This is a genomic window from Enterococcus raffinosus (assembly GCF_018917525.1).
In the GTDB taxonomy this organism is placed as follows: domain Bacteria; phylum Bacillota; class Bacilli; order Lactobacillales; family Enterococcaceae; genus Enterococcus_A; species Enterococcus_A raffinosus_A.
Genome location: NZ_JAHLOS010000018.1, coordinates 1 through 82,234, shown reverse-complemented (window position 1 = coordinate 82,234; position 82,234 = coordinate 1). Strand labels below are relative to the sequence as shown.

Annotated in this window: 80 protein-coding genes and 1 riboswitch; of the genes, 16 read left to right on the top strand and 64 right to left on the bottom strand. The window is 40.7% G+C overall.

Annotation, left to right across the window (positions count from 1 at the left end; all coding sequences use genetic code 11):
* Positions 1 to 309: 309 nt before the first annotated feature.
* From KQI58_RS23025 to KQI58_RS12565, 7 genes are all read right to left on the bottom strand, one after another.
* Positions 310 to 444: a hypothetical protein gene (locus KQI58_RS23025; RefSeq protein ID WP_301282202.1), complete on the bottom strand. Its 135-nt coding sequence runs from the start codon at positions 442 to 444 to the stop codon at positions 310 to 312.
* 126 nt (positions 445 to 570) lie between these two features.
* Complete coding sequence (locus KQI58_RS12590) at positions 571 to 1,170, bottom strand: YitT family protein (protein ID WP_216409439.1); 600 nt, start codon at positions 1,168 to 1,170, stop codon at positions 571 to 573.
* Positions 1,170 to 2,600: a glycoside hydrolase family 1 protein gene (locus KQI58_RS12585; protein WP_216409438.1), complete on the bottom strand. Its 1,431-nt coding sequence runs from the start codon at positions 2,598 to 2,600 to the stop codon at positions 1,170 to 1,172. The genes KQI58_RS12590 and KQI58_RS12585 overlap by 1 nt, the downstream gene beginning before the upstream one ends.
* Before the next feature lie 177 nt (positions 2,601 to 2,777).
* The gene (locus KQI58_RS12580; RefSeq protein WP_216409437.1) at positions 2,778 to 3,575 is read right to left on the bottom strand and encodes a histidine phosphatase family protein; all 798 of its coding nucleotides are present in this window, start codon (positions 3,573 to 3,575) and stop codon (positions 2,778 to 2,780) included.
* 11 nt (positions 3,576 to 3,586) lie between these two features.
* Positions 3,587 to 3,931: a PTS lactose/cellobiose transporter subunit IIA gene (locus KQI58_RS12575; protein WP_216409441.1), complete on the bottom strand. Its 345-nt coding sequence runs from the start codon at positions 3,929 to 3,931 to the stop codon at positions 3,587 to 3,589.
* An 18-nt stretch (positions 3,932 to 3,949) separates the two neighbouring features.
* A complete protein-coding gene (locus KQI58_RS12570) occupies positions 3,950 to 5,218 on the bottom strand; it encodes a PTS sugar transporter subunit IIC (protein WP_216409436.1) in 1,269 nt (422 codons plus the stop codon).
* A 23-nt stretch (positions 5,219 to 5,241) separates the two neighbouring features.
* The gene (locus KQI58_RS12565) at positions 5,242 to 5,556 is read right to left on the bottom strand and encodes a PTS sugar transporter subunit IIB (protein ID WP_216409435.1); all 315 of its coding nucleotides are present in this window, start codon (positions 5,554 to 5,556) and stop codon (positions 5,242 to 5,244) included.
* A gap of 178 nt (positions 5,557 to 5,734) precedes the next feature.
* On the opposite strand from KQI58_RS12565, the gene KQI58_RS12560 reads away from it, so the two are divergent.
* Complete coding sequence (locus KQI58_RS12560; RefSeq protein WP_216409434.1) at positions 5,735 to 7,654, top strand: BglG family transcription antiterminator; 1,920 nt, start codon at positions 5,735 to 5,737, stop codon at positions 7,652 to 7,654.
* Positions 7,655 to 7,707: 53 nt separating this feature from the next.
* Here the strand turns inward: KQI58_RS12560 and KQI58_RS12555 are convergent, their stop codons facing one another.
* The 6 genes from KQI58_RS12555 to KQI58_RS12530 all read right to left on the bottom strand — a co-directional run bounded on the left by KQI58_RS12555 (position 7,708) and on the right by KQI58_RS12530 (position 13,436).
* A complete protein-coding gene (locus KQI58_RS12555) occupies positions 7,708 to 9,087 on the bottom strand; it encodes an MATE family efflux transporter (RefSeq protein WP_216409433.1) in 1,380 nt (459 codons plus the stop codon).
* On the bottom strand, positions 9,088 to 9,525 hold the full coding sequence (locus KQI58_RS12550) for a MarR family winged helix-turn-helix transcriptional regulator (RefSeq protein WP_216409432.1): 438 nt from the start codon (positions 9,523 to 9,525) through the stop codon (positions 9,088 to 9,090).
* A gap of 657 nt (positions 9,526 to 10,182) precedes the next feature.
* On the bottom strand, positions 10,183 to 11,460 hold the full coding sequence (locus KQI58_RS12545; protein WP_216409431.1) for an L-lactate MFS transporter: 1,278 nt from the start codon (positions 11,458 to 11,460) through the stop codon (positions 10,183 to 10,185).
* A 323-nt stretch (positions 11,461 to 11,783) separates the two neighbouring features.
* The gene (locus KQI58_RS12540) at positions 11,784 to 12,230 is read right to left on the bottom strand and encodes a VOC family protein (RefSeq protein ID WP_216409430.1); all 447 of its coding nucleotides are present in this window, start codon (positions 12,228 to 12,230) and stop codon (positions 11,784 to 11,786) included.
* A gap of 110 nt (positions 12,231 to 12,340) precedes the next feature.
* Positions 12,341 to 12,679 (bottom strand): effector binding domain-containing protein, encoded by a 339-nt coding sequence (locus KQI58_RS12535; RefSeq protein ID WP_253295934.1) that lies wholly within the window; start codon positions 12,677 to 12,679, stop codon positions 12,341 to 12,343.
* 226 nt (positions 12,680 to 12,905) lie between these two features.
* Positions 12,906 to 13,436 carry a helix-turn-helix domain-containing protein gene (locus KQI58_RS12530; RefSeq protein ID WP_216409429.1) on the bottom strand — a complete coding sequence of 177 codons (531 nt, stop codon included), beginning with the start codon at positions 13,434 to 13,436 and terminating at the stop codon, positions 12,906 to 12,908.
* A gap of 204 nt (positions 13,437 to 13,640) precedes the next feature.
* Here KQI58_RS12530 and KQI58_RS12525 point away from each other — a divergent pair, with 204 nt between their 5' ends.
* Both KQI58_RS12525 and KQI58_RS12520 read left to right on the top strand, forming a co-directional pair.
* Complete coding sequence (locus KQI58_RS12525; protein ID WP_216409428.1) at positions 13,641 to 14,093, top strand: LytTR family DNA-binding domain-containing protein; 453 nt, start codon at positions 13,641 to 13,643, stop codon at positions 14,091 to 14,093.
* Positions 14,078 to 14,488 (top strand): hypothetical protein, encoded by a 411-nt coding sequence (locus KQI58_RS12520; protein WP_216409427.1) that lies wholly within the window; start codon positions 14,078 to 14,080, stop codon positions 14,486 to 14,488. The genes KQI58_RS12525 and KQI58_RS12520 overlap by 16 nt, the downstream gene beginning before the upstream one ends.
* 46 nt (positions 14,489 to 14,534) lie before the next feature.
* On the opposite strand, the gene KQI58_RS12515 is transcribed toward KQI58_RS12520, so the two are convergent.
* From KQI58_RS12515 to KQI58_RS12470, 10 genes are all read right to left on the bottom strand, one after another.
* Entirely contained in the window at positions 14,535 to 14,855 is a 321-nt protein-coding gene (locus KQI58_RS12515) for a DsrE/DsrF/TusD sulfur relay family protein (RefSeq protein ID WP_216409426.1), read from the bottom strand.
* Between the two features lie 161 nt (positions 14,856 to 15,016).
* Complete coding sequence (locus tag KQI58_RS12510) at positions 15,017 to 16,114, bottom strand: hypothetical protein (RefSeq protein WP_216409425.1); 1,098 nt, start codon at positions 16,112 to 16,114, stop codon at positions 15,017 to 15,019.
* Positions 16,115 to 16,131: 17 nt separating this feature from the next.
* Positions 16,132 to 16,875, bottom strand: coding sequence for a hypothetical protein (locus KQI58_RS12505; RefSeq protein WP_216409424.1), 744 nt, complete (start codon positions 16,873 to 16,875; stop codon positions 16,132 to 16,134).
* Positions 16,876 to 16,893: 18 nt separating this feature from the next.
* Positions 16,894 to 17,460, bottom strand: coding sequence for a signal peptidase I (gene lepB, locus KQI58_RS12500; protein ID WP_216409423.1), 567 nt, complete (start codon positions 17,458 to 17,460; stop codon positions 16,894 to 16,896).
* A 16-nt stretch (positions 17,461 to 17,476) separates the two neighbouring features.
* Positions 17,477 to 19,696: a glucosaminidase domain-containing protein gene (locus KQI58_RS12495; RefSeq protein ID WP_216409422.1), complete on the bottom strand. Its 2,220-nt coding sequence runs from the start codon at positions 19,694 to 19,696 to the stop codon at positions 17,477 to 17,479.
* Between the two features lie 742 nt (positions 19,697 to 20,438).
* A complete protein-coding gene (phnX, locus tag KQI58_RS12490) occupies positions 20,439 to 21,260 on the bottom strand; it encodes a phosphonoacetaldehyde hydrolase (RefSeq protein WP_216409421.1) in 822 nt (273 codons plus the stop codon).
* Positions 21,250 to 22,344 carry a 2-aminoethylphosphonate--pyruvate transaminase gene (gene phnW / locus KQI58_RS12485; protein WP_216409420.1) on the bottom strand — a complete coding sequence of 365 codons (1,095 nt, stop codon included), beginning with the start codon at positions 22,342 to 22,344 and terminating at the stop codon, positions 21,250 to 21,252. Before phnW ends, phnX begins: the two co-directional genes overlap by 11 nt.
* A gap of 10 nt (positions 22,345 to 22,354) precedes the next feature.
* Positions 22,355 to 23,329 (bottom strand): extracellular solute-binding protein, encoded by a 975-nt coding sequence (locus tag KQI58_RS12480; RefSeq protein ID WP_216409419.1) that lies wholly within the window; start codon positions 23,327 to 23,329, stop codon positions 22,355 to 22,357.
* Positions 23,253 to 24,929 carry an ABC transporter permease subunit gene (locus tag KQI58_RS12475; RefSeq protein WP_216409418.1) on the bottom strand — a complete coding sequence of 559 codons (1,677 nt, stop codon included), beginning with the start codon at positions 24,927 to 24,929 and terminating at the stop codon, positions 23,253 to 23,255. Before KQI58_RS12475 ends, KQI58_RS12480 begins: the two co-directional genes overlap by 77 nt.
* On the bottom strand, positions 24,926 to 25,690 hold the full coding sequence (locus tag KQI58_RS12470; protein ID WP_216409417.1) for an ABC transporter ATP-binding protein: 765 nt from the start codon (positions 25,688 to 25,690) through the stop codon (positions 24,926 to 24,928). Before KQI58_RS12470 ends, KQI58_RS12475 begins: the two co-directional genes overlap by 4 nt.
* A gap of 346 nt (positions 25,691 to 26,036) precedes the next feature.
* On the opposite strand from KQI58_RS12470, the gene KQI58_RS12465 reads away from it, so the two are divergent.
* Genes KQI58_RS12465 through KQI58_RS12455 form a run of 3 tightly spaced genes read left to right on the top strand, consistent with a single transcriptional unit; the run spans position 26,037 to position 29,933 of the window.
* Positions 26,037 to 26,468, top strand: a complete 432-nt coding sequence (locus KQI58_RS12465; protein WP_216409416.1) for a MarR family winged helix-turn-helix transcriptional regulator — start codon at positions 26,037 to 26,039, stop codon at positions 26,466 to 26,468.
* A gap of 2 nt (positions 26,469 to 26,470) precedes the next feature.
* Positions 26,471 to 28,192: an ABC transporter ATP-binding protein gene (locus tag KQI58_RS12460; RefSeq protein WP_216409415.1), complete on the top strand. Its 1,722-nt coding sequence runs from the start codon at positions 26,471 to 26,473 to the stop codon at positions 28,190 to 28,192.
* The gene (locus tag KQI58_RS12455) at positions 28,182 to 29,933 is read left to right on the top strand and encodes an ABC transporter ATP-binding protein (RefSeq protein ID WP_216409414.1); all 1,752 of its coding nucleotides are present in this window, start codon (positions 28,182 to 28,184) and stop codon (positions 29,931 to 29,933) included. The genes KQI58_RS12460 and KQI58_RS12455 overlap by 11 nt, the downstream gene beginning before the upstream one ends.
* Positions 29,934 to 29,975: 42 nt before the next feature.
* Here KQI58_RS12455 and KQI58_RS22750 read toward each other — a convergent pair whose 3' ends face one another.
* Both KQI58_RS22750 and KQI58_RS12450 read right to left on the bottom strand, forming a co-directional pair.
* Positions 29,976 to 30,125: a hypothetical protein gene (locus tag KQI58_RS22750; RefSeq protein ID WP_253295932.1), complete on the bottom strand. Its 150-nt coding sequence runs from the start codon at positions 30,123 to 30,125 to the stop codon at positions 29,976 to 29,978.
* Positions 30,109 to 31,143 (bottom strand): alpha/beta hydrolase, encoded by a 1,035-nt coding sequence (locus KQI58_RS12450; protein ID WP_367397938.1) that lies wholly within the window; start codon positions 31,141 to 31,143, stop codon positions 30,109 to 30,111. Before KQI58_RS12450 ends, KQI58_RS22750 begins: the two co-directional genes overlap by 17 nt.
* A 112-nt stretch (positions 31,144 to 31,255) precedes the next feature.
* Here KQI58_RS12450 and KQI58_RS12445 point away from each other — a divergent pair, with 112 nt between their 5' ends.
* A complete protein-coding gene (locus KQI58_RS12445; protein WP_216409413.1) occupies positions 31,256 to 31,879 on the top strand; it encodes a TetR/AcrR family transcriptional regulator in 624 nt (207 codons plus the stop codon).
* 31 nt (positions 31,880 to 31,910) lie between these two features.
* On the opposite strand, the gene KQI58_RS12440 is transcribed toward KQI58_RS12445, so the two are convergent.
* From KQI58_RS12440 to KQI58_RS12395, 10 genes are all read right to left on the bottom strand, one after another.
* Positions 31,911 to 32,378, bottom strand: a complete 468-nt coding sequence (locus KQI58_RS12440; protein ID WP_216409412.1) for a VOC family protein — start codon at positions 32,376 to 32,378, stop codon at positions 31,911 to 31,913.
* A 120-nt stretch (positions 32,379 to 32,498) separates the two neighbouring features.
* Positions 32,499 to 33,203, bottom strand: a complete 705-nt coding sequence (gene alsE, locus KQI58_RS12435) for a D-allulose 6-phosphate 3-epimerase (protein ID WP_016181764.1) — start codon at positions 33,201 to 33,203, stop codon at positions 32,499 to 32,501.
* A gap of 20 nt (positions 33,204 to 33,223) precedes the next feature.
* On the bottom strand, positions 33,224 to 34,324 hold the full coding sequence (locus KQI58_RS12430; RefSeq protein WP_216409411.1) for a PTS fructose transporter subunit IIC: 1,101 nt from the start codon (positions 34,322 to 34,324) through the stop codon (positions 33,224 to 33,226).
* 18 nt (positions 34,325 to 34,342) lie between these two features.
* The gene (locus KQI58_RS12425; protein ID WP_216409410.1) at positions 34,343 to 34,792 is read right to left on the bottom strand and encodes a PTS sugar transporter subunit IIA; all 450 of its coding nucleotides are present in this window, start codon (positions 34,790 to 34,792) and stop codon (positions 34,343 to 34,345) included.
* Between the two features lie 11 nt (positions 34,793 to 34,803).
* The gene (locus KQI58_RS12420; RefSeq protein ID WP_090404353.1) at positions 34,804 to 35,121 is read right to left on the bottom strand and encodes a PTS fructose transporter subunit IIB; all 318 of its coding nucleotides are present in this window, start codon (positions 35,119 to 35,121) and stop codon (positions 34,804 to 34,806) included.
* Positions 35,122 to 35,133: 12 nt separating this feature from the next.
* A complete protein-coding gene (locus tag KQI58_RS12415; protein ID WP_253295930.1) occupies positions 35,134 to 35,547 on the bottom strand; it encodes a PTS sugar transporter subunit IIA in 414 nt (137 codons plus the stop codon).
* Complete coding sequence (locus KQI58_RS12410) at positions 35,537 to 37,024, bottom strand: BglG family transcription antiterminator (protein ID WP_216409408.1); 1,488 nt, start codon at positions 37,022 to 37,024, stop codon at positions 35,537 to 35,539. Before KQI58_RS12410 ends, KQI58_RS12415 begins: the two co-directional genes overlap by 11 nt.
* Positions 37,025 to 37,310: 286 nt before the next feature.
* On the bottom strand, positions 37,311 to 38,621 hold the full coding sequence (locus tag KQI58_RS12405) for a TPM domain-containing protein (RefSeq protein WP_216409407.1): 1,311 nt from the start codon (positions 38,619 to 38,621) through the stop codon (positions 37,311 to 37,313).
* A 15-nt stretch (positions 38,622 to 38,636) separates the two neighbouring features.
* A complete protein-coding gene (locus tag KQI58_RS12400) occupies positions 38,637 to 39,209 on the bottom strand; it encodes a LemA family protein (protein ID WP_216409406.1) in 573 nt (190 codons plus the stop codon).
* A 200-nt stretch (positions 39,210 to 39,409) separates the two neighbouring features.
* Positions 39,410 to 40,303 carry an AraC family transcriptional regulator gene (locus KQI58_RS12395; protein WP_216409405.1) on the bottom strand — a complete coding sequence of 298 codons (894 nt, stop codon included), beginning with the start codon at positions 40,301 to 40,303 and terminating at the stop codon, positions 39,410 to 39,412.
* Between the two features lie 264 nt (positions 40,304 to 40,567).
* Here KQI58_RS12395 and KQI58_RS12390 point away from each other — a divergent pair, with 264 nt between their 5' ends.
* A complete protein-coding gene (locus tag KQI58_RS12390) occupies positions 40,568 to 41,746 on the top strand; it encodes a M28 family peptidase (protein WP_216409404.1) in 1,179 nt (392 codons plus the stop codon).
* A 96-nt stretch (positions 41,747 to 41,842) separates the two neighbouring features.
* On the opposite strand, the gene KQI58_RS12385 is transcribed toward KQI58_RS12390, so the two are convergent.
* On the bottom strand, positions 41,843 to 42,655 hold the full coding sequence (locus tag KQI58_RS12385; protein ID WP_253295929.1) for a LysR substrate-binding domain-containing protein: 813 nt from the start codon (positions 42,653 to 42,655) through the stop codon (positions 41,843 to 41,845).
* A gap of 224 nt (positions 42,656 to 42,879) precedes the next feature.
* On the opposite strand from KQI58_RS12385, the gene KQI58_RS12380 reads away from it, so the two are divergent.
* Positions 42,880 to 43,887: a YeiH family protein gene (locus KQI58_RS12380; RefSeq protein WP_216409402.1), complete on the top strand. Its 1,008-nt coding sequence runs from the start codon at positions 42,880 to 42,882 to the stop codon at positions 43,885 to 43,887.
* Positions 43,888 to 43,973: 86 nt separating this feature from the next.
* On the opposite strand, the gene KQI58_RS12375 is transcribed toward KQI58_RS12380, so the two are convergent.
* The gene (locus KQI58_RS12375) at positions 43,974 to 44,393 is read right to left on the bottom strand and encodes a RidA family protein (protein WP_216409401.1); all 420 of its coding nucleotides are present in this window, start codon (positions 44,391 to 44,393) and stop codon (positions 43,974 to 43,976) included.
* Between the two features lie 450 nt (positions 44,394 to 44,843).
* Here KQI58_RS12375 and KQI58_RS12370 point away from each other — a divergent pair, with 450 nt between their 5' ends.
* The 3 genes from KQI58_RS12370 to KQI58_RS12360 all read left to right on the top strand — a co-directional run bounded on the left by KQI58_RS12370 (position 44,844) and on the right by KQI58_RS12360 (position 47,860).
* Positions 44,844 to 45,632: a TraX family protein gene (locus KQI58_RS12370; protein ID WP_216409400.1), complete on the top strand. Its 789-nt coding sequence runs from the start codon at positions 44,844 to 44,846 to the stop codon at positions 45,630 to 45,632.
* A 308-nt stretch (positions 45,633 to 45,940) separates the two neighbouring features.
* Positions 45,941 to 47,311 carry an MFS transporter gene (locus tag KQI58_RS12365; protein ID WP_216409399.1) on the top strand — a complete coding sequence of 457 codons (1,371 nt, stop codon included), beginning with the start codon at positions 45,941 to 45,943 and terminating at the stop codon, positions 47,309 to 47,311.
* Between the two features lie 93 nt (positions 47,312 to 47,404).
* On the top strand, positions 47,405 to 47,860 hold the full coding sequence (locus KQI58_RS12360; RefSeq protein ID WP_216409398.1) for a helix-turn-helix transcriptional regulator: 456 nt from the start codon (positions 47,405 to 47,407) through the stop codon (positions 47,858 to 47,860).
* A gap of 25 nt (positions 47,861 to 47,885) precedes the next feature.
* On the opposite strand, the gene KQI58_RS12355 is transcribed toward KQI58_RS12360, so the two are convergent.
* Positions 47,886 to 49,094 (bottom strand): MFS transporter, encoded by a 1,209-nt coding sequence (locus KQI58_RS12355; RefSeq protein ID WP_216409397.1) that lies wholly within the window; start codon positions 49,092 to 49,094, stop codon positions 47,886 to 47,888.
* Between the two features lie 199 nt (positions 49,095 to 49,293).
* Between KQI58_RS12355 and KQI58_RS12350 the strand changes: the two genes are divergently transcribed.
* Positions 49,294 to 49,647: a winged helix-turn-helix transcriptional regulator gene (locus KQI58_RS12350; protein WP_216409396.1), complete on the top strand. Its 354-nt coding sequence runs from the start codon at positions 49,294 to 49,296 to the stop codon at positions 49,645 to 49,647.
* Positions 49,648 to 49,704: 57 nt separating this feature from the next.
* Here KQI58_RS12350 and KQI58_RS12345 read toward each other — a convergent pair whose 3' ends face one another.
* The 9 genes from KQI58_RS12345 to thiW form a co-directional block, all read right to left on the bottom strand.
* Positions 49,705 to 50,421 (bottom strand): MIP/aquaporin family protein, encoded by a 717-nt coding sequence (locus KQI58_RS12345; RefSeq protein ID WP_216409395.1) that lies wholly within the window; start codon positions 50,419 to 50,421, stop codon positions 49,705 to 49,707.
* Positions 50,421 to 52,259 carry a type 1 glycerol-3-phosphate oxidase gene (gene glpO / locus KQI58_RS12340; protein ID WP_216409394.1) on the bottom strand — a complete coding sequence of 613 codons (1,839 nt, stop codon included), beginning with the start codon at positions 52,257 to 52,259 and terminating at the stop codon, positions 50,421 to 50,423. The genes KQI58_RS12345 and glpO overlap by 1 nt, the downstream gene beginning before the upstream one ends.
* A gap of 15 nt (positions 52,260 to 52,274) precedes the next feature.
* Complete coding sequence (glpK, locus tag KQI58_RS12335; protein ID WP_216409393.1) at positions 52,275 to 53,774, bottom strand: glycerol kinase GlpK; 1,500 nt, start codon at positions 53,772 to 53,774, stop codon at positions 52,275 to 52,277.
* Positions 53,775 to 53,989: 215 nt separating this feature from the next.
* Positions 53,990 to 55,459, bottom strand: coding sequence for a helix-turn-helix domain-containing protein (locus KQI58_RS12330; protein WP_216409392.1), 1,470 nt, complete (start codon positions 55,457 to 55,459; stop codon positions 53,990 to 53,992).
* Position 55,460: 1 nt separating this feature from the next.
* Positions 55,461 to 56,750, bottom strand: a complete 1,290-nt coding sequence (locus tag KQI58_RS12325) for an FAD-dependent oxidoreductase (protein WP_216409391.1) — start codon at positions 56,748 to 56,750, stop codon at positions 55,461 to 55,463.
* A gap of 180 nt (positions 56,751 to 56,930) precedes the next feature.
* Positions 56,931 to 57,758: a bifunctional hydroxymethylpyrimidine kinase/phosphomethylpyrimidine kinase gene (gene thiD, locus KQI58_RS12320; RefSeq protein WP_216409390.1), complete on the bottom strand. Its 828-nt coding sequence runs from the start codon at positions 57,756 to 57,758 to the stop codon at positions 56,931 to 56,933.
* Positions 57,755 to 58,384, bottom strand: a complete 630-nt coding sequence (gene thiE / locus KQI58_RS12315; RefSeq protein WP_216409389.1) for a thiamine phosphate synthase — start codon at positions 58,382 to 58,384, stop codon at positions 57,755 to 57,757. Before thiE ends, thiD begins: the two co-directional genes overlap by 4 nt.
* A complete protein-coding gene (locus tag KQI58_RS12310; protein ID WP_216409388.1) occupies positions 58,375 to 59,193 on the bottom strand; it encodes a hydroxyethylthiazole kinase in 819 nt (272 codons plus the stop codon). The genes thiE and KQI58_RS12310 overlap by 10 nt, the downstream gene beginning before the upstream one ends.
* The gene (gene thiW, locus KQI58_RS12305; protein ID WP_253295938.1) at positions 59,190 to 59,669 is read right to left on the bottom strand and encodes an energy coupling factor transporter S component ThiW; all 480 of its coding nucleotides are present in this window, start codon (positions 59,667 to 59,669) and stop codon (positions 59,190 to 59,192) included. The genes KQI58_RS12310 and thiW overlap by 4 nt, the downstream gene beginning before the upstream one ends.
* Before the next feature lie 123 nt (positions 59,670 to 59,792).
* A riboswitch (TPP riboswitch) is annotated at positions 59,793 to 59,882 on the bottom strand.
* A gap of 73 nt (positions 59,883 to 59,955) precedes the next feature.
* Here thiW and gloA2 point away from each other — a divergent pair.
* On the top strand, positions 59,956 to 60,345 hold the full coding sequence (gene gloA2, locus KQI58_RS12300) for an SMU1112c/YaeR family gloxylase I-like metalloprotein (protein ID WP_216409386.1): 390 nt from the start codon (positions 59,956 to 59,958) through the stop codon (positions 60,343 to 60,345).
* A gap of 74 nt (positions 60,346 to 60,419) precedes the next feature.
* Here the strand turns inward: gloA2 and KQI58_RS12295 are convergent, their stop codons facing one another.
* The 13 genes from KQI58_RS12295 to KQI58_RS12240 all read right to left on the bottom strand — a co-directional run bounded on the left by KQI58_RS12295 (position 60,420) and on the right by KQI58_RS12240 (position 76,411).
* On the bottom strand, positions 60,420 to 65,060 hold the full coding sequence (locus KQI58_RS12295) for an SdrD B-like domain-containing protein (RefSeq protein ID WP_216409385.1): 4,641 nt from the start codon (positions 65,058 to 65,060) through the stop codon (positions 60,420 to 60,422).
* A 132-nt stretch (positions 65,061 to 65,192) separates the two neighbouring features.
* Complete coding sequence (locus KQI58_RS12290; RefSeq protein ID WP_216409384.1) at positions 65,193 to 65,852, bottom strand: Spy0128 family protein; 660 nt, start codon at positions 65,850 to 65,852, stop codon at positions 65,193 to 65,195.
* The gene (srtB, locus tag KQI58_RS12285; protein ID WP_216409383.1) at positions 65,842 to 66,804 is read right to left on the bottom strand and encodes a class B sortase; all 963 of its coding nucleotides are present in this window, start codon (positions 66,802 to 66,804) and stop codon (positions 65,842 to 65,844) included. The genes KQI58_RS12290 and srtB overlap by 11 nt, the downstream gene beginning before the upstream one ends.
* A gap of 2 nt (positions 66,805 to 66,806) precedes the next feature.
* The gene (locus KQI58_RS12280; protein WP_216409382.1) at positions 66,807 to 68,012 is read right to left on the bottom strand and encodes a DUF7601 domain-containing protein; all 1,206 of its coding nucleotides are present in this window, start codon (positions 68,010 to 68,012) and stop codon (positions 66,807 to 66,809) included.
* Between the two features lie 62 nt (positions 68,013 to 68,074).
* The gene (lepB, locus tag KQI58_RS12275) at positions 68,075 to 68,635 is read right to left on the bottom strand and encodes a signal peptidase I (RefSeq protein ID WP_253295928.1); all 561 of its coding nucleotides are present in this window, start codon (positions 68,633 to 68,635) and stop codon (positions 68,075 to 68,077) included.
* Between the two features lie 463 nt (positions 68,636 to 69,098).
* The gene (locus KQI58_RS12270; protein ID WP_216409381.1) at positions 69,099 to 69,398 is read right to left on the bottom strand and encodes a nucleotide pyrophosphohydrolase; all 300 of its coding nucleotides are present in this window, start codon (positions 69,396 to 69,398) and stop codon (positions 69,099 to 69,101) included.
* A gap of 19 nt (positions 69,399 to 69,417) precedes the next feature.
* A complete protein-coding gene (locus tag KQI58_RS12265) occupies positions 69,418 to 70,941 on the bottom strand; it encodes a helix-turn-helix domain-containing protein (protein WP_216409380.1) in 1,524 nt (507 codons plus the stop codon).
* 481 nt (positions 70,942 to 71,422) lie between these two features.
* Positions 71,423 to 72,280, bottom strand: a complete 858-nt coding sequence (locus KQI58_RS22745) for a SpaA isopeptide-forming pilin-related protein (protein ID WP_367397937.1) — start codon at positions 72,278 to 72,280, stop codon at positions 71,423 to 71,425.
* A 126-nt stretch (positions 72,281 to 72,406) separates the two neighbouring features.
* Entirely contained in the window at positions 72,407 to 73,063 is a 657-nt protein-coding gene (locus tag KQI58_RS22740; protein ID WP_253295927.1) for a pilin N-terminal domain-containing protein, read from the bottom strand.
* Positions 73,060 to 73,716, bottom strand: coding sequence for a pilin N-terminal domain-containing protein (locus KQI58_RS12255; protein WP_216409379.1), 657 nt, complete (start codon positions 73,714 to 73,716; stop codon positions 73,060 to 73,062). Before KQI58_RS12255 ends, KQI58_RS22740 begins: the two co-directional genes overlap by 4 nt.
* Before the next feature lie 535 nt (positions 73,717 to 74,251).
* Positions 74,252 to 74,638: an ASCH domain-containing protein gene (locus KQI58_RS12250; protein WP_216409378.1), complete on the bottom strand. Its 387-nt coding sequence runs from the start codon at positions 74,636 to 74,638 to the stop codon at positions 74,252 to 74,254.
* Positions 74,639 to 74,707: 69 nt separating this feature from the next.
* Entirely contained in the window at positions 74,708 to 75,223 is a 516-nt protein-coding gene (locus KQI58_RS12245) for a macro domain-containing protein (RefSeq protein WP_216409377.1), read from the bottom strand.
* Between the two features lie 213 nt (positions 75,224 to 75,436).
* Positions 75,437 to 76,411 carry a tRNA dihydrouridine synthase gene (locus tag KQI58_RS12240; protein WP_216409376.1) on the bottom strand — a complete coding sequence of 325 codons (975 nt, stop codon included), beginning with the start codon at positions 76,409 to 76,411 and terminating at the stop codon, positions 75,437 to 75,439.
* Positions 76,412 to 76,564: 153 nt separating this feature from the next.
* Between KQI58_RS12240 and KQI58_RS12235 the strand changes: the two genes are divergently transcribed.
* On the top strand, positions 76,565 to 76,942 hold the full coding sequence (locus tag KQI58_RS12235; RefSeq protein ID WP_216409375.1) for a hypothetical protein: 378 nt from the start codon (positions 76,565 to 76,567) through the stop codon (positions 76,940 to 76,942).
* Positions 76,943 to 77,123: 181 nt separating this feature from the next.
* Here KQI58_RS12235 and KQI58_RS12230 read toward each other — a convergent pair whose 3' ends face one another.
* The 4 genes from KQI58_RS12230 to KQI58_RS12215 all read right to left on the bottom strand — a co-directional run bounded on the left by KQI58_RS12230 (position 77,124) and on the right by KQI58_RS12215 (position 80,898).
* Complete coding sequence (locus KQI58_RS12230) at positions 77,124 to 77,717, bottom strand: helix-turn-helix domain-containing protein (RefSeq protein WP_216409374.1); 594 nt, start codon at positions 77,715 to 77,717, stop codon at positions 77,124 to 77,126.
* 166 nt (positions 77,718 to 77,883) lie between these two features.
* Entirely contained in the window at positions 77,884 to 79,089 is a 1,206-nt protein-coding gene (locus KQI58_RS12225) for an ABC transporter permease (RefSeq protein WP_216409373.1), read from the bottom strand.
* Entirely contained in the window at positions 79,086 to 79,763 is a 678-nt protein-coding gene (locus KQI58_RS12220) for an ABC transporter ATP-binding protein (RefSeq protein ID WP_216409372.1), read from the bottom strand. Before KQI58_RS12220 ends, KQI58_RS12225 begins: the two co-directional genes overlap by 4 nt.
* The gene (locus KQI58_RS12215) at positions 79,756 to 80,898 is read right to left on the bottom strand and encodes an efflux RND transporter periplasmic adaptor subunit (protein ID WP_216409371.1); all 1,143 of its coding nucleotides are present in this window, start codon (positions 80,896 to 80,898) and stop codon (positions 79,756 to 79,758) included. The genes KQI58_RS12220 and KQI58_RS12215 overlap by 8 nt, the downstream gene beginning before the upstream one ends.
* 378 nt (positions 80,899 to 81,276) lie before the next feature.
* Between KQI58_RS12215 and KQI58_RS12210 the strand changes: the two genes are divergently transcribed.
* Positions 81,277 to 81,981 (top strand): helix-turn-helix domain-containing protein, encoded by a 705-nt coding sequence (locus KQI58_RS12210; RefSeq protein WP_216409370.1) that lies wholly within the window; start codon positions 81,277 to 81,279, stop codon positions 81,979 to 81,981.
* Positions 81,982 to 82,234: the final 253 nt, after the last annotated feature.

The following is an 82,234-nucleotide window of genomic DNA, read 5'->3' as shown; positions in this document are numbered from 1 at the left end:
CACTCCACGCGAGTGTTTATTAGCAGAATTATCAAAGTTATCGTTGGCTGCTAAATAGAGAATAAAATTGAATAACACATGAATTTCAATAAGTGGCTAACTTGCACTTGAAATTTGGGCTTCTTTTAAAAATTATTGTTAAAGCATCACTGATTAAAGCACAAAGAAAGCAAGCGATGGTTGCGATAAGTACTTTTTTATCGGCAGAAAGGTCACTTAATTTAAAGAACAAATACAGAATCAAGGATATCCCCGTCAAAATTCCGCCAAATAAACGATTGGAAAACTGCCAGATTCGTTTGCCATATTTCAAAAAAGCAAGACCGCGAAAACCGATCCCGCCAGTATAGCCTGCGCACTAACAAGCAGGACGACCAAGCCTAAAGCAGCTAATAATAAAAGAACCGTCTCTACCTCTGTTTTTTCAATGATTCCCACGATCATTCGCTTTCCCCCTTGATGTTGTTCTTAAAACAAATTATAAACTGCTTTAGCCACGAAGAACAGGTGATTCCTGTTAGTAAACAGCAAAAAAGCGATTGAAACCCTTCGATCACAATCGCTTTTTGCTTAATTTAATAATGGTTGCATTTTCTTGCCACAATATTGACTCGTTAGTTTCAGCAACGGACCAATTAACAGTACACCAATAATCGGTCCAATCATAAACTTTCCGCCTAAAACCATGCCGGTGATAAAGCAGATCAAATCAAGACCCATGCGTACTTTTGCCAAGTCGATCGTGAGATGTTTGCTTAGTGCAAAGCTCAACGCGATATACCCTTCCTTGCCGGCATTTGTGGCGGCGGCAATTCCTGAACCAATTCCAATAAAGGAAATTCCCAGTACGACTAACAGTAATTTAATCACTACATCGCTTTGAATTGTCAGATACTTGATCAGCAAATCGGTGAAAATACTTGTAGCGATTGGGTTCAAAATTGTCGCTAATCCTAGTTCTTTTTTATCGATCCAAGCGACTAGCAGTAAGCAGGTACAGGTGACTAATAATGAAGCCTGACCCACCGTGATCGGCAAATGTTTAGCCAAGCCTTCCCATAAAACACCCAATGCATCCGCACCTAGCCCCGTGACTACACACAGACCTACGCCAATCCCAACTAAAGAGGAACCTAAAACAGAGATCACATTTCGTAAGAGCATCTTCATCAATCCAATTTCGTGCCGTTTGACGCGATTACCTCTTTATACCAATAGAAAGAGTCTTTTCTGATACGTTTGCATTCCTTCACATCATCATCTGTCCGATCAACGTAGATCAAACCATAACGTTTTTTGTAGCCATTGCTGGTAGACAGCAGATCGATCGCAGACCAAGGCATGTAGCCAACGACTTCCACCCCAAGATCCATCGCGCGTTTCGTTGCTTGGATATGTTCACGTAAATAGTCGATCCGGTAATCGTCATGAACTTTGCCATCTGGTGTCAGTTCATCATACGCGCCTAAGCCATTTTCCGTGATCATAAACGGCACGCGATAACGAGTATATAAGTCACGATAGACGTATTCCAAACCGATCGGATCAATTGCCCAATCCCAATCCGTCGTACGCAACTCAGGGTTCGAGCACATTTGATAGAAGCCTGGATGAGTCTCAAAGCCAGACATATCGCCTTTTTTACCAGATAAGTTATAGCCAGACCAACGACGCTCTTCTCCTTCAGGACAGGCGTGCGCGCATTGGCTATCGTAATAATTGATCGCGAAGAAATCAGACAGGTTTTCTGCAAAGAACTGCTCGTCGCCTTCTTTCATCTCCGGAGCCAGACCAGCTTGCTTCAAATAAGTCAGCGCTGCAACATTGTAGTATCCGCGGAAATAAACATCCAAGTAATACGCATTGCGGAGATCGTTCGCATTTAACGCGGCTAACTGATCCTCTGGTTTACAGGTACGTGCATACACTGGCGCATAGCCTAATGCCGGACCGGCTTTTGCACCTACTTCATGAGCCAGCTTCACGGCCACGGCCTGCGCCAAGTTCATGTGGTGGTTGATTTGATACCGGAGTTGATTGTTGTGTTGATATTCTGGTAATACGTAGCATTTCTGCGTCCAGTATTGCACGATAATACTTTGTTCATTGATCGTGATCCAATACTTGATGTCATCCTTGAATTCATTGATGACATACTTCGCGAAGACTTCAAAATCCTTTACCACTTCGCGAGACAGCCAACCGCCGTATTTTTCAACTAAAGGCCATGGCAGGTCATAATGATACAACGTCGGAATTGGTTCAATGTCATTGTCCTTCAATTCTTTGATTAAATCGCGGTAGAATTGGATACCCGCTTCATTGACCACATCGTCGCCATTCGGGAAAATCCGTGACCAAGCAATCGAGAAGCGATAGCTGGTAAAGCCCATTTCTTTAAATAGAGCAATGTCCTCTTTGTATTTGTGGTAATGATCGCTGGCCACACTGGCATCGGCAAAGCCGAATTTTTCGTGACGTTCGCTGTTAATAATGTCTTGTTGGGATAGTCCTTTCCCATCCTCTTGTGCCGCACCCTCTACTTGGTACGCGCTGGTTGCTGCTCCCCATAGGAAGTCTTTTGGAAATTCGTTATTCATATCTTTGCTCCTCGTTCTTAATAATGGATTAATTTTTCTGATGAAAAATTAGTTCGATGATCACTACGTATACGATTCCACTAACCTGCTAAAGCAGGAAGAGGAACTCGCATCCTCATCTTTTTATTTAAAACTGAAGGATGAGTCAATAACGGACTGCTTCAGGTTTTACATAGTCTATTCTTTCTGGTCGACAAAGCTGGTGTCGCCGATCTTCTTGATCGTGTATTCTCCATCTTTATAGGTCAATGTTGTTACACTGCAATTGGCGATTTTTTCACCTTGATATTTTCCTGGTGCAACGCTTTCTAGTAAAATCGGAATAATCCCGCCAGATGAAACGATTAAGACATTACCGCCTTTTTTCGCAGCTTTTTTCATTACCTGCGGCATCGCTTTTTCTACTCGTTGCTTCATTTGATCGTAGGTTTCAGCCGTCTTTGTCGGATCAACTTCTGCTACCTTATTGGCTAGTTCTTCTTCGGTCAGCTGCTCCTTTAAGAAATCCCATAGTTCATCGCTGCCTTCTGGATAGTCCAAATTCAACGCTTTGGCAACAGCCAGATTCATGTCATCGTTGGATTGACCTTCAAAGCCCCCAAAGTTTTTCTCACGAAAGCCTTTATTTTCGATAATCTGCGGGACCTTCTTTTCATTCTGATCTAAAATTAACTGAGCAGTCTTTCTTTGACGACCTAAGTCACTAGAATAAGCGGCTGTGAACTTGACATCCTTCAGGCCTTCACCGACTAATTTTGCTTGTGCTTCGCCTTCTTCAGTCAGTAAACTATCGCAAAAGCCTTGAACTTGGTTTTGTGTATTGAACCAGGTTTTTCCATGTCTGACTAGATAAATGGTTGTTTCTTTTGACTGCTTACTTTCCTTGGCAGCTGCTTCCTTCACCCCGCCAAACGCTCCGAAAGTTGCCAGTAAAATACTCAACACGGACACTATCCCTACTAGTTTTTTCTTCATTTAATGCACTCCTATTTTTTCATCGCTAATTCAAACAAATCGACTAAATCTCTGGTCATATTGACTTCACTGGTAATCGTCATCAAATGATCCTGTGCGTGGGTAAACAGCAGACATGGCTGGTAGCTCTTTCCTGCAGCTTCGTTTTGGATGACCGCAGTCTGTGAGTGATGCGCCAACACAATATTGTCTTTCGCTTCCTGCAACGCTTCTTTTGCTGCTTCAAAATTTAATTCCTTTGCAAATTTGATCGCTTCCTGTGCCTTGGTGCGCCCATTGCCCGCATGGATAATAATCTGCATCGCCACTGGAATCAATTCATTTTCTTCTTCAACTAATTCTGTTTCTTCCATCATCTTTTTCACCTCATCCATTTATACTGCTTCTACTGGAGCCGTTAGTTCCGCACCGGCTTTTTCTTCTTTGACTTCTTCGGCTAAAACTTCTTTTTCATAGACTTTGAAGAATGGGTACCAAGTCAGCAGATACATCGCGAATAATAGGACGTACCATAAGATTGCGCGGAAATCCTGTAAAATCATCACGCTGGAAATCGGTGCGGGAATCTGTGCTACCTGCATCAGTTCCTGTGGAATGTTCAATAAGCCACCCCGCATCGCAAACCAAACCACGATACTTCCAGTGATGGAATTGATCCACATCGGCATCATCAAAATCGGATTCATGACCACCGGTGTACTGAAAACGATCGGTTCATTGATATTAAAAAGTGATGGTCCGATACAAATACGACCCAAAGTTTTTAGCTTCTTCGCTTTTGAGAAACACATCAATAAGTTCAACGTCAGAGTTGCCCCTGTTCCGCCCATCATAATCAATCCCAAACTATAAACGGTTTCATTTGTGACGATATTCGTCCCAATATCCCCGTTTTTCAGTGCCAAGGCATTCGCTGCAATCCCGGCAATAAAGATCGGATTTTGAATGGCCGACCAGAGCCAAGTCGAGATACCCATTGAATAAAAGAAGGCTGGGATCAACACAAGTAGGATCAAACCAGGCAATGATTGACCAAAGCTTTGGATTGGTTCAAACAGGTTGATAATCACTTCGAAAACATCGATCTTTAAGGCAAAGATCAAGGTAGACCACAAAGCCAAGCTTAAGAAAATCGGAATAATATTATTGATCCATTCAACGACAAAATCCGGTAATTCTGAATTACGCAATAAATGCAGTTTGCTGAAGTAATGGAAGATCACACTTACGATTGCGCCAACGATAACCCCGATCAAAATTCCTGTCGGTCCGACACGTCCCATGTCATAGACGCCTTCTTCTGCACCGACTGGCTGTAAAGTCATCATCAGGATACAAACTGAAACGATCCCTGCTGTGATGGCGTAATTTTGGTGTTTAAACTTTTCCATATATTGGTTGGCAACCATGAAGGCTGCGATCAGCCCGATCATGCCAAAGGAATAATTAGAAATATTGCCCAAATCTGGCAGCTGCGGAATATATGAGCGAAATACATTATAGAAAAAGACGATCGATCCGGTCATGATAAACGGGATCAGTTTCTGCATGGCACTAGACAATCCAGCAACAGATGGTCGCTGCGTTAGATTTTTTGCTTTTGGAGCAAACGAATTCGCCAGCCAATCCATAAATTTTTTCATTTTGCTTGTTCCTCCTCGTTTATTTATTTTTCTAATTTGTTAAGGGCAAAGTCCAATAATCCTTCACCATCCAACATGCCATAAATATCTTGTGGGATGACATCAACAACGACATTATACGGTGCCGCTTGTTCAGCCATCTCCGCTTTGAATGACGCGTAATGCGGACCTAAAAGTAAAATATCGATTGAATCTAAATAAGACGCCACTTCACTTTCACTTCTTGCTTCAATTGATCCAGAAATTTTGCGTTTTTTCGCAGCCTTTCGTGTTTTTTGGGCTAAGAAACCACTGGACATCCCAGCTCCACAACAAAGTAAAATATTTACTGTTTCCATGATCATTTCCTCCTAAAATTTGTTTGTCATCCTTGCGCTGTTCTCTTTACACCTTTATTATCACGATTTTACAATCTGCCCTCAACCAGACTCTTGCACGCTGGTCGTGCAACTCTCTATTTTTTCTCAAACCATTTCACGCTATAATGAAACAAAGCACTGATGAGGAGACGAGGAAATGAAAGAAAAGCAAGAACAATTATTGAGATTATTGCTGCAGCAAGACAGTCCTATCTCTTCCCGAATTTTGTCTGAAAAGATGAATGTTTCGGTGCGAACGGTAAAAAATTACATTTACGAGTTGAATAAGCTGGGATCTGCCCCGGTGATCACTTCATCAAATGCAGGCTATACTATCCTGCCTGATGAGGCGACAAAGTTGTTGGATGAACCGCAAAATGCAAGCGATTTACCCCAAACTTTTAAAGAACGCTCCTTCTTCATTATTAAACGAATTTTGATGGAACATCAGCAGCTGAATATTTTTGATTTATCTGATGAACTATTCGTTAGCTACTCTACCTTAAAATCCGATCTTGCGAGAATGAACAAAGCGTATGAAAAATATCATATAAAATTCGTCCTTAAACAGGATGAGATTCAGATTGTCGGCGAGGAAAAAGAAAAGCGTCGCTTGATCTCTTATATTATTTTTGAAGAGGTGCCTCATAAATTTATTGATAAGCAAATTTTGGAAGCTACTTTTGAGAAGGAGGACATTGAGAAGCTATCCAGCATCATCCATGCCATCATGCACGACTCGAACTATCATCTGAATGACTTTTCGTTCGTTAATTTGATGCTGCATTTATTGATCCTGTTGGATTCTGTCCGTAATGATAAATCGTTGGTCACCCGTAATTGGTTCAGCTCCTGGCTTAGAGAGGACAAAGCGAAATTAGTTACGAAAATGATTGGGTTGATTGAAGAGGAATTTAATCTGACGTTAAATAGTTTGGAAAGAGAAGAAATCCACATGATCTTTCAGGCGAATGCCAATTACATCCCTTCTAATAACTTGAAGGAATTAGAGCAGATCGTGGGCAGTGATATTTCTCAGATAGTAGATGAGGTGTTAGAAGATGTCCGGCAAACCTTCGGGATTAATTTGATGAGTGAAAGCTTTCTTGTCCCTTTTTCGCTGCATGTCAGCGGTCTGTTTTCTCGTGCTAAACAAGAGACCTCGCTGAAAAATCCAATGCTGGAATCATTGAAAAAAAGCTTCCCGATCGTGTATGATATTGCAGTTTATCTCTCCTTACGCCTAAGCGCACTCTTTGATACCTCTGTCAGTGAAGATGAGACTGCCTATATTGCCTTGCATATTGGTTCTGAATTAGAAGGCCAGAAACGGAACCTCTCTAAAATTCGAACAGTTCTCCTTTGTCCTAAATACATGAATCTAGATGAGCAGCTTTATGAAAAACTGAATCAACATTTTGGTAATGAGCTGATTATTCAAACCGTCGTTTCAAAATTTTCCGAAGTAGCTGGGCTGGATTTTGAGTTGTTGATTACCACCCTGCCCGTTCCGGAATCAAATGATCATCTGGTAATTGAGGTTTCACCGATCTTCACAGAAGAGCAGCGAGTAGCCTTGATCGCCGAACTAGGAAATATTCGTTTGGATCGGAAAAAAAGTATCCTGCGCAAAAATTTTGATGATTATTTTAATGAGAATTTTTTTACTAGTCAGCTAAAAGGAGAAACAGAAGACGAAGCAATTAGTGAAATGTGTCTTAGCCTAGAACAAGAAGGGATGGTTCCAACAGAATTCACTGCACACGTATTGGAAAGAGAGCACGCTTCTTCAACTGCGTTTGAATCGATCGCTATTCCTCATTCTGTCTATATGGATGCCCATCAAACTATTATCAGCGTTGCTATATCAGAAAAAGGAATTACGTGGGGAGAGAAGAAGGTTCATGTCATCTTATTAGCAGCGATCAATGACGTCGATCGCCGCAGATTTACTGATATTTATGAAGCACTGATCTCGTTATTCGAAACAACTGAAAGCTATCAGGAAATTAAAAAAATCAAAACCTTTTCAGAATTTCGCACCTTCATCTACGTCAGGATCAAACGAAATTATTAGTGAAAAAGAGCAATCAAATCCATCGATTTGATTGCTCTTCATTCATTATCCAGTTATTCAGTCTCATACTCTAGTTCAGATACTGCTGATTCTTCCTTGCTGAGGCGTCTGATACCAATCGTATAAAGAATTCCCGTCAACAGCGCTGCGCTTGCATCAGCAAAAGGTGCCGCATGCAGTAATCCATCCATTCCCCAGGTGTTTGAAAAAAGTAAAATTGCTGGAATTAATAAAATGATTTGACGAGTCAATGTTAAGAAAATAGCCGATCGGGTTCTTCCTGTGGCCTGAAAGAAATTCGAAGCGACAATTTGGAAGCCGATAACTGGCAAACACAAGAACCATGTTTGCAAAGCCTTCGTCCCAAACGTCAATAGTTCCGGTTCATTATTGAATAGCCGCACCAGCTGTTCTGGCATGATTCTCGTGGCTAACCAGCCAATACACACGATCGTCGTAGCGACTGTAATCGCATATTTTTGAGCCTCTTTTACCCGACCAAATTTTTTGGCCCCATAATTGAAACTAACAATCGGCTGCGCACCTTGAATAAGTCCCGTAATCGGCATCAATAGAATCGTTTGAATACTGTTGACGATTCCCATTCCAGATACCGCAATATCTCCCCCGTAGGTCAATAGCGACATGTTCAAAACAACGTTCAAAATACTATTTCCCAACTGCAACAGAAAACTAGGCATTCCCAAAGTAGTGATGCGAACAGCGACACGCCCTTTGATTCGCATATTCTTAAGCCGAATCTGATGATGGCTGCGTTTACTAAGCAGATAACTTAAAATCCAAACCATCGAAATAAACTGCGATAAGATCGTAGCTAAGGCTGCGCCTGCCATCCCCATATCAAAAACATAGATAAAGACTGGATCAAGGATGATATTGACGCCTGCGCCCATAAACATTGTGATCATGGCTAACTTAGGTTGTCCATCCGCCCGTAAAAAGTTATTCATACCAATACTAACAATCTGAAAAACGGCACCTGAAAAAATGATCCGCATATAGCTGATGGCATAAGGCAGAACGCTATCACTAGCGCCAAAAGTCGCCAACATTGGAGATAAAAACAGATGCCCCATCAGCATAAATAGGAGCCCGCTGATAATCAATAAAGAAAAAGCATTTCCCATCGCACCTTCAGCTTCCTCTGTTTTTCCAGCGCCCAGCTTCATAGAAAAAAGCGTCGCACCCCCGACACCAAATAAAATACCAATTGATAATAAAATAATCATAATCGGAAATCCGATTGTGATCCCCGCCAAACCATTTGCTCCCAAGCCTGGTGCGTGACCGATATAGATCCGGTCCACCACGTTATACAACGCATTGACCACCATTCCAATGATTGCTGGAATGGAAAATTGCATCAATAACTTGGGGATTTTTTCTGTCCCTAACGGATTTGCTGCTTCCATTTAATTCCCTCCCTTTAAATCATGCTGCTCAGTTTTCTCGACCATCTCCTCTAGTAATTCGAAAAGCAGCTTACGTTTGTCTTCGTCCATGCCTTCCAGCATGATCTGATTCCAGCCGGCAAATCTTTCGACCATCGCTTCTCGCATATCCAGACCCTTTTGTGTCAAAGAAATTTTATTGCAGCGTTTGTCCTTTTCATCCTTTTCCTTTGTAACTAGATCCTTTTCAATCAACGATTGCACCGTTCGAGCCGTCAGCGCCTTATCAACTTGCAAATACGTGCTGATTTCCTCCTGTGTCACCGCGTTATGCCGATAGAGATACATCAGAATCGGCTGCTCTGCTGTAGTAATGTTCAACGGCTTCATTGCCGCATTTAAATAAATTTGATTCTTTCGATACAAAATCGAAATCAAACGTCCGACACTTCGTTTCATAATTTCCTCCGTATCTCGTAAAAAAATAATAGTTGACTACTCAACTAATTTACCAAGAATTAGTTGAGTAGTCAACTATTATTCGAAAATTTTAAGTGAATACAAAAAAAGTGGTCTTTCTCGCTTGGTTGTCAGTACCTCGCAGCTAATTCGTATTAATGGACTAACTTTTTCAAAAAGCGAAAAAGTTAATCTTATTCTCACTGCGCATACGATTTGGCTAAACTACTTGTTCAGTTTTTGATAAAAAAACACATCTTCATCTCAAACTTTATAAACTGCGAAAAGCCAAACTCACAGCTAGCTCAGCTGAGGGGAATGCATTTTTCGAAAAGCGCGAAAAATGGATTTTATTTTCGTACGCATACGATTTGGCTAAACCTTTTGTTCAATTTTTGATAAAAAACGACATCTTCATCTCAAACTTTATAAACTGGGAAAAGCCAAACTCGCAGCTAGTTCATATTAAATGGATTAACTTTTTCAAAAAGCGAAAAAGTTAATCTTATTCTCACTGCGCATACGATTTGGCTAAACTACTTGTTCAGTTTTTGATAAAAAAACACATCTTCATCTCAAACTTTATATACTGCGAAAAGCCAAACTCGCAAAAAAGCGATCAAAACCTTCTGGTCTTAATCGCTTTGAATAGATTCTTTATGCGCGCTCAGTGTTTGAGCCTGTTGGTGTCTCATCGCCTGTTGATTTCGCTAAGCCTTTGATTGATCCGCGAATGATCATGGAAGCCGCAAAACCGACCAATGCTAAAACTGCAAATATCCGTAAAACGTTTGTATAGGAATGGAACATTTCAGTAACCTTGCCTAAAAAGATTGGACCGAACATTCCTGCCGCTGCCCACGCAGTTAAGATATACCCGTGAATCGCACCGACTTCCTTTGAGCCGAAGACATCTCCAATGTACGCCGGTACAATCGAGAAGCCTGCGCCGTAGCAAGTCATCAGCAGACAAATCAATGCGGCAAACAACAATGGTGAGCTTACCACTGATAAACTCAACAAGACAACAATGTCGATCACGAAAAGAATCGTGAAGACATTCTTACGTCCCAAGACATCTGAGATCAAGGCCCAAACCAACCGTCCACAGCCATTGAAGACACCCATCACACCGACCATCGTAGCCGCCATGCCAGCAGTCATTCCGGTGATTTCTTGAGCCATTGGTGAAGCTTCTGAAACAAGCGAGATTCCGCAAGTAATATTTAAAAATAGCATAAACCATAATAACCAAAATGTTTTTGTTTTAATCGCTTGATTGGCAGTCAATTGCACGCCACGATATTGAATTTTCACTTCTTCTTTTGGATTCGGAGCTTCAAAGCCTTCTGGCGTCCAGCCAACTGGCGGTTTTTCCAAATACCGTGAAGCAGTGAACATCACTAAGAAATACGCGATCCCTAAAATATAGAAGGTCGTAGAAACACCGACACGCACCATCAGTTGTTGGGCGATCGGTCCAGTGATCATAGAAGCAAAACCAAATCCCATGATGGCAAGTCCAGTAGCCAAGCCCTTTCTATCTGGGAACCACCGGATCATGGTTGATACTGGGGTGACATACCCAGCTCCTAAACCGATCCCGCCGATAATCCCATAAGTCAGATACAACATTGGTAGCGAATGACTAGAAACCGCAAAGCCTGTCGAAATGATTCCTAAACCGAATAAAATCGAGGCCACCGTCCCTGTCTTTCTTGGGCCAAATTTTTCTACAAATTTTCCCATAAATGCCGCTGATGTTCCTAAACAGAAAATCGCTAAACTAAATGCAAAAGAGATCGATGATTTATCCCATCCAGTCATCTCTTTAATTGGTTCCTTGAATACGCTCCACGCGTACGCCGAACCGATAGATAGATGAATCGCAACACCTGATAAAGCGATCAGCCATCTATTTTTTTCCCTGCGCATCTTTTTCCCTCCTATTTTTCACTGATTTGTGTGTTTGAGTGTGACAAAAAATAGATAACAAGTGTTATCTTTTTTTGTTTGAAAAATCTTTATTTTTAGCACCCAATAAACACGAGTATACGCTCTCATTTCGTTAAATTCAACTAAAATTTTGATATAATCAGATAATTGAGGTTCTGTTAAATAAAAGAATTTTATTTGGCTGCTATATCTATTGAACGCCTATTTCCACTCTGATTTGAACAAATCAATCTAAAAGAACACCTATCTGTATTAAGATAAGTGTTACCCTGTCAACAAAGCTATTTTCTTTTAAAACACGATTACTTAATCTCTTCCCCCATGTCCTCTTCAATAATTTTGATTCTTTCCTCAAAACTAAGAATTTGATGGATTTGATGAAGCATCCACATATAACCAAAAGGATCAACGAAGATTGCGTTTTGCACCGCACCTTTCATCATACTGGTGATTCCTTGAACTTCGGTACACCCATTTTCCATAGCCGCAACATACGTCTTTTCAATGTCTTCGACGGAAATATTGAACCAGATAGTGTTTGGTTTGTCAGGAGTCGGAGCAACAAGTCCGTATTCCGGATTTTCGTCTAACATATGGAAACGTGTGTCGTAGAGTGTAAAAACAGCTTCATTGCTGCCTTCTGGATAATTGGTCGCTTCTACAACCTCAATTTCGAATATTTTTTTATATAGCTCTAATGCTTTTAAACTATTTTTTACGACAAAATCAATTTCTGTTCCTTTAATCATTTTGTTACCCTCCTTGATCTCTTTTCTTCCTTACTTAAACCTTAAAAAAGACTATCAAACAAAGTTCGCCTGATAGCCACTCCATTCAGAATGAATCCCTTTATTCAATCTTACTGCTTCTTTTGAACCGGTGCATAAAATGAGACGTTACCTACACCTGTATACTCTTCTAAATTAAAGTTTCCAGCGATTTGAAAATCTTCACTCTGCGCCAGTTCACCATAGCTGCGGCCGATCAGTTGATCCAACTCTACTTGGTCTGTATAGCTTAGATCAAAACGGGCATACGTTCCCGCAGGCAATTCAAACTCTGACGGACGAGTCTCCGTGGTTTCCGTATTTCCAATCAAATAGCATTGTTCGCCATCGATAACGGCGTTCACAGCTAGCAGATCCCCTTCAACCTTTGAAGCATACTCTTCTTTTGAACGCATCTTTTGTTTACTCATTTCTGCCAAGCCATCCGCAGAATTCGGCGCTCAAGGTCGTGATCCAACCGTGAACAGTCACGGCTTCTCTCTCAACAGTCTTAAACATGACTAGATTCCTTCTCTCTTTGAAGTTTTTAGCTATTTTTCGTAAAGGAAAAACAGGGATTCATTCGTTACACGCTAAATATATAGTCCTAACCTAGCCAATGCAATAAAGATGCCTATAGAGACAGCCACGGTTTGTTTAAAAATGAATATAGCCCAGCGCAGCAAGGAGAAAGATCGCCGTGCATACAAATATGAGAAACAACGTAACCAGTAAGAAAATACTAACCGCGTTTTTAACCGAAGGATTCATTTCATCCTTCAGGTTTTTAAAGTGGATCACACATACCCAACCCATAGCGCTCGTTAACAACAGCTGAATCGGAATGATTCCAGCCAGACTCCCGCCTTTGATCGCGGCTACAAATCCAACAAATGAAAAAAGCAGTAGCGCACCTGCACAAATTACAGAAAATAAACCCACTTGAAACGACTGCAGCAACTTTGCCTCTTTCTTTATCTTAGCCATATACTTCACATCCCCTTTCATCAAATAATCAAGAGAAACTTCATAATAATCACTGATGGCGACCAGCGTCGGAATGTCGGGATAATTTTTCTCATTCTCCCAATTCGAAATCGTTTGGCGTGTCACGTGAAAAATTTTTGCCGCCTCTTGCTGTGTAAGTCCCCGCTCTTTTCTTTGTGCTTTTAAAATCTCAGCGATCATGATGATTTCTCCTTCCTAACTTGATGATAGGATCTCTAACTAAATTATACTAGAAAGCCCCGCTTACTTATTCTTTTTCTGACGCAAGCGCTGTTTGACGTTACCAATTTTTGCAACAAACTTCTCTTTTCCTGCAACAAACGAAAAAAAGATTCTTTCTGCTGACAATCCTTGCTATGCTTAAGTCACAGAAGGAGGAAACATATGAACATCAACTTTACCTGGGTGAAAGAAAAAGCATTAAACGAAATTGATATTTTTGCAAATCCTAAAAATAGAACCAAGCTTGAACGTCTTGAAAAACTGCTGCAACAAGAACAGGAAATTGTGGCAATTGATCCCAAAAATAACCGTTCAATCAAATTACCGCTAGACCAAATAGTCTCTTTTGAAACCATGGGGCATTTAGTCAACGTTCATTTAATCAATCAGCAGAACTATCTCATGCAAAAACGACTTAAGGAATTGGTTACTTTAGAGAGTCAAAATTTTTATCGCATCAATAATTCGCAGATTTTAAATCTAAACTGTGTTCAATCCTTCCAATTAGGAGAGCACGCGCGTTTAGAAGTTCACACCAAAGCAGATTCTACTTATATTGTCAGTCGGCATTATGCCAAGAAAATCAAGGAGGAACTATCATGTTCAAACAATTAAAAAATAATTTCTTTCAAGCAGGCTTCGGATCATTTATTTGGATCACTATTCTTTGCTCACTCACGGATTTCTCTTCACAAATTCCTTTTCATTATATCTGGAATCTCGTTGGAATCAGCGTTCTAATCGGTCTTTTATTCGGGATCGTCTATCCTTTTCTATGGAACTATTCGACCTTTAAAGCCTCAATAAATATTGTTAGCTGTACTGTGTTAAATACGCTTTGCGCTTATACGGGCGTATATCTTTATTCGACTCAGATGTTCGACCTGATCCGACCATTCTTTATCGCCGTATTGCTGCTTACATTGATTCTGCATATCATCACCTTTTATTTCTATTCAAAACACGATAATAAAAAAATGGCCGCAGCATTAAACAATCTGAATGATTAAAAAAATCCCTGACTTTGTTTTCAAGTCAGGGATTTTTGCCATACTTTTAAAATGTTACAATCTTATCCGCCCACTCCACCATTTCAACACAATCAAACATTGTTGAAATTGGACAGGAGGTCTGATCTTCTAATTGACGGGATTTGAGGCAGGTGCCGCAAGCCAATAATTCGCCGCCTTGCTCTTCCAGCTTCTGCATTTCCGCTGGAACATTGTATTGTTCGTCCTCAATACTTTCAACTTCCACGGCTTCCCCCATCAGGAAAAATTTTACTTGATGCTCTTTCTTCAAAGCCGCTACACCAAATCGAAAAGCGTTCCAAGCCTTCTCATGCTCTTTGGTTTCCAAAATAATCGCTAATTTCATTTCATCCGCTCCTTTGGTTTTATAGTTTATACAGTGGGTATTTCTACTACAATCACCTTAAAGTATAGCCTTAAAAAAAATTGAAAACAATCCGCTTTTCTATATAAAAACAAAAGGTACCAGCACACGCTGATACCTTCATCCTTTTAACTTATGAATAATTAATCTAAGATTTTCGTTACATCTTCTTGCATCTTTCCTTGCGCAAGGATATTTACTCGAGTTTGTAACTCTTCATACATGGAAACAACTGACTGACGAGATTCGTCGACTTCTTCAGAAATTTCTTTGGCTTGTTCATTGATCATCGCCAATTCCTTCTTCGCTTCTTCCATGATTCGATACGCTTCCATCTTGGATTTTTCTACCATACGTTTAGCTTGCTTTTGGGCTGAGATCAACACTTCACCGATTTCCTGCTGTGCCGAAACTGCTTCTTGCTTTAATTGTTCATTTTCTGCACGAAGCTCGGCTACTTTTTCCCTTAATTCCATAAGTTCTTTTTCTTGAGCCTCTTTCGCTTCTTGCTCCTCCGCCATTTGATCCATCGCTTGATCTTTCTCAACAATTACCTTGTCTAATTGAGAGTATTCTTCATCTTTCTCATTGATCTCTGCAATCAGTTCATCGATTTGACCTTCCAATTGATGAATTTTTTCTAGTCGTTGGATTTCTTCATCTTTTTGCTGAGCAACTAATGCTTGGTGTTCTTCGTGAATTTCCTCCAACTCCTGTTCTACAGTAGCTAAATGGGCTACCGAATCCTTCAATTTTTCATTTTCTGCTAAAGCCTGTTCCAATTGTTGTCTCAATTGATCCAATTCTTGCGTCTCTTTTAGACGTTGAACTTCTTGACGTGCCCGTTGAACCTCTGCTTCTAAATCTTGAATCTGACGACGATTTTGGGCTTTTTCTTCCCCCATTCTCAAAACAGACTGACGATAATTTTCATTTTCTTTCGTTAGCTGCTGAGTTTGTGCCGACATTTCCTTTTTGTATTTCTGTAAAACTTGTTCCTTTTCAAAAATCAAACGTTTTAATTCTTTGATTTCTTCCGCTTGTTTTTCTGGGGTCTCCGGAATGGTGTTATCAGAAACCATTTTCAAAGCAGGAGCAGGCTTCGCCTGTGTTTGTGTTTGTGCTTGCGCTACTGGTTGGACTTGCTCTTCATTTTCAACTCTCTCTTCTGGAACAGAATTGATCTCATCGATAATGTTCTTATTGAAAAACCATCCGCTTTTCTTTTGTTGTGCTACCATTTTTTTCCCTTCTTTCGTTAGTCTTCTTCTTGAATCATTACAAATTTATCTTCTCCATTCTCACGAGAGAAAGTACAGCTATAATCTTGTTTCTGCTTCTCCCCATCCCTTACATTTAGCTGGAAGGTGATCTGTGTCAGATTGGATACCCCCTCTGCTTCAGCAGCAAAGTCTGTGATATTGTCTTTGATTTGTTGGCGATTGTCTCCACTGGTCAAATCCCCAGCCAAGGCAATGTTCAACGTTTGAGTCGGTATATCTAAGACGATCAAGGTCGTCGGTAAACCAAAGTAAGGACTGAGTTTGCTGGAAAGATCACTTTCCATTGCGTATTGATTTTCACGACTATCATCGGAAAATAATTCGTCCCACGCATATTCCTGCAAGCCGATCCCCTCTTGTGGGTACTCTTTGACAGGCAGCTTATTGACTAGTTTCTTTTGTTCCTTTTTCATTACTTGGACATCATCTTTCAGTGTATTGTTCTGCTCATTCATCGCATACAGCTGATCTTGTACCTGAAACAGGCTGTATGTGCTTAAAAGCATTCCCACTGCAAGACAGAAGGTTACGAATAGTAGCGCTGATACATGCTTTGATTGTTGAATTTGTTTGACATAATCCAACTTCCGTTGAAAAGTCGCCGATGCATCTCTTGGTGGCTTAATCATCTGCAATCGAACATTGATAACCATTCGATATAACCACACTAGGAGCACTAAAATGATGAGCCCTACACAAATCCAGTTAATGATTATCACGTGTTTTCCCCTTTTCTTTTAGTTTTCCAATTTAGCGAGATGAATCGCCGGAAAACGAAATTGGACAGTTCCTTCGATTGACTTTCGATGGACAAAACCAAACGATCGGCTGTCTTTAGAAACGTCTACATGATCGCCAATAACGAAGTAAACATCTTCTGGAATTTTGTTTAACGTTTGAAATTCATCCGCTACAGTTGGTGACAACTGATACGTATTCGTCGTTTCAAAATCACCTTGTTCTCCGAGATCTAAAACCATTCGGCCATTTCGGACAAACATACTGTCACCTGGTAAACCAATCACCCGTTTGACAAACATCCCCTCTTCCTTATCAACTGAGAAAGCAATAATATCGTAACGTTGAACTTGCGCAGTTTTTTTAACAAGAACTTGATCCTTTTCCGTCAACGTCGGAATCATCGAAGTACCTGAAATCGTGTGGACACTATAGTGTTTTTGTAATTGTCCTCTCATAACAAGCAGCATCGTTACAGATAGAATGATAAGAAGGCCAGCAGTTAATAGTAAGGCCCTCCTGTCATTCGACGGATCCTCTGCATGCCCGTGTCGCTTATTTGCCATGAGTGATGGCACCCCTTTATTTTGCTTTAATATAAGTAACCAAATCTGATTTCGCTAAGTTTGAATCAATAACTCGATATGAAATCACCGTACCTCCATAAACATTGCCTTCTGAGATCAAAATTCCCTCTGGTCGAACCACTTCAACAAAAGCAACATGTCCATAACGCGGGTCTGAGCCAGCTGTGCCTGGTGTAAAGGAAATCAACCAGCCAGCTTTTGGTTCGCGGCTGACTTCATAGCCTAATGCTTTTCCTTTAGTTCCCCATTCACCGCCATTACCCATAAAGTCATCGACGCTCTTGCCTAATTGTTTCACGCGGTTAAAGGCGTACCAGGTACATTGCCCGACTGGATACGAACCGGAGGTATTGTAATTGACCCCGTTATAATCCGGGTAGCGCATCATCGTTCGGTATTCTTCAGGGATCTCATCTTTTCCTTTAATGAAAATTCCTGAAGACTGATCAACTTTGACACGATCATATTGTGTCAGGTTGTAGACAGCAATAATCGAATTTAGCTTTCTATTATAAGAAGTATCCGTAGCGTACTTTCCAGTTAAGGCTTGTGTCGATCGTAAATAATTCTTTGCGGTAGAGCGCCACGTATCTTTATAATATCCGTCATTACCAGAGATTCCGCCGCGTAATAATTGAACATAATCTCCTAATGAAGCGGCATAATTAGGATATTTTCGAAAGGCCGAATTAATCGAGTACAGTTCACCATTTCCCCGGTCCTCTTGAGTCGCCATCGAAACGGCCTGACCTTGATAGGTTCCCTTTACACCAAATAGATTGTGATTGGGCGGCAATGACAAACTGCTTGTTCCAGAACCACTTTCCAATAAAGCCTGTGCGATCATCACTGATGCAAAGACGTCATATTCTTGTCCCAGCTTACGTGCATCCTCCGCGATGGTTGAAATAAAATTCTTCGCTCCTTCATTTTCAGTAAAATTAATAGAAGCAGGATATTCAGCCAAGATTGTTTGTCCATATTCAGTCAATTCAACAGTTGGCAAAGCTTGAACTAACAAGTCTTCATCAATACTCATTGGCTGAAGAACGACCTGTCGCTGTTTTTCCTTTTTATCTGACTCTTCATTCTCAGCCTTTTCTGTATCAAGCTCTGTAACTCCATCCGTCGCAGTTTCCGTTGATTCATCAGAAGCATCGATTTCAACATCTTCAACTGTCAGATAATAATCTTTTCCAATATAGACACCAACTAATTCAGGCTGGTCTTTTTTCTTTTGATAGAGTAGACTGCCGACACTGACTTCTTCGCTGGCCTGTTCAGGATTTCCAGCAATCTCAATCGCAAACAAATCGCTATAAAGCTTAGCTGCTAATTGTTCCACGTTGAAATCCTGTTCCTGTTCCGTTCCAAGCTTTTTAATGCCATCATAAATCAAAGCGGCATGCGCTTTATTTTCAAAGCTAGACAGCAAGGGTAGTTCATAGCCTTTTAGATCAGATTGAGCAACTTCAGATGTTTTCAAATCACTTGGAAGCTGCAAAGCACTCGTCTCTGAAAAAGCATCTGGTGTCTGTTGAATAGCAGCAGCATTTGTTTGGACCTTAGGCTCACTTGGAGCCGGAGGCGTCGGTGCTGGACTTGGAACTGGTCCCGGCGTAGACGGTGTACTAGGCTGCGGCTGTTCCTGACCAGAACTTGACGTGGTCGTTGAAGAACTGCTGCTTGTTCCTGTCGAATTCCCAGTAGTTGAACTAGTCGATCCACCTGGTATACTACTGCTGGAAGTCGATGACTCGCTTGGCGTAGTCGTCGAACTGGACGTAGTATCTGTTTGGCTCGTCGAACTCTGACTTGTCGAGCTCTCACTTGATGTACTGCTGCTCGTTGAGCTTTCGCTGGTAGAACTATCGCTCTTCGGTGGTTCAACTGCGCTGCTTTGTGTCGGTGTTTCTGGTATGGTATCTGTCGGCGCACTTTCTGTCGGCTGTTGTTCCACAGGCGTCTCTGGTACAACAGAGGATTCCGATGCTGGTTCAGCCGGCGCCGGTGTTTCCGTAATTGGCTCCGGCGCTTCTGTCACAGGCTCTGGTTCTGCAGGTGCCGGCGCAACAGTTGAACTTTCAGGAACTGTCGTCTCTACGACAGAGGATTCTTGAAGTAAATTATCCGCTTTTAGTGCCCCGCTTCGCAGGCTAGCAACTCCCCAACAAACTACTGCTACCCCACAAATTACCATAACAATCTTTTTCATGAACATTTCCCCTTCTTTCTATCTCAAATCAAGCTAAGTATTTAATAAAATACTAGGGGCAACCAATGAATGGAAAAAAATCAAGGATGCTGAAAAAAATCCGCATCCTTGATTCATTCTTCGATAATGATGCATCCACTTCAATTTTCCAATGAATGCTAATCATCTGCCGCCGCTCATCGCTAAGATTTTAGTAGCATCTTGATAAGTCACACTATTCACTGACGCGCGGCATTTTGCTTCTCCTCATAAAAGAAGAGAGGCTAATCAACATGATCCATGATTGAGTACTTATCAACCTTCAGCATGCTGTCAGTAATAAAATTACAATGACCGGATCTCTATATGTATTTTTTATTTTTTGTTATGAACTTTTATGATCGTTATTGTTCGCTAGAAAATTGCTCTAAACCCCTTACACTAACACCATAAAAAAGAGAAGTCACCCTCATTAAACGCACCATTGGTTACACATATTATTCTACCTGCATTTATAAGGAATGTCTCAGCCATTTTTGAAATATAAAATTTAATTTTTGGATAAAAATAAGAGATTTGGGTTTTTGAATTCGCTTACAATTTTGTAATAGCCTAAATCTAGCTAAATATGAAATTATTAAGAATTGCAAAACAGAAAAAATCTTTTTTTGTTTTTTCTTTTTATTTTTTGAATAAATAAAGCGAACCTCTTCAATTCGATTGAAAAATAAAGAAATATCGACTTTAAAAGCCGATATTTCTATTAGTTTGCGCTGTTTTTCTCTTTTCTTCTTTGTAATTTTTGAATCGTTGAGCTCTCCTGTAAAAGCTCAGCTAATTCCAGCAAATTCTTAACACAAAGATCCGCCCCGTGTTGATAGAAAACTTCAGCCGTTTGTAGGTTCAATTGTTCCATTTCTTCTTTTGAGAGCTGTTTGTATTCCTCTAGAGATAGTCCCATCACCGAGCTTCCTTCAGTGATGGCAATACTCAAGACTCCCGCGTTTTTTCCTTCTTGAATATCCGAGATCGTATCGCCTACTTTGATTACTTCTTCCATTGAATGGTTTTGGAAATGGCGCATATTCTCAAAAATCATAAAGGGGTACGGTCGGCCTAAGGAATCGACCTCATCTGGTGTAACGACGAAATCAGGATGATAACCTTCCATCGTAGCTGTATTTAATACAACGGCCATCATTTCTTTAGTATAGCCAGTCGTAGAGCCAATGTTATAGCCGAATTGTTTGATTTTTTTCATTGCTTGCTTGGTTTCTGGTTTTAAATGACTGTTTTCTGCGAGATCCGCAAACAGGTATTTTTCAAAATCCTGATAGATACTGAGCACATCCTTTTCATCAGAAAAGCGTCCGTAAAGCTCAAACCATTGTTTTTTTACTTGTTCAAGCGAAAGCAGCTGCTTGATATGATCTATTTTAAGCATCCCCATTGGTTTTCGGATTTCTTCATTCGTAAGCTCGATCTGCTTATTTTCAAATGCCTTTTTGAAGGCATTGACCGGAGCCATACAGCCAAAATCAACCGTTGTCCCTGCCCAGTCTAAAATAATCGTTTTAACTGACATAAGCTACCTCCGAATAATTTTCAATAACTTTGACCAGCTGATCAATATCTTCTGGATAAATTTCACCGATATTTCCAATGCGGAAACAATCAACAGTGCTAATTTTTCCTGGATAGATCACAAAGCCATTTTGTTTTAAATGCTGATAAAAATGGTCGAAGTTAAAGGCACTCTGCTTGGGATATAAAAATGAAGTGATAAATGGTCCTTGATGCTGTTTGATGAAGGGCTGGTAGCCCAAGTCACTCATTTTTTGCCGCAGCAGTCGATTATTGGTTAAATACCGCATATAGCGTTGATAGATTCCGCCTTCTGCATCTAGCTCTTTTAACGCTTGGTGAAAAGCCAAAACCGTGTGAGTAGGTGATGTAAAACGCCATTTACCGTCCTTTTCCATCGTTTCATATTGATCATAAAGATCTAAAGACACCGTTCGTGAAAACTCTTTGCGCTGCTCCATCTGCTCTCGTTTAGCCAACGTGAAGGAAAAGCCTGGAACCCCTTGAACACATTTATTAGAGCTTGAGACTAGAAAATCGATGGACAAAGCCGAAACATCAATTGGAATTCCACCAAAGCTAGACATTGCATCCACGATAAATAGCAGCTCATTGTCTTTTACAAGTGCAGCGATCTCTTCTAACTCATTCAAAATACCGGAAGTTGTTTCACTATGAACCATCGCGATCGCAGAAATGGTTGGCTCATTTGCGAGAATTTTTTTTATGTCTGCTGCCTGCGGAATTTCATCTTCTGCGACTTCGTACACGCTGTAAGCCAAATGATGCCGTTCGCACATGCTGACCATTCGACGCCCGTAAGCGCCATTTACGCAAACGAGCACATGATCTTTTGGTCCCATCACGGAGCTCAGGACGGATTCCACACCAAATGATCCGCTTCCCTGCATTAAGATCGTCGTATATTCTGCTGGAGAAGCACCTGCTAAAGACAACAGCTTTTGTCGAATTTCCTGAGTAATCGTTTTGTATTCTTCATCCCATGTACAATGATCCACCATCATTGCTTGTTTAACCGTCTGAGTCGTCGTTAACGGTCCGGGTGTTAATAATTTGTAGTCCATGCTAAGCTCCTTAATCGATTAATTTTTGGTGCTGCTCTAATAATTCTGCGGTTAATTCTGTTGGAAAGACTTTTTGGTCCTTCGCTACGTGTGCGCTATCTACCTGCTCACCCTTGTACAGTGCACTTGGATAGATTTCCAATAAGTCTTTACGACCCTTTTCCAAAATTAAATCCAGCATTTTTTCTGCTTTTGGATTGGTTTTGTCGCCTTTATTAATCACTGCCAAGGATTCAGTTAATGTGTACGTTCCTTCTGAGGGTTCAACAAAATCAATCGGTAATCCATCCTGTTTATCTTTGACTGCCTGATGACGTAACCCAAATCCGATCGCAACCTCACCTAACCGAACCTTTTTCAACGGACCCGACCCAGAGCTTTCTAGGTGATCTCCCGCATTTTTGTAGATCCCCTTCAGGATCGTTTTCGCTTCGTCTTCCCCATAATTGTCAACTAACGCTTGGAACAGCAGCCACGCTGTAGACGATTGTTTGATATCTGAGATTGACAAGGCATCCTTGTATTTCGGATCGGCTAAATCTTTCAAACTAGTTGGAATTGGCAAGTTCATTTCCTTCATAACATCGGTATTATAGAAAATTGTTCCTTCTTGAACGGTAAAAGGGGCCGTATAATCCGGAATTTTCGTTAACGATTCGACTGGAAGTGTTAGTTCCTTGAACATCTTGTCTTTTTTCTGAGCACTATTTAAATAGAAGGTACTCATCGTCACTAAATCCGCTTCGATATTTTTTCCCTCCGCTAAGAGCTTTCCGCCTAGCTCAGAAGTGCCGAATGATTGCAGCGTGTATTTGCCCTTGTACCCATTTTTGTCTAAAACATTCTTGATTACCTCCACCGGTTCTTCATCAGCGTTGGTATAAATCGTGACTTTCTCGTCAGCCGCATTACTTTTGCTGCAAGCGCCTAATAATAGAAGGAAAAGCAAGCTTCCAAGCACTGCGAGTAGTTTTTTTCTGTTCATTCATCATTCTCCTTTTTATAACCTGAGTAATTCCTTGCATAACTAAATTGATTACTAGTAAAAACAGCGAAAGCATAAATATATCGTTAAACCGGCCAAAATGCTGAAGCTCTTTTAATTTGGCGGTAATAACCATCGTATTGGCACTTGTTAAGAAAATGACGGCACTGATTGTGACCATCGAGTTAAAAAAGTAATACGCGAAGATATCTACAATCGTCACCTTTGAATTCGGGATCAAAATTCGCCAAACTGTTTTCAACCAGCTATCGCCCATCAGCTTGGCGGTGTTCTCCCAGTTTAAATTCATTTTTTGCAGTGCCTCTTTCGCCATCTGATACGGTGTTGAAAAATAATGGATAACCGTCACGATCACTAAGATTAGTAATGTATTGTGCAGCTGGCTACCACTGAATAGCAACAAGTAAGCCACCCCCAAAACCATCCCGGGGATCGAATTCGTAATCGTAGCGATACTGTCAATTACTTGATTGACCTTATAAAGCTTCCGCTCTCTGGAGGTCAATATCGCCGCCGAATAGGCAATAATCGTCCCAACTCCCGCCGTCAACAAAGCCATCAGCAGTGAATTTTTCAAGGTTAAAATCAAGCTGTCATCTTGGATAAAGCGGGCGAAATTATTGAAGGTTGGGGTCAATTCATAGGGCCAATTGCTCACCATTGGAATAATGATCAAGACCGCGAATACTCCTAAAATGAAAAGAGAGATGCTGATGAAAAGTAGTCGAAAACACCAATCTCTTACCGGATTCTTTTTGATCACTGCCTGCCGTGGACGCTCATAGCGCACGACCTTCTTCTGTAAATAGTTCAATACTAAAATACTGATGATTGATGGCAGTAACATCGTTAAGGCCACTAATGACCCAAACTGGAAATCGGGAATGGTTCCCATGAAGCCTTCATATAATAATGTCGTGATGAACGGGGTTTGTCCTCCTACCGCGCTGGGAATCCCAAAGTCTGTAAAGGACATAAAAAAGCCCTGTAGAAAAGCCACCGCCAACACCCGCGTCAATGGATTCAAGATCGTTTTATAAAGCGAACGATACCAGCTATCCCCCATCAGGCGTGAAACAATGAATAGCTGAGTATCCAAATATTTCATCGAATTGTTGATCAAAATAAAGATCGGCGGTAATGTATAAATGATGAATCCCAATAAAATACCGATGGAGCCATAGATATGAAACAGTTCCTGTTGAAAAACCTTGCTCCACAATCCCTGCTTGCCAAAAGCATAAATAAGGACAAATCCGTAAGTGATCGTCGGCAATAGCATCGGAAAATGCAAAACACTTTCATTTACCTTTAAAAATCGCCGATTGATTCGGGTAAAATTATTTCCATAGGCCAAGAAAAAGCCTAATATTGTTGAACAGCTCGTGGCCGCTAAAGAATATTTCAAGCTGTTAGCAAATGATCGCTGCCATTCTGGTGTGAAAATGTCCAAGCTGCTCCCGCCGGATCGGGGGAAAGCTGTTAACACGATTTGAATGATCGGATAAGCTAAAAATAAAAAGAAGAAGATCAGTACACTCCAACTAATCACTCGTTTCAATGGAAAAGCTGCTCTCATGAAGCCACCATATTAACTGATTGCTGAAAGATTTGCTGAATGTTCTGTTGCTTGATCGCCAACTGATTAACGATAAACTCCTCAACAAAATGACAAGAAGCCTGACTCATGATTTCGATCGGCGAACTGCATTGCGCAACTTTTCCTTCATCTAAAACAACGATTTTATCTGACATCGTCAAGGCCTCTTCTGGATCGTGCGTAACAATGATGATGGTCAAATGAAGCTTGCGAGCAATTTCTTGGATTTTTTCTTTAATTGATTCCTTGATTACCCCATCCAGAGCACTCAATGGCTCATCCAACAAAAGCAGCTGCGGCTTCATCACTAATGTTCGGCCAAGTGCAACCCGCTGCTTTTGTCCGCCTGACAATTGATGAATCGGTTTTTCTAGGTGCTTTTCCAAATTCAACAATTCAATCAGCTCGTCAACCTCCGCTTTGGTGGAGCATTCTTTTTTATTGCGTAGTCCGTAGGTCAGATTTTGATAAGCTGTCAAATTAGGAAACAAGGCGTAATCCTGAAAGACAATATTGAAGGGACGTTTTTCCATCAATGTATGGGTAATCTTCTGATTATTGAAGAAAATTTCTCCCCCGCTTGGTTCATCCAACCCTAAAATCAAATTTAACAGCGTTGTTTTTCCTGAACCTGATTGCCCCAGGATTGAAACGATCTCACCAGACTCAATTTCTAAATTGATCCCATCTAGTACTGTCGTCTCCTGAAATTTTTTCGTGATATTCTCAAGTTTTAGCACCTGATCCACTCCTTTTTTTGTTTACCATTCTTTTATGCTCTTAGGCGATTTTCTAGCGAGTTTAACTTTTGCTTGCTCATTGTGAGCTGACTTCCTCTAATAAAAAGTATAGCGAAGGAGTGTAAAGGCACCGTCAAGTTCCTGCAAAGATAAAATAAAGATTGTTGTTTTTATGTAAAGAACGTAAATTTTTGTGCATAAACAACAAAAAATTACATCTGCCACTACTTGAATAAAGAAGGAAATTATTTACGGCTCAAAAACGTTGCACCCGCAACGTTTTTCTTCTATACTGTACTATGCTTGTTTAAACGCGAATTCGTAACTACCAAGGAGGAATAATCAGGTGGATTCTTTTGTAAAAATGATCAATCGTATTGCGCGGCTTTCCGCTTTGTATCGTGAAAAGGAATTTAAAAAATTGGACTTAGGGGAAATGCATCACGCCTACATCTTAAGTATTTGTGACGAGCCGGGAATTTCACAAGAAGCCTTGGCCTGCAAAATCTTTATCAATAAAAGCAATGTCGCTCGCCAATTGGCACAACTGGAGCAAAAAGGCTTCATTACGAGACAAAACGATGAGAAAGACGCACGTCGTTTACGAATCTTCCCCACAGATAAATCTTTGGCAATCGAAGCGGAAATCCGTTCGATCCTAGCAGACTGGAATCAAAAGCTGTTAGCTGAGATTCCGACTGAACAGCAACAGAACTTATTATCCGAATTGCAAACGATCGTAGAGAAAGCCGAAACAGAAATGTGTAAAAAGGAGTAAACATGAAATTAATTCTTAACTATCTAAAACCTTATCGTTCCCGTGTCACATTAGGTGTTATCATCAAATTTTTAGGGACCATGATGGAATTGGTTCTTCCGTGGAATTTGGCTTATATTCTAGATCAAGTGATTCCGCAAAAAGACCCAAAAAAAATCCTCTTCTGGGGCAGTGTCATGCTGACGGCTTCCGCTTTTGCTTTATGGGCAAACATCGTTGCCAATCGCATGGTCTCGCGAATCGCAAAAGATACGACAGAAAACATTCGCGGCGATCTATTTCAAAAAATCACCTATCTAGACACGACCCAAATTGAAGATGTGGGGGTCTCTTCATTAGTTTCACGTGTAACATCGGACACCTACAATATTCATTTGACCCTTGGTGTGATGATGCGGATGGGTATTCGCGCACCAATCCTTTTGGTCGGTGGAATCTTGATCACTACTACCTTAGACCCGATTTTGACTTTAGTTTTAGTGGCAGTGATGCCGATCATCTTTGTTATGGTGACGCATATCTCGAAAAAGGGCGTTCCCTTATTTGGAAAATTGCAAAAGCAAGTCGATCAGCTTGTGTTGACGGTGCGGGAAAATGTAACAGGCTCTCGCGTGATTAAAGCTTTGTCCAAAGAAGCCTACGAACGTCAGCGCTTTGAAAATGTCAACCAATCGTTAGTCAATGCGGAAACAACCGCCAATGTGACTTTAGCTGCCTCTCCAGCTTTATTGGATTTATTTTTGAATTTAGGTTTGACTCTAGTTATCGTCGTCAGTGCGTATCGTGTAAACGCCGGACTGACACAGCCAGGAGTCATCGTTGCCTTCTTGACCTATTTCACGATTATCCTGAACGCGATGCTTTCCATCACCCGCATCTTTGTCCTGTATTCCCGTGGTCTAGCTTCGGCTAATCGAATCAATGAAGTATTGCGCAAGAAACCAACATTGGTCCCAGGTACATTGGATCAAAGAAAAGCGGCTTCTACTAAATTGGTCTTCGATGATGTGACTTTTTCCTATCCTGATGGCGGACATGCGATCGAACACATCAGCTTCAGTGTCGATTCTGGCGAAACGTTAGGGATTATGGGAGCGACCGGCAGCGGAAAAACCACGATCGCCAGTCTGATTTTACGTCTATACGATCGAACTTCCGGTCAGATTCTATTAGACGGACAGGAAATCAAGCATTATTCCCTCGATGCGCTGCATCAAAAAATCGGTGCTGTCTTGCAAAAGGACGTGCTCTTTGCCGATACGATTCGAGAAAATATTTTGTTCGGTCGAAGCTTTTCGGAAGAGCAACTCCAACAAGCTATCGATGATGCGCAAGCACGAGAGTTTATCGACAAACTCGCTGATGGTCTGGAGCACCACTTGGAAGCAAAGGGACAAAATCTCAGTGGTGGGCAGAAACAACGCGTGCTCTTAGCGCGTGCTTTGATTGGGCAACCTGATCTGCTGATCCTAGACGATTCCTCCAGTGCGCTAGATTACCATACCGATGCGAATCTGCGAAAAGCGTTGCGGACACATTTTGGTGATACGACCAAAATTTTGATTGCTCAGCGAATCAGCTCGATCCAACACGCGGATAAAATCCTACTATTAAATAAGGGAAAAATGATCGGCTATGGCACTCATGAAGAATTATTAGCCGAAAATCCGACTTATCAAGAAATTTATCAAGGACAGACTGGAGGGCAAGTCATTGAAGAATAAAGGCTCACGCAGAGGTACGCTGCTTCGTTTGTGGGGATATTTGTATCAATTCAAATGGCTGCTGTTTTTAGCGGTCGTCTTGACGATTGCCAGTAACCTGTTTGCTTTAGTCGGTCCCCTATTATCTGGGTACGCGATTGATGCGATTCAGATCGGCAAAGGCAATGTCGCCTTTCAAAAAGTTTTCTTCTATTGTAGCTGGATGGTAGTTTTCTATGCAGCTTCCGCCATTTTAAGCTACGGGATCAAACGATTGATGATCTACTTGAGTCAAAAAATCGCGTTTCGTTTGCGGAAGGATCTGTTTGAGAAAATCGTTTCGCTGCCCGTTGGTTATTTTGATCAGCACCAAACTGGTGATATCGTCAGTCGAATGAGCTACGATATCGACACGATTAATACTTCGTTGGCCAGTGACTCAGTTCAAGTCTTGAGCAGTTTGGTCACCGTCATTGGTTCCTTTGTCATGATGCTAGTAATCTCGCCAGTAATGGTGACGATCTTTTTAGTTACTGTTCCCGCGTCGATTTTACTGACTCGTTACTTGACCAATAAGTTCCAGCCCTTATTCCGTAAACGTTCCGCCAAACTTGGTGAATTAAACGGGTTGACCGAGGAATTTTTATCCGGTGAACAAACCACCAAGGTCTATCATCAAGAAGAAACAATGATCACCCGCTTCGAAAAGAAAAATGAAGAAGCGATGACTGCTTATTACAATGCGGAATATTACGGCAGTATGACTGGTCCTTCTGTCAACTTCATCAACAATGTTTCATTATCATTGATCAGTATCTTAGGTGCCTTTCTATTCCTGTTTGGTCACTTAACATTAGGAAAACTTTCCTCGTTTGTTTTGTATTCACGAAAATTCTCCGGTCCGATCAATGAACTAGCAAATATTTTTAGTGACCTGCAATCGTCTATTGCCGCCGCTGAACGTATCTTCAAGTTATTAGACGAAGAACCTGAAGTTCAAGATGTAGAACACGCCTATGTTTTTGAAAAAGCCCGCGGGGATATTCGTTTTGACCATGTCTCCTTTGGCTATCAAGCAGATCAGCCGGTCATCAAAGATTTGTCCTTTGATATTTCTGCCGGCAGCGTCGTCGCTATCGTTGGTCCTACCGGTGCCGGAAAAACCACAATCGTGAATTTGCTGATGCGCTTTTATGATCCGGATAGCGGTGCGATTTACTTAGATGGACAAAATATCAAAGAAGCAACCCGCAGCAGTCTGCGAAAGCAATACGCGATGGTCTTGCAGGATACGTGGCTCTTTACCGGAACGATTTTTGAGAATCTGACCTATGGAAATGAAGATGCCACGTTAGAAGATGTGATCAAAGCGACGAAAGCCGCTCACATCCACGATTTTATCGCACAATTACCGAAGGGCTACGACACGGTGATGACCGAAGACGGTTTAGCAATCTCACAAGGGCAAAAGCAATTACTAACAATTGCTCGAGCGATGCTTTTAAATGCGGAATTATTGATTCTTGATGAAGCAACGTCGAATGTTGATACCCAGACCGAATTGCAGATCCAAGAAGCAATGGGCCGATTAATGGTCAACAAAACCTCCTTCATCATTGCTCACCGCCTCTCGACCATTCGTGAAGCTGATTTGATCTTAGTCGTCAATGACGGCAATATTGTCGAGCAAGGGAATCACGAAGAGTTGCTGGCTAAACAAGGACGCTATTATCAACTGCATCAAGCCCAATTCGAAAATTAAAAAGACTAGAGCCACCACATTTTAATCGTGGAAACTCTAGTCTTATTTTGTATTTAAAGCAATTTGCTGAATCTTTTCTGCGAAAAGTTCTGGTTCATTGATCCAAGAGTTATGTCCGGAGTGTTCAAACCAAATGATTTCCTTGCTGGGAGCGACTAATTTTTGATAGTAATCTTCAGCTAAGTGGCGCATTGATATCGTGCTTGCCTAGTAAAAAATAGACAGGAATATCTAGTCTTGAGTAATCCTTCCTCAAATCTACATCGTATAGTTGCGGATACACATGATTGAAGGTTTGCAGAATGCCCCGCAGATAATTGATCTTATCCAAGATGCCATACTCTTTCGCTGCAAGATCCCGCATCGTTTGGAAGCCGCCATTTTGAATCTCAGGATTTCTTGCCATCCTTTGACTGAGATAGTTGAGATAGGTCGCGCTTTTGGTGGTAACTGAATTGCCATAATAAGGCGGTTCGCCATTTTTTCTTAGTGTATCCACGACCTTTTGATCGCCATTTTCCTTTGCCAGCTTCATGGTCAGCGCGTAATCGATCTTCTCCGTTTCTTCAAAGGCCACCATTTGCCCGGTGCCTATAAAAGCATGGTACAGCTCCGGTTGTTCCTTTGCCATAAAAATTCCTAGTGCACTCCCCCACGATTCTCCTAAAAGATAAAGCTTTTCCTGATTGAACTCTTTTAACAACGAACGAACCAAGGCCGTTCCATCTTCAACGTAAATTTCAGGGGTCAAATTTTTCCGCGGGATCGCTGAGAAAGATTTTCCTGAACCAGGCTGTTCCCAGTTAACTACGACAAAATTCTTTTCTAATTTTGCAAGTTCATAACGTGTCGCTGCCAGCTGTGATCCCCCCGGTCCGCCAGCTAAAAATAGAAGGACTGGCTTGCTGCGATTTTCTCCCCGAATGCTGATCCATTCCTTACGACCATTCAATTCAACCTTCCGCAACTCTGCAATACTGTTCTCCTTAGCGATTTTCGGTGTCGCTACCGTCAGCTGAGTGATCACTATTAAGGTAATTCCTAAAACCAGGACTATCAACATCCCTAACAAACTTCTTCTCACTCCTTTTGTTGCAAATAGGACCTGTCTTCCGCGAAATCGATTAAATAAATAAAGCAACCCTTTGATCAGTAATCCTACACTGAACAAAACAAGTAGCAACACACTGATGATAAATCCACCTAACACTAACAAAATAACCCCTCCCTCATTTTTGACCACCGTTCAACAATTTCATCATAACAACTTTTTGAACGACGGTCAACTCGATATGCTATACTATTTTTTGGAGGTTGATTCGATGAGTAAACGAGAATTGATTTTAGATGCCTTGCAGGAGCTGCTTTACGAAGGAACTGCCGGTACCGCTTCTGTTCAAGATATTGCCACAAAAGCGGGGATCGCAAAAGGCGGACTCTACTATTATTTCAAAAGTAAAGAGGAAGTCTTAGATGCCTTAGTTGAACGCCAATACAATCACGTGATTGAAACCTGTCGGACAAAATTAGCCGCTGTCGAGGCTCCAGCCTTAGAAAAAATAAAGCTATTACTGTATTTTTATCGCAGTACCGCTGTCGATCAGACTATCGACAGCGCGTTGCATGAACCGCAAAATGCCGCGATCCATCAGAAATCGATGGCCTTTATCATGGGACGTCTTGCACCAATCGTCGCTGACATTTTGCAGCAGGGAGTCAAAGAGAACGTTTTTGTCTGTGAGCAACCCGAACAGCTAGCGGAAATTTTACTGTCGCCGATTATTTTTTTACTCGATCCCGGCTTATTCACTTGGACCGATCAAGAAGTACAAATGAAGCTAACGGTTTTAGCACAAATGCTAGAGGCTAGTCTTCAGGCTCCGACCAATTCATTTGCTTTTCTATATGAAAATTGGACAACACAGCGTTTAAATAAAAAAAGTTGAAGGCAGTTCAGAATTATCTGCCTTCAACTTTTTAACTATTCAACATGTTTTCAACCATTTCTTTTCCGAGGAAGGTCTTCTCGCCTAGTTCCTCCACAGTCATTCCATCAGCAGCCAAACGCTTCACCATGACCGTCAGATCTTCTCCGACTTGGATCACATGCTTATCTGGATCATAAAAGCAGGCAACCTTTTGCCCCCATTCCATCGTAGCGACGTCTCGTAAAAAATCTAACTCCTCTTCCTTTGTCCGCTCGATAAAGCCATCAAAGTCCTTCGTTTCAAAATAGAACTCTACCGTATTATTCTGATAGTTGAATGACTCTGGATCACAGCCGGTAAATCGAATCCACGATTCCTCCGTTTGTAATGACAAGCCGCCATTGAAGGTCACATTCTCGCCAAAATCAGAAACAATATCCACCTCTAAAAATTTACGATAGAATGCTTTTGACCGCTCCATATCCTTCACTACTAGCATAGGTCCCCGATATTCCATCACATTCCTCCATTCTTTTAAACCGTTTACATTATTGTATACTATATCACAAAAGACCGGCTTACTGCTTCTGTATAAACAAAAAATCTTGAAGCTTTTCCAGCTCCAAGATTTTTATCGTTAGTTTACTTCTGCATAACTAAGCTTTTTACCAGTCATTTCCTCATAATCCTTAACCATGATCTCCCAAGCTTTAGCGATATCTTCGTCTAAACCAAAGAGTCCGCTGCGACCGACGATGTAAATATCTGGCCCGGCTGCATCAATCCGTTTGAAGGACTTGCGGTTGGAGGAACCATCCATTTCGATCACGTAATCGTACCCTTTTTCTTCACGCAATTCGCGGAGCGCCACGATCTTATCTAAGGTGCTTTCGATAAAACGCTGCCCGGCAAAGCCCGGATCAATCGTCATAATCGTGATCTTATCAACCAGCTCGATATAAGGGAAAATCGTTTCAATCGGTGTTTCAGGATTCAACACGATCCCAGCCTTCAAACCGGCGTCGTGAATTTGATCAATCAAACGAAAGGCTAAACCATCTAACACCTCTGCATGCATACAGATCCATTCACACTGCAAATCTACTAGCTGCTGTACCCAAAAACTTGGGTCTGTCACCATCAGATGCGCCGACATCGGCAACGTGGTGATCTTCCGCAATTCTTCAATGAACCAAGGAGATAAGGTAATGTTCGGCACATAATGCCCGTCCATAATATCAATATGATAAGAATCTACCTTGTCATTCAAAAAAGTGATCTGTTCTTTAAACTTATCTAAATCCATCGTCATCAGTGATGGAGAGAATTCTACTTTTTTCATGTGTCGCCACTCTTTCCGTATTAAAAGATTTGAATATCTTCTAGGTTGATGTCGTCTTCTTCTTTTTCAACCTGCATCGCCGCATCTTCTTCTGTCACATTTTTCTTGATTACAGCTAAGACGACTGCTGTTACGACCACGTTGACTAAAATCGCGATCACACCTGCCCATGGTCTCGACATTGTCGGGATCATTAGTACTCCGCCAAACGGTACTGTCGCATCTGCGCCTAAGATCATTGTTGTTGCGCCACCAGCAAAACCACCGATAGCTGTTGCTACAACACCTCGCACGATATCGTTCATAACTAACGGAATGACCCCTTCAACGATATTGATCACACCCATTGGGACTGCTGACTTCAAGGTTTCAACTTCTAATTTCGTGTAGATGTTTTTACCAAATAATTTTGCGATGAAAAAGGCCAAGCCAAATCCAATTGGTGTTGCTGTATTCACTAACTGTAAAGCAGTAATCGGACCGTTCAATCCTTCTGCTTGCATCGTCAACACAAAAGCAAAAACTGTTTTGTTGATCGGACCGCCATAGTCAACACCACTTAACAGACCGATCACACCACCGAATACTAATAACGAAGAATTGCCTAAACCATCCAAGAAGTTTGTTAATAATGATGTTAATGCCGCAATTGGTGCCCCAATGATATAGACCATGATCAACCCGCCGATGATTGATGTTAAGAATGGAATGATCAGCGTTGGCATTAACCCTTTTGCCCAATTTGGTAATTTCACATATTTTAAAATTGCTACTACTAGATAACCTGCTAAGTAACCACCTAAGATTCCGCCGATAAAACCAGCACCGATAGCATTTGCTGTCAAACCAATGATGAACCCGGGAGCGATCCCTGGTTTGCCGCCGATTGAATAGGAGATACCCGTCGCAATCACGACTGGCAGTAAGCCTAAGCCTTTACCGCCCATCGTTGCCAACGCATCCCAAATCGTAAACTTCCCTTGCACCAATGCATCCTGACTTGAACCGCCAAAGGCCATTCCGATGGCGATTAAGAATCCGGCACCACAGACGATCGGAATCAAATAAGAGATCGCCGTCAATAAGTGTCCTTTAAGATTTAACTCTTTAATTTTTTTCATTTTTCTTCCTCCATTTAACTAAGCGAATGCTTCAACAACATCTTCTGGCTTTTTCGCCTGCAACAGATTAACGACCACTTCATCGTTGCCCAGTTTTCTGGCAAACAGCGACAATAATTTCAAATGATTGGTCGCGCCGTCATTGTCATTACCCACCGCGAAAAGAATGATCCCCTTCACGCCTTTGCCATCTAAACTTTCCCAAGGAATTTCCTCTTGATTGATCCCGATCGCCACGCCAATCTTGTTGACATAAGCACTTTTTCCATGAGGAATCGCGATATAATTTCCAATACCCGTTTGGCCTTCCGACTCCCGTGCATAAATATCTTTGATAAACCCTTCTACTTCTGAAATGTAGCCATTCGTCAATAACTGATTCGCCAGATCATTCAAGGCGTCATCCTTGGTCTTGGCGGTCATATTGGTTTTGACGATGTCTAAATCCACAATATCCTTTACTTCCATTTCAATTCCCCCTAAACCTTTTGAGCAACAACCTCTTGGGCTTTTTCAATCAATTTGTTTGGTGACTTAACGGCGATTTCTGTCGGTACTTGAATGATTCGTTTGCCGTCAAAACGTTCTCTGCCGGAAATTTTTACATCAACTGCCAAGATTACGATATCCGCTTGGTCAATCTCTTCTTGCGTTAATTCATTTTCGATCCCGATCGTTCCTTGCGTTTCTACTTTCATTTCACAACCCGCTTTTTTGGCGGCATTTTCTAATTTTTCTTGCGCAATGTAAGTGTGGGCAATTCCCACTGTACATGCTGCTACTCCAACGATTTTCATCATTTATTCCTCCTATAAAATATGGTAAATTGCCGGTTCATTTTCAAGACTTAGTAATTGTTCGATAAAATCATCGTCTGCTAAGCGCCGTGTGAATTGGGCAATTTTCTTCTTAGTTTCTTGACTCTCGTTACTCTTCAATAGAATAGTAATTATCAGCTGGACTGCCGGTGTCTTCTCGTCAAAATCAATCGGTTCTGCTAAACGGATCAGTAGGACCTGACTTTGTTTGATCTTCGGGCTTTCTAAATGAGGCAAGATGACATGCTCCGCGATCATCGTATTCCCGACTTTTTCCCGCTGCTGCAACAAATCGATCAATTCTTCCACCTCGGCTGGATTAGCAAACTCCGCGATAAAACGCTGTACGTGTGCTTTGTCTTTAAATGGCTGGTCCAAGAATACTTGAAAAAAATTATCGTTCATCATAAATCGCCTCGATTTTCTTTTGTAGTCGGGTTTGATCATCTCGTGTGAACATCGCACTGACTAACAAGGATGGGATAGGGATCCTATCGCTGACACTGATCGTGGTTAAAATCAGATCGACGCCTGGATATTTTTCCGTAAAATGTTTTGCATCCCTTGAAGCTACGACATCAACAACCTCCAACTCAGGAAATTTCTTTTCGATCTTGACTCGCAACAGCTCTGAAGTACCGACACCTGTCGTACACATGATCACCGTACGAATTGGTAATTGGTTCGTTTCAATGATTCGTGCGAAATACAAAGTGATAAAGCCATTCTCGTCTTCGTTGATCTTCGGCAGTTCAAAACGCTGACTCACCTCATCAGAAACATCACTGACATCTGAAAAGATGGCTTCATAGGTCATTTTAATCTGATCCAATAGACTATTTTTTACATGAATGCCATGTTCTAAGCGATTAAGCATAGGCTTGATGTGATTCGCTAAATCAAGAAAGATCGAATCGCCTTTCGCAGAGATATTCAGCCGCTGACTCATACTATCCAGATAAGTATTGGTAATTTCCACGACCTTTGAAGAAAATTTTGTTACTTTACTTAACGAGCCTTGCATCCGCGATGAGGCTAAGTATTGATAAAGATAGTAAACTTCTGACTCTGGCAGCTCATTGTGCAAATACTTTTCAACATTTTTAATTGAAGACTTAGCAACCTGATAAAGTGCTTTGTCTTGCTCCAAACGTTCCTGATCCTTTTTAGAAAGCGGACTCATTTCTTCGTTCGGAAGCCTATGAACCTTACGCAAACGGCTGATTAAAATATACAAATGAGAAAAAATATTGACATTATAGGGATACGGGATCGTCAATTGCAATTGCTTTTCAATCAACTTCAGCTGGTCTAAGATAAACAGCACATCATAATTATTGAAGTTCAGCTCTGAATGATGCTTCAGTTCATCAATTTCAATGATATTATGCACCTGAATCAAATCAGCAATCGCTCGCCGCAGATTCGCCTCTTTCCCTAAAATCGCCAATGTCCGCTGCTTGCGTTCCAATTTCAATTCGTAACGCTGCAGGTGTTCAGCGATCACTTGCTCATCACTGAAAATGACTGACTCGCCAACATAATAATCTTCAAACAGGTCGTAAACATTTTTCGTATTCGGCGATGAAAGCAGTAGCTCCTCCATCACACGATTTCTACGCTCCTGCGGAGAATATTGACTGCGCTGATTGGGTTGAATGTTTGCTTGGCTGATATATTTTTCGTAGTTTAATTTGTAGCCTCGCCCCTTTTCTGACTGGATCAGTCCCTCGCCATGTGTTTCGTTGATTTTTTTAATTAGGCGATAAATTGTTTTTTGCGAAGTTTCTAGATGCTCCGCCAATTCCTCGGACGTGATGTAATCATGTCGTTTCGTTAGAAGTAGTAACAGCCTTTGTTCACGATTTTTCTTTGCTCCCATGGCTATCAACCTCCCCTTCTTGTTTTTATCATAACCTGCCAGAAAGAAAACGCTTCACTCGTTTTTGACCGTTGCAACGGACAAAAAATAAAACGCCTCACTTTCATTATAGTCAGGAAGCGTTCATAAAGCAGAAAATATCCCAATCATTCATAAAAATTATCCGAAAATCCATCAAAGGGACTTTGCGAATTTTTTTAAAGCCAGACTCGCAATAGTCCCTCAGTTAAAAGCTAGCGAAAAAAAACGTGAGGAATCCCCTCACGTTTTCTTCAATCCTATTTAATTACCAGCCACCAGAAGCGCCCCCGCCGCCGGATGAACCGCCGCCAAAGGACCCCCATGAGGAGCCGCCGCCTGATCCACTATCATTATCAGACCAATTATCAGAATTATAATTCGACGCTAGATAAGCCGTCGTCAAGACATCCCCGTTCCCAGAATACAAGGTATCGCCAATCAAAATCCGACCGAACATTTTCTTTTCTGCGGAAGGATTTCGTAACAGTCTTCCTTGAACGATCGCACGATTGATGCCTTTGACCGACATTCCAATCAGCAAACCGCTTAATAAGATGTGGTAGAGTTCTGTGTGTTTAACGACCCTTTGCATCTCATCGTCGCCAGCAATCGAAGTGGTTTCCGATTGATATTTTTTATAGTTTTCTTTGAGTAAAACACGAGCCCTCAATAGGTTCACTACTAATAACAGACTGACAAAGACCAGCAAGCCTAAAACTACTACTCCTGTCCAATGGAAGAACATCAATTTTGTCCGCTGGCTTTCGATGTTTTTGATTTGCGAATCCACCAACGCTGTCTTCGTATTCATAATTCCGAATACTTCATCCACAACCTGGCTGACTCCTGTATCATAATCCTCATCCTTGAAGGCGTCCACCACATCATCATCATTAATAATGTCATCGGCTTTACCATCGGGAATCAGACCTTCCAAACCATAACCAACCTCTAAACGAAATTCTCGTTCGTCCAAGGCAATTAGATATAAAACTCCATTGTTTTCATTTCTATCTCCGATGCCTAATTGGTTAAAGATCTTATTGGCGTACGATTCAATATCTTCCCCACGGGGCAATTCCGGGATCGTAACCACTTCTAATTGCGCACCATTAGTACTTGCTGCTAATTGTTTGTTTAGTTGATAAATTTTTTCCTTCATTTTCTGACTCAGCATATTAGCATTGTCAGAAACAAAGATATTGTTCTTATTAATGGTCAAATGACCATCCGTTTCTTTAATTGCCACATCATAGTTGTTGGCCTTCTTTGGATATTCTTTCAAGTTTGCCAAGTTATCATTCAGAGCTGTTTTGAAAGATTTGTTAGCCGTCACTTTTTTACCAGACAAAATGTCTTCTCGTTCCTGATTCAACTTCGTCAATTGCTGATCATAGGTCGCCTTTTTATCTCCATAGCCATTACTCGTAAAGAGATTAAATAAGCCGAACCCGCTGACTAGCAACACAACAACTAAAACTAGGGAAAAAACTCCATTGCGTCTACGTAACTTACGGTAGTTCTCAACAACTTCCTGATGGAGCCGTTCCCCTGAAGCACGCTGTTCCCTTTTCATTTTTCTCACCCATTCTTATTCAAAGCTGACATCGGGTACTTCCTTTGCACTTTCATCAGCTTTAAAGTTCGCCTTTTTGTCAAATCCTAATACCTTCGCTGCCATATTTTTAGGGAATCGAACCAAGCTTTGATTGTAGTCATTGACTTGTTCGATATAGTTTTTCCGTTCAACAGAGATCCGATTCTCCGTACCTTCTAGCTGGACCATCAAGGTTTTTACATTTTCATTAGAAGCTAGCGTTGGATAGCTTTCTTGGATCACGTTCACCATCGTACCTAAGCTTTGATCAATTTGATTGTTTGCGTCATTTTTTTCTGATGGCGTCTTGGCATTGTTGTATGCCTTCCGGGCATCAGTAATTTCTTTAACGATCTTTTCTTCATGGTTCATACTACCTTTGACACTATTCACTAAATTTGGAATCAAATCTGCCCGCCGCTGCATCACATTTTCCACCTGCGACCATTTTGCATCCACATCGTTTTCTGCTGAAGCCAATGAGTTATATGTCGTTACCAAGTATGCTCCGATTGCCAGAGCGATCACGACAATCCCAACAATGATACCTGATCCTCTTCGTTTCATTTTTATCCCAACCTTTTTCTGATTTATTTGTTATTTGTGATTGAGCTAATTATAGCATTCGGGTAGGGGCGCGCCTCAGACTTTCGACTGATTTTTTAGCTCAACGGTTGACAAAAAATCCTCCCGATTTTTTTCTTCATATATTGTACGAGAAAAAGGATTTACGCTTTTTCTTTAAAATTTTCGAAAGCGCTTGATTTTTAGTTAAGATACACTGGTCGGGCTTCGATATATCCTCGATACCCCTGCGGTTCTAATTGAATCCTGGGACCTGCTTTTTCAGCCCACTGACAATTATTTATACTAGGATCATACGTATCAATCTGCTTCATCACTGCCTCGATGGCCTCATCAAAACGTGCTTCATCATACGGATCACCTTGAAACAGCAGCATCGTACAGGCAGGCAGATCTATCACATCAAAGCCCTCTGGAATAAGCCCTTGATAATCAAGCGGGACTTCTACACCTTGAGCATAAACGGATGTTTCTTCCGTTCGCATGCTTTCCGGTAGCCAAAGTCCTACTGGTTCATACAATGCCTCTTTGATACTGGCAAGAATTCCCCAGACATCACAACCGATTTCCTGTGCATATTCGATATAGGATTTAGCGTTCCTACCTCGTAATAGAATCAGTTTACGCGCTGGAAACTCGATAAGGCGAACATGTAGATTTTTCGATAATGGAGGCAACTCAGTACGTTTCTCTCCCATTAAATAGTAGCTTTCCACAGGATATGGGGTAAATAAAGGGATTGGCGGTGTCTTCTTTTGATAAGCCTTCGGAGTCACGCCGAACTGTTTACGAAACGCTCGCGTAAAGCCTTCATGAGAATCAAAGACAAAATCTAAAGCAACATCCACCACTCGCAGATCCTCATCACGCAAAACCAAAGCCGCCTTAGATAACCGCAGCTTGCGAATATATTCAAACGGTGATTTATCTGTGTATTCTTTAAACATTTTGGCACAATGCCATGGCGAATAGCCGGCCTGCTGTGCCAAAGCATGTAGCGTGATCTCTTCATCTAAATGTTTTTCAATAAATGTCTGCATGCGAGTAACCGCCGCAGTATGCTCCAAGTTTGCCATAATACCTCCTAATATCTTTCAACCGTCCGACAAGTGCACAAGGAAGGTCAAGAAATCCTCCCGCTGCTCTCCTATACTTATGGTATCAACTAAAGGGATCTCAGTCCAACTTTTCCCAGTTTAATTAATACAAAAGGAATGGCAGGTGAAACGAGATGGCATTACGGTCAAACAGTATAGTTGGATGACATACGGCTTGACAATCAGATTTATTTTTCTGGAAGAAAAATAAATACTTTAAAAAGGAAAAAGGAGTGTTTCAAAATGAAATTTATCAAAAACAGTTTAGTAGGTCATATGGAAAAATTATGTCAGGAAATCGGTCCTCGGGCGACGGGATCAGCGGGAAATAAGGCGGCAGTTGACTACGCAGCGGAGACGTTTCGTTCTTTAGGTTATGAGGTTCGATTGCAGGAGTTCCCGTGTATGGATTGGCAGAATGACGGGGCAGAATTAATTGTCGATGGTCAACCAGTGGAAGTCGCGGCTGCGGAATATGCGATGCCTTGTAATGTCAGCGGAGAGTTGGTTTGTGTCCAAACGATTCAAGAATTAGCAGCAGCGGATTTAACCAATAAGATTTGTGTTATGTATGGCGAGCTTTGTAAAGAACCGATTATGCCAAAGAGTATGGTCTTTTGGAATCCCGAGGAGCACCAAGCAATTATTCGGGAATTAGAACAAAAACAGCCATTAGCCGTGATTACTGTTAGTTTTCTTGAGGATGTTCCAGTCCCGATTATCCAAGATGGCGACTTCAATGTTCCATGTGGAACAGTCAAAGGTGCTCTTTTAACTTCATTGTTAAACAAAAAAGCCGCAACCTTACGTCTAATGACAGAGCGTAAACCGGCCACTGCCGCAAATGTGATTGCTACTTTCGGCAAAGGGAAAAAACTTGCTTACTCTGCTCATATTGACACGAAGCCTACCACATCAGGTGCGTTAGACAACGGTACTGGAGTTGCAGTTTTGCTGGCGTTAGCCGAACAATTGATTCAAAACGAATTAGACAATCAACTTGAATTTGTTTTGTTTAACGGTGAAGATTACTATTCGATGCCCGGGGAAATGATTTTTATGGAGCAATCGTTAAACCACCCTGAAGAATATGAATTCGCCATTAACATAGACGGTGCTGGAATGCAAAATAGTACGGTATCTTACTCACTTTACGAATGTCCAGACCAACTAACCGAACAGCTAGAAAACTTTGCGACGGATTATTCAACCATCGAAAAAGTCGAACCTTGGCCAATGGGCGATCATATGTTATTTGCCGGAGCGGGAATCCCGGCAGCCGCGATCACCTCAACGCAAATCTATCTATTAATGGAAGCGGTCATGCATACACCAAAGGATAACTTATCGATCGTCGACTTTCAGCGTTTAGAAGAAACCGTCATTTTCTTGAACAATCTGACCACAGAACAAATGAAGTAATTAAAAAGCAACCTGCCGCTTACCGGTAGGCTGCTTTTTGTGTTATCATCTAACGGTAATGATTCTTCTTGTTAGGAAGATCCTTACCCTTCATTTTTACTGCTTACTCCAATCGGAAATGAATTCCCCACATTTCACAATATCATCAGAAGCACTAATTTTTCGTCGAATGAGATAAAAATTCCGCTTGAAGCTTTCGTCTAATCTCTGGTGTGGAATTCCTTCCGCTGCTCGTTCTGAAACCAATGAACAGCCAAAGCCCTGCTTCAATAAACCCACGATCACTTCATTATTTTGGATTTCCATGACTGGACCGTCTATATCCTTTTCTTCTAGAAAGCGTTTTGTGTAATAATAGACTCCAGATGTATTTTCCCGCACCAGCCAAGGTCCCTTTTCCGGATTTCCTGCTAAAACTAACTGATCCTCCATTAATGAAAAACGTTTAATCGTTGGAGCAGATAGTGGCTTCTCAATGAATCCCAAATCTACTGTATGATGCTCTACCGCTTGTAAAACCTCTAAAGAGTTCATCATCTGAACACTAAAACGAATGTGCGGAAATTCCTGCTGCAATTGAATGAGTAGCGACGGCAAGACATACGTGGCAAATGTATGGGAGGCCCCAATCATGCAACGAATAATCTGTTGCTGATTGGTTTGAACAGCTTGATACAAATTTTCCCAATCATTCATTAAATCAACGGCTCGTTCATATAAAATATCTGCTTGCGGTGTCACCAGCACTTCTTTTCTCCCGCTGCGGATAAATAATTGGGTACCAAATTCATTTTCCAACTGCTTGATTTGGGCCGATACAGTTGGCTGGGAAATAAATAAAATCTCTGATGCCTTGGAAAAGTTTTTCGTCTCATACACTACTTTGAACGTTTCTAACCATTTGAACATCGCAATCACTTCCATTATTTTTTTCTATTTAAGGTATTATATCAATAAATTATAATAATGGAAGATATCGGTTATAATTTATCATGCAAATGAAATACCAATGAAAATCAATTGATTTTTTACGTAAGAAAAGCTTTTTAATAACAAGAACTATCTAATTTTCGGGCGACTTCACTTACTCAATAAATAGTTACCCTTCAATTTTATAAGAAAGAGGTCAAACGATGTTTACAAATTTTTATACTAAAACGAAACCGATTTTACCTGGTTTGAGCTTGTCCATAGGCGTAGCAATCATTGCAAAGCTATTCGCTTTGTTTTTACCTAAGCTTGGTGGTGCCACTTTAGCCATTCTCCTAGGAATCATTTTAGGAAATACCTTCTTCAAACAACCAGCTCTAGCCGCTGGGACGAAGTTTTCAGAAAGCAAGCTACTAGAATATTCGGTGGTACTGCTTGGGTTCACCGTCACCTTCCAAACGATTGGAGAAATGGGCATCAAAGGGTTGATTTTTATCCTGTTAATCATGACTACCGTTATCGTCGGTGCTTATTGGATCGGTCGGAAACTTGGATTTAATGAAAAGATGGCTTTGATGATGGCTGGCGGAAATGCCGTTTGCGGGTCATCAGCGATTGGTGCGATTGCACCGGCGATTGAAGCAAACGATGAGGAAAAGGGCCAAATTATTACCCTTGTTAATTTACTAGGAACAGTAATGATGCTTACGCTGCCCTTTCTAGGAATGTCGTTATTCGGGGATGCATTATTGAGTAAAAGTGCACTGCTTGGTGGAACATTACAATCGGTTGGACAAGTTGTAGCAGGGGCAAGCCTGATTAATCCTGAAACAGTGAAATATGCAATGCTTTTCAAGATAACACGCATCATTTTCTTAGTCGTGGTTGTCTTCCTATTTGAACGCAAAGTTAAACATGATGGTCTGGTAACAACAAAAGGATCGAAGAAAAAATTCCCGATCCCTTGGTATGTCACTTGCTTTTTAATTTTCTGTGTCATTAACAGCTTCGTTACTTTGCCCGCTGTCTTTGATGAAGGAGCACATTTTATCAGTACCTGGTTCGAGACGACCGCGTTAGCCGCCATCGGTCTGCGTTTGGATTTTCGAAAATTTCTAAAAGAAGGACCGCGTTTCTTAGTTTACGGCCTTTCTGTTGGTGCTGTTCAAACCATTGCTGCCTTACTATTTATTTTTATTTTGCATATCTAATTTAGAACAACTAACCCGGACACTCATCGTTCTCGCTAGAAAAATGAGTGTCCGGGTTCATTTTGATGTTTTTTTCTCACTTGCGTTTACTCAACAACCGCAATAATCTCAACTTCTACCAACGCATCCTTTGGCAAGCTGGCGACACCCACACAAGAACGACTAGGCTTTTCCTTATCGAAAAAGCTGGCATAAATTTGGTTAAATGCTGCAAAATCAGACATGTTTTTCAAGAAGCAAGTCGTTTTTACTACCTTGTCGTAATCTGCTCCAACGGCTTTCAATACTCCGCCGACATTTCGCATGACTTGATAGGTTTGGTCTTCAATCGATTCTCCGACTAATTCTCCGCTTACTGGATCTAACGCGATCTGACCAGAAGCATACAGCATGCCGTTTACGACTTTTGCTTGGACATACGGTCCAATTGCTTGTGGTGCCTCCGTTGTTTCCACCGTACAAACGGATTTCTCTTGAAAGTTCACTTCTGTTACGTTATTTTCCATTTTCTCCACTCCTTTTTTTATTACAATTAACCAACAAATCATCCAACCAAAACAAGACTATCACTCTGCCAAACTTGTTGAAAACAAGAAGCAAAACTTAAAAAAGCATCTCACCGATTGGTGGGATGCTTGGAGAATCCCACTCAACAAATGTCAAACAGGACTTCAAACTGTTTTTCCAAAACAGATTTCAAGTCCTCAGTCTAATAATAATGATCATTTGTCTAGTAGTCGTCGCGTTCATAGAAATTCTCCTTTTAAAATTAAATTTAAATGGCAATTAAATTAATTTATGATTGTAATGATAACGGAGGTTCCATTTATTGTCAATGAGTTTATAGAATTTTCTGACAGTTCTATCTCACATTTTTGTAAGAAGTTTGTTCGCTCAATAAATGGATGGATGGAAAAAAATCCGTTATCCTCTTGTTAAGAGAGAGGAGTTTTTTCATGAATAAAGGGATGAATGGTTTCCAGTTAAAGGTTTTAGGGGTCGTGACCATGGTACTCGATCACATTGCGGAGTTTTTTCTATTTTTAGGAGTGCCCATGTGGTTTCATTGGATTGGTCGAATCGCCGCACCGATTTTTCTTTTTGAAAGTTCAGAAGGTTTTGTCCACACCCGTAATCGAAAAAAATATATGTTCCGTTTATTAGCCGGCTTTTGGCTGATGGGAATCATCAATATGATTTTGAATCGTTATTTTGCGGTTGGAGACGCAATCGTTATTAATAATATTTTTGGCACGTTATTCTTAGGTACTGTCTACATGCAAGCATGCGAATACGTTAAAGAACGTAAAGTTGCTAAGGGAGTAATTTGGTTCCTTGTTCCAACCCTTTTAAGTGTTTTAGCAATAGGCCTGTTGTCTAGCGGATTGCTTAATTCTAAATTCGGCATGCTTTTTTTCCAAGCGTTTAATTTACTTGTGCCAACACTATTGTTAACTGAAGGCGGAATTCTATTTGTTTTATTAGCGGTTCTATTCTATCTTTTCCATGGTAAGAAATTTTTACAGGTTGCAGCACTTGTTATCATTGCGTTAGTAACCTTGATTTTTGGTGGCGGTATACAGCATGCGTTTACGATGAATTACCAATGGATGATGATGCTTTCAGCAATACCGATCATTTTATACAATGGTGAAAAAGGACGCAGTATGCGGAATTTCTTCTATATTTTCTATCCTGCACACATTGCAATTTTTGCCATTATCAGCTTTTTGATCCAACGCTAAACTTGACCTTCTCCATAAAAAGCTTTAAAATGCTTTTTGTGAATAAATCGTACAGATAACACGTAATGCGTGTCGAGAGAGAGGCGGTTTCTATTAATTTAGAAACCACCTCTCTTTTTTTGTCAGTTCTGCTTTTTGCGGTTAATAAATACAAGCAGATTCATAACCAAAAGCGTTGAGCAGTTTAGCAGAGTGGTATGCGCAATGAAAGAAGTGCCTGCCATTAATGCTGCTTCTTATCCTGGCAAAATAAATAATGGAGACACCCGAATTTAAAGTTATTTGTCGAATTAAAGTGAGGTTATTATATGAAAGAAAAGAAAATCCATTTATTACTAGCTGTCCTTGCCACTGGAATCATGTCCTTTGCGGGTGTCTTAATCGAAACCGCCATGAACGTGACCTTCCCCACCCTGATCAAGCAGTTCGGAATATCCACCGGGATGGTGCAGTGGGTCACGACCATCTATCTCTTAGTCATCTCCATTATGGTGCCTTTTTCCAATTATCTATTGAAAAATTTTTCGATTCGAAAATTGTTTATCATCGCGAATCTCTTTTTCATTGCTGGATTGATGACAGATTTGTGGTCACCTTCTTACAGTATTTTGTTGATTGGACGTTTGTTGCAAGGGATTAGTACCGGAATTGCCTTACCCTTGATGTTCCATATTATCTTAAATTTCACTCCTATGCATAAACGCGGAACGATGATGGGTGTGGGCACACTGACAACGTCCATTGCTCCAGCAATCGGACCAACCTATGGCGGTATTATGACTGCGAGTCTTTCTTGGCATGCGATCTTCTTATTTTTATTACCGATTTTAGTGCTTTCACTAATCATTGGTCTTTATGCCATTCCAGAAATACCTGTCAAAAAAACTGGGGCATTAGATATTGTCAGTCTCATTGGCGTTGCATTGCTATTCAGCGGACTATTGATGTTCTTAAATCAAATTGGAAGCTTAGTGAGTCTACTTTCATTGGCAGTTGGTATCCTTGGCTTATTGATCTTCTATCGGCAAGCGACACGGGGAAAAAATCCATTAGTTCGGATCACCGTTTTGAAAAATAAAGTCTTCGTCCTATTTTTGTGCGGTTTCTTAGTTTGTCAGTTCTTATTATTAGGAATTTCCTTTGTCTTGCCGAACTTCGTTCAAATCGTTTTAGGTAAGGATGCCTTTATCGCTGGCCTTGTCATGATGCCTGGTGCGACTGTTGGTGCGATCTTAGCACCAATCTCCGGTCGTGTCTTGGATTCATTTGGTGCGAAAAAACCAATCTTACTAGGCTTGAGCTTTGCTACCATCGGCTGGATCGCGTTGACACTGTTGTTACGCTCGCCATTTTTACTTGGTTTCGTTGCAGGACATGTTTTTTATATGATCGGTATCGGTTTTTCTTACAGTAACTTAATGACCACGGGGATGAATTTACTATCTGAAGATGAATACGGCGATGGAAATACATTGTTCAATACCTTGCAGCAATTCTCTGGCGCGGTTGCTACCGCGATTGTTGCGACAATCATCAATTTAACGCAGCAAGCCCAATCGAACTTTATCGCTGCCACCATCACAGGCTCGCAAATTTCACTGTTGTTCTTATTGGCTTTATTGCTTGCCGTCTTGATTGCTTGTTTGATTCATTTTCATAAAGCAGCCACTCCTGCCTAATGTTAAAGTAACGGGCAAATGTTCAGCCGATACTCGCTAGTTTTTACGTCAAATCCTGCTAAACTTAACTTATCAAGTTTGGAGGGATACATCATGACATTAGGAACGAATTTCTTCAATGCACGAAAAAAAAGAGGCTTGTCACAAGAAGAAGTGGCAGAAAAACTCGGTGTAAGCAGACAGACGATTTCAAAATGGGAACTGGATGAAACTTTGCCTGATATTAACCAATCGAAGAAATTAGCCGTCACATACAAGGTTTCTTTGGATGAATTGATCGAATTTGATCCGGATCTTAACGATATTAAAGAAGTGATTGCCAAAACGAGTGAAGAAAAACAAGCGAAAGTCGATTGGACGAATGTCTGGGCGGAAAAATACCCTATTTTAGCGACTTATCAAAAAGAAGTCGATTTGAATGACTACATCCCCAAAATAAAAGCGATGCTTCTGCTTTTGAAAAGGAATTATGGTTATAACGATCAGGATGCCTTTTTAGTCTTGAAAGATATTCTGGCTCAAATTTGGAAGGATACAGAAAAACCGTGACGAGCGTTCGTCACGGTTTTTTTGTTTACTCTTCACATTCGGCAAGTTCATCTGATGTTTCTGTTGATTCACTCTTCTTCACCTGCACAATCAAAAGAATCGCTAATAATACAATCACAGCTCCAAAAATTGGCGTGTAGGCGATGCCCATTTTTCCAGTTACTTGAGCCCCAACTGTTGAACCTAACGTGATTCCGATATTGAATGCTGCAATATTAAACGCCGAAGCTAACGTAATGTCTTGCGGCACATATTTTTCAGCTAGTTGCACGACGTACAATTGCAAGCCAGGTACATTCATAAAGGCAAACAAGCCTAAAAGCAGTGCCGCCAGCAAACCTAAAATATTGTTTCCAATCAAAGTAGTCGCAAATAAAAATACAAGAGCCACCATTAAAAGACCAAACATTTTAATCAATGAATCTAACGGTTTTTCATTGGCAAGATGCCCACCAATCGTATTGCCGATCGCCACCATTACTCCGTAAACAATCAAAATAATGACAACGGCACTAGCTGAAAATCCAAAGCCTTCTAAAATGGGCGACAAATACGTATAAGCCGCAAAGGTACCGCCATATCCAAAGGCAGTGATTAAGAAAGACATGACCAATGGTTTATTGGTAAAAATTCGAACAAAGCCCTTCAAATCAACCTTACCTGGAATCGGCAACTGACGAGGCACTAAGAAGCTGCTGGCGATCAAGCCTAACAGACCAACCATTGCAATAAAGATAAAAGACATATTCCACGTGGTTTGTTGACCTATGAAGGTTCCCAACGGCACTCCGGTTACGGTCGCCACAGTCAAACCTGTAAACATGATGGCGATCGCACTAGCACGACGGGAAGGTTCTACGACATCCGCCGCAATAACGGTGGAAACCGACATAAAGATGCCATGAGCCAGCGCCGCTAAAATACGCCCCAGCAATAAAATCATAAAGGTCGGTGCAAAGGCTGCTAATAAGTTCCCACTAATAAACAGCAGCATGATACCGATCATCAGATTGCGACGATTCCATTTTCCGGTTAACACTGTTAATAAAGGCGCTCCGATCGTGACCCCTAACGCATATAAAGAAACGGTTAACCCTGCTTGAGCTAATGTGACATTGAAACTTTTAACGATCATCGGTAAAAGCCCCACACTAATAAATTCTGTCGACCCAATCGCAAAAGCGTTGATTGCGAGAGCCAGTAACGTGAAATTTGGTGAAATCTTCTTTTCCATGTTGTTCCTCCTTAGAAAGGTTTCACGAATGCGTTTAGCTTTGCCAGTTCATGAAACCAGACATAAAAAAAGTATTTGTAACCTACGAGAAGATACTATATACTGTTGATGACCTTTTGATAAGTACCCACTTTTTTGTACTATAGGTACCTTTCAGTAACTTTTGGATTATATCAAGGTTTTTAGGAGGAAATTTATTTTGGAAAATCGTACATATATGATCGGTGTTGAAGCGACGATGGATGTCATCGGCGGAAAATGGAAGCCAATTATTCTTTGTAATCTGCGCCATGGACCGATGCGTCCCAGCGATTTGAAGCGCGGTATCACGGGTATCAGCCAAAAGATGCTGACGCAGCAGCTGCGTGAATTGGAAGAGGACAATATCATTGATCGCAAAGTCTATCAGCAAGTCCCGCCGAAAGTGGAGTATTCATTAAGCGACTACGGCCGCAGCCTATCAGATATTTTGGATAGTCTGTGCAATTGGGGCGAACAGCATGTTGCTCACCTGCAGGAACAAGGACAGGCTATTTGCTTGAAAGCCAATTAAAATTCATAAAAAAATATTCCAACTCTGCAAGCTAGAGAGTTGGAATATTTTTTACTTTTAAACCATCAACTGGAAAACGCCATAAGCGATAAGCCCGCCGATCATTGGTCCTAAGACAGGTACCCATGCATATTGCCAGTCAGAGGTTCCTTTATTCGCAATTGGTAAGACTGCATGAGCCAATCGAGGACCCAAATCTCTGGCTGGATTAATCGCATAGCCTGTTGGCCCTCCAAGTGATAAGCCAAGAGCTATGATCAGTCCCGCAACAGCAAAGATATTGGTTCCAGCTGCAAATTCAGTTTGTGTAAAAGCTAAAAGGCCTAATACTAATACAAATGTGCCAATAATTTCTGTGATTAGGTTGGCTGGATACTTCCGAATTGCCGGCCCTGTCGCAAAGGTTCCTAAAATTGCTGCTTGATCGTTGGTTGCTTCCCAATGTGGCAAATAGGCCAACCAAACAAGTGCAGCTCCTACAAATGCTCCCGCCATTTGAGCAATGATAAAGGGAACAACCAAACTATATGCAATTGATCCGTTCATCGCCATAGCTAACGTTACTGCGGGGTTCAGATGTGCCGGCCCCATAAAACCAGAGATATACGCGCCCATCATAACCGCCATTCCCCAGCCCATGGCAATCACGATCCAACCGGAGGCCTGTGCTTTACTTTTGTTCAAATTCACCGCCGCACATACTCCATCACCTAATAAGACTAAGATCAGTGTACCTATAAACTCGCCCATGATTTGTGTCATATCGCCGCCCATTAATTATTCCCCCCTGCTTTTAATTCGGTTAAATCTGATTCGTCAATTGCTGCATTTAATTGTGCAGTCATCTCTGCTTTTTCCGTTGCATCCCATTCAAAGTACCCCGCCATCGCTTCAAGGACTGGTTGACGCAACGCATCCAAGTTATCTCTTTCAAATAAAAGATGATTGGTTCTGCGTAACAAATAGTCCACTGGTGTTAAGACCATTTCTTCCTCTATGCCATAGCGTAAGCGTGCCGATTCAGCCAAACTCATTCCGGGATAAGCAGACATTTCTTTTGCAAGCTGGAAGATTTTGCTAGCATTTGTGCCATAAAAATCAGCGATATACGTAGCTGCTTCTTCCGAAAGCCCTGCTTCAATCCCCATCTTTGCATACTCAGCGACGGTTTCAGTTAGCTTGGTTGGATCAAAATCCCCACCAGAAACCGAATACGTCTTTGAATCTACCTCTTTAAAGGTCAATCCGTAATGTTCGTTCAATAATTGACGAATCAAATCGATTGCACCGGCTGCCATCTTGCGATAATCAGTGATTTTGCCGCCAGATAATGTGATCATTCCATCAGGTGCTTGTTCCAACGAACTGCCGCGGGAAACAGAGGACGGCGCTAAACGTTTCTCAGCTCGGCTGCTTTCAAGATTGTTCAAGACATCTTCTACTTCATCACGAGTGGCTTTGCCCGCTTTGTAGTCAGTGATGATATCGACGGCCTGTTCAAAGCTTTTAGTAGAGATATTGCCATTATCACCGCCATTATAATCAGAACCAGCGTTCCCAATCAGTAATGGCCGTAAGCCTGCCCAGCTGCTTTCAATGTCATCAATGGTCAACTTCGCCTCAGGATAACGGTGGTTGATGACCGTTAATAAATAATCGACATCTTCTTGCGTCACTTTAGGATCGACGTAGTCCCCTTGATAATCGGTATCGGTGGTTCCAAAATAGGTTTTATTTTCGCGAGGAATTGCAAAAACCATTCGACCATCATTTTGTGCCGTATCAAAATACGTTGGTTGAGGAACCGGCAACTTCTGCGCGTCGACAACTAAATGAACCCCTTTGGTTGGACGCATTTTAGGCACGATCGGTTGAGTGAAGTTCATGTTGCGAACTTTATCGACCCACGGACCGCTGGTATTGATCACTAATTTTGCTTTGATTTCGATTGTTTCATCCGTTAACAGGTCACGTGCTTTTACACCAACGATCTGATCTCCTTCATAGATAAAACCGATCGCTTTCATTTTGCTGACCATATGACCGCCGTCTGATGCTGCCTGTTTAATGTTTTCAATTACTAATCGCGCATCATTATTGCGAAAATCCAGATAGACCCCTGCACCTTGAAGTCCTTCTTTCTTGATGAAGGGTTCTCTTTCCAAGACTTCTTCTGGCGTCAATGTATAATTTTCAAAGCTTGTTCCCTTCACATTGGCTAATTGATCATAAATATCCATCGCAACCTTAACTGAAAACATACTGAATGTAGTGGGGCCTTCATCGTTATAGATCGGTAAAAGCATGGGATCGGGCTTAGGAATATGCGGTGCAATCCCTTGAACCACCGCTCTTTCTGTAACGGTATCTGCTACCACTTCTACATCAAAGTTTTTCAAATAGCGAATACCGCCGTGAACCAGCTTGGTCGACCGGGAAGAGGTTCCTTCTGCAAAATCCTGCATTTCTATCAAACCCGTTTTCATTCCAGCTGCGGCTGCTTGGATCGCAACACCCGCACCTGTGATCCCGCCACCGATGATCAATAGATCCATTTCTTCATTTTTAAGTACTTCGATACTTTTCTTACGCGTTGCTTTTGAAAATGACATTCCGCTCACTCCTTTTTATTCAAATGCTTGTGTCGCTTTTACGGCTTTTTTCCAACCGTCATATAGTTTTTGACGACGTTCCGGTGCCATCTCTGCTTCAAAAATCTTTCCAGCTTCATAAAATTCCCTAATTTCATCCATATCCTTCCAATAGCCTACAGCCAAGCCTGCTAAGAAAGCAGCACCTAAAGCCGTCGTTTCAAGGTTGGCCGCCCGTTGGATCGGAACATTTAAAATGTCTGATTGGAATTGCATCAAATATTCGTTATTGGCGGCGCCGCCATCTACTTTCAATACTGGAATCTGAATCCCTGTATCCTCCTGCATCGTATCCACGATGTCGCGAACCTGATAGGCAATCGATTGAAGGGTCGCTTTGATTAAATCTTCTTTGGTTGTGCCTCGCGTCAAACCAAACATGGCGCCGCGTGCATTTTGATCCCAATAAGGAGCACCTAGTCCAACAAAGGCTGGGACCATGTACACTTCATCTTGATTTGCGGAGCGTTTCGCCGCATCTTCAGAATCACTCGCCTTTTTCAGCATTTTCAATCCATCTCTCAACCATTGAATGGAGGACCCTGCAACAAAAATACTCCCCTCCAAGGCATAATAGACTTTGCCGTTAATCCCATAGCCGATCGTCGTTAATAAATTATTCTTTGATAATTGCGGCTTTTCGCCTGTATTCATGACAATGAATGACCCTGTCCCATACGTATTCTTAACCATCCCCGGTTCAAATGCCATTTGACCAAATAGCGCTGCTTGTTGATCGCCAGCCATCCCCGAAATCGGTGCTTCGCTGCCAAAGAAATGGTACCCCTGTGTATAACCATAAATTTCAGAATTTGAGGTTACCTTAGGCAGAAGCGCTTGAGGGATATTTAATAAATCGAGAATCTCTTGATCCCAGGTCAGCTCATGGATATTGTAGAGCATGGTCCGACTGGCATTAGAATAATCCGTTACGTGAGAGCCGCCGTCTGTCAATTTCCAAACGAGCCAGCTGTCGATCGTCCCGAAAAGCAACTCCCCTTTTTCTGCCCGTTCTTGCGCCCCTTCTACATGGTCCAGAATCCAGCGAATCTTCGTGGCTGAGAAATAGGCATCGACGACTAGTCCGGTTTTTTGATGAATCATTTCTTCGTATCCGTCGATCTTCAGCTGATCCGCTATTTGCGCCGATTGTCTTGATTGCCAAACAATCGCATGATAAATCGGCCGCCCCGTATCCTTTTCCCAGATAACAGTCGTTTCTCGTTGATTGGTGATTCCAATTCCTGCCACTTGATCCGGTTTAATGCCAGAGTCAATGAAGGCTCCCGCAATCACAGATTGGACAGAATTCCAAATTTCATTTGCATCATGTTCTACCCAACTTTCCTGAGGAAAATATTGCGTAAATTCCTTTTGTGAACTAGCGACCTGATGCCCAAACTTATCATAGATAATTGCGCGTGAACTCGTGGTTCCTTGGTCAATCGCCATAATGTACTGTTGTTTTTCTTCCATCTTGATTTGTCCTCCTTGAACTAACTTGCAATGCAATCGCTTTCTTTATGGTCATATCCTAACCTGCTTTTCCTAGTAAAAACGGTCAAAGTTTTAAGCGGTTTCATAAATTGCTGGCAGTTTTTTCAATAAACTCACTCCTATCAAGGGATTTTGAGAATAAAAATTTTTCCCAAAAAAAGTAGCCCCCCATAAAACTACTGGGAACTACTTCATTAATTTTTCTCTTTCTTTAGCTGATCGATCAAGCATTTTATTTGAATCAGATCATACGCAGACTCAAACTCTGAGAGACAATATTGGATGGATGACGCGTGCGTCTCGATTCTTCGAGTACGAATGATCAAGTCATACGTTTGTTCCTCTCGAAATTGTTCAACCCGAATCCCCGGAATTAGCCGCAATTCCGAAAATAAATAGTGATAATACGAAGTTCGATAAACTGGTAATTCTTCTAAATCAATGCCTACTACCACTTCCTTGGCAATGTAAAAATCGATCATAGACAGGATACTGGCATAGTCGATCATTAAAGCTTGCGTGATTAAAGGGTCTTGTGCTTTTTTGGGGTTGAGAAAATTTAATGCTGTTTCTTGCAATATATCCAATAGCTGGCTTCGTTCAATACCTAAGTTTTGTCGCTGCAACATTACTAGGCGATCCGGCTCGTAACGGGGCAGATACCCTTGAAAAAAATAGATTCGATTGTTGATTTGAGATAACTGGTAGCCTACTGCTTTCTCCTGTTGGATGGACAATCTCTCTGGTCTGTAGTGAACCAAAATCATCTCGCGAATATACATATCCAAAAGCGCCGGCGGCAGTTTCTTACTGCGTTGTAACTCGTAGCGATAAAATGCTTCTTCATTCAAAATAGCAAAAGAAACTAAGAAACTGTAAAACATCATCGGTTCATACTGGTTCAATTCAAAGGAGCTTCGACTATTATACAGACGGATCAGCGGTTCAATCTGTTGAAAGAGGGCATCTTGTTGAAAAAGTCGGTAATTTGTTTTTAATTGTGTTTGCTGCTTTTTCTTTGCTGCTATTCGTTTCAGGCTAATCCCTAACCAGCAGGAAACCGCACTTTTAGCATAGCTAGAAAATTCCGTTTCTAAAGCTCTCTCCAACGCACGCAAAAACAATTGATTTTGATCGGACTCAATCAAGTAGCTAGGTCTCATTTCTAATGGAAAATACATATACACTTGAAAATAGAAATAGCGGATTTGTAATTCTTCACCCTGCAAACGACCGTTTTTAATCCGGATTTGAAACTCCGCGATAATCTCATTTAACTCGCGGAATTTCCGAAAGACGGAAGACTCACTGGTTGTAAATTCCTGTGTGATTTGTGGGATCGTAAACTCTCGATGCAGCAGCATATATTCCAGTAATTGAAATTTAAAGCTGTCTCTCACTAATAAAGCTGTGATCTCTTCAAGCGTCGTCGTCTTTTCTAATTCCAATGTGAGTGTCGATCCTTTGCGGTCAATCGAAAAGCCCATCCCCATTTCTTCCCCTAAATAGGAAATATCTTGAATGTATTGATCCAAACTTATTTTTGACAGGCCAATTTCCTCGGCCAGTTGATTCACTGACAGCGTTCCGCCTGACAAAATGAGTTGAGTAAGAATGGACAATTGAAGCTGTTGATTTTTATCCAATAATTGATCAATCCTCATTTTAACGCTCCTCTAAATCGAAAGACTCCAGTAACGGAAAACGAAAGGCTGGATGAAAGAAGCGTTCCAACAACATGAATTCATGGATCGTTTGCTGTTGTTGAATCGCTGAATCAAACTGATCTAAAAGCGCAAAATCGAGCTGTTTTGAAACGAGTTGCGCCCCTAACAAACGTTCGGTCTCAGCATTCCAAATTACTTTTACACTTATTTTTTCCTGTGAGACAACCGTTGTAGGCAATTCGAGCTGTTTTATTCTAACTCTTTCAGGATACAAAAGCGCTTCTTTTTCCAACAAACCAACACTGCCGACAAAATAGCCAAACCACTGATTTCCGCTAACTCGAACTGTTCCAGGATCGGTTGTCAACGTGCCCGTAATAGTCTGACTAGCGATCTTTGCTGTTCTGATCGCATTGGCAACTAATGATGAATAAATCTTTTCATCCGTTAATTGGAATTTTACTTTGATCGTATCGCCGATCGCATAGATATCCGGATTTGACGTTTGTAAATACTCATTCACTTTGAGCGTGCCATCATCATCACGGTCTAAGTCTTGCCAAATCTGATTATCCGGACGTGTACTATTCGCCAATAGTACGAGATCAACCTCCAGATTCGTTTCATTAAAAAAGAGTTTTACCTTGCCTTCATCCGTTTCTTCCACCTCATCGACAAATGTCCCTGTATGTAAATCAACAGCCGATTGACGGATTGCGGTTTCTAACGGTTGGAGCATCTCCTCATCAAAATAGTGGCCCATTACCATAGAATCGCTTTCAAATAGATGAACCTGTTTATTTGCTTGAGATAAGGCATCCGCAAGTTCTAAGCCAACATGCCCACCGCCAATAATCGCTACCGTTGTGAGATCGTCAAGCATGTCCAATATTTCTGTGACATCCTGCTTGGTTTTACACGTTTTAATCCTCCCAGAACGAGTCTTATTTTGTTGGAAGGACTGCTGGGACCCCGTCGCAATAACCAGCCGATCAAAATGTAGCTTTCCTCCTGTGGATACACCAATGTGATTCTCTGGCAAAAGACCGGTGCAGGATACCCCCGTTTTTACCTGTATCCCAAGTTTTTCCAATTTCTGTTGTGTAACCCAACATAACTCATCCAGCGACGCCGCTTTTCCCTTTAAAATCAGAGCCAAACTCCCAGGAACGAAACCCAAATCAGTCTGCTTTTCAATCAAAAGAACCTCCGTCTCTGGTTCTATTCGTTTAATATCTAGTGCCGCTTGGACACCGCCAAATGATCCTCCTACAATAATTACACGCATATGTTCCCTCTTTTCTTTAAACATGACTTTCGCTTTTCTCAGTATTTGAAGCTCTCATGCTTAATTATAAATCTTTCACACCAGCTGCGCTATTTTAACCCTTTTAGCTTTTTCACAAAAAAATCCTTTGTCAGAAAAACAACTGACAAAGGATTACTATAGTGAATCATTATTTTTTAACTAGTTTATCGCCTTTATTGAAATAGCATCGCGCATTTTTGCCCAATGATTCGTCGGCCCATGACCGTGCCCTACAAAGATGGGCTGACTAATCGCCGCATGGATAAATCTCTTTCCGGTAATGATTGCTTCTTTCAACTCATTCCCTTTTGCTAGCTCAGCGGCGATACAAGCCGAAAAGGTATCGCCCGTTCCATGAGTACTAGCGGTTTCCACTCTCGGTGCACTCATCCAGAAGCTTTCTCCTGTCGCCAATAAAACAAAATCGGCTGCTTCTTTATTTTGGCTATGTCCACCTTTAACAACAACGTTTTTCGTGCCAAAATTTTGCAGCTTCTTCGCCGCTTCAACCATCTCCTGATCCGTAACGATTCGCTGCCCAATGAATCCTTCTGCTTCTGGTAAATTGGGAGTCACAACTGTCGCTAATGGCAGTAACTTCTCATTGATCGTCTTAACCGCATCATCTTGCAATAAGTGATGACCGCCTTTTGCCACCATCACAGGATCTACGATTAAGGGACCGAAATCGACTTGCTTCAATTTCTTCACGACAGTTTCCACACGTTCGACATCCGCCAGCATACCTGTCTTCGCTGCACCAATTGAAAAATCAGCAGCCAAAGAATCAAACTGCTCCTCTATAAAAGAACTAGGAATTGCCATACTGTCTTGTACGCCATAAGTATTTTGTGCTGTTAGTGCTACGATGATACTCATGCCAAAAGCTTCGCGTGCTTGAAAGGTTTTCAGATCTGCTTGAATCCCAGCCCCGCCGCCAGAATCAGAACCCGCGATCGTTAAGACTTGTGGTGTTGAATTAATCATACTTGTTCCTCCACTATCTCTGCTATTTTTTGTCTTAAACTGCGAACCTTTTTGCCAACCTCTTCCGCTAGCATAATTTCACTAACAATCGAAACTCCAGCAATCCCGGTTCCACGAAAATCAACTAAATTTTCTTCCTTGATGCCGCCAATCGCAACACTTGGAATTGTTACTGCTCCATTGATCGCTTTTAGCATTTCAATCGAAGTCAAGGCGGTGTCTTTGGTTTTTGTCGGGAAAATGGCACCAATTCCTAAATAATCTGCTCCCGCTTTTTCAGCCTCTAGGCCACGTTCAATCGTTTTCGCCGATACACCTAAGATTTTTTCTGGTCCAATCAGTGAACGAACAACGTCCACCGGCAGCTCATCATCTCCAATATGCACCCCCGCTGCGTCGACTGCCAAACAAATGTCGACCCGATCATTGATAATTAAAGGAATGTGGTAGCGATCCGTGATGGCTTTTACCTTCAAAGCCAACTCATAAAAAGCCCCCGTCAGCAAAGTCTTCTCCCGTAATTGAACCAATGTCACACCATTTTTACAGGCCTCTTCAATCACCGCTAAAAACTTCTCATCGCTAAAATCATACCGACCAGTCACTAAATATAAAGTTAAGTCCATTGCTTTTCCCATCCTTTCACTTTTGTCCACCAGTTCTCCTCCATCAATATTGAAAGCTGATTCAAGGTCTCTTGCCGAAAAGCTGCTAAGCCGATCGTATTTCCTGCCTGCTCCCCGCAAAGATTAAAATAGCTCACCGCCGTTACAGCAGCATCGATTGCTTTCATTCCGCTGCCTAATAAAGCTGCAATCAACGCACCAACAATATCACCTGTTCCCGTAAAGCGATCCAATGCAGGCACACCATTCGCTAAATGAAAAATACGTTCTTGATCAACGATAATATCTTGAGAACCTGTTGCTAGGAATGTAGTCTTCGGATAAAGAACCGCTAACTTCTGCAAAGCTTCTGATAATTCAGCGATTGCTTCCTCACTTTGATCTAACTCACTACCATCTACTCCGCGTGCTTGACTCGGCAGCCCGCAAAAATTCCGTAGTTCGGAAATATTGCCTTTTACTACTGTTGGATTTTCCGCCACCAACGAACGCCCTACTTGATTTCGAACCTGACTGACACCATATCCAACCAAATCCACCACCGTTGGCTTATGAACGCTATTTGCTAGTTTGCTCGCTGCTATCAGACTAACCGCACGTTCTTCCGACAGATGTCCGATATTCAGCAGCAACCCATCTGTTTGTTGAAATAATTCCTCAAATTCTCGCGGATCAGAAGCCATGATCGGTTTTGCTCCAATATAAAGCAACGCATTTGCCACGGTCTCACAGGTGACTTCATTGGTTATGCAATGAACTAACGGCGCACTTTCTAACGGAAACACCTTTGAAAAATTCGTTTTGATCATCCAAACATCCTCTCACTTGAAAACAGCCGTTGCCAACGTTTAAAAATCGTTGTTTCCTGCAATTTAACCAACACAACAAAAGCAATCGCCGAACCAATCAATGTTGCACCAACAAATCTCGGTGTATAAATCAACCAATACAACTCATTTTGACTCCCGGTAAACCAGACCATTACAGGATAAGATAAGAGTGAACCGATGATTCCTGTACCCACGATTTCACCCAGCATGGACCAAATCAGTCTTCCACCTAAACGATAAAATAAACCAGCAAAGAATGCACCAAATACTGCGCCCGTCAGTGCTAATGGCGGAATCCCCAACATCGTCATCCGTATCATTGCACAGACAAAAGCCATGACTGTTCCGTAAAACGGACCTAACAACACTCCGGCGATAATGTTCATTACACTGGACATCGGCGCCATCCCTTCGATCCGCATCAAAGGAGACAATACGACATCCAACGCAATCATTAAGGCCAATAACGTCAACTTGTGGATTTTACTTTTTTCCACGACAAATAACTCCTTTCTGCAAGAAACAAAAGGAGTAAAAGACAGAAAAACCCAACCAAAATAAAATGGTCGGGTACGATCAGTCAACTAGCTACATTTCCCTGCGACAGTCTTAACTGCATCAGGTTCCATGGGTATAATCTCAGCCAAAAAGCACCCCAAATGTTTCTCTTCAATTGATTGGAGTATAACATACTTTTTTTATTCCAACTAGCTTATAATGAGAAAAAAGGAGGACCTACTCATGCAAAAACCAGATTTTTCTGCCATCCATCACGTTGCTATCATCGTTTCAGATTACCAGAAGGCACGACATTTTTATGTGGACATTCTTGGTCTGCCAATCATTCGTGAAAATTTTCGAGCAGAACGCCAGGATTACAAATTGGATTTACAGTTAAATGATGCGGAACTAGAAATCTTTGCTGTTAAAAATCCACCAAAACGTCCAAGTTTCCCGGAAGCAGCAGGCTTACGCCATCTTGCATTCAAAACAACGGACATCGAAGCGACGGTCGCTTATTTAAAGAGCCACGGAATTGATTGTGAACCTTTGCGAACCGATGATTTTACCGGAGAGAAAATGACCTTCTTTTTTGATCCAGATGGCTTGCCGTTGGAATTACATGAATAAAGGAAAAGGAGTTGATCCAAAAGTCTTTTAGACTTTCAGATCAGCTCCTATCCGCGAATAAATGGCGACTCATTTTATCGACTTTTTTTTCGAAATTCACAGACACGCTTTATTGTAAAACATGTCAGCAGGACGATCAGTAGATAAAAGAACCAATTAATCGGATTCAGCTTCACTCCTGTAACGACAACAGAGTCGATATAGCCTGCGTTGATAACTGGATTCATTTCCTCTTCAATATTGATTGTCAAATAATCAGAAAAACCATCTTGATTCACATGGCTACTCTTAAGACCCTCTCTTTTACTAACAAAACCATGCTTTCCATATTCTCCATCCAATACTTTTACTGAAATTTTATATGTCCCATTATCGGAAGTCGCAAAATAATATTTTCCTTCCTGATTCGTATGCGTCTTATCAATTTCAGTATAACTCTCTGAATCATCTGCCTTTTTATACAAGGTCACTTCTCGATTTTCTAGCACTTCATTCTCATCGTATTCACCATTGTGGTCTCTATCCAGAAAAACCGTACCAGATAAAGTCGTTGGAGGTCCCCAGATAGCGTAAAGGTTTCGGTCGTAATTCGTTGTAATAGTATCCGTACCATCTGCCGTATATCTCTTACCAGTCCCATCCTCTTTTTCACTCCAATATAGTAATACATGATCCGGTTTATCTGCTGCTGGAATGAAAGCGGACTGTTTGACCGACCAAACACCGACCGTTATGAAACCATCCTTCATTGAACGCTGATCTTCTTGTACCATCCCCTGACCACCATTCGGATGATAAATAATTTTAAGTGAATGCGGAAAGTAATTAATCTGATCGTTATTTAGATCCTCTCGTTTAAATTTGAGCGATCCATTTACAATATCTTCTGGTGGATCTTCTGTTACGAAAGAGGTGTTCTCAGCCACTTTTCCATCAGTTGGATCAATCGTGATATTTACATAATGAATGCTAGCATCCACTGGATTTCCATAAAAATAATTTTCTGTAAAAATCCCACCGCCGCTTCTTGCAGCATCGTTTCTTACTATATTTCCTTTATTAACCATCACTGTTGCAGTTGTTTGAATATAAATGCCACCACCGTTATTACTCGCTTGATTGTTCGTAACGACACCGTCATTCATAATAAATTCCGAATGATCACTAGCAAAGACGCCGCCGCCATTACGAGCGGGGTTATGATCAATCGAACCGTCATTCATAATAAATTTTGTTCCTGCATTATCAATATTCACGCCCCCACCGAAATGAGTTGTGCTATTTTCCGATATCTTACTATCTATTCCATTCATTTCAATGGTGCTTCCACTATTTGCAGACACTCCGCCGCCATACAGAGCCGTATTTTTACTAAGGCTGCTATTTGTAATAATCAAGTTAGAGCTCGATTCCAAGCGTACTCCGCCACCATTAATTCCAGTGGTATTATTTTCTACTAGGCAACTACTCAGTGTCCCTTCAACATCATATTTAAGAAAGAGTCCGCCGCCTTGTAATTCCGCAGTATTGAACGTCAATGGAACGTCACTTAAATTAAACTTAGCACTCGCTGTTGCGAATAGTCCCCCACCGCTGCTGTCTGCTTGGTTATGCCCGATTTTTCCATTCGTCATAGTAAGCTCAGTATTGGACAAATCAATATTTATTCCGGCTCCATCGCCGCCTTTGTTATTTCGTTCTTCCTCACTCGCTACTTCGCCTTCAACAAGTACTTCTTCTCCATCAGCAATGTACTTGGCCTTATTATCGATTACAAAGGTATTTATCAGTGTAACCTTACTACCTTCATCACCGACTTCTTTTCCGCTGTTCACCGAGAGCCCTCCGCCGTACCGAGCTTTATTTCCTTGAAACATACTCGTACTTGCAGCTCCATCAGCATTGATCGTGCCAGCCATTTTTAGTGTGGCCCCTTCACCGACTTTGATTCCGCCGCCATAGCGATCCGCGAGATTTGAAATAAATTGCACATCCGTCAACTCTGTTTGCGTTCCATTTACTAAAAGGCCACCGCCGAAATGACGAACCTTATTATCTTTAAACAATGTCTTCGTAATAGTTAGCGGTTGACTATTCTTACTAACATATACCCCGCCGCCATCGTAGGCGATATTTTCCGTAAAGGTACTATCTGCAATTGTCGCTTTCCCGCCACTTTCAACAAAAATGCCGCCGCCATAACCTTCTCCAGCTTTATTTCCTTTCGCCTGATTTGCTGTGAATGTTGCATTGCTAATATCAATAATGGCTTTATCGGCTAGGATCCCACCACATTGAAATCCTACATTGTTGCTCACCACTCCACTGGTCATCGTAAAACGTGTATCCGTCCCATCTAAATTAACCCCGCCGCCGCGACCTGTTGCGATATTGCCATTAATCATCCCATCAGTCATAGAAATTTTACTATTCTCATTTGCCGAAATCCCCGCACCGTGTGTAGCTTTATTGGTATTGATGCGACTAGTTTCTCCCATTATCTCTAAATTAACTTCGCCGGTGGCTCTGATCCCACCTCCATCAATAGTTGCGGTATTGTTCGTGAGAGTCGTATCCTCCAGCTTCAATGTATTTCCCTTGACAAAAATCCCACCGCCGTTGGTACTGGAATTGTCAGCGATTACGGCATTGGTCAGTGTCAGAAGCGTACCAGTCGAATACAGACCGCCACCTTCACCAATCACTGTCTCTTGGTATGGGTTATCGTTCTCATCTACCTTTTCGATGATCCTATCTTTAGCAGTATTGTTTTTGAAAGTGCTTTTCTCTAACTGCAATCCCCCTTGCTCACTATAGATTCCCGCACCTTTATTACTACTATTCAAGTAAACTTCACTCGATGTATCCGTGATGTTTGTATTTTTTGCATAGATTCCGCCACCTGAGTCCGTAGCAAGATTATTTACGATGGTCCCTTTATTTAGTACAAGGGTCCCCCCTTCTTTATAAATCCCGCCGCCCTTATTGGCTCGATTCGCTTTATTGTTTTCTTCATTGCTTCCGAGTTCATCTATTCCGCCAATTTGGCTATCTTGAATTTCAACAGCGTTATTTTCCGAGTAAATACCGCCGCCATTTCCTTGCTTTGCTTCATTTCCAGTGACTTCACCGTTTGATAATTTAACATCGGTATTTTTTGCATAGATACCACCTCCTGCCTCAGTCGCAGTATTTTGACTGACGGTCGCATTGTTTAATTCAAGTTTTCCGCCATCAATATAGATTCCGCCGCCACTAGACCCGCTATTCCAATTTCCGTGATCGGAACATTTTTTTACGGTATTATGTTGAATAGAACCGCCGCTTATTGAGACATCGCTTTTATTTTCAGCCTTAATACCTCCTGCCTCATTATGTTCAGCAATATTTCCCGAAATAATTGCTTCGTCATTCACCGTGAGTGAACTATTATTTAGATAGATTCCACCGACACGCCATTGTCCAATATTATCTGAGACACTGCTTGTACCAGCAAGTTCTACTATACTGTTATCAATAGCGTAGATACCTCCACCAGTATCGCTGGCCTGATTGTGATAAACACTACCAGTAGAATGTAAATAGACAGAACTTTTATCTCTTGCTTCAATAGCTCCACCATTATTACCAAAAGCTTTAGTGATCACTGCAGCCTCTCCAATAGTCAATGTTCCTCCATTTAAAAGAACCCCCCCGTTCGTTGCCCAATAAGGATCATTATCATAAGACAGCCCTGTTCCCTCAAGGACAATATGTGTCAAAGTTAAGCTTGCTTTTTCTTTCACACGCAGATGTCTTTTAGCTATAAAATTATTCTCGTCATTATATTCAATATTTTGGATAATTTTATTTTTTGAAGTAGAGGTTAAAACGATCGTCTTCCCAGAAGCGATCTCTGCTTCAGCCCTCTGAGCTAGATCATCTTCGGTCAATAAAATCGTAAAAGAAGTTTCCGCGCTTGAGTTACAGTAATCCACAGCTTCTTTAAGTGTAGAAGTCATTTCTTCTGGTTGACCTGTTGTATCGGTTCCAATGAAAATTTTATATTTAGCACCTGCTGCTGGTTCTGGATCATTTTGTGCTTGCACCCGCATCCCCGCATCAACATCAGCGACAACCTCATTTTCACCTATCTTGATCTCCTCGGTATAAGAAAGCCGCTCTTCATTATCGCTGTCGAATTTATTCTCGGCTCCTGTTTGCTGACTCGCTATTGGCGCTAGATATTCTATCCCATCTAAGATTTGTGTACCGATTGCGACGTAATAGTTTCCTGATTTTAATTCCGTAAATTCATAATTTCCTGCACGATCCGTCGAGACTTCACTGATCACTTGTTTTCTGTCATCAGCAGCTACCAAGTGCAGCTTGACCGCTGGTAATTTTCTTTCATTTCTATCCTGTTTGCCATCTTCATTTTCATCAAGCCAAACTGTTCCCGCGATGGATCCTGTTTTTTCTGGTATATCCGATTCTATTTCAGAAAGTTCGGTAGCCTCTGATGTTTCTGGCGCGGATCCTTCCGCAAGCACCCCTGAACTTTCTACCGTTTCAAGCTGATGTGTCGATTCTTGTATTTCTTCAGTTGAGGAGGTTTCTTCCAGCGTTTCAGCATAGATGGTTGAGAAGGGGATATTTGCCAAAAAAAGGGTCAGTATCAGCCAAAGAGACAATCCGTTTAAAAATTGACGGTGCAGCTTTTTTTTCTGTCTCATTCTCCTAAAACCTCCTTACTTGATTGATTCTTATCTTCTTTTCTAAAAAAAGGATGCTTCGATCATTCACTTAGAAAAAAAGATAAAAAGCCCGATTAGAAAGGGCGATCCAACGTCTATTGGATCGACACCTTAGTTTTCATTTCCTCGTCGTTTACCTTGATAAAACAATAAAATTGCCAATACTAGTGCCAGCCCAAAGACCCAAAGATATTCTTTCAATTGACCGGTACTAGGTAACCGACGCTCATCCTCTATATTCTGATCCGTATTAGGTAGGGACCGTTCTGTTTCTTGCGGTTCTGTCTGATCAGACTTCGCTACATAGACGTTTTTGAAATTAGCCGCCATGACCTTCAGCTTCTGCTGATTTTTAACGATCACTTCGACATTCAAACCCTCTGCTGTCTGGGTCACGAATACTGTAATCAGATAGCTTTGATCATCATACGTATATCCCGTTTTATTCGCAGGTATTTGTTGATAAAGGCGGTAGGAAAACGTTCCTTCCCGCGTAAAAGCAAAGCCTTCGATCGTTTGAGTCTCATTTCCCGAAAGTTGAATTTGATGCTTTGGTTCTTGGTGGGGCATAGGATTTCCAGCTTCTAGCGGCTCCAGTATATACACACCCGTTTGTGCTTTTTGATCAAGTTCTCCTGAGGTATCGTTGAATTCCTGTTCAACTGGAATACTGATTAGCGTTTGAGCGCAGGATATTGGTGATGAGATAAAAAGACCCGCCAATAGAGCAACCAGAATCAAATAGGTTGCAGCCTTCCACTTATTCGTCACGTTCTTCGCTCTCCTTCCCAGCCTTTTTTCTTCTCAAGAAAAACACACCCAAAGCCAAGAGCCAAACAGCCAACAATAAACCTAAAAGCCATTTTGGCAGTCCTTGAATTTTTCCCCACCATTCTTGCGGGTCAATACCTAAAAATGGCTTCTCCTCTTTTTCTTTATAAAAAGGATCTGCAAAGGGCTCGTCGTACAGTTTTCCAATCAAGATATGTCTGCCATTCGTCGGCTCGGAAGCACAGGTACTCAACAGAACGATCCGATCATCTATGCCAACTTGAACAGAACGCGTCTGACTCGCCTGCGCCAGTACATACGACAAATAGGACTCACGAGCAGCCATCTCCTGAATCCCTGGATCATACAACTGCCAATCATAGGCATCGCCTTTAATGAATGCAAAAAACTCAATCCCATAATTTTTTCCGTCCTGATAAAGATTGCCATATTGATGACGAGCAAAGTATTTTTTTTCACTGAATTTATCCAGACCGCCAAACATCGCTTCCTTATCCATATGGTGCCCGTAAATGATACTATTGAAATCAGAAAAACCCGGAGCGTTCTCACTCGACAAAAAAATACTTCCCGCTAAAGAATACTTTCCCATCACATTAGTGTTAACGTATTTTTGATCGTTATCTGCTTGGGTGACGGGATAATCGATTTTTGTCCCATAAACCGTTAACCAAGCGATCACTTCATTGTTGTGTTTTTTCAATTCTTGAAACGAGAGGGTTTCATCCGTCTCCGGTTTGTACTGTTGCAAATTAGACGCCTGCGCATTTGAAAGTAATTGATTGGTATCCCACATCCCATATACGCCATAAGCGCATAGCAACAATAAAATGATTACTGCTATGCGATCGATTAAATTATTGAGTTGGCGTATCACACGAACATTTAAGGAAACTGTGTTCTTCCGATGTTCCTTTTCAGGGCTCGCCATTTTTAGTTCGCTCTTCTACGTTTACTTACTGTTAAGAAGACGATTCCTGCACCTGCAACAAGGATCATTAGGATGAACGGCAAGTTATCTGTGATGACACCGGTGATATTTGGTAGCTTATACTTGTTAGTTACAGTAGTAGTGTTCTTAATCCCATCTAAAGATTTTTCTTCTGCTTGAACAAACAAATCAGTAATACCACCAACGGTCACCGTATATTTTTCTGTGGCCTCCCATTGATCAGATGAGCCGGAAGTTCCCAATCCAGTTACTTCTGCTGATGGGATATAATTCTTCACGCTTGTTTCAACCACTTCATACGTTGAACCAACAGGTAGATTCGTGAATTCGATCGTTTCACCATGCTTCAAAAGAATTTCTAGTGATCCTGTTAAATTCGAATGGTCAATAGTGACTGATCCTGTAGTTTCATTACCATCTTTGTCTGTTTTTTTGTAGTCGACCTTAGTAAAATCTGTTTTAGTCGTTTCTGGTAAATTTAATGTGATTGTAAATTCAAAATCCTTGTTTCTATCGCCAATATCGTCGCCACTATCACCCGCAACGATTTTTTTCACTTGAACCTTTGTTAATTCCCAATATCTATTGATAAAGCGAAACTCACTATGATTGGGTTTTGGTGTGGGGTCGACTTTCCCACCTGTTTCCGTCCCCGTATCATCTTGGATCTGTTCAACGATCAAACCAAAAACTTTAGGCCCTGCTTCTGTATTTTGAACAAAAATACGAACTCTATAAATAGCTTTTGAATCAATAATTACTGAATTACCTGTAATATTCTCATTAACGTCATAATAATAGACTCCTGCATGTGAAAATTCTAAATCTTTGATAAGGGGCCAAATATTAATTGATTTCTCAAGCTTATTTCCTGTCGTAACTTTATCTGATGAATTAAACTTTATCGTCTCATCAATTGTCCATGACACACAATCGCCAACTTTGGATTCATCCAACACTCCGTCATCATCTTCAACACCTTTTGGCGTGACAGTAAATCCAAATTCTACCTCTGGAACTGTAACTCCGTTTGGTATTTGAAATTCTTTTGTTAGAACAGCAGAATCTACTACATCCGATTTATTTTCTTCATTCGCCTTCGCTTCCGTCGCCGCAGCTATCGTGATTCCGACAACCGTACTTATTGTCGCAAGTCCAACAACAAGCCTCTTTACAATTTTTTTCATGATCCTTCCTCCTAGTAGACTATTTATCTATTTAGTTTCAATTTCCTTTTCGGTTTTAAAACTTAAATACTTCTTCGCCTCAAAATGGTGATCACTTTACCTAGCGTGTCCTTCATTTCGACTGGTCCGTAGATCCGACTGTCGATTGCCGTTCCTCGCTTATCACCTAAAACAAATACTTCCCCTGTTCCGATTTTTACCGGATACTCAATTCCTTTTACATAAGACAAGGTTTCTTCATAAATTTGCTGCTCCACTTGAAGACTGCCGTTGATCACCAGTCCATCTTCCGTGATATCTACTGTATCTCCTTCGATCGCAACGACCCGTCGCGTTTGTAACTCGCCTTTGTATTCCAAGGTAATAACGTCTGAAGCCACATAACTCTTATTCAGTCGATAATACAAAATCACATCACCTGCTTTCACAGCTGGAACCATGGAATCATCTGAGTAACGAGATACACCATAAATAAAATGCATAATTAAGTAGGCTAATGCAGCGACGATCGTAAGCTTCACAATGAACGAAAAGAGCTCTTGAACAAACAAAGACGACCCCTTCATGTCTCCGGCTTTTCGTTTCAATTTGTTGTAATTAGTCTTTTTATTATTACCAGTCATTTTCCTCTCAATCCATTACAATAAGCGACATAAAATAACCGCTAGACAATTTCACCAAATTAAAGAATGTTTATTAGAATAATAGCGATTATTTTTCTTTTTATAATTTCTTTGTAATTATAAAATATCACATATAAAAAAATGGCTCAACTCAATTGTTAACTAAAAAATTATTTATCTCAATTTCAATCCGAATAATATCGAAATAATTAATTAATTTATCCGACATCCCACACAATAACACATTTATAACTCATAAATCAACTTAAATTAGGATTTTTATTAATAATTTTCGCCAAATTCATTATCTAATGACTAACATTGTGTTTTAGTTATTTATCACAGCGAAATAACATTGTTGCTTCAGATAAATTATAAATAGTAGCCTATCCCACATAACAGTAAACAAAAAAATAGAGCAGATCTCTCTGCTCTAAAAATCAACTGTTCTATCCACGAAATTCTACGCTTTTTCTACCGGATATTTAATCGCATTTTTCTTCAGTTTTTCACTGATGATTTCATCGATATCAAAGTCCAAATTATCTGCCATCATATACGAATAAATCAGTACATCGGCCAATTCTTCCTTCAATCGTTCCGTTTGTGTCCGCGCTTCTTCGGAATCTTTCCACTGAAAAAGCTCTAGTAATTCAGCCGCCTCCAAACAAATCGACAGGGCCAAATCTTTCTCATTATGAAAAGGACGCCAGTTTCGTTCATCGCGAAATTGATTGATTTTTTCCATACTATTATTATCCATACTCAACCTTCTTTCGCTACTATTCTATCATAGTGACCAAATTCCGTTTTTCTTCAAGCTCACTGATCATTTCTTGTATCCACCGTGTACTTTGACTCGTCAAAAAGGGATCAATTACGACCACGGGATAATCATTCGGCAAGCCTTCAGCTGAGCCTGTAGTAATCAAGCAATCATAATTTTTCAACTCATAATGCAGCTGAGCGATTCCCCCTGATAGATTCTCAAAATGATTGATTATGAAGTTTCCATAAATTTTATCAGATATTTGTTTCGCCAAAAAGCTCTCTTCTGTAGGAGTCAAATCGGATAATAATAAGATTTTTAATAGTGGTTCTTGATGTGCCAGCCATTCCATACACCGTTCTTCCATCGTGATCAGTAGATAAATATAGTTACGGACAAAGTCTTCTTCTTGGTACATCTCATATTTCGCAACAAACCTTTTTACTAAATTCGCTATTTTTTCTACTCCGCGACTATATATTTTTGACGCCTCTGATAAAAACATAGTTCTGTTGCGCCATAATAAACAAACATATTGTCCTTGAGGATCATACATATAGAAATCATTTGATAAAACTGTCGTTAAGTTAATTCTGACTTGCTTTTCTAATCGGAAGCCTAACATTTCATTGTATTCTTCCACGAGTTCATAATGACGCATAAACAGCTGCTGATAGTTTACATTATCTGTCATAGCAAGTTCACGGTGTTGAAAACTAAATACGATCGAATCAGAAAAAATTAACCAAAGACCATCTCTCACCATTTCTGGTGTCAATTCTAAATCTACACCTTCGCGCACGGCTTGCTTTAATTTCTTATACTCGATATCCATAGGCAAAAATAACCCTTCCGTCCGCAGCTCTTCCTTCGGATAATCGTGTCCGTTTTTCACCCGCCAAATACTAATATAGAAATTATAAATCAAGCGCTTTTGAAACACATATTTTTCATGAATTTGATTCACTCTGACAAACTCTTCCACATATTCTCCGATAATATGATAATGCTTAGTTGGTAATTTGGGCATCGAACTTTCAAACGCATTTTGTTTCTCACTGTAAAAACGATAATAGAAATTTCGGATTTCTCCTTCGTTCCCTTCTACTCGTAAGGGACGATAACACAATTCCATACCCGCCATGGATAAAACCTTCTCTAACTTTTTCAAATAGCGCTGCGTATTGGAAGAGCTGAGGTACAGCTTTTTGGCTAACGCGGTGATATTTTCGCATTCCTCATACAGAAGCTCCTCAATAATCTGGAATTCTGGACTAGTATTCAAAATGTTGGCATATAGATTCCCTAGACTAACCCTTTTCCCCACATTTAATCGATAAAGTCCCTTTGTTTTCGTAATCTGAAAATCAGGGTATTCATCATTGATCAACTCGATATCATTTAATAAAATTGGCAGTGAACAATTCAACTCGCTTAATAATTGATCACTCGACCACCCATCGCGACGATAGTAGAGGCGCTCCAGTAATGCTAATCGCCGTTTGTTGCTTGTTCCTAAAACTGAACGAAAATCCATGATCATTCTCCTCTCAAAAGAACGACTTGCTAGAAAACTTTCCCCTTTAACTGACTGTCCCGTCCGCCATTTCTTCATAATTTTCGTACTTTGATAAAAAAAATGAAGGGCTATTGATCAATGAATTATTTTCTTAGTGATTTTCCATTTTTAAAATAAAAGAAATATCAAACGCTTGAAACATTTAGATGTTGTTAACAAATAATAATATAAATGGCTGATACTGGCAATTTTTCGTCAAAATCATTCAAAATACGTAATTAATGGGTTGCTTTTTTTTAGATGAAGAAGAAAAAGGAAAAAAACAGTGCATTGAACTCACTAAAAAAACGGTAAAAAGCAAATTTAAGCCGTATTCCGTCATAAATATCATCGATTTTAAGCATTTTTTGTTAAAAATCATCGTTTATCGGTTATCCCAATTTTTTTCAAAAAATAAAAAAGCAAGGGCTAAAATAGCTCTTGCTTTTCCAAATTTCTATTAATTCGCTGCTTGCTGGATACGGCGATATCTAATAAAGGCACCCAACATTAAGGCTAAACCTACAACTAGAAAGGCAATAATCCCAGTCCCACCAGTAGATGGCAAGAAGCCGCCTTTTGATACGTTGGCGATTTTTAATGTAGCTGTTTCATTAAATGAATCCTTTGCTACTAAGAATTCTTTGTCTTCTGCCAGCAACTGGAAGCCATTTGGTGCTTCAATTTCTCGCAAGTAGTACGTTCCATAAGCCAATCCAGATACTTCGATGTGGCCTGTTTGAGTAGATGTATAAGGAGTCGCATTTTCAAACGTCTCGCCATCAGTAAATTCTGTCCAGGTCACGTTGCTATTCGAAGATGTCAAATAATACTCTTTGCCGCCATCTTTTTTGATAACAACGAATTTCGCTCCCGCTAAAGCTTGATTTTCTTTTCCAGATTCGTGTTTTAAGAATTTTTTCCCGCCTGTAACGACCGGTGGAACATCTCCGTCTTCTTCGTGCTGATCTATGCCGCCATCATGAGTTAGATCAACTCCAAATTTATTGTTAACGTCCACATCCACAGGCGTCACATCCGTGAAAGAGACTGCATAATAGAAATGGATCGTTTTCCCACCAAAGGCTTTCAAGTAATCTGCAGTTGCTTTTGATGTTAGGAAATCAGTATTGTTAACGTCACTGACTGCATCATTTAAATTCATTGTGATTGTGAATCCAGCCTTTTCATTGTAAGGAGAATTTTCGTTAGCATACACGGCTACCCCATGATCAAGGAAAGCATCCTTGATATCGGTAACATCATCGCCAATCGAAATACGATTAATCCCTTCAAATTTCACACCATTTTGTGACACGGCATCCTTAAATTCTAATTTTGTGTAACGCGTTTGTTGTCCGCTACCTTTTTCAATGACCTCTCCGATTTGGTTAGGAATCGTGAAGCTAGCATGATAGTAGATTTTTTTTCCGACTTCATAGTCTTAACGGTCTTTCTTATCTTCTGGTTCTGTGAAAAGCGGGTTGCCATCTTCATCAACTAATTCTTTGTCGATTTCACCCTTCACTTTATTTTTTGGATATAAATGGATGTCTGTATTTTCTACATCATTTTTTACCACTGGTAATACTAAAATCAACGGAGTAGCAGAAGCAGTAACGCCGTCCTTAGGTTTTTCTTCAAAGAAATAAACTTTATAAGTTCCTTCTGCCGTCCGTTTGTCCAAGCCGATAAAATTAGCCAAGCCATCTTCATCGGTTTCGTCGGTACCTTTTGACACACGATTTTCAGCATCGGTTAATTTGAAGGTTTTCATTAGGTTCTTGACTGCCGTTGCATAGTCCTCTTTCGAAGCATTCGGATCAACCGTTTTATTTAATGCTGCATAAAAATCAGCAGTGATATCCCATGCTTCAAAGGTAACACCTGGAAGACCTTCGTATTGATTAAACTCCTCCATTAACTCCCCAGTATTTTCAATGTCTGCTGTTGGAAATTGGTCCATTTTTTTCTTATGCAAGGTAACATCTACTTTACCTTCCTCAGCTGCTTGAGCTGCTCCCCCAAAACCAAATACTCCTGTGATCAACGGTAATAAACAAACGATCACTGTTAATAAACCTGCTGCTTTTCTTTTCATTTATTTCTCCTCCTGCTATGTTTTTGATAAATCAGACCAATGCCCCCGACTACTGCCAATAACAACCCACTAAGTATAAAATTACTGGTCAATTCATTCGTTTGAGGCAATTGCCTTTTTATTAATACCTTATTTTCCAGACTTGTCTGTTGCTCAACGATTGGTTCTTGCTGCTTGATTTCTTGGTATTTCCCGTAAAGGCGAATCGGCTCTACAGGAAGCTCTTCCGGCATGAAGAGCACCATTGGCAAAAATTCTTGCTTGCCAGTTTCTCCCGATGCTACTAACAGGTACACTGCTGCATGTTCTTGCTGCTGATAAGGAAGCTCCGTCCGAGCAATTCCATCAGCTGCAGTTGATACTGGTTGCTCATTCACCTTCAGCAAAGCTGTTTGTTGAATATATTGTTGAAATTGCTTCTTGCTCTGATATTGATTCAACCAGAATTCCTTAATTTCCTTCTCTGTCTGTCCATTCTTTTGAGACCAAGAGGTCAAATCAAAAATATCAAAGTAAATTTCATCGGTCCCCACAACCTTTTCACCAGCTAGTTTCGTATCGATGATCAGTGGAACTGTCTTTTCCAAAGCAAAGGCCGTATTTGTATAAAAAAAATAGACCAGCAACATGAAAACAAGACTAATTCTCCTCAACCCAGATCACCCCTTTTAAAAAATCCCCTTTATAATAGCCAATGCTATCCAACCACAATGATTGAATACTGCCTTTGAATGATTTTCATAACCGAAAAAATCATTCAGATAGTGACATCTCAACTTTTTTTGACTTACCTTGCGAAAATTTCTTCTATACTATTTGTCTGAAAAAAGCTATTGTTTTAACGTCAGCCTCATTCGGTCCTTCTAATAGAACGAATTGAAATGAATAAATCACGAAGCTGAAAGCTGATATTTTTCAATCCATCGTTCCTCCTTTCTTGCTTATACCTCATTTTAAATAAAATTTTATAATAATGTTTTTCAATTAAAATTTATGATTAAGTTATTTTTAAACATTGGGAAGCCTAATAATAAATGATAAAACCTATTTTAGATTTCTACATCTTGTTATAAACCTTTTTTCATTATTATTTTTTACAAATATAAGTTTTTTATTTTTTATCCTCTCTATTTAGGTTTATTCTCTTACTTTAGATGAATGGGATTGTTATTCGTTTTTTCTAAAATCTTAATTAATTAACGCTAAATAATGGGTTTTCCAAAAATTTTCAGTCACAACCTTTTCACCTTCATCAAACTTAAATTCGCCTGCCTCCGGTTCAACAATCCGTTCATCTGGTACATGGTATAGACGTCGCTGCCCTTTAATTGGGAACGGTTTGATACAACGAACATTCTCAAAAATCCACGCATAAGAGTCTTCAGCCAATTTTTTTACATCAACCAAATCAACAATACAAACAGCATGACCTGAAATACACCCAGGCGTCTTGATAGCTGTCGAACAGATTAACAAGGGTCCGCGATGATGGGTTGTCCATGAACGGTACTCCTCAGTCTTCTTTCCTAGAAGGATGTCCATCACTGGCTCAGGATGAATCGAGATGGCTTTCAAATTATTCGCCTCACTTTTCGCTTATTTACAGACTAGTTTACCACTTTTTCCAAATCCTGATAAAAATAATTAATCGTTTTCATTTTTAATATCACGTCTAATTTTCGTAAAAATCTCCAGCCAAGAGTCATCAAATACAATCACTTGAGTAGCAATCCTTTGATTCTCAACCCGATCAGCGACTTCATATAAAATGCGGGCCGCCGCTTCTTTCGGATACCGATAAATACCGGCGCTCAGTACCGGTACTGCAAGTGTCCGAATGTCGTTTTCCCGTGCTAACCGAAAAACAGCTTCATAGGCTGAATATAATAATTTTTCTTCCTCATGTTTGCCATCAATATAACGCGGACCTACCGCATGAATCACATATCTTGCTGGTAAATCAAAGGCTGGTGTTATCACAGCGGTACCAGTAGGTGTCCCACCAATCTTCGCCATCGCTTGCTTCAGTTTTGGACCAGCCGCCTGATTTAAGGCACCGTCTACACCTCCTCCAGGAATTAAGGCTGTATTTGCAGCATTCACAATCGCGTCCACTCGATTTGTAAGACGAGAAATATCGCCTAGTTTTACTTCGATCATAAAAACACTCCTTAACTTTGTCAGATGTTGAAAATACACAAGCTTTCTTTCCTATTATACCAAGCTCCATGAAAATCGTGGGACTAATAGAACCGAGATAATTACCGCACCCCTCGGAAGAAATAAAAAAAAGTGACCAGTCCTGCTATTCGCCTGCAGAACCAACCACTCATTTCTTTTTGCTATACCTGCTGATATTATTCCAAATATCTCCTAAATAATTTCTTCATGCTGATTTTCAAAGTCAGCCAAAATCTCTCGAACCTCAGCAGTTGACTTAGTATTCATTAAGCTCACCCGCAGATCATTTGCACCAGGGAATCCCTTAACATAGATTTTAAAGAAACGATGCAGACCAACAATCGAGCGAGGAACCTGCTCCGCGTATTTGTCCTGTAAATCAAGCTGCAGCCGCAGCAACCCGATCAATTCTTTCGGCGAATGCGCCTTCGGTTCTTTCTCAAAGGCATATGGATTCTTGAAAATCCCGCGTCCGATCATCAAGCCGTCCACACCATATTTTTCGGCAAGCTCCAGCCCCATCTGACGATCTAAAATGTCTCCATTAATAGTAATCAACGTTTGTGGCGCGATCTCATCTCGCAGCTCTACGATTCGAGGGATCAGCTCCCAGTGCGCCTCCACCTTACTCATCTCTTTGCGCGTCCGCATGTGAACCGAAAGATTCGCAATATCTTGCTTCAATAAATGACTGATCCATTTCTCCATCTCAGCAGTGTCAGTAAAACCAAGCCGTGTCTTCACACTGACTGGTAGCCCACCCGCTTTGACCGCTTCAATCAATTCTGCTGCAACCTCCGGACGCAAAATCAAGCCGCTGCCTTTGCCGCGCTCCGCGACATTTGGTACTGGGCAGCCCATATTCAAATCAATTCCTTTAAAGCCCATATCCGCTAACGCGATACTCATCTCACGGAAAAATTCTGGCTTATCTCCCCAGATATGCGCCACCATCGGCTGTTCATTCTCCGTGAAGGCCAATCGTCCACGAACACTTTCGATCCCATCCGGATGGCAAAAACTATCTGAATTCGTAAATTCTGTAAAAAATACATCCGGAGCTCCCGCTTCTTTTACTACATGACGAAACACCACATCTGTCACATCTTCCATCGGTGCCAAGATAAAAAAGGGCTTTGGCAGCTCCACCCAAAAATTATTATTCATTATGTATACTTCCTCCTAAATATCAAAACAACGTCATTATACTAAGGTTTGAAACAAGAAGCAAAGGTCTAGTTTATTCGACTGAAAACTGTAGACACGATTTTAGTTCAGTGGGATAATGATAAGTAAATATACGGATTGGGGGAGAGTCTGATGTTTTTTAAAAAGAAAGCCCCAAAAAATAAAAGTGATGATAATGAGCAAGACATCTGGGGAAGAGAACCACTGGCATTGTACGAAAAAGTCGGACGACCGATCGAGCGCGATCCAGAAAACCTAGTGTACTCCGTTGACGGGAAAGCGATCCTCGATCACATGGTTCTTTTTTACAAAGGAAAACCAGATATTCGCGGCGTAGGCAGTTTGCTGTATATTGGCGAATGGATCAATTACGGGACAAAAATATATCGAGTCAACACGCTGCTCTCACTTGAAGAATTGAAAGAACTGCTGATCCAAGAACTCCAGCTAAAAGAATCTGATTTCTTGGTCAGTCCAACGAGCTTCTATCCACGGATTCTAAATTTTTAACGATTTCACTACAGATTAACAACACATTGAAATTCCTTTATCTGATGAAAAGGAGCTTCAATGTGTTTATTTTTTACTCACGAACAAATTCTTCACTGTCATTCTCCAGCGGCTCTCAAGATACTTTTTAACAAGCCTTACTATGAAAAAGAGACGCCTGTTGAAAACAAACTATGACTAACTAAGGGAATGGAAGTTCATTAATATGCGCTTTACTATCATACCAAAGCTCTTCCGGTGAATAAGAATCCGTACCATTTAGAATCACTTCGCCCGACTCCATGAACTCAAACTCTGAACCAATCCAATGAGAGGAGGTATATCTACCAAACCCAAACAAATTTTGTTTGGGCCTCTTTTTTTTCGGCGTAAATATATCCAACATTCCCTCAAAAAAATGTGACCTTAAATAACGTATCTCCCCATTATCAAAGGTAATCCGTAAAAAACCAGACATATTATCAATACTTACTGCTTTGGGTACTTTTCCTTTGGGATATTTTTTAATCGCGATCGACTTATCCATGTCCTCTTCTCCTTTGATTTTAGAAAAGAAAGAAGCCAAAAATGACGGTTTTGAATTTCCTAAAAGTTCATCCGTAGATATCTGAAAATAGTTGCTCAATCGAACCAGCATGTCCAAATCAGGATAACTTTTATTTCTCTCCCACTTTGAAACAGCTTGCGGAGTCACATTCAGATAATCAGCCAAATCCTTTTGCGACATTTTTTTCGCTTCTCTCAACTCTTTAATTTTAGCTCCGATCTCTACCATGAATATACCCTCCAGTATTCTATCAAACAATAAACCTTCTGTTGAAATCATAAAATTCACTCTCAACTGTTAGTTGAATACCTAAATTTTACCATTTTCAGAAGGTTTAGCTAAATAATAGTCACTGTTGCGTGATTCATTCATTCGGCTGTTTAAAAAGTGATAGTTATTTCAAAATATCGATTAATTCTTTTTTAGCCGCCGCTGAGGCTGGTAAATAACTAAAGCCTACTCCGATCAAAACCGAGGTGCCAATCGAAATGAATACCGTCATCATATCTGGACGGACAGAAAACGGCAGAGCAAAGGAGGCTCCAAAAGCAATCAGAATACCTAAAATATAGCCGATAATACCGCCGCTTACTGTTAAAACGATCCCTTCAAACAGAAATTGTAATTTGATTGATCTGGCATTTGCCCCAAGTGCGCGCCGAATCCCGATTTCCTTGGTTCGTTCTGAGACCGAGATATACATCATATTCATTACACCGACACCCGCGATAAATAATGAAATAGCCGCTACTGCGCTGATGAAAAGAGTCATCTGATCTAGCATTGATCCTAACTGTTTAATTTCAGAGCTTGGATCATAGCTTTGATATTCCCCCATCGCCCGACTCTCGCCATTCATGTTGAGCTGTTTTAATACCTTCGTCATTGCCGCTTCGTCATTCGCTTTTGCATTGAACTTAATCGCCAAAACGGAATGATCCTCTTTTTTTCCTAAATAGCGTGTGTACGTCTTTTTTGGAAAAAAGGCCAATGGTTCATAGTTTTGTGGTCCGATTTCACCCGAAGTATTTGCAGATACACCAACAACTGTAAAAACTTGACCATTTAAATCAAAGCCTTTATTCAATGCTGCTTCTTTTGAGCCAAAAAGCTGTTTTGCTACAACCTCATCAAGAACAACAACCTTATTCAAACCATCACTGTCCGCAGCATTCAGCTGACGTCCATTTAAAATAGATAAATTTGTTTCCTTCGTCGGATTAACGGTCATTGTCAACTTAGTATTTTTATCATAAAAATCAATCGTTGGATTGCTGTCTTTTTTCGTCGCTTTATAATAAGAAACACTCTTTATCTCCGGCAGATTTGCAACCATGTTTTTATCAGTCTGTGAAATACCGCTATTGTCACTGACCAAATTATCAAAATCATTGTATTTAATATTGATGTATTTGGTTTGTCCTGTTTCATCTGCACCAGTTGTTTCAGATAAAATATTTCGTTTAAATCCATTTCCTAAAGCAACAATCGTGATAACTGCAGCAATCCCTATAATGATACCGACCATCGTTAAGAAACTACGGCGTTTATTTTTAAAGATGGAGCGAAAGGCTGTCCTCCAGAGAATGTACTTTTTCACGACTGCAGCACCTCCTCGATCATTTTCCCATCTCTGATTTTTAATAGCCGATCACAGTAAACAACTGTTTCTGGATCGTGTGTTACTAAAATGATCGTTACACCTTCATCGTTAAGCTGCTTGAATAGCTGCATGATTTCATCCGTTGTGTGGGTATCTAGTGCCCCGGTTGGTTCATCTGCAATAATAAAACTCGGCTGATTAATCAACGCTCGAGCAATGGCCACTCGCTGCTGCTGTCCACCAGATAATTGCTTAGGAAGCTGATTCAGTTTTTCTGATAATCCGACTCTTGTTAAGGCAGCCTTCACTTTCTTTTGTGTTTCATTATGTTTAGCCCCTTTATATAAAAGAGGCAATTCAACATTTTCAGCTACTGATAAATTTTCAATCAAACTAAAATTTTGAAAAACAAACCCTACAGAGCGATTGCGAATCTCAGATAATTCTTCATCCTTGAAATCTCCAATTTCTCGTCCGTCAAATAGATACTTTCCGTCAAAATGACGATCGATAAATCCTAAAAGATTAATCAATGTCGATTTTCCTGAACCAGAAGGGCCCATAATAGCAACAAACTCTCCTGCATCAATTGAAAAATTGATGTCTTCTAGAACCGTTAATTGTGTGTCCCCGGTCTCATAATATTTATAGACATGCTCCAACTTAATCATTCGCAGCTACCTGAATTTCCGAACCGTCCTTTAGCGCCTCATCTGGATTTTCAATGATTTTATCATTGGCCTTCAATCCTTTTTGTACTATATTATGCCCACTGACAGTTACTATTTGAATCGCTGTTTTCTTGACCTTGCCATTTACATATTTATAAACATATTGCTCATTTTTTGTTTTCTTTATCGCAGAATCAGGCAACAAAAGCTGCTTTTGCTGCAAAGTTACTAAAGTTGATAAATCGTCGGTCCAAGGAAAGTTCCCTTCTACAGTAAATTCGTAGGAAGCGACATTACTGTTGTCCCCACTAGTTGGTAACGCACTAGCAGCAATACTCTTAATCGTCCCGTCAACCTTTTTATTATTGCCGACCGTCGTTACTTGAACCGTTTGACCAGGCACCAATTTGTCTAAGTCATATTCCGTAACGATTCCTTTGACCTGTTTCTCCTTGCTGGATACTGCCACTACAGGAACTTCAGGAGTCCCTTTTCCTTTTTCATCCACTGAGGCAATCCCAGTAATTTCTGAACTGACTGTCGATGATGCTTGTTTCTGTTGGTCGGCTAATACATCTTTAGCTGATTGAACATCCTCATAAGCACCTTGTACTGCAAAACGTGACTGACTCAATTGATCATTTGCTGTTTGCAATTCTCCCTGCTGCTGTTTTAATTGTTCATTTAAGGCCGCTTTTTCTTCTTCTTTTGCTTGTGCCATTTTTTGCTGTATATCGTTGATTTGATTGGTGATTGTTTGGACTTGTCTTTCATTTGCAGCTACGGTCGCTTCTGCTTGGGAAGCATCTAAAGAACTTTTTTCTACCGCGTGCCGCTGTGAGACTGTTTCATTTTCCACGGCCTCATTTTGATACTCAATTAATGGCGTTCCTATTGCGACCTCTTCCCCGTTAGTCACAGGAATATTTTTAATTACTCCTTTATTTCCATCAAAAAAATAGAGCTGCTTCTTAAGTGGTTCCACTTTACCTTTCAGTTGTAACGGATCAGCTGCTTTCACTGTAAAGACATGGTAGGGTGATTCCTTCTCTTTTGAATTTAATGCAAAAAAAACACATCCTGCTATCACTAAACCGGTCACTCCGACTAACATAAACTTTGCTTTCTTCTTCATAAATTTCCTCCAAATAAGCTTTCTATAGTCAGTTTACAAGGCCAGAAAATTTTTCAACATCGAATCAGCACAGTATAAACTAACAAAAAAGTAATGCCGAAAAAAATTTAGGGCTTTTTGTTTATAAAACTCAATAAACCTATCAGACCGTTACATAGTTTTATAACTAACAACAAACTACATATTATAATTCGATATCCAAATGTATTTTATTTAAAAATTTAATTTATGAATTAAAAAAATTAAAAAGAAGGAAAAAATATTTGGTCTATTTTTGATACTGTAGGATTGCAGTAATAACAAAGAAATAAGGGGAATTAATTAAAGGGTGATTTTTGATTAATCCTAGATATTTATTCGCTGATAGGAGTGGTATGTATGGCAAGAATATTAATCATAACAAAAAATCTAATGGTGGAAAGAGAGCTGCAAGCAATCCTGCAACGTTCGAATGATGAAGTATATTGTTCTTGCGATCTATTAGATGATGCGCAATTTTTTCCTCAGATTATCAAGTATTTCTCATTAGTCATTTTTAGTGATACTGTCTCTACTTTAGATATTTCGAAGTCTTATACCTCTTTCAAGAAAAATGGTTTGGCTATTTTGAGAAAAGGAAATAAAGAAGAGCTAAAAAAATCAGAATTTTCTCCTTTGATCACAGTCATTGATGATTGGATTGAACCCGAGGCAACAGATATGGAGATCATGGAAAAAATTGCTAAACTCACAAGTAAACAAGAAAATACAGATTTTGCTGTCGGCAGGAATCATAGCTTACGAAAAGAAAAGAATTCTGAGCTATTCTTTTTCAATCTTTCTTCAAACGAAAAAAAGTTATTGTACCATCTCCATGACTATCAAAAAGATGGAAAAGTGCTCTCCCGAGAAAAATTATGCTCTCTAATTTGGGAAACAGAAGCAACAAGATCCAACTTATGTCAGCTTTCTAACTTAACCAATCGAATCAAAAAGAAACTAGCTATCTATCAGTTTCCTGATGGCGAATTGACCACATCTTGGAACAAAGGGTATTTTTTAGGTGACTTATTATTCAGTGAAATAGAAAAAAATATGAGCTAATTAACGCTAAGACGCTTATGGAAAGGGTTGATGACTCACCTCATTTTCATAATAACAAATAGAAGGATGCTTATTTTATTTCTTAGGTTTAACAATATAAGGAGACAGTTCATTGATAGACAATTTTATAGAAAATGGAATGGCAACCCTTTTTTTGACAAAATTTATAAGGTGTCATGAAACCTTCCTGTTATTGCTCCGATTGCCCTTGAAAATGAGTCTCCTCGGATCTGATGCTTCTCGGCAGATGCTC

Bases quoted from the DNA above. Each gene is read 5' to 3' on its own strand.
- KQI58_RS12550 (WP_216409432.1), bottom strand. From the start codon at position 9,525: ATGAAACGAAGTGTCGGACGTTTGATTTCGATTTTGTATCGAAAGAAT.
- KQI58_RS12460 (WP_216409415.1), top strand. From the start codon at position 26,471: ATGAAATTAATTCTTAACTATCTAAAACCTTATCGTTCCCGTGTCACA.
- KQI58_RS12475 (WP_216409418.1), bottom strand. From the start codon at position 24,929: ATGAGAGCAGCTTTTCCATTGAAACGAGTGATTAGTTGGAGTGTACTG.
- KQI58_RS12385 (WP_253295929.1), bottom strand. From the start codon at position 42,655: ATGTTCAAATGGTTAGAAACGTTCAAAGTAGTGTATGAGACGAAAAAC.
- KQI58_RS12370 (WP_216409400.1), top strand. From the start codon at position 44,844: ATGAATAAAGGGATGAATGGTTTCCAGTTAAAGGTTTTAGGGGTCGTG.
- KQI58_RS12325 (WP_216409391.1), bottom strand. From the start codon at position 56,750: ATGCGTGTAATTATTGTAGGAGGATCATTTGGCGGTGTCCAAGCGGCA.
- KQI58_RS12520 (WP_216409427.1), top strand. From the start codon at position 14,078: ATGTTCAAACAATTAAAAAATAATTTCTTTCAAGCAGGCTTCGGATCA.
- KQI58_RS23025 (WP_301282202.1), bottom strand. From the start codon at position 444: ATGATCGTGGGAATCATTGAAAAAACAGAGGTAGAGACGGTTCTTTTA.
- KQI58_RS12265 (WP_216409380.1), bottom strand. From the start codon at position 70,941: ATGGATTTTCGTTCAGTTTTAGGAACAAGCAACAAACGGCGATTAGCA.
- thiE (WP_216409389.1), bottom strand. From the start codon at position 58,384: ATGGACTTAACTTTATATTTAGTGACTGGTCGGTATGATTTTAGCGAT.
- KQI58_RS12545 (WP_216409431.1), bottom strand. From the start codon at position 11,460: ATGCGCAGGGAAAAAAATAGATGGCTGATCGCTTTATCAGGTGTTGCG.
- KQI58_RS12230 (WP_216409374.1), bottom strand. From the start codon at position 77,717: ATGGTAGAGATCGGAGCTAAAATTAAAGAGTTGAGAGAAGCGAAAAAA.
- KQI58_RS12355 (WP_216409397.1), bottom strand. From the start codon at position 49,094: ATGGAAAAGAAGATTTCACCAAATTTCACGTTACTGGCTCTCGCAATC.
- KQI58_RS12425 (WP_216409410.1), bottom strand. From the start codon at position 34,792: ATGGAAGTAAAGGATATTGTGGATTTAGACATCGTCAAAACCAATATG.
- KQI58_RS12580 (WP_216409437.1), bottom strand. From the start codon at position 3,575: ATGAAGAAAAAACTAGTAGGGATAGTGTCCGTGTTGAGTATTTTACTG.
- phnX (WP_216409421.1), bottom strand. From the start codon at position 21,260: ATGTCAGTTAAAACGATTATTTTAGACTGGGCAGGGACAACGGTTGAT.
- KQI58_RS12360 (WP_216409398.1), top strand. From the start codon at position 47,405: ATGACATTAGGAACGAATTTCTTCAATGCACGAAAAAAAAGAGGCTTG.
- KQI58_RS12510 (WP_216409425.1), bottom strand. From the start codon at position 16,114: ATGGTAGCACAACAAAAGAAAAGCGGATGGTTTTTCAATAAGAACATT.
- KQI58_RS12235 (WP_216409375.1), top strand. From the start codon at position 76,565: ATGTTTTTTAAAAAGAAAGCCCCAAAAAATAAAAGTGATGATAATGAG.
- KQI58_RS12375 (WP_216409401.1), bottom strand. From the start codon at position 44,393: ATGGAAAATAACGTAACAGAAGTGAACTTTCAAGAGAAATCCGTTTGT.
- lepB (WP_253295928.1), bottom strand. From the start codon at position 68,635: ATGACTGGTAATAATAAAAAGACTAATTACAACAAATTGAAACGAAAA.
- thiD (WP_216409390.1), bottom strand. From the start codon at position 57,758: ATGATTAATTCAACACCACAAGTCTTAACGATCGCGGGTTCTGATTCT.
- KQI58_RS12405 (WP_216409407.1), bottom strand. From the start codon at position 38,621: ATGAAAAGGGAACAGCGTGCTTCAGGGGAACGGCTCCATCAGGAAGTT.
- KQI58_RS12390 (WP_216409404.1), top strand. From the start codon at position 40,568: ATGAAATTTATCAAAAACAGTTTAGTAGGTCATATGGAAAAATTATGT.
- glpK (WP_216409393.1), bottom strand. From the start codon at position 53,774: ATGGAAGAAAAACAACAGTACATTATGGCGATTGACCAAGGAACCACG.
- KQI58_RS12410 (WP_216409408.1), bottom strand. From the start codon at position 37,024: ATGGGAGCAAAGAAAAATCGTGAACAAAGGCTGTTACTACTTCTAACG.
- KQI58_RS12570 (WP_216409436.1), bottom strand. From the start codon at position 5,218: ATGAAAAAATTTATGGATTGGCTGGCGAATTCGTTTGCTCCAAAAGCA.
- KQI58_RS12415 (WP_253295930.1), bottom strand. From the start codon at position 35,547: ATGAACGATAATTTTTTTCAAGTATTCTTGGACCAGCCATTTAAAGAC.
- KQI58_RS12210 (WP_216409370.1), top strand. From the start codon at position 81,277: ATGGCAAGAATATTAATCATAACAAAAAATCTAATGGTGGAAAGAGAG.
- KQI58_RS12245 (WP_216409377.1), bottom strand. From the start codon at position 75,223: ATGATCGAAGTAAAACTAGGCGATATTTCTCGTCTTACAAATCGAGTG.
- KQI58_RS12365 (WP_216409399.1), top strand. From the start codon at position 45,941: ATGAAAGAAAAGAAAATCCATTTATTACTAGCTGTCCTTGCCACTGGA.
- KQI58_RS12430 (WP_216409411.1), bottom strand. From the start codon at position 34,324: ATGAAAAAAATTAAAGAGTTAAATCTTAAAGGACACTTATTGACGGCG.
- KQI58_RS12270 (WP_216409381.1), bottom strand. From the start codon at position 69,398: ATGGATAATAATAGTATGGAAAAAATCAATCAATTTCGCGATGAACGA.
- KQI58_RS12515 (WP_216409426.1), bottom strand. From the start codon at position 14,855: ATGAAATTAGCGATTATTTTGGAAACCAAAGAGCATGAGAAGGCTTGG.
- KQI58_RS12220 (WP_216409372.1), bottom strand. From the start codon at position 79,763: ATGATTAAGTTGGAGCATGTCTATAAATATTATGAGACCGGGGACACA.
- KQI58_RS12535 (WP_253295934.1), bottom strand. From the start codon at position 12,679: ATGAGTAAACAAAAGATGCGTTCAAAAGAAGAGTATGCTTCAAAGGTT.
- glpO (WP_216409394.1), bottom strand. From the start codon at position 52,259: ATGTCATTTTCAAAAGCAACGCGTAAGAAAAGTATCGAAGTACTTAAA.
- KQI58_RS12420 (WP_090404353.1), bottom strand. From the start codon at position 35,121: ATGAAAATCGTTGGAGTAGCAGCATGTACAGTGGGAATTGCCCACACT.
- alsE (WP_016181764.1), bottom strand. From the start codon at position 33,203: ATGAAAAAAGTAGAATTCTCTCCATCACTGATGACGATGGATTTAGAT.
- phnW (WP_216409420.1), bottom strand. From the start codon at position 22,344: ATGGACTACAAATTATTAACACCCGGACCGTTAACGACGACTCAGACG.
- KQI58_RS22750 (WP_253295932.1), bottom strand. From the start codon at position 30,125: ATGCGCCACTTAGCTGAAGATTACTATCAAAAATTAGTCGCTCCCAGC.
- KQI58_RS12575 (WP_216409441.1), bottom strand. From the start codon at position 3,931: ATGATGGAAGAAACAGAATTAGTTGAAGAAGAAAATGAATTGATTCCA.
- KQI58_RS12380 (WP_216409402.1), top strand. From the start codon at position 42,880: ATGTTTACAAATTTTTATACTAAAACGAAACCGATTTTACCTGGTTTG.
- KQI58_RS12215 (WP_216409371.1), bottom strand. From the start codon at position 80,898: ATGAAGAAGAAAGCAAAGTTTATGTTAGTCGGAGTGACCGGTTTAGTG.
- KQI58_RS12345 (WP_216409395.1), bottom strand. From the start codon at position 50,421: ATGGGCGGCGATATGACACAAATCATGGGCGAGTTTATAGGTACACTG.
- KQI58_RS12480 (WP_216409419.1), bottom strand. From the start codon at position 23,329: ATGAACAGAAAAAAACTACTCGCAGTGCTTGGAAGCTTGCTTTTCCTT.
- KQI58_RS12330 (WP_216409392.1), bottom strand. From the start codon at position 55,459: ATGAGGATTGATCAATTATTGGATAAAAATCAACAGCTTCAATTGTCC.
- KQI58_RS12590 (WP_216409439.1), bottom strand. From the start codon at position 1,170: ATGAAGATGCTCTTACGAAATGTGATCTCTGTTTTAGGTTCCTCTTTA.
- KQI58_RS12540 (WP_216409430.1), bottom strand. From the start codon at position 12,230: ATGATTAAAGGAACAGAAATTGATTTTGTCGTAAAAAATAGTTTAAAA.
- KQI58_RS12295 (WP_216409385.1), bottom strand. From the start codon at position 65,060: ATGAGACAGAAAAAAAAGCTGCACCGTCAATTTTTAAACGGATTGTCT.
- KQI58_RS12565 (WP_216409435.1), bottom strand. From the start codon at position 5,556: ATGGAAACAGTAAATATTTTACTTTGTTGTGGAGCTGGGATGTCCAGT.
- KQI58_RS12525 (WP_216409428.1), top strand. From the start codon at position 13,641: ATGAACATCAACTTTACCTGGGTGAAAGAAAAAGCATTAAACGAAATT.
- KQI58_RS12530 (WP_216409429.1), bottom strand. From the start codon at position 13,436: ATGATCGCTGAGATTTTAAAAGCACAAAGAAAAGAGCGGGGACTTACA.
- srtB (WP_216409383.1), bottom strand. From the start codon at position 66,804: ATGGCGAGCCCTGAAAAGGAACATCGGAAGAACACAGTTTCCTTAAAT.
- gloA2 (WP_216409386.1), top strand. From the start codon at position 59,956: ATGCAAAAACCAGATTTTTCTGCCATCCATCACGTTGCTATCATCGTT.
- KQI58_RS12440 (WP_216409412.1), bottom strand. From the start codon at position 32,378: ATGGAATATCGGGGACCTATGCTAGTAGTGAAGGATATGGAGCGGTCA.
- KQI58_RS12280 (WP_216409382.1), bottom strand. From the start codon at position 68,012: ATGAAAAAAATTGTAAAGAGGCTTGTTGTTGGACTTGCGACAATAAGT.
- KQI58_RS22740 (WP_253295927.1), bottom strand. From the start codon at position 73,063: ATGAAAAGAAAAGCAGCAGGTTTATTAACAGTGATCGTTTGTTTATTA.
- KQI58_RS12395 (WP_216409405.1), bottom strand. From the start codon at position 40,303: ATGGCAAACTTGGAGCATACTGCGGCGGTTACTCGCATGCAGACATTT.
- lepB (WP_216409423.1), bottom strand. From the start codon at position 17,460: ATGGCAAATAAGCGACACGGGCATGCAGAGGATCCGTCGAATGACAGG.
- KQI58_RS12495 (WP_216409422.1), bottom strand. From the start codon at position 19,696: ATGAAAAAGATTGTTATGGTAATTTGTGGGGTAGCAGTAGTTTGTTGG.
- KQI58_RS12560 (WP_216409434.1), top strand. From the start codon at position 5,735: ATGAAAGAAAAGCAAGAACAATTATTGAGATTATTGCTGCAGCAAGAC.
- KQI58_RS12585 (WP_216409438.1), bottom strand. From the start codon at position 2,600: ATGAATAACGAATTTCCAAAAGACTTCCTATGGGGAGCAGCAACCAGC.
- KQI58_RS12400 (WP_216409406.1), bottom strand. From the start codon at position 39,209: ATGAAACGAAGAGGATCAGGTATCATTGTTGGGATTGTCGTGATCGCT.
- KQI58_RS12555 (WP_216409433.1), bottom strand. From the start codon at position 9,087: ATGGAAGCAGCAAATCCGTTAGGGACAGAAAAAATCCCCAAGTTATTG.
- KQI58_RS12240 (WP_216409376.1), bottom strand. From the start codon at position 76,411: ATGAATAATAATTTTTGGGTGGAGCTGCCAAAGCCCTTTTTTATCTTG.
- KQI58_RS12310 (WP_216409388.1), bottom strand. From the start codon at position 59,193: ATGATCAAAACGAATTTTTCAAAGGTGTTTCCGTTAGAAAGTGCGCCG.
- thiW (WP_253295938.1), bottom strand. From the start codon at position 59,669: ATGATTGCGTTGGATGTCGTATTGTCTCCTTTGATGCGGATCGAAGGG.
- KQI58_RS12445 (WP_216409413.1), top strand. From the start codon at position 31,256: ATGAGTAAACGAGAATTGATTTTAGATGCCTTGCAGGAGCTGCTTTAC.